The sequence below is a fragment of the Microbulbifer elongatus genome (assembly GCF_020524885.1).
Lineage (GTDB): Bacteria > Pseudomonadota > Gammaproteobacteria > Pseudomonadales > Cellvibrionaceae > Microbulbifer > Microbulbifer elongatus_A.
Genome location: NZ_JAIVKJ010000001.1, coordinates 1,325,895 through 1,441,237, shown reverse-complemented (window position 1 = coordinate 1,441,237; position 115,343 = coordinate 1,325,895). Strand labels below are relative to the sequence as shown.

Annotated in this window: 98 protein-coding genes (2 of these 98 cut by a window edge); 39 read left to right on the top strand and 59 right to left on the bottom strand. The window is 56.5% G+C overall.

Going from position 1 to position 115,343, the window contains the following annotated elements; all coding sequences use genetic code 11:
- The 3 genes in view from LC059_RS06090 to LC059_RS06080 are tightly spaced (at most 46 nt apart) and all read left to right on the top strand, a layout consistent with a single transcriptional unit that may run on beyond the window.
- Nucleotides 1-1,256, top strand: partial view of an acyl-CoA carboxylase subunit beta gene (locus LC059_RS06090; protein WP_226702919.1) — the 3' portion only. Its footprint begins 352 nt before the window's first position; 1,256 of the gene's 1,608 nt are visible here — the last part of the coding sequence; its start codon lies off the left edge, out of view; it ends in the stop codon at nucleotides 1,254-1,256.
- Nucleotides 1,257-1,274: 18 nt separating this feature from the next.
- Nucleotides 1,275-2,441 (top strand): acyl-CoA dehydrogenase family protein, encoded by a 1,167-nt coding sequence (locus LC059_RS06085; protein WP_226702918.1) that lies wholly within the window; start codon nucleotides 1,275-1,277, stop codon nucleotides 2,439-2,441.
- Nucleotides 2,442-2,487: 46 nt separating this feature from the next.
- Nucleotides 2,488-4,515: a biotin carboxylase N-terminal domain-containing protein gene (locus LC059_RS06080; RefSeq protein ID WP_226702917.1), complete on the top strand. Its 2,028-nt coding sequence runs from the start codon at nucleotides 2,488-2,490 to the stop codon at nucleotides 4,513-4,515.
- A gap of 44 nt (nucleotides 4,516-4,559) precedes the next feature.
- Here the strand turns inward: LC059_RS06080 and LC059_RS06075 are convergent, their stop codons facing one another.
- Nucleotides 4,560-6,056, bottom strand: coding sequence for an alanine/glycine:cation symporter family protein (locus LC059_RS06075; protein WP_226702916.1), 1,497 nt, complete (start codon nucleotides 6,054-6,056; stop codon nucleotides 4,560-4,562).
- A 126-nt stretch (nucleotides 6,057-6,182) separates the two neighbouring features.
- Nucleotides 6,183-7,085 carry a 3-keto-5-aminohexanoate cleavage protein gene (locus tag LC059_RS06070; RefSeq protein ID WP_226702915.1) on the bottom strand — a complete coding sequence of 301 codons (903 nt, stop codon included), beginning with the start codon at nucleotides 7,083-7,085 and terminating at the stop codon, nucleotides 6,183-6,185.
- A 257-nt stretch (nucleotides 7,086-7,342) separates the two neighbouring features.
- Between LC059_RS06070 and LC059_RS06065 the strand changes: the two genes are divergently transcribed.
- Nucleotides 7,343-9,325 (top strand): S9 family peptidase, encoded by a 1,983-nt coding sequence (locus LC059_RS06065; protein ID WP_226702914.1) that lies wholly within the window; start codon nucleotides 7,343-7,345, stop codon nucleotides 9,323-9,325.
- Complete coding sequence (gene greB, locus LC059_RS06060; RefSeq protein WP_226702913.1) at nucleotides 9,325-9,840, top strand: transcription elongation factor GreB; 516 nt, start codon at nucleotides 9,325-9,327, stop codon at nucleotides 9,838-9,840. Before LC059_RS06065 ends, greB begins: the two co-directional genes overlap by 1 nt.
- A 57-nt stretch (nucleotides 9,841-9,897) precedes the next feature.
- Here the strand turns inward: greB and LC059_RS06055 are convergent, their stop codons facing one another.
- From LC059_RS06055 to LC059_RS06025, 7 genes are all read right to left on the bottom strand, one after another.
- Complete coding sequence (locus LC059_RS06055) at nucleotides 9,898-10,455, bottom strand: hypothetical protein (protein WP_226702912.1); 558 nt, start codon at nucleotides 10,453-10,455, stop codon at nucleotides 9,898-9,900.
- A 101-nt stretch (nucleotides 10,456-10,556) separates the two neighbouring features.
- Nucleotides 10,557-11,978 carry a DcaP family trimeric outer membrane transporter gene (locus LC059_RS06050; RefSeq protein ID WP_226702911.1) on the bottom strand — a complete coding sequence of 474 codons (1,422 nt, stop codon included), beginning with the start codon at nucleotides 11,976-11,978 and terminating at the stop codon, nucleotides 10,557-10,559.
- Between the two features lie 141 nt (nucleotides 11,979-12,119).
- Entirely contained in the window at nucleotides 12,120-12,470 is a 351-nt protein-coding gene (locus LC059_RS06045; protein ID WP_226702910.1) for an AzlD domain-containing protein, read from the bottom strand.
- Nucleotides 12,460-13,209, bottom strand: a complete 750-nt coding sequence (locus LC059_RS06040) for an AzlC family ABC transporter permease (RefSeq protein WP_226702909.1) — start codon at nucleotides 13,207-13,209, stop codon at nucleotides 12,460-12,462. Before LC059_RS06040 ends, LC059_RS06045 begins: the two co-directional genes overlap by 11 nt.
- 113 nt (nucleotides 13,210-13,322) lie before the next feature.
- A complete protein-coding gene (locus tag LC059_RS06035) occupies nucleotides 13,323-14,480 on the bottom strand; it encodes an acyl-CoA dehydrogenase family protein (protein WP_226702908.1) in 1,158 nt (385 codons plus the stop codon).
- A 73-nt stretch (nucleotides 14,481-14,553) separates the two neighbouring features.
- On the bottom strand, nucleotides 14,554-15,480 hold the full coding sequence (locus tag LC059_RS06030) for a DMT family transporter (protein ID WP_226702907.1): 927 nt from the start codon (nucleotides 15,478-15,480) through the stop codon (nucleotides 14,554-14,556).
- A gap of 76 nt (nucleotides 15,481-15,556) precedes the next feature.
- Nucleotides 15,557-16,060 (bottom strand): Lrp/AsnC ligand binding domain-containing protein, encoded by a 504-nt coding sequence (locus tag LC059_RS06025; protein WP_078085813.1) that lies wholly within the window; start codon nucleotides 16,058-16,060, stop codon nucleotides 15,557-15,559.
- Between the two features lie 140 nt (nucleotides 16,061-16,200).
- On the opposite strand from LC059_RS06025, the gene putA reads away from it, so the two are divergent.
- Complete coding sequence (gene putA / locus LC059_RS06020) at nucleotides 16,201-19,359, top strand: bifunctional proline dehydrogenase/L-glutamate gamma-semialdehyde dehydrogenase PutA (protein ID WP_226702906.1); 3,159 nt, start codon at nucleotides 16,201-16,203, stop codon at nucleotides 19,357-19,359.
- A gap of 124 nt (nucleotides 19,360-19,483) precedes the next feature.
- Here the strand turns inward: putA and LC059_RS06015 are convergent, their stop codons facing one another.
- Nucleotides 19,484-20,362 (bottom strand): hypothetical protein, encoded by an 879-nt coding sequence (locus LC059_RS06015; RefSeq protein WP_226702905.1) that lies wholly within the window; start codon nucleotides 20,360-20,362, stop codon nucleotides 19,484-19,486.
- A gap of 1,185 nt (nucleotides 20,363-21,547) precedes the next feature.
- Here LC059_RS06015 and LC059_RS06010 point away from each other — a divergent pair.
- Complete coding sequence (locus LC059_RS06010; RefSeq protein ID WP_226702904.1) at nucleotides 21,548-24,301, top strand: cytochrome c peroxidase; 2,754 nt, start codon at nucleotides 21,548-21,550, stop codon at nucleotides 24,299-24,301.
- Nucleotides 24,302-24,391: 90 nt separating this feature from the next.
- Here the strand turns inward: LC059_RS06010 and LC059_RS06005 are convergent, their stop codons facing one another.
- The 9 genes from LC059_RS06005 to LC059_RS05965 form a co-directional block, all read right to left on the bottom strand.
- Complete coding sequence (locus LC059_RS06005; RefSeq protein WP_226702903.1) at nucleotides 24,392-26,254, bottom strand: purple acid phosphatase family protein; 1,863 nt, start codon at nucleotides 26,252-26,254, stop codon at nucleotides 24,392-24,394.
- Nucleotides 26,255-26,464: 210 nt separating this feature from the next.
- Nucleotides 26,465-26,860: a glycine zipper family protein gene (locus tag LC059_RS06000; protein WP_226702902.1), complete on the bottom strand. Its 396-nt coding sequence runs from the start codon at nucleotides 26,858-26,860 to the stop codon at nucleotides 26,465-26,467.
- Between the two features lie 195 nt (nucleotides 26,861-27,055).
- The gene (locus LC059_RS05995) at nucleotides 27,056-27,799 is read right to left on the bottom strand and encodes a hypothetical protein (protein ID WP_226702901.1); all 744 of its coding nucleotides are present in this window, start codon (nucleotides 27,797-27,799) and stop codon (nucleotides 27,056-27,058) included.
- Between the two features lie 71 nt (nucleotides 27,800-27,870).
- Nucleotides 27,871-28,428, bottom strand: coding sequence for a DUF2878 domain-containing protein (locus tag LC059_RS05990; RefSeq protein ID WP_226702900.1), 558 nt, complete (start codon nucleotides 28,426-28,428; stop codon nucleotides 27,871-27,873).
- 11 nt (nucleotides 28,429-28,439) lie between these two features.
- Nucleotides 28,440-29,846, bottom strand: coding sequence for an SAM-dependent methyltransferase (locus LC059_RS05985; RefSeq protein ID WP_226702899.1), 1,407 nt, complete (start codon nucleotides 29,844-29,846; stop codon nucleotides 28,440-28,442).
- 90 nt (nucleotides 29,847-29,936) lie between these two features.
- Nucleotides 29,937-30,689: a DUF1365 domain-containing protein gene (locus LC059_RS05980; RefSeq protein ID WP_226702898.1), complete on the bottom strand. Its 753-nt coding sequence runs from the start codon at nucleotides 30,687-30,689 to the stop codon at nucleotides 29,937-29,939.
- Nucleotides 30,689-31,972: an NAD(P)/FAD-dependent oxidoreductase gene (locus tag LC059_RS05975; protein WP_226702897.1), complete on the bottom strand. Its 1,284-nt coding sequence runs from the start codon at nucleotides 31,970-31,972 to the stop codon at nucleotides 30,689-30,691. The genes LC059_RS05980 and LC059_RS05975 overlap by 1 nt, the downstream gene beginning before the upstream one ends.
- A complete protein-coding gene (locus LC059_RS05970; RefSeq protein ID WP_226702896.1) occupies nucleotides 31,969-32,760 on the bottom strand; it encodes an SDR family NAD(P)-dependent oxidoreductase in 792 nt (263 codons plus the stop codon). Before LC059_RS05970 ends, LC059_RS05975 begins: the two co-directional genes overlap by 4 nt.
- Nucleotides 32,761-32,838: 78 nt before the next feature.
- Nucleotides 32,839-33,276, bottom strand: a complete 438-nt coding sequence (locus LC059_RS05965; protein WP_226702895.1) for a nuclear transport factor 2 family protein — start codon at nucleotides 33,274-33,276, stop codon at nucleotides 32,839-32,841.
- Between the two features lie 205 nt (nucleotides 33,277-33,481).
- Between LC059_RS05965 and LC059_RS05960 the strand changes: the two genes are divergently transcribed.
- The gene (locus LC059_RS05960; protein WP_226702894.1) at nucleotides 33,482-34,093 is read left to right on the top strand and encodes a sigma-70 family RNA polymerase sigma factor; all 612 of its coding nucleotides are present in this window, start codon (nucleotides 33,482-33,484) and stop codon (nucleotides 34,091-34,093) included.
- A gap of 6 nt (nucleotides 34,094-34,099) precedes the next feature.
- A complete protein-coding gene (locus tag LC059_RS05955) occupies nucleotides 34,100-34,819 on the top strand; it encodes a ChrR family anti-sigma-E factor (RefSeq protein WP_226702893.1) in 720 nt (239 codons plus the stop codon).
- Nucleotides 34,820-34,911: 92 nt separating this feature from the next.
- On the opposite strand, the gene LC059_RS05950 is transcribed toward LC059_RS05955, so the two are convergent.
- Nucleotides 34,912-38,436 (bottom strand): indolepyruvate ferredoxin oxidoreductase family protein, encoded by a 3,525-nt coding sequence (locus tag LC059_RS05950; protein WP_226702892.1) that lies wholly within the window; start codon nucleotides 38,434-38,436, stop codon nucleotides 34,912-34,914.
- A 421-nt stretch (nucleotides 38,437-38,857) separates the two neighbouring features.
- Here LC059_RS05950 and LC059_RS05945 point away from each other — a divergent pair, with 421 nt between their 5' ends.
- Nucleotides 38,858-39,340 carry an Lrp/AsnC family transcriptional regulator gene (locus LC059_RS05945; protein ID WP_066964901.1) on the top strand — a complete coding sequence of 161 codons (483 nt, stop codon included), beginning with the start codon at nucleotides 38,858-38,860 and terminating at the stop codon, nucleotides 39,338-39,340.
- 1 nt (nucleotide 39,341) lies between these two features.
- Here LC059_RS05945 and LC059_RS05940 read toward each other — a convergent pair whose 3' ends face one another.
- Complete coding sequence (locus LC059_RS05940) at nucleotides 39,342-39,548, bottom strand: DUF2905 domain-containing protein (RefSeq protein WP_226702891.1); 207 nt, start codon at nucleotides 39,546-39,548, stop codon at nucleotides 39,342-39,344.
- Nucleotides 39,549-39,762: 214 nt separating this feature from the next.
- Here LC059_RS05940 and LC059_RS05935 point away from each other — a divergent pair, with 214 nt between their 5' ends.
- Nucleotides 39,763-41,664, top strand: coding sequence for an autotransporter domain-containing protein (locus LC059_RS05935; protein WP_226702890.1), 1,902 nt, complete (start codon nucleotides 39,763-39,765; stop codon nucleotides 41,662-41,664).
- A 182-nt stretch (nucleotides 41,665-41,846) separates the two neighbouring features.
- Complete coding sequence (locus LC059_RS05930) at nucleotides 41,847-43,499, top strand: amidohydrolase (protein WP_226702889.1); 1,653 nt, start codon at nucleotides 41,847-41,849, stop codon at nucleotides 43,497-43,499.
- 101 nt (nucleotides 43,500-43,600) lie between these two features.
- Here the strand turns inward: LC059_RS05930 and LC059_RS05925 are convergent, their stop codons facing one another.
- The 5 genes from LC059_RS05925 to LC059_RS05905 all read right to left on the bottom strand — a co-directional run bounded on the left by LC059_RS05925 (nucleotide 43,601) and on the right by LC059_RS05905 (nucleotide 50,245).
- Nucleotides 43,601-45,820: a M3 family metallopeptidase gene (locus LC059_RS05925; protein ID WP_226702888.1), complete on the bottom strand. Its 2,220-nt coding sequence runs from the start codon at nucleotides 45,818-45,820 to the stop codon at nucleotides 43,601-43,603.
- A 358-nt stretch (nucleotides 45,821-46,178) separates the two neighbouring features.
- Complete coding sequence (locus LC059_RS05920) at nucleotides 46,179-46,865, bottom strand: glutathione S-transferase family protein (RefSeq protein ID WP_226702887.1); 687 nt, start codon at nucleotides 46,863-46,865, stop codon at nucleotides 46,179-46,181.
- Between the two features lie 51 nt (nucleotides 46,866-46,916).
- On the bottom strand, nucleotides 46,917-48,314 hold the full coding sequence (locus tag LC059_RS05915; RefSeq protein WP_264189215.1) for a class II 3-deoxy-7-phosphoheptulonate synthase: 1,398 nt from the start codon (nucleotides 48,312-48,314) through the stop codon (nucleotides 46,917-46,919).
- Between the two features lie 110 nt (nucleotides 48,315-48,424).
- Entirely contained in the window at nucleotides 48,425-49,621 is a 1,197-nt protein-coding gene (locus tag LC059_RS05910) for an aromatic amino acid transaminase (protein WP_226702885.1), read from the bottom strand.
- Nucleotides 49,622-49,723: 102 nt separating this feature from the next.
- On the bottom strand, nucleotides 49,724-50,245 hold the full coding sequence (locus LC059_RS05905) for a MarR family winged helix-turn-helix transcriptional regulator (RefSeq protein WP_226702884.1): 522 nt from the start codon (nucleotides 50,243-50,245) through the stop codon (nucleotides 49,724-49,726).
- Between the two features lie 302 nt (nucleotides 50,246-50,547).
- Between LC059_RS05905 and maiA the strand changes: the two genes are divergently transcribed.
- Complete coding sequence (gene maiA / locus LC059_RS05900; RefSeq protein WP_226702883.1) at nucleotides 50,548-51,183, top strand: maleylacetoacetate isomerase; 636 nt, start codon at nucleotides 50,548-50,550, stop codon at nucleotides 51,181-51,183.
- Nucleotides 51,184-51,187: 4 nt separating this feature from the next.
- On the opposite strand, the gene LC059_RS05895 is transcribed toward maiA, so the two are convergent.
- Nucleotides 51,188-52,174, bottom strand: a complete 987-nt coding sequence (locus LC059_RS05895; RefSeq protein WP_226702882.1) for a mechanosensitive ion channel family protein — start codon at nucleotides 52,172-52,174, stop codon at nucleotides 51,188-51,190.
- On the bottom strand, nucleotides 52,167-53,084 hold the full coding sequence (locus tag LC059_RS18050; protein WP_226702881.1) for a 2OG-Fe(II) oxygenase: 918 nt from the start codon (nucleotides 53,082-53,084) through the stop codon (nucleotides 52,167-52,169). Before LC059_RS18050 ends, LC059_RS05895 begins: the two co-directional genes overlap by 8 nt.
- A gap of 310 nt (nucleotides 53,085-53,394) precedes the next feature.
- Between LC059_RS18050 and LC059_RS05885 the strand changes: the two genes are divergently transcribed.
- Nucleotides 53,395-53,877, top strand: a complete 483-nt coding sequence (locus LC059_RS05885) for an LEA type 2 family protein (protein ID WP_226702880.1) — start codon at nucleotides 53,395-53,397, stop codon at nucleotides 53,875-53,877.
- 128 nt (nucleotides 53,878-54,005) lie between these two features.
- Here the strand turns inward: LC059_RS05885 and LC059_RS05880 are convergent, their stop codons facing one another.
- From LC059_RS05880 to LC059_RS05870, 3 genes are read right to left on the bottom strand one after another with little or no spacing between them, the layout of a single operon-like run.
- Nucleotides 54,006-54,371 (bottom strand): hypothetical protein, encoded by a 366-nt coding sequence (locus LC059_RS05880; RefSeq protein ID WP_226702879.1) that lies wholly within the window; start codon nucleotides 54,369-54,371, stop codon nucleotides 54,006-54,008.
- Between the two features lie 40 nt (nucleotides 54,372-54,411).
- Nucleotides 54,412-54,966 carry a sigma-70 family RNA polymerase sigma factor gene (locus LC059_RS05875; RefSeq protein WP_226702878.1) on the bottom strand — a complete coding sequence of 185 codons (555 nt, stop codon included), beginning with the start codon at nucleotides 54,964-54,966 and terminating at the stop codon, nucleotides 54,412-54,414.
- Nucleotides 54,967-54,978: 12 nt separating this feature from the next.
- On the bottom strand, nucleotides 54,979-55,836 hold the full coding sequence (locus tag LC059_RS05870) for a DUF6249 domain-containing protein (RefSeq protein ID WP_226702877.1): 858 nt from the start codon (nucleotides 55,834-55,836) through the stop codon (nucleotides 54,979-54,981).
- Nucleotides 55,837-56,170: 334 nt separating this feature from the next.
- On the opposite strand from LC059_RS05870, the gene LC059_RS05865 reads away from it, so the two are divergent.
- Both LC059_RS05865 and LC059_RS05860 read left to right on the top strand, forming a co-directional pair.
- A complete protein-coding gene (locus LC059_RS05865; protein WP_226702876.1) occupies nucleotides 56,171-56,830 on the top strand; it encodes a DUF924 family protein in 660 nt (219 codons plus the stop codon).
- Between the two features lie 155 nt (nucleotides 56,831-56,985).
- Entirely contained in the window at nucleotides 56,986-57,297 is a 312-nt protein-coding gene (locus LC059_RS05860; protein ID WP_226702875.1) for a YebG family protein, read from the top strand.
- A gap of 125 nt (nucleotides 57,298-57,422) precedes the next feature.
- Here the strand turns inward: LC059_RS05860 and LC059_RS05855 are convergent, their stop codons facing one another.
- From LC059_RS05855 to LC059_RS05845, 3 genes are read right to left on the bottom strand one after another with little or no spacing between them, the layout of a single operon-like run.
- Nucleotides 57,423-57,815 (bottom strand): MAPEG family protein, encoded by a 393-nt coding sequence (locus tag LC059_RS05855; protein WP_226702874.1) that lies wholly within the window; start codon nucleotides 57,813-57,815, stop codon nucleotides 57,423-57,425.
- 36 nt (nucleotides 57,816-57,851) lie between these two features.
- Entirely contained in the window at nucleotides 57,852-59,138 is a 1,287-nt protein-coding gene (locus tag LC059_RS05850) for an amidohydrolase family protein (RefSeq protein ID WP_226702873.1), read from the bottom strand.
- Entirely contained in the window at nucleotides 59,138-60,571 is a 1,434-nt protein-coding gene (locus LC059_RS05845) for an amidohydrolase (protein WP_226702872.1), read from the bottom strand. Before LC059_RS05845 ends, LC059_RS05850 begins: the two co-directional genes overlap by 1 nt.
- A gap of 266 nt (nucleotides 60,572-60,837) precedes the next feature.
- On the opposite strand from LC059_RS05845, the gene LC059_RS05840 reads away from it, so the two are divergent.
- On the top strand, nucleotides 60,838-62,487 hold the full coding sequence (locus tag LC059_RS05840) for a PAS domain-containing sensor histidine kinase (RefSeq protein WP_226702871.1): 1,650 nt from the start codon (nucleotides 60,838-60,840) through the stop codon (nucleotides 62,485-62,487).
- Nucleotides 62,488-62,499: 12 nt separating this feature from the next.
- Here the strand turns inward: LC059_RS05840 and LC059_RS05835 are convergent, their stop codons facing one another.
- Nucleotides 62,500-62,811, bottom strand: coding sequence for a hypothetical protein (locus LC059_RS05835; RefSeq protein ID WP_226702870.1), 312 nt, complete (start codon nucleotides 62,809-62,811; stop codon nucleotides 62,500-62,502).
- A 181-nt stretch (nucleotides 62,812-62,992) separates the two neighbouring features.
- On the opposite strand from LC059_RS05835, the gene LC059_RS05830 reads away from it, so the two are divergent.
- The gene (locus LC059_RS05830) at nucleotides 62,993-63,370 is read left to right on the top strand and encodes a YchJ family protein (RefSeq protein ID WP_226702869.1); all 378 of its coding nucleotides are present in this window, start codon (nucleotides 62,993-62,995) and stop codon (nucleotides 63,368-63,370) included.
- A gap of 34 nt (nucleotides 63,371-63,404) precedes the next feature.
- Here the strand turns inward: LC059_RS05830 and LC059_RS05825 are convergent, their stop codons facing one another.
- A complete protein-coding gene (locus tag LC059_RS05825) occupies nucleotides 63,405-64,811 on the bottom strand; it encodes a M14 metallopeptidase family protein (protein ID WP_226702868.1) in 1,407 nt (468 codons plus the stop codon).
- 50 nt (nucleotides 64,812-64,861) lie between these two features.
- Between LC059_RS05825 and LC059_RS05820 the strand changes: the two genes are divergently transcribed.
- From LC059_RS05820 to LC059_RS05810, 3 genes are all read left to right on the top strand, one after another.
- Nucleotides 64,862-65,734 (top strand): pseudouridine synthase, encoded by an 873-nt coding sequence (locus tag LC059_RS05820; protein ID WP_226702867.1) that lies wholly within the window; start codon nucleotides 64,862-64,864, stop codon nucleotides 65,732-65,734.
- A gap of 238 nt (nucleotides 65,735-65,972) precedes the next feature.
- Nucleotides 65,973-67,355 (top strand): nucleotide 5'-monophosphate nucleosidase PpnN, encoded by a 1,383-nt coding sequence (ppnN, locus tag LC059_RS05815; protein WP_264189208.1) that lies wholly within the window; start codon nucleotides 65,973-65,975, stop codon nucleotides 67,353-67,355.
- Between the two features lie 27 nt (nucleotides 67,356-67,382).
- Complete coding sequence (locus LC059_RS05810) at nucleotides 67,383-68,033, top strand: SOS response-associated peptidase family protein (RefSeq protein ID WP_226702866.1); 651 nt, start codon at nucleotides 67,383-67,385, stop codon at nucleotides 68,031-68,033.
- Between the two features lie 272 nt (nucleotides 68,034-68,305).
- Here the strand turns inward: LC059_RS05810 and LC059_RS05805 are convergent, their stop codons facing one another.
- Nucleotides 68,306-69,514: an RtcB family protein gene (locus LC059_RS05805; protein WP_226702865.1), complete on the bottom strand. Its 1,209-nt coding sequence runs from the start codon at nucleotides 69,512-69,514 to the stop codon at nucleotides 68,306-68,308.
- Between the two features lie 408 nt (nucleotides 69,515-69,922).
- Here LC059_RS05805 and LC059_RS05800 point away from each other — a divergent pair, with 408 nt between their 5' ends.
- Nucleotides 69,923-71,776, top strand: coding sequence for a M14 family metallopeptidase (locus LC059_RS05800; RefSeq protein ID WP_226702864.1), 1,854 nt, complete (start codon nucleotides 69,923-69,925; stop codon nucleotides 71,774-71,776).
- A gap of 163 nt (nucleotides 71,777-71,939) precedes the next feature.
- On the opposite strand, the gene LC059_RS05795 is transcribed toward LC059_RS05800, so the two are convergent.
- The gene (locus LC059_RS05795) at nucleotides 71,940-72,185 is read right to left on the bottom strand and encodes a DUF6482 family protein (protein WP_226702863.1); all 246 of its coding nucleotides are present in this window, start codon (nucleotides 72,183-72,185) and stop codon (nucleotides 71,940-71,942) included.
- A 419-nt stretch (nucleotides 72,186-72,604) separates the two neighbouring features.
- Between LC059_RS05795 and LC059_RS05790 the strand changes: the two genes are divergently transcribed.
- The 7 genes from LC059_RS05790 to LC059_RS05760 all read left to right on the top strand — a co-directional run bounded on the left by LC059_RS05790 (nucleotide 72,605) and on the right by LC059_RS05760 (nucleotide 79,450).
- On the top strand, nucleotides 72,605-73,405 hold the full coding sequence (locus LC059_RS05790; RefSeq protein ID WP_226702862.1) for a class I SAM-dependent methyltransferase: 801 nt from the start codon (nucleotides 72,605-72,607) through the stop codon (nucleotides 73,403-73,405).
- A gap of 78 nt (nucleotides 73,406-73,483) precedes the next feature.
- Nucleotides 73,484-74,857, top strand: a complete 1,374-nt coding sequence (locus LC059_RS05785) for a BCD family MFS transporter (protein ID WP_226702861.1) — start codon at nucleotides 73,484-73,486, stop codon at nucleotides 74,855-74,857.
- A 33-nt stretch (nucleotides 74,858-74,890) separates the two neighbouring features.
- Nucleotides 74,891-76,300: a BCD family MFS transporter gene (locus LC059_RS05780; RefSeq protein WP_226702860.1), complete on the top strand. Its 1,410-nt coding sequence runs from the start codon at nucleotides 74,891-74,893 to the stop codon at nucleotides 76,298-76,300.
- Between the two features lie 37 nt (nucleotides 76,301-76,337).
- Nucleotides 76,338-76,577, top strand: a complete 240-nt coding sequence (locus LC059_RS05775; RefSeq protein ID WP_226702859.1) for a Trm112 family protein — start codon at nucleotides 76,338-76,340, stop codon at nucleotides 76,575-76,577.
- A 135-nt stretch (nucleotides 76,578-76,712) separates the two neighbouring features.
- Entirely contained in the window at nucleotides 76,713-77,825 is a 1,113-nt protein-coding gene (locus LC059_RS05770; protein ID WP_226702858.1) for a cobalamin-independent methionine synthase II family protein, read from the top strand.
- A gap of 12 nt (nucleotides 77,826-77,837) precedes the next feature.
- Nucleotides 77,838-78,452: a hypothetical protein gene (locus tag LC059_RS05765; protein WP_226702857.1), complete on the top strand. Its 615-nt coding sequence runs from the start codon at nucleotides 77,838-77,840 to the stop codon at nucleotides 78,450-78,452.
- Nucleotides 78,449-79,450 carry an adenosine kinase gene (locus LC059_RS05760; protein ID WP_226702856.1) on the top strand — a complete coding sequence of 334 codons (1,002 nt, stop codon included), beginning with the start codon at nucleotides 78,449-78,451 and terminating at the stop codon, nucleotides 79,448-79,450. The genes LC059_RS05765 and LC059_RS05760 overlap by 4 nt, the downstream gene beginning before the upstream one ends.
- 339 nt (nucleotides 79,451-79,789) lie before the next feature.
- Here LC059_RS05760 and LC059_RS05755 read toward each other — a convergent pair whose 3' ends face one another.
- The 3 genes from LC059_RS05755 to metK all read right to left on the bottom strand — a co-directional run bounded on the left by LC059_RS05755 (nucleotide 79,790) and on the right by metK (nucleotide 85,568).
- Nucleotides 79,790-82,432, bottom strand: a complete 2,643-nt coding sequence (locus LC059_RS05755; RefSeq protein WP_226702855.1) for a TonB-dependent receptor — start codon at nucleotides 82,430-82,432, stop codon at nucleotides 79,790-79,792.
- Between the two features lie 422 nt (nucleotides 82,433-82,854).
- On the bottom strand, nucleotides 82,855-84,237 hold the full coding sequence (gene ahcY, locus LC059_RS05750; RefSeq protein WP_226702854.1) for an adenosylhomocysteinase: 1,383 nt from the start codon (nucleotides 84,235-84,237) through the stop codon (nucleotides 82,855-82,857).
- Between the two features lie 113 nt (nucleotides 84,238-84,350).
- Complete coding sequence (metK, locus tag LC059_RS05745; RefSeq protein WP_226702853.1) at nucleotides 84,351-85,568, bottom strand: methionine adenosyltransferase; 1,218 nt, start codon at nucleotides 85,566-85,568, stop codon at nucleotides 84,351-84,353.
- Nucleotides 85,569-85,797: 229 nt separating this feature from the next.
- Here metK and LC059_RS05740 point away from each other — a divergent pair, with 229 nt between their 5' ends.
- Nucleotides 85,798-87,267 (top strand): sodium/proline symporter, encoded by a 1,470-nt coding sequence (locus tag LC059_RS05740; RefSeq protein ID WP_226702852.1) that lies wholly within the window; start codon nucleotides 85,798-85,800, stop codon nucleotides 87,265-87,267.
- 143 nt (nucleotides 87,268-87,410) lie between these two features.
- Here the strand turns inward: LC059_RS05740 and LC059_RS05735 are convergent, their stop codons facing one another.
- The 11 genes from LC059_RS05735 to LC059_RS05685 all read right to left on the bottom strand — a co-directional run bounded on the left by LC059_RS05735 (nucleotide 87,411) and on the right by LC059_RS05685 (nucleotide 97,268).
- Nucleotides 87,411-88,586, bottom strand: a complete 1,176-nt coding sequence (locus LC059_RS05735) for an aromatic ring-hydroxylating oxygenase subunit alpha (RefSeq protein ID WP_226702851.1) — start codon at nucleotides 88,584-88,586, stop codon at nucleotides 87,411-87,413.
- A gap of 94 nt (nucleotides 88,587-88,680) precedes the next feature.
- On the bottom strand, nucleotides 88,681-89,796 hold the full coding sequence (locus tag LC059_RS05730; RefSeq protein WP_226702850.1) for a CaiB/BaiF CoA transferase family protein: 1,116 nt from the start codon (nucleotides 89,794-89,796) through the stop codon (nucleotides 88,681-88,683).
- A gap of 40 nt (nucleotides 89,797-89,836) precedes the next feature.
- Complete coding sequence (locus LC059_RS05725) at nucleotides 89,837-91,033, bottom strand: CaiB/BaiF CoA transferase family protein (RefSeq protein WP_226702849.1); 1,197 nt, start codon at nucleotides 91,031-91,033, stop codon at nucleotides 89,837-89,839.
- Nucleotides 91,033-92,202 (bottom strand): acyl-CoA dehydrogenase family protein, encoded by a 1,170-nt coding sequence (locus LC059_RS05720; RefSeq protein WP_226702848.1) that lies wholly within the window; start codon nucleotides 92,200-92,202, stop codon nucleotides 91,033-91,035. The genes LC059_RS05725 and LC059_RS05720 overlap by 1 nt, the downstream gene beginning before the upstream one ends.
- A gap of 25 nt (nucleotides 92,203-92,227) precedes the next feature.
- Nucleotides 92,228-92,746 (bottom strand): MaoC family dehydratase, encoded by a 519-nt coding sequence (locus LC059_RS05715; RefSeq protein ID WP_226702847.1) that lies wholly within the window; start codon nucleotides 92,744-92,746, stop codon nucleotides 92,228-92,230.
- Between the two features lie 20 nt (nucleotides 92,747-92,766).
- The gene (locus tag LC059_RS05710; protein WP_226702846.1) at nucleotides 92,767-93,600 is read right to left on the bottom strand and encodes an HpcH/HpaI aldolase/citrate lyase family protein; all 834 of its coding nucleotides are present in this window, start codon (nucleotides 93,598-93,600) and stop codon (nucleotides 92,767-92,769) included.
- Nucleotides 93,600-94,499 (bottom strand): polysaccharide deacetylase family protein, encoded by a 900-nt coding sequence (locus tag LC059_RS05705; protein ID WP_226702845.1) that lies wholly within the window; start codon nucleotides 94,497-94,499, stop codon nucleotides 93,600-93,602. The genes LC059_RS05710 and LC059_RS05705 overlap by 1 nt, the downstream gene beginning before the upstream one ends.
- Before the next feature lie 24 nt (nucleotides 94,500-94,523).
- The gene (locus LC059_RS05700; RefSeq protein ID WP_226702844.1) at nucleotides 94,524-95,375 is read right to left on the bottom strand and encodes an SDR family NAD(P)-dependent oxidoreductase; all 852 of its coding nucleotides are present in this window, start codon (nucleotides 95,373-95,375) and stop codon (nucleotides 94,524-94,526) included.
- 25 nt (nucleotides 95,376-95,400) lie between these two features.
- Nucleotides 95,401-95,712, bottom strand: a complete 312-nt coding sequence (locus tag LC059_RS05695) for an REDY-like protein HapK (protein WP_226702843.1) — start codon at nucleotides 95,710-95,712, stop codon at nucleotides 95,401-95,403.
- A 217-nt stretch (nucleotides 95,713-95,929) separates the two neighbouring features.
- Nucleotides 95,930-96,586, bottom strand: coding sequence for a glutathione S-transferase family protein (locus tag LC059_RS05690; protein WP_226702842.1), 657 nt, complete (start codon nucleotides 96,584-96,586; stop codon nucleotides 95,930-95,932).
- Nucleotides 96,587-96,602: 16 nt separating this feature from the next.
- Complete coding sequence (locus LC059_RS05685) at nucleotides 96,603-97,268, bottom strand: hypothetical protein (RefSeq protein ID WP_226702841.1); 666 nt, start codon at nucleotides 97,266-97,268, stop codon at nucleotides 96,603-96,605.
- A gap of 191 nt (nucleotides 97,269-97,459) precedes the next feature.
- Here LC059_RS05685 and LC059_RS05680 point away from each other — a divergent pair, with 191 nt between their 5' ends.
- The 4 genes from LC059_RS05680 (at nucleotide 97,460) to LC059_RS05665 (ending at nucleotide 100,916) form a co-directional block, all read left to right on the top strand.
- Complete coding sequence (locus tag LC059_RS05680; protein WP_226702840.1) at nucleotides 97,460-98,128, top strand: isochorismatase family protein; 669 nt, start codon at nucleotides 97,460-97,462, stop codon at nucleotides 98,126-98,128.
- A 30-nt stretch (nucleotides 98,129-98,158) separates the two neighbouring features.
- On the top strand, nucleotides 98,159-99,121 hold the full coding sequence (locus tag LC059_RS05675; protein WP_226702839.1) for a polysaccharide deacetylase family protein: 963 nt from the start codon (nucleotides 98,159-98,161) through the stop codon (nucleotides 99,119-99,121).
- Nucleotides 99,118-100,062 carry a polysaccharide deacetylase family protein gene (locus LC059_RS05670; RefSeq protein ID WP_226702838.1) on the top strand — a complete coding sequence of 315 codons (945 nt, stop codon included), beginning with the start codon at nucleotides 99,118-99,120 and terminating at the stop codon, nucleotides 100,060-100,062. Before LC059_RS05675 ends, LC059_RS05670 begins: the two co-directional genes overlap by 4 nt.
- A 71-nt stretch (nucleotides 100,063-100,133) precedes the next feature.
- Nucleotides 100,134-100,916 (top strand): GntR family transcriptional regulator, encoded by a 783-nt coding sequence (locus tag LC059_RS05665; RefSeq protein WP_226702837.1) that lies wholly within the window; start codon nucleotides 100,134-100,136, stop codon nucleotides 100,914-100,916.
- 6 nt (nucleotides 100,917-100,922) lie between these two features.
- On the opposite strand, the gene LC059_RS05660 is transcribed toward LC059_RS05665, so the two are convergent.
- Nucleotides 100,923-101,693, bottom strand: coding sequence for a hypothetical protein (locus tag LC059_RS05660; RefSeq protein ID WP_226702836.1), 771 nt, complete (start codon nucleotides 101,691-101,693; stop codon nucleotides 100,923-100,925).
- The gene (locus tag LC059_RS05655; protein ID WP_226702835.1) at nucleotides 101,690-103,390 is read right to left on the bottom strand and encodes a carbon-nitrogen hydrolase family protein; all 1,701 of its coding nucleotides are present in this window, start codon (nucleotides 103,388-103,390) and stop codon (nucleotides 101,690-101,692) included. Before LC059_RS05655 ends, LC059_RS05660 begins: the two co-directional genes overlap by 4 nt.
- Nucleotides 103,391-103,570: 180 nt before the next feature.
- Between LC059_RS05655 and LC059_RS05650 the strand changes: the two genes are divergently transcribed.
- From LC059_RS05650 to LC059_RS05630, 5 genes are read left to right on the top strand one after another with little or no spacing between them, the layout of a single operon-like run.
- Complete coding sequence (locus tag LC059_RS05650) at nucleotides 103,571-104,368, top strand: SDR family NAD(P)-dependent oxidoreductase (protein ID WP_226702834.1); 798 nt, start codon at nucleotides 103,571-103,573, stop codon at nucleotides 104,366-104,368.
- Nucleotides 104,369-104,421: 53 nt separating this feature from the next.
- Nucleotides 104,422-105,801, top strand: a complete 1,380-nt coding sequence (locus LC059_RS05645) for an MFS transporter (RefSeq protein ID WP_226702833.1) — start codon at nucleotides 104,422-104,424, stop codon at nucleotides 105,799-105,801.
- Nucleotides 105,802-105,813: 12 nt separating this feature from the next.
- Nucleotides 105,814-106,629 (top strand): hypothetical protein, encoded by an 816-nt coding sequence (locus tag LC059_RS05640; protein WP_226702832.1) that lies wholly within the window; start codon nucleotides 105,814-105,816, stop codon nucleotides 106,627-106,629.
- Nucleotides 106,630-106,658: 29 nt separating this feature from the next.
- The gene (locus LC059_RS05635) at nucleotides 106,659-107,525 is read left to right on the top strand and encodes an isocitrate lyase/PEP mutase family protein (protein ID WP_226702831.1); all 867 of its coding nucleotides are present in this window, start codon (nucleotides 106,659-106,661) and stop codon (nucleotides 107,523-107,525) included.
- Between the two features lie 16 nt (nucleotides 107,526-107,541).
- Nucleotides 107,542-109,014: an aldehyde dehydrogenase family protein gene (locus LC059_RS05630; RefSeq protein WP_226702830.1), complete on the top strand. Its 1,473-nt coding sequence runs from the start codon at nucleotides 107,542-107,544 to the stop codon at nucleotides 109,012-109,014.
- 44 nt (nucleotides 109,015-109,058) lie between these two features.
- Here LC059_RS05630 and LC059_RS05625 read toward each other — a convergent pair whose 3' ends face one another.
- The 5 genes from LC059_RS05625 to LC059_RS05605 form a co-directional block, all read right to left on the bottom strand.
- Entirely contained in the window at nucleotides 109,059-109,505 is a 447-nt protein-coding gene (locus LC059_RS05625) for a DUF2141 domain-containing protein (RefSeq protein WP_226702829.1), read from the bottom strand.
- Between the two features lie 81 nt (nucleotides 109,506-109,586).
- Nucleotides 109,587-110,504 (bottom strand): hydroxymethylglutaryl-CoA lyase, encoded by a 918-nt coding sequence (locus LC059_RS05620; RefSeq protein WP_226702828.1) that lies wholly within the window; start codon nucleotides 110,502-110,504, stop codon nucleotides 109,587-109,589.
- A gap of 38 nt (nucleotides 110,505-110,542) precedes the next feature.
- Nucleotides 110,543-111,742: a CaiB/BaiF CoA transferase family protein gene (locus LC059_RS05615; protein WP_226702827.1), complete on the bottom strand. Its 1,200-nt coding sequence runs from the start codon at nucleotides 111,740-111,742 to the stop codon at nucleotides 110,543-110,545.
- Nucleotides 111,743-111,877: 135 nt separating this feature from the next.
- A complete protein-coding gene (locus LC059_RS05610) occupies nucleotides 111,878-112,846 on the bottom strand; it encodes a hypothetical protein (protein ID WP_226702826.1) in 969 nt (322 codons plus the stop codon).
- A 124-nt stretch (nucleotides 112,847-112,970) separates the two neighbouring features.
- Nucleotides 112,971-115,343, bottom strand: the 3' portion of a protein-coding gene (locus LC059_RS05605) for a TonB-dependent receptor (RefSeq protein WP_226702825.1). 231 nt of this gene lie beyond the right edge of the window; only the last 2,373 of its 2,604 coding nucleotides appear in the window; its start codon lies beyond the right edge, outside the window; it ends in the stop codon at nucleotides 112,971-112,973.

Here is a 115,343-nt window from a genome sequence, read left to right as displayed (position 1 = left end):
CCATCTCACCCGCCGGCATGGAGAAAGCGCTTCGCATTCAGCAGGTTGCCCACGAAAACCACTTGCCCCTTGTTACGCTCGCCCAGAGTGGCGGCGCCAATCTGATGTATGCCAATGAGACCTTCGCTCCCGGCGGGCGCGGCTTTGCCAATCAGGCACGGCTGTCTGCGGCGGGTATTCCCCAGGTCACGGTGGTGCACGGCAACGCGACCGCCGGCGGAGCCTATCAGCCCGGGCTTTCCGACTACGTGATTCTGGTGCGCAACCAATCCGGTATGTTCCTGGCCGGGCCACCACTGCTTAAGGCCGCCACCGGGGAAATTGCCAGCGAGGAAGAGCTGGGCGGCGCCGAAATGCATAGCTCGATTGCCGGCACCGGCGACTATCTGGCAGAAGATGACCGCGATGGCATTCGTATCGCCCGCGAAGTCATCGCCGCCCTGCCCGGTCAGGCGCCGGCGCTGCCGCCGAGAAACTGGGAAGAACCCCAGCATTCACCCGAAGACTTGATAGGCGTGGTACCCGCTGACAGCCGCACCCCCTATCTGGTGGACGAAATCATCGTGCGAATTGCCGATGGATCCGCAGCGCTGCCGTTCAAGCCAGAGTACGACCAGCAGACCTACTGCGGGCACATCCGCATCCAGGGGCATGTAGTAGGCGTTATCGGTAATAACGGCCCAATTACCCCCAAAGGCGCCAACAAGGCCGCACAATTTATCCAGCTTTGCGAACAAAGCGGCACGCCGCTTCTGTTTCTCCACAACACGACGGGCTTTATGGTCGGCACAGAGGTCGAACGCGAAGGCATCATCAAGCACGGATCCAAGATGATCCAGGCGGTTGCCAATGCGCGCGTACCCAAGTTGAGTATCGTCGTTGGCGGCTCCTACGGCGCCGGCAACTACGCCATGTGCGGGCGCGGTTTCGACCCCCGCTTTATCTTTGCCTGGCCCAATGCGCGCACCGCGGTTATGGGCGCAGCACAGGCAGGAAAAGTCATGCGTATCGTGAGTGAACAGAAGATGCAGCGCAGCGGCGCGGTGGACAATGCAGCCCTGGATAAACTGGAAAGCGACACCGCAGCGTTCATGGAGGCCGGTTCAGACGCCCTATCGTGCACTGCGCGCCTGTGGGATGACGGCATAATCGATCCGCGGGATACGCGCACACTGCTCGGACTGCTTCTGGACATTTGTCGCGAAGCAGAAGTCGCGACACTGCGAGAAAACAGCTTTGGCGTTGCCAGGTTTTAAATTACAGGAAACCGCACAATGATCATCACCGACCAACACCGGGAACTACAGCGCACCGTTCAGCAGTTTGTGCAGCAGGAACTGAACCCGCATGTCGATGAATGGGAGTCGGCTGGCAGCTTCCCGATTCGCGACGTATTCAAGCGCCTCGGCACGCTCGGCCTGCTCGGCATCAGCAAGCCGGAGCACTGCGGTGGACTGGGACTGGACTTCAGTTTTGAAGCGGTCTTTCTCGAATCCCTTGGCGCTGCGCACTGTGGCGGAGTTCCGCTGTCGATCTCTGTACAGACCTCCATGGCCACGCCGGCACTGGCCAAATTTGCGCACCGGGATCTACAGGACGAATTTCTGGCCCCCGCCGTATGCGGTGAAGCAATAGCGTCAATTGCGGTTTCGGAGCCGGGCGCAGGCTCAGACGTTTCGGCAATTACTACCACAGCCACCTCGGATGGGGATGATTACCTGATCAATGGCAGCAAAATGTGGATCACCAACGCGCCACAAGCGGATTTCTTCTGCACCCTGGTCAACACTGGTGGTGACAAGACCCACAGCAACAAATCCCTTGTCATCATTCCTGCGAATCTCCCGGGTGTCACTGTCGGTGAAAAGCTGCACAAGCTCGGGATGCGCGCTTCAGAAACCGCACCGGTTTACTTTGACAATGTGCGGATCCCAAAGCGCTTTCGAATTGGCGATGAAGGCAGTGGATTCCTGTTGCAGATGCTGCAGTTTCAGGAAGAACGGCTGGCCGGCGCTGCACTGACGCTGATGGGGCTCGAAACCTGCGTCACCTCAACCATCGATTACGTTCGCGAGCGTGAGGCCTTCGGCGCGCCCCTACTGAACAACCAGACCGTGCACTTCGCGCTCGCGGAAATGCAGACCGAGGTCGAATGCCTGCGGGCGCTTACCTACCGCGCAATATCCGCCTACGTAAACGGCGAAGACGTCACCACCCTCGCCTCCATGGCAAAGCTCAAGTCCGGTCGCCTTACCCGCAGCATCCCCGATCAATGCCTGCAATTCTGGGGTGGCATGGGATATATGGAAGAGACCACTATCAACCGTGCTTTTCGCGATTTACGCCTTACCTCGATTGGGGGCGGTGCCGATGAAGTCATGCTGGGGATTATCTGCAAGTTGATGGGCATTCTGCCCTCGCGCAAGAAAAGCAATAGCTGAGCGAGCATCGACGCACAACCGCTAATCAGGCAGAGGGAACCACGCAATGCCCACACTATTAATTGCCAATCGCGGAGAAATTGCCCTGCGCATCATGCGCACCGCAAAGCAGCACGGCTATATCACGCTGGCAATTTTCAGCGATGCGGACCGAGATGCCCCCCACGTTGCCGCCGCAGACATAGCGCTTCCGATTGGCGGCTCCACTCCGCAGGAATCCTACCTCGATATCGACAAGATCATTGCCGCAGCACATCGTGGTGGCGCCGACTGCGTACACCCCGGATATGGATTCCTGTCAGAAAATGCCCGGTTCGCACGCGCTTGTGAGCAAGCCGGACTTACGTTTATCGGGCCTTCTGCAGACGTCATCGAACTGATGGGCAACAAACGCCGAGCCAAGCAGTTTGCGATGACCGCAGGTCTGCCGTGCATACCGGGATTCGCGGGCAGTGACGACGATGCCGAATTGCGCCTCCGGGCAGACGAAATCGGATACCCAGTAATGCTCAAGGCCGCTGCCGGTGGCGGTGGGCGCGGCATGCGGATCGCGGAATCTGCACAGGTATTCGACAGCCAACTCAAGTCTGCCAGAGCGGAATCCCTTGCCGCCTTTGGCAGCGACGAGATAATTCTTGAAAAAGTTCTGAATCATGCCCGCCATATTGAGATACAGGTATTTGCAGACCAATACGGTAACTGTATCCATCTGGGAGAACGTGATTGCTCGGTGCAGCGCCGACATCAGAAAGTGGTTGAAGAAGCGCCCTCCCCCGCCGTTACCCCCGCACTGCGAAAGAAAATGGGAGAGGCCGCGGTCGCTCTGGCGAAAGCCTGCCACTACACCGGTGCCGGCACCGTCGAATTCTTGCTGGATTCAGCAGAAAACTTCTACTTTCTGGAGATGAATACCCGTCTGCAGGTGGAACACGGTGTAACAGAACTGATTACCGGGACTGATCTTGTAGCGTGGCAGCTGGCTGTATCGCGGGGGGACATGCTTCCCCTCACCCAGTCAGAAGTGGCACTTCACGGTCACGCCATTGAAGTACGCCTGTATGCGGAAGATCCAGACCGCGAATTCCTGCCGCAAAGTGGAACCATCCATGCCTGGGAACCAATAGATAACACAAGCAACAAGCTGCCAAACACTACAGGCAGTATCCGGTTTGATCACGCATTGAAGACTGGACTGGAGGTCTCCCCCTATTACGATCCCATGCTGGGCAAATTAATGGCATGGGGAGAAAGCCGCGGCGAGGCGCGCAACCGCCTTGCCAGTGCGCTGGCGGAGTTGCCCCTGATAGGCCCTCGCACCAATCGATTTTTCCTGCAACATATTCTCGAGGATTCAACCTTCGCTGCGGGCGCCGCACACACGGGTTACCTCACCGACCAGTTTTCACCGCGTCCGCTACTGGCATCCATCGCTCAGACTGCTATGGCGCTCGCTGCCGCACTGCTCCACCACTTGTCACTTTCACCATACGATGTCCGTACCGGGCGCGCCAACTGGCACAGCAATGGTTTCACTGCCCCCAGGCAATACCGGATTTCGGACAGCGAGAAAATTGCATTACTTTCCATGACCGCGTCGAGCAACAGCAGCTATCAAGTTATTTTCGAGTCTGGAGAAAAAGAACAGATAGAACTCCCCTGTCACCCATTAAACCCAATAGCCGCACAACCTCACCCCGTCTGGATCAATGGGCGGCAACGGCTTGTTCAATGGTCTCTCGCGGGCAAAAAGCTCACCCTGATCTACTCTGGACAACAGTGGGAGCTCAGCGACCAGACCTATGCACCGGCCGAGGTATCGGAAGTTAGCGGAAGCGGTGACATCCGCGCACCAATGCAGGGGAACCTGACGCAAGTTTGCGTTGAAGTGGGCGCGCGGGTCAAATGCGGAGACCTGGTCGCCACCATGGAGGCGATGAAAATGGAGCACAACCTGAAAGCAGACTGCGATGGCACCGTGCGCGACATCGCAGCAAGAGCCGGCGACCAGGTAAGAAGCGGCCAAACACTGATCCGGATTGAAAGTGCCCAAGAAATGGCAACAATCAACCCGTAACTTGGCAGAACTTGGTCAGGCATCTCACTCGGAAAATCGGCGGCTCACTTGTGCTCCCCAGGTATATGTGGGCCACCGCCCCAAACATCCATTTCGACACCGGGAATATTGTGCTTGCGTGCATCGAATACCGGTTCTTTGATACCACGATCCCGCTGAGACTCGTAGTCCGCGAAGACTTTAATCGCGACGCCAGACAGCAACAGGATTGCCAGTAGGTTGGCAGTGGCCATAAAGCCCATGGACATATCGGCCATATTCCATAACAACTGGAAATTATCCGAGCTGCCGCTCCAGGCTACCCAGGCGCCGAACAGAATGAATACGATATACAGGAATCGATAACAGAAAATCGACAGGCGCGTGTGCCAAAGGTAGAAAATATTAGTTTCCGCGTAATAGTAGTTAGCGATAATCGACGTAAAGGCAAAGAAGATGAGTGCCAGCGCAATGAAACTATTGCCCCACGCACCCACTTCGCTGGCGAGGGCGGCCTGGGTCAAAGTGACACCTTCGACCATCCCCCCCAGTTCCACATTGCTCAACAGAATAATGGAGGCCGTTGCACTACAGATCATCATGGTATCCAGGAACACAGATGCCATCTGTACATAGCCCTGCACCACTGGATGCTTCACATCCGCCGCTGCGCCCACATTGGGCGACGAACCCATGCCCGCCTCATTGGAGAAGAGTCCGCGCTTGATGCCATTCGCCACTACCGCGCCGAAGGCGCCGGCGCCGGCTTCCTGCATGCCAAATGCATTACTGAAAATCAGGGAAAATATTTCAGGAACACGCGAGATATTTGACACGATCACCACAATGGCAATGCCGATATAGATCAGCGCCATGACAGGGACCACAACGCCGGCGAATTTACCGATAGATTTGATACCGCCGAAAACAATCAGCGAAGCCAGTATTGCGATCACCACACCGACTAATAAGGGGTTTATTCCCCAGGCCGCATGTATCGCCTCGGACATGGCATTCGCCTGTACCGCGTTAAAAAAGAACCCAAAGCAGATAATAAGAAAAACGGAAAATACGATCGACAACCACTTCCAGTGTCGGCCCAACCCTTTGTCGATATAGTAGGCGGGGCCACCGCGAAAGGTGCCATGGGTCTCACCCTGCTCTTTGAACAACTGCGCCAGGGTATTCTCGATAAAACTCGTCGCCATACCGAGCATGGCAACCACCCACATCCAGAATATTGCGCCTGGGCCGCCGGCTGTTATCGCCACCGCCACCCCGGCAATATTGCCCGTACCCACACGGGCCGCCGCACTGGTGGCAAATGCCTGGAAGGAGGACACAGAGTCGTCGTGCTCTTTGCGAAAACTGTGGCCCATCACACGCAACATATGGCCGAAGGCACGAAACTGTACAAAGCGTGTACGCACGGTGAAATAAAGGCCGGCAGGCAGTAGCGCGGCTATCAGGATACCTAGCCACCAGATACCGCCAAGGCCACCCCAGGTAAGGCTGTTACCCCAGCCCACCAGCGCGCCCAGACCATCCAAGAACCCCTGCATACCACTCTCCACCGCTATGACCCGGTTCCGGAGTATTCCGAAAATGTCTAAACCGGTTGGCGCCGAATAACGCAATCAGATTAAGACTAGCAGTTGCAGGGAACAGCGTTGCGTATCAATGAAGGGCTAGAGAAAAATTTGCCGGGCTCTCTCGGGAGACACCACGGTTCGACCGGCCTGTTGCGCAACCTGCACCAGCGCCTCGATCAGTTCACCGTTACCGCTGGCACGCTGCCCGCCGGGCAGATAAAAGGTATCTTCCATACCGGTGCGCAGATGCCCCCCGAGCTCCGCGGTCTTGCGGTGCACCGGCCAGATTTCCTCGCGACCGATTAAGGTGCTTTGCCACAGGGCGCCCTCTTTCATATAGCGGGGCAAAATAGACAACAGCTCGCTATCCGCCGGCATTCCGGAGGCAACCCCCATCACCAGGTTGTAATTCGGTCGCTCCACCAGCCCGACATCGGCAAACATCCCTACAGAGCGCACTATACCAACGTCAAAGCACTCAAACTCCGGGCGTACCCCCTCTTCCCGACATACATTGAGCAGTTCCTCAATCTTGTCCACGGTGTTCTCAAACAGCATGGGAGGCCAGGCCCACTGGCCGCTGGAGCGGGCCTTGAGATAGTTAAGGCTGCCTGCATTACAGGCGGCAATTTCCGGCTTACCCGCGCGCAGGCAGTCGAGCGCGCCCTGCTGATCGCGGCCAATGGTACCGGTGGTGAAATTCAGAATGACACCGGGGCAGGCATCGCGAATCGCCTCTGCAATAGCTTGCGCGACCAGCGGATCCCAGCTCGGCAAGTGCCCCTTGCCGGCGCCCTGCGCGCGAAAATGGATGTGCATAACCGAAGCACCGGCATCAAACGCCTCTCTCGCGGAAGCGGCCATTTGTTCCGGGGTCACTGGCACCGGGTGCTGCGCGGGATTGGTTAGAACACCGGTCAGGGCACAGGTAATCACGACTTCATCCGGCGACATTGGTGGTGATATGGGTGGTGATATGTCGGGCGACGACTGGGACATTGTGGTTCTCCCGGCAGCGGCAAGTGTGAACGGCTACTTTGAGTAGGCGCAGCTGTGCGTATATCCGTCGCGCACACGAAGCGCACAAACAGAACTACCGTCTCGCCACGCCACAGCCGACCAAGCACTTGCTTGGTTATTGTGGTTTTCCCGAGCGTATCACAATCGGAAATAGTGAGACAGCGCCACTTGCCGCTCCGGTATGCCGGCGTACAATGCCTCGCAATGAGTTTATTCAGCACGATAGGAGATCAAGTTTGTCCACCAGCGATCATAAAACCGGCACGACACCAGATCAGGCTCGGAAAGAGGCCCCTTATGGAAGCTGGCCGTCGGAGATCAATGCAGAACTGCTTACCGCTGGCAACGTGCGCCTGAGCGAAGCGCGCCAATTTGATGGCAAAGTTTACTGGCTGGAATCGCGCCCCGCGGAAAAAGGCCGCTCGGCATTGGTGGAATATGATGCGCAGTCCGGCCGGCGCGACCTGCTGCCGGCCCCTCTCAGTGTGCGCTCCAAAGCCCACGAATACGGTGGCGGGGTTTACACGGTTGGCAATGGGCAAGTGTTCTTTGTACTCGCGGCCGACCAGCGTATTTACCGCATGCCACTGGACGGCGAAGTGCCTGAACCCATAACCCCGGAAGGGCCCTACCACTACGCGGACTTACAGCTCGATCTCCGGCGCAACCGCCTGCTGTGCGTTCAGGAAGACAAAAGCGACGAGACCCGTGAAGCCGTAGCCCGGCTGGTTGCCATCGACCTGGCAGCGGCGGAAAGCAATGGCGAAATTACGGTACTCGCGGAAGGCGCGGATTTTTATTCCAACCCGGCGCTGAGTCCCGACGGACTCGAACTTAGCTACCTGCAGTGGAATCACCCGGACATGCCGTGGGATGCCACAGAGCTGATGCTCGCCGAGCTGGACGAGAAAGGGGCAATTGCCAAAGCGCGCCAGATTGCTGGCGGTAAAAACGAGTCGGTATTCCAGCCCCAGTGGTCGCCTTGCGGGGAATTGTTTTACGTTTCCGACCGCAGCAACTGGTGGAACATCTACCGCGCGGGCAGTGAATCACCGCTGTGGGAATGCGCCGCGGAATTTGCCACGCCCCAGTGGGTATTTGGCATGTCCACTTATGGATTCCTGAACCCGCAGACCATATTTTGTACCTATACCCAGGACGGTATCTGGAAGCTGGCACTGATCGACCTGCAAAACGGACAGGTAAAGGCCCTGCAACACCCCGGCTGTGACTTTGAGAGCATTAACTGTGCGCAAAACCGTGCGGTATTTATTGCCAGCGGCTCTACCGACTTTCCCAGCGTTTCACTCTACGATGGCGACAGCGACGCTTTCTCCGTGATTGCCAGCAGCAGCGCTGCCCCGGTTGAGCCGAGCTGGTTTTCCCGCGCCCAGCCGATTGCGTACCAAAAAGACGGGCGCGAGGTATACGGTTTCTATTACCCGCCCTGCAACCCCGAATTCACCGCGCCTGCAGAAGAAAAGCCACCGCTGATCGTATTTGGCCACGGCGGCCCCACCGGCGCCACCTCCGCCGGCCTGAACCTGAAAGTGCAGTACTGGACCAGCCGGGGCTTCGCCATCCTCGATGTAAACTATTCCGGGAGTACCGGGTATGGCCGCGAATACCGCGACCGATTAAAAGACACCTGGGGTGTTCTGGATGTAGAGGATGTTTGTGCCGGGGCCGAATACCTGGTGCAACAGGGCCTCGCGGACCCGGACCGCCTGTTGATCAAGGGTGGCAGTGCCGGTGGATACACCGTGCTTGCCGCACTCACCTTTCACAATACGTTTTCCGCGGGCGCCAGTCATTACGGCATTGGCGACCTCACCACCCTCGCCCAGGACACCCACAAATTTGAGTCGCGCTACCTCGACAAACTGGTCGGCCCCTGGCCACGCGCGGAGGCTACTTATCGCGAGCGCTCCCCGATCAATCACATTGAGCAACTCGGCTGCCCTGTGATTTTTTTCCAGGGCATGGAAGACAAGGTAGTCCCCCCCAATCAGGCGGAGACCATGGTAAACGCGCTGCGCGAGCGCGGGGTTCCGGTTTCCTACATTACCTTCGAGGAAGAAGGCCACGGCTTCCGCGCCGCCAGTAGTATCAAAATGGCCCTGGACGGTGAGCTGGAGTTTTATAGCCGCATTTTCAATTTCCCACTGCCGGTCGCCGGCCCCGGTATTCATATCGACAACCTGGATGGGAAACGCTAATGGGGCGCTGGAGACCGCCGCGGCCCAGAGGTTCGCGCTATATCACCCCCGAGGGTGCGGCGCGTATGCGCGCCGAGGTCAAGCAGCTGTGGGAGGTCGAGCGCCCGCGGGTGACTCAGGCCGTGAGTGACGCGGCCAAGCTCGGCGACCGCAGCGAGAATGCGGACTACATCTACGGCAAGAAACGACTGCGAGAGATCGACAGCCGGGTACGTTTCCTCACCAAACGGCTGGAAGAAATTACCGTAGTGGATCGCATCCCGGATGATCGGGAGAAAGTCTTTTTCGGTGCCTGGGTAACGCTGGAAGATGATGAAGGGAAGACCGTACGGTACCGCATCGTTGGACCGGACGAATTCAATGTGAAAGAGGGGTTGATCTCGATGGATTCACCGGTTGCGCGCGCCCTGCTCGGCAAGCGCCTGGACGACGAAGTGGAAGTGCAGCAGATGGAACAGTGGGTGACCTATTACATCTGCGAAATCGACTACCCGCAAGCCTCACCTGACGTGTAAGGCCCGCCAGCGGGCGATGACGGCTAGTACCTAGCAAGAACCATCGATACCCAGCGCCTACAAAATTCCGGAGCGAATAAGTTCGTCCGTTACCGCTTCGGCAAAATGCTGCACATCCTCTTCTTGCGGAATAATCAGGCTCGTGCCCGTGACACTGCGCACATAGGTATCCGCGGTCATGGTCCAGACTCGATCCCCCGTAAGGACGCTGAACAATTTGACTTCCGCCCGGGCAACCTGGGCAGCGGGATATTCCCGCTCAACCTGTTTGACCTGCAGAACGTTTACAACCAGCACCGATGTGTAACCCGCGGAGGTCACTACCGGCACAATTTGCGTCCGCCCCGGCCCGTGCACGCCCGGCACAATCAAATGCCAGGCTTCTGCCGATACGCCCTCGTCTTGCAACTGGCGCACAAGAATGCGCTCTACCATATCGCTTACAGCCGGGGTGCGGGTAAGCACAATCACCATGGTACGGCCCATTGAATAACTGCCACTGCCGGGCGCACTCCACACGTCATTCACGTGGGTGCCGGTACCGGAGCAGGCAGTCAATACCAGGATGCCGGCAAGCAGCACAGCCCGGTAACGCCCAAGATAGATTCCAATCATTCCGACCATCCCCACCGTCTCTGACACTCTCTCCATCCACCGAGGCTTATCATCGCTGGCCAGGAGCCGATTCTGCCTATGCTTCACCATAATCGGCTCCTCTAAAAGCTCAGGCGGCTGGTGAATTGAAAACGTGTGACGGATCCCCTGGCGCCATCCTTGTCTTCACGCGAGCCGTGCAGCACCTCGAAACCAAACAGCCAGTTCGGGAATGGTGTCCAGACCAGGTTGGCGCTGCTGTATTTTGCGTGCCGGTAGGCGTCAGGCGGCTGAATCTCGCGGTTATTCGCTTTCAGCTCTCCATAGCTCACCACAGAATAGAAGTCCGGGCTCCACCAGTGCTGAAAACCGAGCCAGCCGCCATTGACGGGGATGTCATACAGTCTGTCCCCGGCAAAATCGTAAATGGCATCCGTCGGCGCATCATTCAATAGCCCGCCGATCCCGTCTCCACTCACATAGGAGAATGTCAGGAAGTCCTGCCTATTCGACCAGGGCATATTTAATCTTCCCGCGATATTCCCACCCCAAGCGTCCTCGCTCACCACAAAATCATCGTTGACACTGGCCCTGAGATCGCGACGAACCACCGCGCCCTGAATACGCACCATATCGGTTTCCCAAGCAAGGGCCATGATGCCATCCGGCCATTCCGACGCCGCATCTGCATCGGTAAAGGTCCGGCTATTGGGTGCCTCGAAAGCCAACTTCAATTTGAGGCAACGCCTCAATTCTCGTGTCCAGCGAAGCATGGCGCGTCGAGTGGCGACTCCCGCCGGGGGCCCCTCAAAATCCAGGGTATTGGGAAATGACGGCAGATAGGTCATGGTCGACCAGGTTTGGCCGAGCAACAGGTCGCCACCCAGGAGAATATCGCTTACGGAACCGTAGGCCTCACGCAGTCGCGGGTCGGGACTGGTGGAAGAGAAGTCGCCGAAAAAGTCGATCGAAATGAATGTCTTCAGCTGATGGGTGCTTACCGGCGTACGTGTTTCCACTGCCAATCGCGAGACTTGCACCGAGAAATTCGTTAAGCCGTCTGATCCCTCAGGCGGTGTACCGCCGTCGGTTGCGATTGCAGCGGTAACAAAGGCACTCGGTGTGCCGATGGCGTTGTTATCGTGCGTTACATCAAGCTCGACAAAGCCACTGATTTTGAAACGTGTCTTGCTGCCGTACACATCAAATGAACCGGGCCAATCGACCTTCGCCGCCTTGGATTCCCTCTCCAGCAGTATTTTTAATTCGGTTTGTTCAGAGGGAGTCAGTTCAACGGTAGTGGCCGAGGGGGCAATGGGCGTGCGTCGCTCCTGCAGAGCTTCCACTTGCCGCCGCAGCTGCTGCTGCGCGCGTTTTTGATCGGCGATCTCGCGTTCCTGCTCATCCAGACGGCGCTGCTGCACCTCGATCACTTCGAGCAGTTCTCCCGCCTCGTCATTATCGGTTTGGGCATAGGAGGACGAGACCGCCAGCACCGCACTGGCAACGAGAGGGCCAACTAACAGAAGGGGGAGGACTCGCACTTCATTTCACCATTAGATGATACAACCCCAGGATTGACACACGGCGGGGCCGTACACCTGGGGATTTTTCTCTTAAGTGAAGTTAGTTAGTAAATTGCCACCTGCGGGTTTATAGATGTCAAAATCTGTAAATCCCTGACATCAGATGCCGGCGGCATTCGCCAGTAACAAGACGCCGCCATAGACCGCCACACCGAAAAATACCGGCCAGCCCAGCGAACGCGTGCGCCACCAAACCAGATAAGTGGCGAGGGTTCCGACGGCAGTGGAAAGGCAGGTGGCGGTATTGATCGAGGAAGGCACCAGTGACACACCAAACATTGCCGCAATCATCAGTGGCCCGAGCACGGTGAGCCAGGAGGGCATCGCATCCAGAGTATTACTGGCCTGCTTGCGGATCAGGTGGCGCCGCATCCATAACAATGGCAGAGCGCGCATCAGGAAGGTGCCGAGTGCCGTTACCAGTAGTGCAAACCACAGTTCACTGCCCATTGCGCACCTCCCCTGCCCGCTGCACTTTTTCTGTAGCCAGAGCGCTGATGCCGTAATAGACCAGAGCACCGCAGACTGCCGCTATGGGAATGGCCGCGTTCTTGAAGCCGAACACCGCCAGCAGCAAAGCAATGACAATTGTCACACCCAGAGTAACCGCCCAAAGTCGGGCTGCAAAGCGCGGCGCCAGCAACACCAGGAACAGGGCCGGCAGCGCAAACGGCATGACCTCCCCGAGCAGTGGTGAGCGCTGTGTCAATTCCTGGCCCGCAACGGCGCCAACCACCGTGCCACCAATCCAGCTAAACCACGCCACCACCGACAAACCGATAAACCAAGCCTTGCGTTGACTCTCCGCAAGCTGCGGCAACCGCACATGGGACAAGGCAAACGTCTGGTCCGTAAGCCCGTGCATCAGCCAGGGCCACCAGCGACTTGCCGTCAGCCAGGGCGCAATGTTCGGCCCGTACACCACATGGCGCGCATTGATTAGCAGGGTCATCAATACCACAAACCAGAGTGGCGCCCCAGCGGCCACCATGGCGACAAACAGGAACTGCGACGCACCTGCATAGACCAGGGTGGAAATGAGCACTGCCTCCCAGCCAGTAAAGCCGGATTGCACGGCGATAACGCCGAAGGAAATCGCCACCGGGATATATCCACCCAATAGGGGAATGGCCTCGCGCGCCCCCATCAACCATGGGCGATCAACTGTAGAGGCAATCTGTGAACTCAACTATCTGGTCCTTTTCGTCTAACTGACGAATCGAAGCGAAAACAAAAAGTACAAAGCCCCAGCAACCGCTTTTGGCTGCTGGGGCTCGTGTACGCAGAAAAATCTACAGGAAATTAACGCACACCATCCAACAGGTGGCGCGCGATGATCAGCCGCTGGATCTCACTGGTACCTTCATAAATGGTGGTAATACGCACGTCCCGCGCCATGCGCTCTAGCGGGAATTCCCGGGTATAACCCACGCCGCCGTGCATCTGCAGAGCGACATAGCAGGCTTCATTCGCTTTCTCAGAAGCGTAGAGTTTCGCCATGGACGCGGCAGGGCCAAACGGCTGCCCGGCATCTTTCTGCCATGCAGCCTGCAGCAGCAGCAGCCGTGCGGCTTCCATTTCGGTGTACTTGTCGGCGAGCTGCCACTGCAGCCCCTGGAACTGCGCCAGTGGCTTGCCAAACTGCTGGCGCTCCTGCAAATAGGTGCGCGCACAATCCAGCGCTTCCATGCCGATGCCCAGAGCGAGCGATCCGATACCAATGCGTCCACCAGCGAGCTCGCCGGCGGCAATACGGAAGCCGCGATTTTCTTCCCCCAGCATATTTGCAGCCGGAACGCGGCAGTCCTCAAAGGCCACCTCATTGGTAACCGACGCTTTCTGCCCCATTTTTTCTTCGGCTTTACCGATGACCAGCCCCGGGGTTCCGGCCTCGACCAAGAAGCAGGATATCCCCTTCCCTTTCGGCGCGGAGGAATCGGTTACCGCCCACACCACAAACACACCGGCAAACTCGGCGCTGCTAATAAACAGTTTACTGCCATTCAGCACGTAGTCGTCGCCGTCCTTGACCGCACGGGTACGCATGGCGGCCGCATCAGAGCCTGAACTGGGCTCGGTGAGACAGAAAGAGCCGGCCGGATATTCGCCGCTACAGATTTTCGGCAGGAAGTAATTTTTCTGGGCATCGGTCCCCATGGCCTGAATCACTTCGGCCACCATATTGGTGACAGAAGTGGTCGTCGCCGTGGAAGCGCAGCCGCGGGCAATCTCCGCAATCGCGAGGCTGAAGGCAATGGTGCCGGCACCGGTGCCGCCGAAGTCGGGGTCGATATTGATTCCCATAAAACCGAGCTGCGCCAGCTCCTTCAGCTTTTCCAGGAACAGCGCGCGGTTGCCGGTCTTGTCCAGTTCAGCCGCGATCGGTTTCAGCTCGCTCTCGGCGAACTGGCGCGCGGCCTCCTGGATCATCTGTTGCTCTTCAGTCAGCTCAAAATTCATAACGCTCTCACCTCGCTCACTATTTTCTCGTGGACCTTATGGGTCTCAGCTCTTTATTAGTTTTATCGGGTTTTCAGGATCTCTGAAAAAGCAGGCGCTTCAGTGCGCCCTGCTGTATCGCTACGCCGAGCAAGATCATTGCCAGCCCAGCGATGGTGGCCATCTGGATTTTTTCACCGACCAGCAGCGCAATCAGTAACAGGGACAGTGGTGGTGAAAGGTAAATGAAATTGCTGATGCGCGCGGTATTGTCGCAACTCATCATCGCCGCCTGCCACAACAGGAACGCAATACCCATTTCAAACAGCCCTACATACAGCGCTCCCACCCAGCCGGCCAACGGCGGCCACTGCCAGCTGTCGCCCTGCCCCCAGCCCTGCCAAAGCAGAGCACCAGCAAGCCATGGCAGGCCACAACAGAAGGTGAGAAACAGATTGACCGCAGCACTGCCGCCAATCCGGGTATTCAAAAGCCAGTAACAGGACCAGATCAGCGTACTCAACAGCGCGAGCACCACGCCCCAGGGCTGATCAAACTGCAACCCCAGCAGATTGCCCCCCGTGGCGATCACCAGCACGCCAGAATAACAGACGACCCCGGCTACAAGATCTTGCCGGCGCAACTTTTGCTTGAGCAAAGGCACAGACAACAGCGCCAGTAAAACGCCCCAGGTGTAATTGAGCGGCTGCGCCTGCTGCGCGGGCAGCAGCTCGTAGGCGTGAAACAACGTCAGGTAATAAAGGAAGGGATTGCAAAAGCCGAGCGCAACATACCATCGGTAATTGCGCCGCCAGCTCGCACGGATTTCAGTGCGACGCCCCTGCCAGGCGATGGCGCCGAACATAAACACCGTCGACACCAGCGAAGCGATGCTCACCAGCTGTAGCGGCGTCAGGTACTGCAGCGAAAGCTTGAACGCACTGGCCACCGTCGACCAGCACAACACCGCCGCCAGCGCCAGCATGGTGGCACGGCGGTTGAGGTTGCTGGCTGCAGTCATAGACTCCGCACGATCCACTAGACTCGATCCTGAAAAAACAACTGGGACAACATTCGGATGTGCCCTGCCCGAGCGACTATCGCTTGCCGGACTTGGGCTCTGGGTCCGGCACAGCGACGGAAGTATCGGTTTTCACTTCCTGCATGACCACATAGGTATGGGTTTCACGGACACCCGGGACAGATGCCAGCTTCTCGCCGAGGAATCGGCGGTATCCCAGCATATCCTTAATACGGATTTTCACCAGGTAATCGAAACCACCGGCAACCATATGGCATTCCTGAACCTCTTCGAGACCGGAAACATGCTTGTTAAACGCTTCCAGCGTTTCTGTGGCGGTATCCGACAGGGACACCTGGATGTACACCACAAGACCAGCATCTACCTTGAGGGGATCCAGCAGAGCTACATATTCCTGGATAAACCCCTCGCGCTCGAGGCGCTTCACCCGCTCGAGACAGGGCGTGGGGCTCAGGTTGACCCGCCGGGCCAGCTCAACGTTAGGCAGGCGACCAGCGCGCTGCAGAATGCGCAGAATCTGACGATCAATGCGGTCCAGATCTTCCAACTTCCGAGACATAGCAAAATACCCTACTGGTGATTAACCGATTAAGCGCTATATTTAACCACACTCTTTTCCAATATGGCGATTAATTCTGGGACATTTACCACATAATCCGGTTTTTTATCCTGCACCCTAATTTTAGTCTGGGAGTACACATGTCTACACGGTTCGCCGGCCAAATGACCGAAGAGTTGCAAAACGCCCGCCAGAAGGCCCGACAGTACCTGCACGCCGACGAAAACCAGTGCGTGAGCGAGTTGCTCGCTGCGCCCCGGCCCGGGGAGGCCCTGCGCGAGAGGATTCTTGCGACTGCCAGCCAGCTGGTGGTCAAATCCCGTGAGCAGCGCAGCAAACGCGGCACTTTGGATGCCTTCCTGCAGCAGTTCGGTCTTTCCAATAAAGAGGGCGTCGCGCTGATGTGCCTGGCGGAATCCCTGCTGCGCGTACCAGACGCTGATACTGCAGACAAACTGATCGCGGAAAAAGTCCACTCCGGTAACTGGAGCAGCCACCGCGGCCAGTCTGACTCCCTGTTCGTGAATGCCTCCACCTGGGGCCTGATGCTGACCGGTAACATTGTCGAGCTGGATCCGGACATCACCGAGAAGCCATCCACCCTGATGAAGCGCCTGGTGAGCCGCATGGGCGAGCCAATGGTGCGGACTTCCATGATGCAGGCAATGAAGATCATGGGCGGCCAGTACGTCCTCGGTCGCACCATCAAGGAAGCCCTGAAGCGCGGCCCCGCGGAAAACAAGCCGGGCACCCGTTTCTCCTTCGACATGCTCGGCGAAGGCGCCCGCACCATGGCAGACGCCCAGCGCTACTTCGATGCCTACATGATGGCGATTGAAGCGATCGGTGCGGACAACTCCAAACGCGACGTCGTTGAAGCCAATGGCATCTCCATCAAGCTTTCCGCCCTGCACCCTCGCTACAGTGAACTGCAGCGCGACCGCGTAATGAATGAACTGCTGCCCAAGGTTAAAGAACTGTGCCTTGCTGCAGCAAAATATGACATGGGGCTCAATATCGATGCCGAGGAAGCCGAGCGTCTGGATATCTCCCTGGATGTGTTCGAGGCCCTGGCGCGCGACCCGGAACTGAAAGACTGGCAAGGCCTCGGCTTTGTATTGCAGGCCTATCAGAAACGCTCCCCCCATGTAGCGGACTGGCTGATCGCCCTTGGCCGCGACACCGGCCGCAAGCTGATGGTTCGCCTGGTAAAAGGTGCCTACTGGGACACCGAGATCAAACACGCCCAACAGATGGGCCTGACCGACTACCCGGTGTATACCCGCAAGTGCCACACCGACCTGTCCTACCAGGTGTGCGCGAAAAAACTGCTGGATGCACGCGATGCGATCTACCCGCAGTTCGCCACGCACAACGCCTACACCGTGGGCCTGATTCTGGAACTCGCCGGCGATGCCAACGACTACGAGTTCCAGCGCCTGCACGGCATGGGCCACCTGCTCTACGACCAGATCGAAGCCGTACACGGCAAGCGCGTACCGGTGCGGGTTTACGCTCCCGTGGGCGCCCACAAGGATCTGCTCCCCTACCTGGTGCGTCGCCTGCTGGAGAACGGTGCCAACAGCTCCTTCGTCAACCGTTTTATGGACGAGAAGACGCCGGTTAATGAGCTGGTACAGGACACTTTGAAGCAGAGTGAATCCTGCAATCCCTACCGCCATCCCCAGATCCCGGTACCGGCGGATATCTATATCGGCAAGGAAGCGCTACCGCGCAAAAATTCTCACGGTATTGAACTGACCGACCCGATCGCCGTCGAGCCGATGACCAAAGCGGTAAATGCCTCGGCGAGCGCATCCTGGGCCGGCGGCCCGATTGTCGATGGTGTATCCAGCAAGGGCGACCAGACCGTAGTGAACCCGGCCACCGGCGAGCCGGTCGGCCACACCGCCGATACCGACCCCGCGCAGATTGACAAAGCATTCGCTTCTGCCGCCGAACACCAGCGCGCCTGGAACCGCCTCGGTGGCGACGCCCGCGCGAACATCCTCGACAAGGTTGCAGACCTGTACGAGGAAAACATGAACGAACTGGTGGCGATCATCTGTCGCGAAGCCGGCCGCACGCTGAACGATGGTATTTCCGAAGTGCGCGAAGCGGTGGACTTCTGCCGCTATTACGCCAACGGTGCCCGCAAGCATTTCAGCGAACCTACGGTGCTTCCAGGCCCTACCGGTGAAAGCAACGAGCTAAGCCTGTGTGGCCGCGGCGTGTTTGTGTGTATCAGCCCGTGGAACTTCCCGCTCGCCATCTTCACCGGCCAGGTGGTGGCCGCCCTCGCGGCGGGCAATGGCGTTCTCGCCAAGCCGGCAGAACAGACCCCATGCATTGCTCACCGCGCAGTACAACTGATGCACGAAGCGGGCGTACCGCAGAAAGTCCTGCACCTGATTACCGGCACCGGTGCCGCGATCGGCAAGCCGCTGCTGGACGACCCGCGTGTTGCTGGTGTGGCCTTTACCGGTTCTACCGAAACCGCCAAGCACATCAATATGCAGCTCGCTGCCAAAGATGGCCCCATCGTGCCGCTGATTGCAGAAACCGGTGGCCAGAACGTGATGATCGTGGACTCCACCGCACTGCCGGAGCAGGTAGTGGACGATGTGATCCAGTCCGCCTTCCTCAGTGCGGGCCAGCGCTGCTCCGCCCTGCGCATTCTGTGTGTACAGGACGTGATCGCAGACAACCTGCTGAATATGCTGAAAGGCGCCTGCGACGAGCTGACCCTGGGTGATCCGTCGAAGCTGGAGACCGATATTGGTCCGGTGATCGACGAGAAAGCGCTGGGCCTGCTGGAGAAGCACCGCGAGCGCATGCAGCAGGAAGCCAAACCACTGTTTGCCTTCGATGAAAGCAAGCGTCCGCAAAGCGGCACCTTCTTCGGCCCGCAGGTGGTTGAGATTGAAGACTTCAATCTGCTCAAGCGAGAGGTGTTCGGCCCCTTCCTGCATGTGGTGCGCTTCAAGGCAGACGAGCTGGAAGATGTGGTTCGCCGCATCAATGCCACCGGCTACGGTTTGACCTTCGGCCTGCATTCACGCATCGAAGGACGCGCCGGCGCTATCTTCAAGCGCGTGGACGCGGGTAACTGTTATGTAAATCGCGATATGGTCGGCGCCGTTGTGGGCGTAAACCCCTTCGGCGGCATGGGCCTGTCCGGTACCGGCCCCAAGGCCGGTGGCCCGCACTACCTGTTCCGCTTTGCCAACGAAAAAACCAAAACGGTCAATGTCGTTGCCACTGGAGGCAACACCGAACTATTTACGCTGGGCGATTAACCGTTTAAATAGTTAACGATAAAAAAACGGCCCCATGAGGGGCCGTTTTTTTCGTGTACGAACTCAGAATAGTTCTGGGGCCTCGACCGCAGATGCTGGTGCATCCGCAGGCTAAACTCGCACGTTACTGAATGATATTGCCCACGTTGTACACACCGACCTGTACCGCGATAGCAGTATCAGAAATACCCAACTGTACAGTGTTATGCAAGTTGTACTCACCAATCTGCGTGGTGAACGCTTTGTGGCCATAGATCTCCTGCAAGGTGTTGGCTTTGTTGCCCGCACCAATTTGCAGGGTGACCTGGCTCAAGTCTTCACCAAATTGCAGCACGTTTGCCTTGTTGTACTCACCGAACTGCATTACCAATGAATCATTGTCGGCAACGTACTGGTCCACATTGGCCTTGTTACCCGCACCAACCTGGAGGGTCAGTGAACTCAAACCATAGCCCCACTGATTAGTTTTGGCACGGTTTCCATAGCCGTATTGCTCGACAATACCCACGGACCAAACGCTGAAGTACTGGTTCACTTGCCCGCGGTTACCCGTACCGTGCTGATTAACCTTACCAACGTTGTATTCACCCCAGCTCTGGTAAACACTGCCTTTGTTGTATTCACCATCCTGCTTGACGATTGCATGGTTGCCAACGGTAAACATCTGCGTAGTGTCAGCTTTGTTTCCCGCACCTACCTGGTAAATATCGGCATGGTTATACAGGCCGTTTTCCTGTAATGAATTCGCCTTGTTGTAAGCACCGAACTGTGTCTGCTCAATCGTGCTGAAGGACTCGGATCCATGCTGCAGCGCATTCGCCTTGTTGAAGGAACCAAACTGGGTTTGCTCCACATAGTTGTACCAGGCATCCACACTCTGCTGGTCAGAGGTAGCCTTGTTACCTACACCAATCTGCAACTGGGTGGTCGTGTTAATTTCTGCAAACGATGCCGCGCTCACAGCGCTCAGCAGAGCTACGGCAATTGAAGAAAACTTTTTCATCTGGAACTCCTTAACTACTCACATCAGAAAACCAAAAAACCGGTCGGCATAAATACTCTGGCGTCCCCCGAGTACCAAAAACCTGACTCAGTAACTCAACGTCAGCAACCTGAAATAGCGGCGTCCCGGCGGAGGATCGCAAGGCGACTCCACGCAAAAGCGACGAGCTCAAGAAGGTGACATTTAGAGGCCTGCGGAATTCTGAATTCAGCGTGAAAGAAGCGGCTAGCTCCAGTCAGCGATCCACTCGCGAAAGCCTTACAGCGATTGGAGTTATTGCGTACAGCAAGATCGAACAACGAACAATCGAGTTCAATATTTGATCACTACACCGCGTAAAGCCATGGGAGGTAAGTTTGGGAAGCGTAGGAAATTAGTGTGTTTTTTAATCACAAAGATTAATAATCGGCCGCAATGGCGCAAAATCAATGGTCCTATATTTTTTATCTAAAACTTTCGCGCCACTAATGTGATTAAAGCCCGGAATCACGAGAGATTTAACGCCTACCGGATTTGGCGCAAATTGCCGCGGCTGAGTTGAACCGTATTACACAGCTACCAAGTCGCAAAAAAAATCTTATAGCCCCTTTTAGCTATAAGAATTTTTTGTAGCAACATTCACTCGCAAGACCCGTTTAATTTTTAACGGAAGAAAATTCGCGCCCCGCCTTTTTATTTATTTGCTTACTAAGCGCTTTTCCTCATCGACCTGACTAAGAGATATCTCTCAAATAATCAAAAAACTAAGACATAACTCTTACCGATATTGACATCAAAAAACGCACAACAAATTTTTATAACCGAGAAGGTCGATTTCCGTTTGTCATATTCATCCCTGAAATCTACCGTTTAAATATTGATCAAAAAATCAGTCACAAAACCAGAACAAGGTGGGCGCAGATTCTGTACGTCCTGGTTCTGGCTTGTGGCCGATCACGATCAATACACCCAATTTGTGCTTCTAGCGAGAGGGATCTAGCCATGCCTTGCACTAAAGGCGGACTACGACGACCACCAGGCGTCGGACAGCCCGCACCTCACCCATCACCATCCAATCGGAAACCCGGCTTTACGAAAAAGCTCTTGCGAACGTTTATGCAAAAAGGCGGAGCCTGGGGTATCTCACTGACATTGGCGACCGGGCCCGCGCTAGCTGCGGATCCCCCGCCACTGAATAAAATTAAAGTGCCCGATGTAAATATGCTCGGGCTACTAGACGGTGATGGACCAGGTTTCAACCCCGCGCAGTGGGAGCAGATCACCAAACCTGGCAAGCGCACTGCGCTACAGCAAATAGGTAAGGCCTTTTTCTTCGACATGCAGGTCGGCAGTGACGCGGTACAGTCCTGTGCCAGCTGTCACTTCAATTCCGGCGCCGACATCCGCAAAGTCAACGCTATAAGCCCCGGCCTCAATCGCGGTGACTTTACCCATCAGCTACGCGGGGTCAACCGCAAGCTGCGGCAGGCGGACTACGGTGGAGCAAATTCTATCCGCGGTATTCCGGCTAACGAAGATGCAGTAATCAGCGCAGGCGGTACACCAGATCATGAAGACGGCACGCCCGGAAACCTGGTTCCTCTGAATATGCTGAACGCGATCAAGGGCGATGACGTCAATGATATCGTGGGCTCCCAGGGGGTAAGGGGCGCAACCTTTGGTGCTCTGATTCAGTTCGATAGCCGCGAAAGCGGAACGCTCCTCGAATTCGACCCTGGTTTCGATGCCAACGATGACCTGTTCGATGGCTTTGGCAATATCTTACCGGGACTGTTCCATACCGTGCGCCGGATCGAGCCGCGCAATACGCCCACCACCTATAACGCGATCTTTAACCAGCGCAGTTTCTGGGATGGTCGTGCGGACATGTTCTTTAACGGTGTCAACACTCTCGGCTTCCGTGACCCCGATGCCAAGGTCAAGGTATACACCGGTGGTGATTATGCGACCCCTCTCTCGCTATTGATCCCATTCTCGTCACTTGCCTCCCAGGCCGTGGGGCCCATCGGCAGTGGCCTGGAAATGGAATTTGTACACCGCGGTGGTGGCGGCGGTCCATCACACTTCCTCGGACGCAAAATGCTCGGGCTGGTTCCGCTCTACGGCCAGTGGGTCCATTGCGATGACTCGCTGCTGGGTGAGCTTGCGGGCTGCGAAGCGGGTGATGAGAAGAAGCGAGGGCTCGCGGTTGAATATGCCAGCATGATCAAGGACGTTTTCCTGGAGAAATTCTGGGGCGACGGCTCGGGCAACGATGTTTGCCTGGAGGCGCCGGAGTTCAAGAAACGGCTGCCACTCAATGCCTGTACCGACGATTATGCCAACCAGAACCGCACCCTGATGGAGGTTAACTTCAACCTGTTCTGGGGACTTTCTGTCCAAGCCTACGAGGCGACGCTCACCACCGGCAATACCATCGTTGACCTGATGGCCGGCGGCCTGATCGACTCCGACCCGGATGGCAACAACGGCCCAAGCACCATTGTGGAAAATACCGATGGCCGCGTGATGACCCGCCTGGATATCGGTAAAGCACTGCCGCCCGCCGGTGCACCCAACCAGGTGTTCACCCGGGTTGACGGTCGGTTTGTGTTGCTGATGGACTGGACCGGCCTGCAGCCGGAAGGTGATTTGGCACTGGAAGACTGTGCGGCAATGTCGGCGCTCGACAAGACCGATGCCGGAGCACTGGGTGGCTACAAGGCTTGCGCCATGAAGATGGCCGAGTTTATTCACCCGGGCGCGGAAACCGGCTCTGAAGCCCCCAACGCCCCCAATCAGCCGGAAAGTGGTCCGCTGTTGGCCGGTGAGAACTTCGGTGGCTGTGCTCCGCCCTACACGTCGCGAGCCTGTGAAGTGGCCTTTGCCACTATCCAGAACATTGACGAGGGTATGGGCCGCTTCCAGGCGGGTGCCACAGACTGCGCCGCGTGCCACACGTCCGCAGAATTCACCGGTGCCACCATCAGTGCTACCGTTGGCTTCGGTGCGGAAGACCTGCCCGTAGACCCCGACGAGCCACCTCCCGCGATTCTGGAGCGCATGAACACCTTTGAAAACCAGGGTGTTTATGATTCTGGCTTCTACAATCTGGCCGTGCGCCCCACCGGTGAAGACCTAAGTGTTGGTTCCAGCATCCAGACTTCCAGTGGTGCGCTGATACCGCTGTCTATGGCAAAGCTAGCGCAGCTGATCGGCATGCTGCCCTCTGACCTGCCCGCACCTTACGACAACCCCGACAGTAAGGCGGCGATCCAGGCGATCAAGGACAAGCTGGCAGCGGGTGTGGCCAAGGGTGGTATTCAGGTACCGAAACGCCCGGACGACCTATCGCCCAAGGCCTTCGCCATGAACCTGGGCTGCGACCCCGCGGTAGATCCAGTCTGCAACCCGACCATTCCGCCTGCGGAGCTCATCCTGCGCAACGGGTTCTTCAAAACGCCGACGATTCGCATGACCAAGTTCACCGGTCCCTATATGCACAACGGCTCGAAGATGAACCTGCGTCAGGTTCTGGAGTTCTACAAGCGCGTGGTGGATTTCGACCTGCCAGCAAACCAGCGTCCGAGCTTCGGCAAGCTGAACAAGTTCAACCTGGATGCCGGGTTGCGGGTGTTTGATGTTGGCGCGGACCGTGAAGCTGCAATGATCGAGATGATGGAAACCGGCCTGACTGACTGGGGCGCAGCCTACCAGCAAGGCAAGTTCGACCATCCTCAGATCTGCGTGCCCAACGGACACGACGGTCGCGGCCGCACCAAGCTGGCCAACATTGCCGCAGTCGGTGCCGATGGCAGCGCAAATCGCATCATCACCTTCCAGGAGATGCTGCAGGATGCGACGGGTCTTGCCCACGACTTGACCGCCCCTTGCGATATGGATATTTCCAATCTCAACGGCCGATCGCTTATTGATGTGCCCTATGCCCCAGGACCTTAGTCCTCTGGCATAAACCATCAAGCCCGCCGGGAAACCGGCGGGCTTTTTTTATGTTCAGAGTCTGGCCTCTGCCCCACCACTTACCATGCGCTAACGTCCCGCCTGCGCGTTGTGCACCGGCTTGCGCAGCGAAAACGCATCAACCAGGTTGCCGCGGTCGTCAATCGCACGGTATTGCAGTAAACCCGACAACGGATCTACATCGATCACCTGATAGGTGCTGGTGTTGACCGCACCAAAGGCGGCAAATTCAGGCAGATCCTGCTCGTACATTTTGGTACCGGAAACCGCGACTAGATAGATAGTGCCCTGCTCACCTTCCACTGCCGGTTCGTGACCGCGCATAGGCACCGTGCGCATATAGGCGTGGTCGTGCCCTTGAAAAGCAATATCAACATTGTGTTTGTCAAAGACCGGGCCCCAGGCATCGCGGATGGACTTGTTATCACGGCCCTCTCGAGATGCGTAGAACGGGTGGTGGTAGATCACTACTTTCCAGCGCGCATCGCTCTCCCCGAGTACGCGGTCCAACCAGTTTATCTGTAGCTCTGGCTCCACCAGGTGGTAATTGGAATCCATCACCACCACCAGCAGATCCTGGTAGCTCACGTGGTAGGTGCGTCCCGGGTCGAGCATTTCACTGCCGTTGTCCGGCAGGGCAAACTGCTTCAGGTACAGGGTGGGATGGCCGCCGTGGCTGTCGTGATTACCCAGCGCGGGAACCACCATGGAGCGGCCGAACACCGAGCTGCCCTCGTGGAAGAACTGATCCCAGTTGTCCTGCTCCTGGCCGTGGTCAATCAGGTCCCCGGCAATCATATAGAAGCGCGCGTGGGGAAAATCGAAATCCGCCTGGCGGATCAGCTGCCCCCAACGGTCCAGGCCATTTTGCGGATCGCCCAGGTAGACGAAGGAAAAAGGCTCACTGGGTGTGGCCGCCGCCGTACGGAAGCCGCGCGGATCTGTCCAGCTTTTGCCATTGTCCGCGCTTACCGCGTAAAGGTAGTCCGTCGCCGGTCGCAGATTTTCCAGCGCCACCCGGTGCAGGTGCACCAGCGGATCATTCACCACCTGACGGCTGCGGAGCTCGGTAACCCGCGCACTCTTACGCTCAGCGCCTTTTCTCCCACCCATTTTGCCTTGTGTCAGAAACTCGGCTTTGGGCGCAACCCACAGCAGGCCCTGGTCCACACTGTTATCGGTCCGCCACTGCACGGTCGCTGAGGTCGCGGGGTCGCCCTGCCAGGTCAACTGCAGATGGTCGGGACGTGGCGATGACGGATAGCGGGTTTCACGGAAGTACCCGACAAAGCGGGACACAAGCTCCCAGCTTTCGTAACTGCGCAGCACCGGCTGACCGACCAGCGCTTTGGGCAAGGTATTGAAGTAATCGTTGTCGTCAATAAACGGGCGGTCGCCGATTTTGGCCAGCTGCACATCCACACCCGGGGTGCGGGGTGTGATCGTTACTAACTGGCGTCCCTCCACGGGACTCGCGAAAACCAGGTAGGGTTTGAGCTCCCCGGAGAGGCTTGGAACACCGAGACGCACATCACCTGCGCTCACCTGCTTTGACCAGACGTGGTAAGGGTCTTCCTCATCGACAATAAAATCGAGGTCCTTACTGCGCGTAAAGCCCTGGTCGGCGAGCCAGAACGGCGTCTCGCCATAGGATGCATCAAAGGCAACGTGGATCTCTGCCTTGCGATCCACCTCGAAATGCGAAAACGCAGTTCCGAGAAATTCACGTTCGCTTTCGGTAAAAAACCTCGCCGCAGTATCCGGAGTCAAAGCAATGCGTTCCGCCGGCGTCAGCTCTACCGACATCCTGTCAAGAATACCTGATACCCGGCTCTCGAGTGCGGCGTGGACATCTTTGTACTCATCCGCGGTCACCAAGGCCGCAGCACAGGCTAGAAAAGCCGCGAAAATCAGATTGAAAACTATACGCATGGAACCCCCGAAATTTGTGCGAAGATTCTAGCGGCAAAATCGCTCGGGTGGAGTCATCCGTATGAATTTTTGGTTACGTTTTTATTGCGCGGGAGAGGTTTTGCTTACGGTCAAGCGCTAGCCACAAAAAAGCCGGGCTAAAAGCCCGGCGCAACATCCTGTGGTTTGCCGAATAAACTTCGAGTTCAAGACTCGCTAATTCTATACTCGCTAATTTAATACTCGATAGCCGCGCCCGCGTAGGCAGTTGCGGGCAATGTAATTCTGTTCAGCGTTCGCGCTACCCACGCCGCTGACACCGCCAAGCAGAGCGCCAGCGCCCGCCCCTGCCGCCGCAGCGCTACTGGTATCGCCAATGATGGCACCCAGTGCACCACCCAGAAGAGCGCCACCGGCGGCTCTGGTGACACCTCTGCGCCCGGCATCATTGCGCGCAGCCATCGACATGGTCTTACAGTCCGCCAGGTCGAGCTGATACTGCCGCATGTTCACGCCTTGCGTATCGATCACGATATTTCCGGCGCCGTATACCTGCTCCTGCTGATAGGCACACCCAAACAGAGTCGCTGCGCTTAGGCCCACAGCGGCCAAAATATTGCATCTCATTGGCGCCCATTACCTCGTTTGTCGCCTGCATCTACTTAGGTTTAGATGAAGGTTGAGATGTGCGTCAGGAGAAATCGAAATAATCACGGGCTGGCTAACAGCGAAAAGTTAGGACCTGCGCCACTGCAAGAAGGAGGGAAAACATAGAAGCCACCGGCATAGCAGCGAAAGGTATGGAGGCTGCCGGCACAGAAGCTACCGGTAGAAATAGTCTATCTTCAATCTCTGGGGATCACCGGAATCATCCAACAAGTTGGTCACACCCACAAAACGCGAAAGACGCGGCCCCCCTCCGGATTTGTCCCTGGTCGCAATGTACTCCAGGTATATGTCACCGCCAGCAATCCAGCGTAGGAACGCCTGTGCCAGATCGACGCGAATACACAGGTCGGCCTCGGGGTTCTGGCAGGGCGTGGCCGCGGCTCTCAAGCCTATTGCCCGGCCATGCACCGGTGAGGCAAATCGGAACCGAAGCTTCTCCCCGGCCTTTAGTTCAGACCAGTGCTGACGAACCAGTGCATCGAACCCCGCGTCGATGACATCCAGCTCTGACTCGGAAAATGTGTCGTCACGGTAGCGGGAATCCTGACCTTCACGATAGCGAAGCCGCCAGCCCTCAGGAGTTCGGGTAGCCTGGCGAACCTCCCCATTGCGGAAATCCTCCTGGGAAATCTGCGGGCGCGTGTCCTGCAGCAGCCCCGCGGGGCCCTCATCGCCGGTAATCTTCTTCTCTGCTATTTTTGTCCCCTCGGGTTCCCCAGGCGCGTAATACACGACCCGTACCTGACCAGGTCCCTGAGGCAGAAAATACTCACAATACCGGACAGTCGCCCCCTCAAGCTCCACCGCACGTCCGATTACCGTCGCCTCGCTCTCAACACGATGCGGTGCATCGCACCCGGACACGGCCAATGAAGCGGCCAGCAGCAACTCGATCATCACTACCCTCTACAAACTTCCACTATTTACAGCAACCGTTAACGGTGAAGATCTATACCCAGGTTGAGACCTCACGGACGAAAGAACCGCATACGCGCGCACACCAGAAGTAGGGGCAAGAAGAGACCCCACAATCCCGCCAGCAACAAACCGGTGTGCGTTACTGGCTCCGCAAGCACCACAGAACCGTTAATTCTGGCACCAATCCAGTAACTAAATGGTCCAGCAAGCGCACCAACCGCTGCCGCCAAGATGAGATTTCGATGCAGAAACCGAAACGCGAACCGGAGCGCGAGGGCAAAATTTACCCAAAGAAACATCAGCCAGGAAGGCAAAAGGAAAACATCATGATTGGCATGAAAAACGCCAATTCGGAAGAGCGCCGCGTCCATCCAGCAACCGAACACTGTGACGAGCGCAACCCAAGACAGTGTTCGCTTCACCTTTTCAAGATCGAGAGGGTTGCCACTAAACAGCCAAAGGTGAAGGGCAAGATTTCCCAAGGTTATCCCGGCCAGCAGAGCAGGACCGGGAGCGAGGACACAGAGCAGCCAGATGACTTCAAACAGCAGCCCACTGATGAGCAACTTGCCAACACCAACCGACTGAACTTGACAGTTGCTCTCCATAACAGCTGTATTTAGTGAGGTCGCGGCAAAGTATTGCAGCGGGGCTTGGCGAAAGTAAATTGCGCGGTGCTGATCACACGCTCCAAAAACCCGCCTTCGCAATAGCAGAAATAGAAATCCCACATATTGATAAAGCGATCATCGAAACCCTGTTCACGCACCTCGTCGATACGTTCGAAAAACGCCTTTCTCCAGGACCGCAGTGTCATGGCGTAGTCAAAGGTAATATCGTCGAGCCCGACAATCTGCATATCTGTGTGCGCCGCGATATTATCCGCAACCACCTGATTAGAAGGTAAACAGCCGCCCGGGAAGATATAGCGCTGAATAAAATCAACGCTGTTTTTGTACTGCTCGAAGCGCTGGTCCTGGATGGTAATGGCCTGCATGACCATCAGGCCGTGCGGCTTCAGGAGTCCGCTACAACGGGAGAAAAACTCCCGGTAATACTTGTGGCCAACCGCTTCGATCATTTCGATGGACACGATTTTATCGTACTGCCCTTCCAGCTCCCGGTAATCCTTCAATAACAGGGTCACCCGGTCTTCCAGTCCCTCTCGGGCCACCCAGGCCTTTGCGTACTCGTATTGCTCCTTCGAAATGGTGGTGGTAGTTACCCGGCAGCCGGTTTTCTTGGCCGCGTATACGGCCATCCCACCCCAACCGGTACCGATCTCCAGTAGATGGTCCGTTTCCTTCAGCTGAAGCTTGCGGCAAATGCGCGCGAGCTTGAACTCTGATGCTTCTGCGAGGCTTGCATCCTGCTGTGGAAACACCGCGGAGGAATACAGCATGGTCGGGTCGAGAAAGAGCCCAAAAAAATCGTTACCTAGATCGTAGTGCGCGGAAATATTGCGTCGTGAACCCTTCAATGAATTTCCATTCAAGTGATGCAACCCCTTGAGCACCAGCTTGTTCAAAAAATTCCAGTTCGAATCGAGGCTGTTCAAAAGCGCCATATTGGCAACCATGATCCGGATAACCTGCACAAGGTCCGGTGAGTGCCAGGCACCATCCATATAGGCTTCTCCAGAGCCAATGGAGCCATTAGACAATACCTGCGTATACAGTGAAGGGTCCTTGACGTGGATATGTGCTTCCAACTCCGAGGTCCCGCGCGGCTCTCCGAATACAAAAACGTTGGCACCTGCGCCCTCGTTAGGCTGCGGGTTGAGGCCGGGAGCATATTGCTCATGAACAACCAGCGTACCCGCACTGAGGTGTTTCAACTTTTCGAGAACAAGTTTTCTGGCCAGTCGCTCGAACCATGTAAATTCTTTTTGCGGTTCAGTACCTACGGCAGCGGGCGCCGCACCCACCTCTGATTTTGCTTCGATATCACTTGCTATGCCCTCCCCCCCGGATGCAGTCAATAGTTCCCGCCCCGAAATTGCAGTAGAGTTGTGCGCAGACTTCATATCGTTTTTTCTCCAACCCAAAATTGCTTCTCTAGCAAGTCATATCAAGATCTAATGACAATCATGGCTCTGAGACCAATTTTTTGAGTCTCAGGTGCTGTGCTTTTTTCCCGGATGGGAATGCAGTGGTATACGTTTTACCAGTAGCTTCAGCGCCTGCCAATAGATCGCAACAATGATTTTTACGGTATGCAGAGGAAACTGGATCAGTTTCATGCGCAGGGATGCGGCGTTAATTTCTTCTCGTTTCAGGTGCATGCTGGCGTCAAATACTTTTTCACCACCCTCCACCGAGCGGATACTGACCGATAACGCCTTTCCGGGAAGCGTACTTTTCCAGAGATAGTGCTGGCCAAGGGGCATAAAAGGCGAGACATGCAGGGATTTACGGAATTCAGCACGCTGCACTGCCCCCTGCGACGCCATATTCAACACATAACCATGGCGCTCGTTCCAGGGCGTGTTGTGAACGTCCACCAGCAAATATTCGACCGTGTCACCCGTTGGATCAAAACAGTAGTAGATACTGATCGGATTCATGTTGTAGCCAAAGTAGCGCCAGTTGGCGAGCAGCGCAATCGGCCCCTGCGGGCGCACGCCGGTTTCCTCACACACCCGGTCACGCACGGCCTGCTCAAGGGGAACCGCGGGATCACCGTAGAAATCTTCCCGACAGAAACGCGCCGGCGCCCCGCGTCGATCAGACCACCAGCGCGTCAACGAAAGAATCTCCGGCAGCTCGTCGAGAAACGCATACACCATAAAGCCGCGATAGCGAAAGCTGTGCTCGCGGGGCTCAAGGCGCCTGTGCTGGATCCACCCGCTGTAGAGGCCGCTGCGCATCAGAAGTCTACACCCAAGCCTTTGGCAACCCGGATAGCACTCGCCACGCCATCCTCGTGGAAGCCGTTTGCCCAGTAGGCGCCGCAAAACCAGGTGCGGTTCACACCATTAATCTCCGACCAGCGAGACTGCGCATGGTTACCATTGACGGAAAATTGCGGGTGCGAATACTCGTAGCGGCCGATCACCTGGGAAGGATCGATGGCATCGTCCGCATTCAGCGTCACGCAATAGGTTTTTTGCGCATCCAACCGCTGAAGAATGTTCATGTTGTAGGTAAGAATCGGCAGACGATCGTGCTGCCCGTCTTGCAGTCGGTAGTTCCAGCTCGCCCAGGCGCTGCGGCGACGTGGCAACAGGCTAATATCCGTATGCAAAACCACCGAATTATTTTCATAGGGAATGTGCCCCAGAATATCCCGCTCCTCAGAACTGGCATCGGCAAGCAATGACAGCGCCTGGTCGGAATGACAGGCAAAGATCACCTGATCAAACTCGCGCTGCTGGGGGCTACCGCTCTTATCGACAAAATTTAGCGTAACGCCCTGCGTGTGTCGCACCACTTTTTGCACCGGACATGACAGGTGAATGCGATCCTCAAAGGAACGCACCAGGGGATCAATATAGCTTCGAGAGCCACCTTTGATGACTCGCCACTGGGGGCGATTGAAAATATTGAGCAGCCCGTGGTTATAGAAGAAGCGGATAAAGAAATCCACGGAAAAATCAAGCATCCTGGACATGCTCGCGGACCAGATGGCCGAGCCCATGGGAATTAAATAGCGGGATGAAAACTCCGCAGAATACCCATTGTTATCAAGGTAGGCTCCCAACGTCATCGATGGCTCCAGCTCTCCCTTGCGCCAATCATCTACCGCATTGCGATTGAAGCGCACGATATCTTTCAGCATTCGCCAGTGACCGCCATCGAGTAGGTTTCGGCGCTGCGCGAACAAGGAATTCAGGTTGTTGCCGGCGTATTCAAACTCGCCGGCACCGCCCTGCTCCAAAGCCGGCGCAGAAACACTGAACCCCATATCAGTTGTCTGCGACTCGACGCCGAGCTCTCCCATTAACTTAATGAAATTGGGGTAGGTCCAGTCATTGAACACGATAAAGCCGGTATCCACCGGCAGTATGCGCCCATCCTCATTGACGTCGATCGTGGCGGTATGCCCCCCCAACCGATCGTCCGCCTCAAACAGGGAGATTTCATGGGCTTTGTGCAACTGGTAGGCCGCGGTCAATCCCGAAATACCACTGCCGACAATGGCAATTTTCATCCGGCACTCCTTAGTTTTTTGATTCTTGTCATTCGCGGCGCGCACCAGCCAAACCACAGCGGTCGCAACAACCCAAGTAGTCGAAGTGGCCAGCTCAGCCGCCGCGGAAAATCGATCACCGCTTTGCGTCCCTCCAGGCCTGCGAGAATTCTGTCGGCGGCTTGTTCCGCCGACATCATGAAAGGCATATTAAAATCGTTCTCCGCGGTGAGCGGCGTTTCAATGAACCCGGGACGTATCAGTACCGTTCGTAACGGCAGGTGGCAAACATCAGCGCGCACCGCATCCATAAAATACTGCAAGGCTGCTTTGGATGCGCCATAGGCCTCCGCGCGGGGAAATCCCACCACCGACGAAAGGCTGCCTACTGCGGCAAAAACCGGAGCACGACTTCTCGCTAATAAGGGCAAAGCGGAGCGCAGCGTGTTCACCACACCAAAGAAGTTCGCATCAAATACCCGGCGGTAACTGTCGATATCCAGCGTCAGGTTATCATCGTACTCACAGATCCCTGCACAGGCGATTACCATATCCAGCTGATCGGTAATCTCACCCAGCTCTGCAGCGGCTCTTGACATAGATTCGTCATCACCGACATCGCAACTGAGCACCCGCACCAATTTTGGCGAGGGCTTCTGTACCTTCAACAATGTATCGCGATTGCGCCCGCTGATGATGACAAAGTGGCCATCGGCAACCAGTCTGCGCACCAGTGCCTCTCCAATCCCGGAGCCAGCACCGGTAATCCAGATAGTCTTTTTATGTGAAAGATCCGTATCGTCTGCCATAGGTCCTACTCCTGCACTGACTGGATTTTGATCACCCAAAACGGCCTTGCTGCGAATTCAGTACTACTGGGCAGCGCGCTAGCCACTCTCAGCCATCTGCCGCTTTACGTAGCGCAGCACACTACCAAGTAGCGGAACCTGCTCGTACACCATGGCGCCGAGGTCATAGATGTCCTCGTGCTCAAGCACCCTGTCCTGCTCGAGGTCCAGCTTCAGTAAGGAGGCCCCTCTCAGGCTCAACAATGCTCCTTTGCTCAGGCGAGGATGCCGGTAGTACATGGTCCACCAGAGGTTCAGTGTGTTCCCATCCACCAATGTTTGATCAAATTCGAAGCGACACTCCTGCAGGTTGCCGCCGACACCAGCAAAATAGGCCTGCATGCTTTTGAGGCCATGCACTGTGTGCACCGGGTCGCGAAATTCGACGTTCTCCGCGTAAACTTCCGCGATAGAGTCGGGATCTACGGATAAAAAGTCCGAATAAAGATGTTTTATGCGCTTTACGAGCGAAGCCATATCGCCACTCCAGGGCTGAACAGTTGGTCAAAATTGACCCTTGGATGTCAGATACTACGCCTTCCTCATCTAATCAGATTACTCCGGCGCCGCAAATCTCGCGTCTAAAAAGGTGATCCAAAGCGGCTTGAACCGCGTAACCAGCCATGTAAACGGAAAACACATGCGTGCCGACGCGCAGAATACGTACAATGGCCGAAATGGAATGAAACACGTACACAGCGAGTCAATGATCGTGCAGGCTTCTGAAAAAACTAGAGACGACGAGTGGAGCAACCTGCTTTTGAAGGTAGGTAGGCACCGGGACCGCCAGGCTTTCGAGCGGCTTTTCAGCCACTTCGCGCCCCTCATCAAGGGTTTCCAGTTCAGCCGGGGTGGCCAGAGCTCGGCGCCGGAAGCCGCCGACGAGCTGGTTCAGGAGGTCATGTTCAAAGTTTGGCGCAAGGCGCCAAGCTTTAACCCGGAAAAGGCTGCGGCGAGCACATGGATTTTCACCATCATGCGCAACTGCCGTATTGACGCTATGCGGCGAAGGGGCCGACAGCCCGAAGCCGATGACAGTCTGAATGTGGAAGATATCTGGGACGACAGCCAGGATGACCAGCCTCTGGTGTACCTGCAGCAATCGCGCAGCCAAACGGCGGTTGCAAGCGGCATCGAGTCGCTGCCACCAGAGCAGAGCCACGTTATCGAGAAAGCGTATATGGAGGGGAAATCACACAGTGAGATCTCCGAAGAACTGGGGCTACCGCTGGGAACCGTTAAATCCCGCGTAAGGCTGGCCCTGAAAAAACTTCAAAGCACAATTGTCAGGTAGGGAACCATGATTCACCACCACCCCGACAACAACATGCTGCTGGAGTATGCCAGCGGCAGTCTCAACTGGGCACACAGCCTGGTGGTTGCTGCACACGTGCAGCTGTGCCCCAAGTGTGCCTCACAGTTACAAATGCTGAACGGCATTGGCGGCAGCCTGTTGGCCGCAAGCCAGCCGGTTATGTCTGGCGGCCCTCAGCAGGCAGACGCCTTTGACAAGCTGATGCAGCGTATTGACGAGGACGAGGCAGCGCCGCTCGAGGAAGAAGCGGCTGCCGCGGAAAGCGCCAGAACACTGGCCAGGGCATCCTACAAGACACCAAAAGACCCGATGTTTTCTTCCGTACCACCGGTCGTCAAAAAGGTGCTGGAAGGCAACCCACTGCTCAAGTGGCGACGTCTTTCTAAGGGGCTGAAAGAGGCCCGCCTGAAGACGGATCAGCGCCAACACGAGGTGGCGTTCCACCGCATTTCCCCCGGGAGCAAGGTGGCGGAACACGACCACCGCGGCAAGGAAATCACCATGGTGCTGTACGGCAGTTTTTCTGATGCCGATGGTGTTTACACCCCTGGGGACTTCTTGGTGCGCGAGCCGGGCGAAGTGCACCGCCCTACCGCCACACAAGATCAGGAGTGCCTGTGCCTCTCTGTGGTCGAGGCCCCCGTTGCCCTCACCGGCTTCATGGGCAAGCTGGTCAACCCCTTCCTCTCCTTCCGTCCCCAGTAGCAGGGCCCAGTAGCAGAACAAGTTACAGGCAAAAAAATCCCGGATCACGACTTCCATCGTATCCGGGATTTTTTGTTGCCACATGCAGTGATTTATCGCATCGCAACACTGCCCTCGGCAGAGCCCTCACCCTGGTCGCCTGCCCGGAAACGGTCTCTCAAGGTATTCCAACGGGCACGCAGGCTGTCGAATTTCGCCGCGCGTACGTGCCCGTAGCCACGCACCTGCTGCGGCAGCGCCAGAATTTCCTGTGCCTGCTCCAGGTTTCCGGAACCCAGGGATTTCGCCACTTCGAGCACCGTCTGTTGCACTTCGCGCGCCCAGGCACGCTCCTGTTGGCGCTCCGCGGTATACCCAAAAATGTCCAGTGGTGTTCCACGGAGCACCTTGCCTTTCGCAAGAACAGGCAACACCTTCGCAAGCCACGGGCCGAGCGAAATCTTACGGATTTTGCCACTGGCATCCGGCCGCGCGAACAGCGGTGGCGCCATCAGGAATTTCAATTTGTAATCCCCGCTGAACGTTTCGCGGAGCTGACGCTGAAAGGCCTCGCCACTGTACAGGCGAGCAACTTCGTACTCGTCTTTGTAAGCCATAGCCTTGTACAGGCTCTTTGCCGCAGTGCGCGACAATTCGCCATTGCTGGCGGACAGGCGTTGCTCTGCAGCCATCAACTCTTCAACAGTGGCCGTAAAGCGGCGCGCATAGGCCGCATTCTGATAGGCCGTCAGTTCCCGCGCGAGGCGCGCAACCAGCTGCTCTGTCGTCTCCAGTGGCTCAACCATCTTTACCACCTGGGCAGGGCTCAGCAACTGATCGATTGCCTGGGGGTTTTCGACCAGCAGGCGGCCTGCACGGAACGCGCGCAGGTTGTTCTCCACTGCCACTCCGTTCAACTCCACAGCGCGCTCGATGGCACTTTGGGACACCGGCAGCAAACCCTGCTGACAGGCGTACCCCATCATCATCAGGTTGGCGGCAACCGTATCTCCGAACAGCGCCTCTGCATAGCGATTCGCGTCTAAGGCAAAGTATTCACCGGCCACAGACTCAATACTCTGCGCGGTTTCATCCGCGGGGAATGCCAGCTCGTTGTTGCGCACAAAAGCAGCCACCGGCACTTCTGCGGTGTTAACCAAAGCCTTCATTGCGCCCGCGGCAAACTTGGTGCGCTGCCCTGCGGCGGTCACCATATCGCAACCCAGTAGCAGATCTGCGGCGCCGTCACGAATACGCGCGGTGGTAATGTCTTCCGGCTTGTTGCCCACTTTCACGTGCGCCACTACAGCGCCGTTCTTCTGTGAAAGGCCGGTAAAATACAGGGTGGTACTGCCCTTCTCTTCTAGGTGCGCGGCCATACCCAGCAGTGCCGCTACGGTAAGCACCCCACTACCGCCTATGCCCGCCACCAGAATACTCAGGGGCTGATCCAGTTGTGGCTTAGGCGCATCGGCCAAACCGCGACTCGCCTCATCGATGGACTCAGCGAGAGACTTCAGCGCCGGCTTTTTCAGCTCACCGCCTTCCACGGCGACGAAACTTGGACAGAAGCCGTCAGCACAGCGCATGTCTTTGTTACAACTGGACTGGTTGACCTGACGCTTGCGGCCGAACTCGGTTTCCAGTGGTTCTACGGCGATACAGCTGGACTGCACGCTGCAGTCACCACAACCTTCACACACACGATGATTGATCAACAGGCGACGCGCCGGATCTTCCATCTGGCCCTTTTTACGGCGGCGACGCTTTTCTGCCGCGCACACCTGCTCGTAGATGATCGCGGTAACGCCCACCGTATCGCGCAGCTTGCGCTGCACTTGATCGAGATCATCGCGATGGAAAATCTGGATGTCCGCAGGCAAGAGCCCGCGATTTGACTGCCAGTGATCCGGGTTTTCACTTACCAGACATACCTGACCGACACCTTCCGCCAGCAGCTGGCGAGACAAGGTGGGAACGGTGACCTCTCCATCCGCAGGCTGGCCACCAGTCATGGCCACGGCATCGTTCAGCAGAATCTTGTAGGTAATATTGATCTTGCTGGCCACCGCCTGACGAATCGCCAGCAGGCCCGAGTGGTTGTAGGTGCCATCCCCCATATTCTGGAAGATATGCTTGTCACTGGAGAAGCGATGCAGGCCAACCCAGTGCGCGCCCTCCCCGCCCATATGGGAATAGGTATCGGTGCGCAGGCCTTTGCCAAGGGCCATGATATGGCAGCCGATTCCGGCGCTGCCGGTGCTGCCTTCCGGCAATTTGGTCGAACTGTTGTGTGGGCAACCGGCGCAGAAAATTGGCTCGCGGGCCAGCAGGCCCTTGGCTTTTTGCAGGGTGCCGCTGCCCAGTTTTTCGGCCAGTGGAATAAGTTTTGCCGCCAGTTCAGTATCTGCCAACCAGCGCGCAATCGCCTTGGCCACCTGATCCGGGCCAAAGCCCCAGATTGCCGGCAGCAGGTCATTACCCTCCAGATCCTTTTTACCCACCACTTTCGGGCGCTCGCTATCCGTCCAGCTGTAGAATAGGTTCTTCATCTGGTCTTCTACTAGCGGGCGCTTCTCTTCCACAACCAGCACGCGCTGCATACCGCGGGCGAATTCGGTCATGCCGCGCGGCTCCAGCGGCCAGCTCATGGCCACCTTGTGGATGGAGATTCCGGCATCGAGCAGGTCCTGCTCACTCAGGTCGAGAAGTTTCAGCGCCTCCAGCAAATCGCCATGCGCCTTACCTACCGTGACAATACCGAAGCGCTTTTGCGGCGCATCGACAATGGTCTTGTCCAGCTTATTCGCATAGGCAAAAGCCTTGGCCGCCGGCAGGCGCTCTTCCAGCATGCGGCGCTCGTATTCCATTCGCTCCGCGGGCCAGTTCAGGTGTGGGTCGTAGTTGAGGCCGTGGGCCGGAATCGGGAATGATTCGGGCAGTACAAAGTTGGGGAGCGGCGGTACCACAATGGACGCGCCGGATTCGACGGTTTCGGTGATGGTCTTGAAACCCACCCACAATCCGGAAAAGCGCGACAGCGCAATACCCGCGAGGCCAAGGGTCAGGTACTCGTCGATGGTGGCCGGAAATAGCAGCGGCATCATCACCGACTCGAAAATCTGGTCGGTGTTGTGGGAAAACATGGACGATTCGGCGGTGTGATCGTCGCCACACAGGGCCAGAACACCGCCGAGTTTGGAGGTGCCCTGGATATTCGCCTGACGAAAAACGTCCGCGCTGCGATCCACACCGTGGCCCTTGCCGTACCAGATGGAGAAGACCCCGTCACGGGTCGCCTGCTGGCGGTAGTGATCGAGCAGCTGGGTACCCCAGATATTGGTCGCACCCAGGTCTTCGTTGATCCCGGGTTCGAAGTGGATATCCCGCTCGGCCAGCAGCTTCTTGTGACGCCAGAGCGTCTGGTCATAGCCACCCAGCGGAGAGCCGCGGTAGCCAGAGATAAAGCCCGCTGTATTCAGGCCTGCATGCTCATCCAGCTGCTTCTGCATCAGAGGCAGGCGAACCAGCGCATCGATACCGGTTAGAAAAACTCGCCCAGAGTCTCGGGTGAATGCGGCCTTTAGGGAATACTCCCGGTCAAAGCCCAGTTCCTGATCAGATTCGACCATCGCCATGGTTTGGGACCTTCTCGCCTTATTTGCTGGGTACCTGTGTCCGCAGGGCACTGCCCCGCCAGTAGGTTCCACTGTTATTCTGTTGTTGTCGGTAAACTATCACCGGCGAGTCGAGCAGGTCATACCAAATTCACCACGAAAATGGTTTGAAATAGAAAGAATCCACCACTTACGCCTTGTTTTCTGCAATAATTGAGAAGTGAAACGGGACAGTTGAGAATATTTATCAAATCTCGACCAGGTGAAGAGACGGAAGACAGACAGGAAAGTCACCCGCCGAAACCTCTGTGAACCAGTGCTATAAACCGGTCACATCAGTTATTCTTCGTCAGCGCCCAGTTACTGGTTGATCGAATCCCAAATCACCAGACGTCAACATTTGCCAATCTGAACAAGAAAATCAGGAATACCGGGTAATCCTATGGCCTATCTGCTCGACGCCATCGACAAGCACATTCTGGAAATTCTTCAGGAAGACGCGACCATTCCCAACATCGAACTAGCGGAAAAGGTGCACCTCTCCCCTTCCCCCTGCTCACGCCGGGTGAAGAACCTGCATGAACAAGGCTTTATCAAGCGTGCGGTTACCCTGCTGGAACCGGACAAGGTAGGCCTTCCGGTCAGCGTGTTTATCCAGGTCACACTCAATCATCAGGTCAAAAAAGAGCTGCAGCACTTTGAGTCAACCATCGGCCAGTGGCCGGAGGTGATGGAATGCTACCTGATGACCGGGGACTTCGATTACCTGCTGCGGGTAGTGGTACCGAACCTGCACGCCTATCAGGAATTCCTCGACAAGAAACTCACCGAGCTGCCAGGTATTGATCACATCAAAAGCAGCTTTTCACTGAAGCAGGTGCGATACCGCACCGAGTTGCCGCTGGACCAGCTACTGGAAAAGTGAATTAGCGACGAAAGAAGCTCAGGATGACACTAAGCACCACGCTGACAATGATCATCGTGGTAATTGGGAAATAAAAATGACTGCGCCCGGATTCGATACGGATATCGCCGGGCAAGCGCCCAAACCAATTCAGTAGCCACGGCGCATAATGCAAGATCAGGCCGATCCCGGTCATCACAATCCCTGCGATAATTAACCACCGCGCCATTACGTCACCCTCCTCTTTTCATTACTGTATTTCACGGTACTAAATAATTGTGCCTTCAGAACATGCAGCTCCACCCTTTTTACTTCACAGGTATCCGCCGCTTCACAAGTAATACGGTGATGCCAGGCGATTTCGGCTAGGGTAAAGAATAGCTATCGAGTGCTATTTAGATCCCGCACATCAGATTCAGCCGACAGAAAGAAGTTGTACGTCAATGAGGAAAAGGATTTCCACGTCCACTTGGATTGTCGCAATTGCATTCCTGCTCTCTTCTCCAGTCACTCTGGCGCAAAAGTGCAATTCCGACGGCACCCTCACCTTTATTGGCGCCACTTTTGATCTGACACGCTCGGTATGGCTATCCACCACAACCGCTGGCAGTTTTGGCTTGCAGGTGGTCAACACGAAAGACATCGTTGATGAATGGAGTCTCTCAGCACCCGGGCAGCATATTTCGGTTTTCCCCAACCTCGTGCTGAGCAATGGTGGCACGCATGAGTTACTCGATTTAAGCGGTAATAACCCATGCTCGATTGATATCGACAACCAAAAGTCCGACCCCATCATTTTGCCGCAGTTTCCCACGATACGCCCTGTTCCGCCCATCGGCGTCATTCCGCCTGGCGAAATTATCGACATCATGCCCGAGCTCCCAGTGATTCGTCCGCCGGTGGATGTAATTACTCCAGAAGTACCGACAGTGAGACCGCCAGGTGTTGGCATCACCCCTGAAATACGGCCTCCAGGTACCGGGATCACCCCGGAGGTACGGCCACCGGGAACCGGTATCACCCCGGAAGTAAGGCCCCCAGGTACCGGTATCACCCCGGAAGTGCGGCCGCCCGGCACCGGGATCACCCCGGAGGTGCGACCACCGGGCACCGGCATCACCCCGGAGGTGCAGCCCCCGGGAACCGGCATCACCCCGGAGGCGCGGCCCCCGGGAACCGGCATCACCCCAGAAGTAAGGCCGCCCGGAACCGGCATCACACCGGAGATACCGGTGCAAAGACCACCGGAAACAATCTCCCCGGAGCGCCCCGTCACAGAAACGCAGGAAGAAAATAGAGAAATCTTTGTCGATAACGACCTGCACCAACGCGCCCAGGATGGCACCGCATTCAGGTGGGTCGTGTGCATTCACCCCGAGACCGGGCATCGCATGACGGCGGAATATTCCGGCGCCGATGTAACCTGCCCAGAAAATTACGATGGGCACTGGTATGAGACACAGGAATTCGACAAATCCGGTTTCCCGTTAAGCGCCCGCTACATGGGTGCCCTGCTGCCACGCTTCTCGCCACAGCAAGCGAAATGGCACCTGTGGAGTGAGGTGGACCAGACAGAAGTCAGGGACCGAAGAGGAAATAGGAACTTCGACTCCAGCGAATCGCGCTTGATACTAGGCGCGCACCGCCCGGTGGGTGCCCGCGGCGTAGCAGGACTATCCGTTGCGGCTTCCCGCTTCGATAGCGAGGGATTGTGGGGTTTCTTGCAAACGGACGCCGACCGGATTTCGATCGGGCCTTACATGGGATACCAATTTGGACCGGGGCTCTCTCTGACGTCGTCGATCAATTACTCCCGAACCGATACCGACATTTCCCTCGCAAACTTCCGCGGCAGCAATGAGGTGAACGAGTGGCTGTTCAACATCGGCCTGGAAGGATTCCAGCGCTGGGGGAACTGGGGATTTCTACCGCGGATGCACCTCAATTATTCGTGGTTCGAAACTACTAATTCAAAACTGAGCGGTGAACTACTGGGCAGACCTCTCGCCCTGAACTTCCGCGATACCGACGGCAACATCAGCTACCTGGAAGGCAGTGTCACGATCATGCGGGGTTTTAGGTTACACGACTACGGCATGCTCACTCCCTATCTGGAGCTCGGTATAACCATGGCGATTGACCTTCAAAATGAGGTGCAGGTTGCTCGCGGTATTACCAGTGGCGGCTATCAATCTCTAGAGAGTCTCAGCGGCCTTGCACGTGTGGGGGCACGCTGGGTTATGTCGGAGCGTAATTACCTTGACCTGGAGGTATCACAAGAAAGTATCGACGCCGGAGGCCTCGAAATATGGCAAGCCCGACTCTACTTCCTGCATGCTTATTGAACTGGACTGCGACGCGCCAGAATTCTTGAGTAAATTCACTCGGCCCAGCAAAACTAAAATAAGGCGCAGCAATACTCTGCTCTAGGTGACAGCACGGCGAGACCAGACAAATTGGCAGCCCCTTGTTGCACTGTTACCATCAATGTGACCCTCTGACAGTCGCTGCTAAAAGGCTAATAACTATGCGCTTCTCTCATACCCTCGCAGGCGTGTGCGCCATACTTGCGTCCTGGAACCTCCAGGCTACAACGATCGTACATAACTTCTCCGGTTATCAGACCACCGAACGCACCCTTGAGCAGTTCAACACACTCGTATTTGATCAGGGCAAGGTATTGGCCACCGGCGATTTCGCTGCACTCCTTCAGAAATACCCGGAGGCAACAAAAGTCGATGCCGGCGGCAAGGTGCTGTTGCCGGGATTGATCGATGCCCACGGCCATGTTCTGGGTCAGGGCAGACTGCAGCAGCAACTGGATCTGCGGGACCTGGACCTCGCGAAAACACTCAATGCGATCAAACAATTTTCACGCAACCAACAATCCGGCGATTGGTTGATCGGCCGCGGATGGAATCAGGTACTGTGGCGCGGCAAGCAATTCCCAACACGCCAGCAACTCGACGCGCTGGATATCGACCAACCGATCTGGCTACGCCGCATCGACGGGCATGCGGGGTGGGCAAACAGCGCGGCAATGGCGTGCGCGGGAATCACCCGGCAATCAAAGGCTCCCGCAGGCGGCGAGATCATTCGCGATAAAAACGGCGAACCGACTGGCGTACTCGTAGACAACGCCATGGCCCTGCTCGAAAGCGTAATCCCACAGCCAGACCTGCGGGAAGAAAAAGCTGCTCTCACTACCGCGTTTGACCTCGCGCTCTCCCTTGGGCTGACCGGTGTCCACGACGCTGGCGTTGAAAAACAAACACTGGAGGCCTACCGTCAACTGGCCGCAGAAAAAGCGATCCCGCTACGCGTATACCCGATGATCTCTGCCGATGACAAGCACCTGCCGGAACTCCTTAGTGCCGGTTATGCTGGCGCGCCTGATGAAAAGCTCTATGTGCGTAGTATCAAGGTCTATGCCGATGGTGCCCTGGGCAGTCGTGGCGCCGCCCTGCTCCAGCCCTATCATGATCGCCCCGGCGAAAAAGGCCTGCTGATCCACCAGAAGGATGAGCTGTTAAAGCAAATCAAGTTGGCCACAGACAACAAGTTCCAGGTGAATGTGCACGCCATTGGCGATCGCGCAAACCACATAGTGCTCGACATCTTCCATGAGCTGGACAAGGAAAGCGACCAGAAGCCATTCCGCCACCGTATCGAACATGCCCAGGTTCTGACGCTTGAGGATATTGAGCAATTTCCCTCTTTGAACTTGATCGCCTCGATGCAACCAGTGCATGCAACCAGCGACAAGAATATGGCTGGGGACCGCCTCGGGGAGAAGCGCCTCGAAGGCGCTTACGCATGGCGGAAATTCCTGAATCAGGGCACCAAAATTGCTTCTGGCTCGGATTTTCCGGTAGAGCCAGTGAACCCACTATTCGGGCTACACGCCGCTGTCACGCGCAGGGATCGAAAGGGGCAGCCAGAAAAAGGCTGGCACGTAGAAGAGGCAATGACGATGGAGGAAGCACTACGCTCTTTCACACTGGACGCCGCCTACGCAAGCCATCAGGAGCAGTACATCGGCAATCTGGAGCCTGGCAAGTTCGCGGATTTTGTTCTTCTTGATAGCGATATTTTCAAGATTGACCCGCAAGATATCTGGAAGGTGAAGGTACTCGAAACCTGGGTGGAAGGTGAACAGGTTTACGCGCGGCCCGAATAACATTCAACGGTCGCCTGACTCCACACTAAAGCAATAAAAAAAGCCGCACTCCCAACGGAGCGCGGCTTTTTCTTTTTAAAGCCCAACTGTAAGGCTAAGTTTTACTCACCGGTCACTGCGGCGGTACCTTCCTCACCCGGCACCGGGAAACCACGGTCGCGCATCAGCGGCTCGATGCCCGCATCACGGCCACGGAATTTGCGGTACGCTTCAGCCGGATCCATCGCGTTACGCGGTGCGAACAGGTACTTCACCAGCTTGCCGGCTACTTCCTTATCGTAGAAACCGCCTTCGGCTTCGGCGAATGCTTCAGAAGCGTCGGAAGTCAGCACGTCCGCCCACATGTAGCCGTAGTAACCCGCAGAGTAACCTTCACCGGAGAAGATGTGCCCGAAGTGCGGGGTGCGGTGGCGCATCACCAGTTCAGACGGCATACCCAGCGCATTCAGGGTCTCGCGCTCGAACTTGTCCGGGTCGATTCCTTTCGGATCGGTAGTGTGCAACTTCATGTCCACCAGAGCGGAAGCCAGGTATTCGGTGGTCGCAAAGCCCTGATTGAAGTTCGCGGCCTTCTTGATCTTGGCAACCAGCTCCGCCGGGATCGGCTCACCAGTTTTGTAGTGCACCAGATAGTTGTCGATGATCGGGTCGGTGCTCAGCCAACGCTCCAGCAACTGGGACTGGAACTCGGTGTAGTCGCGCACGCCGCCATTCAGAGTCGGGTAGCTTACGTTAGACGCAAGGAAGTGCAGCGCGTGGCCAAACTCGTGGAAGAAGGTTTCCGCATCGTCCCAGCCCACCAGTACCGGCTCGCCAGGCGCGCCCTTGATGAAGTTGGAGTTGTTGGAAGCCAGTACGGTTTCCTTGCCATCAAAAGTGGTGTGATCGCGGTACATGCTCGCCCAGGCACCGGAGCGCTTGCCGGTACGAGCGAACGGATCCAGGTACCACAGACCGATGTGCTCGCCAGTGGTTTTATCGGTAACTTCCCAGACTTTCACGTCTTCGTGGAACACCGGCACACTGCCCTCTTCTACGGGGGCAAAGTTGAAATTGAACAGCTCACCGGCGACGTAGAACATACCCTCGCGCAGCTTGTCCAGCTGCAGGTACTGCTTCACTTCGTCAGAGTTCAGGTCGTATTTGGCCGCACGCACTTTCTCCGCGTAGAAGCGGTAGTCCCACGGCTCGATCTTGATACCGGCTTTCTCTGCATCTGCAACCGCCTGCATATCCGCGACTTCTTCGTGCACACGGGCAACCGCTGCCGGCCACACCGCTTCCATCAGCTCAATGGCGTTCTGCGGGTTTTTCGCCATGCGGTTCTGCAGGCGCCACTCGGCGTAGTTGTCGAATCCAAGCAGGGCTACACGCTCATCACGCAGCTGCAGAATCTCGGCAATAATCGCATTGTTGTCGTGCTCACCACCGTTGTCGCCACGGCTGTAGTAGTTGGTCCACACCTTCTCACGCAGGGCACGATCTTCGGAATAAGTCAGGAACGGATCCATGGAAGAGCGAGTGTTCTTGATTGCGTACTTGCCCTTCTGGCCTTTCTCCTCGGCCATTGAGGCAGCCGCCTTGACGAAGGATTCCGGCAGGCCTGCCAGCTGATCTTCGGTCAGGAAAAGATCGTAACCTTCTTCATCCGCCAGCACGTTGTTGGCGAACTTGGTGTGCAGCTCCGCAAGACGGGTATTGATTTCCGCATAGCGCTTCTTGTCTTCACCCGACAGAGTTGCACCATTGGTGGCGAACTCGTCGTACACCAGCTCGACCACACGCTTCTGCTCTGCAGTAAGGTCAGAATCGTTGCGGGATTCGTACACCGCCTTTACACGCTGGAACAGCTTGTCGTTCTGGATGATTTTAGAGTTGAACGCGGACAGCTTGGGAGCCATTTCCGCTTGCACTGCGCGGAACTCCGGAGAAGACATGTTGCCACTCCAGATACCCCAGTAGGTGAACACTTTACCCAGGGACTTACCGCTGCGCTCCATCTCTTCGATGGTGTTGGCAAAGGTCGGGGCTTCCGGATTATTGGCAATCTTTTCAATCTGGGCCAGGTTTTCTGCCATGCCATACTCGAGGGCCGGCTTCAGGTCTTCGACCTTCATCTTGTCGAACGCGGGTACGCCACCGTAAGGGCCCTTCCACACCGCCAGCAACGCATTGCTCTTCGCCACATCGGCGACGACTTCTGCGGAAGCAACGGCTTGCTCAGCGGGCTTGGCCGCCTGTGCCTGTTCTGCTTCTTTGCTGCAACCGGCTGCCGTGGCCAGCGCGGCGGCGATGGATATAGCGATCAGTGTTTGACGCATCGACTCGATCCTCTCGTACTTGAATATTGTTAAATTTTTGGCTGTCCGGAGTGTACCCCAGCGCTGGCAGATATCGCTACGAGGGGCAGACCAGCCCGCAGCTTTATGCGGCGAGAGGTTCTGTACGCGAGATATTCCCCCGCATCTGTTTAACTTTTCGGAGCTCTTTGCTGGACATGCTTTAAGCGGTCATTTGATAACGGCTTATTAAGTGCATAGTTTTATTATGTGTTATACGAGGTCCTGCGATACCTTGCGCCTTTCGAGGTAGCCTGCCGCAATGGCGGCAGGAGCCCGGAGTCAGGTAAAAGAAGAGTCAGGAACTACAGGAGTTAGGGACTAGAACAGGTGGCAGAGATTAAGCGTTAGTGCGCTTGTCTTCCACGATGGTACCCACGGCGAGCAGCTCCTCGTCGTGGCCGACTTCACGCCAGGGCTCATTGATCCCGGATTCAATCCAGCTTTGCATACCGGGCAGCGCCAGAATGCGCTCGCAGTAATCCATCGATTCTGCACTGAGAGAAAGCTGATAGCCTTTCAGTCGCAGGACAACAGGTGCGAAGAAGGCATCCACGGCAGTGAAAGCCTGCCCCGCCAAAAAAGGTCCGCCAAAACGGGAGAACCCCTGCTTCCAGAGCTCGTCAATGCGATCAAGGTCTTTCTGCAACACATCGTCGATGCGGTGCAGGGAAATGGTTACGCCGCAGTTCATACTGCACTGGTTGCGCAGTGCGAAAAAGCCGGCGTGCATTTCCGAGGCGGCGCAGCGGGCCCAGGCTCTGGCCTGCTTGTCTTCTGGCCAGACGCGGGGGTGGGATTCGTACAGGTATTCGGTGATGGCGAGGGACTCCCATACCGTAGTGTCGCCATCTACCAGGCACGGCACCAGACCGGTTGGGGAAAATTTGCGAAATTTGTTCCAGCTGCCACCCTCGTCAAAAGGTATTAGCTGCTCTTCGAAAGGAATATCCAGCTCAGTGGCCAGTAACCAGGGACGCAGAGACCAGGATGAATAGTTTTTGTTGCCAATAAACAGTTGATACATCCGGTCTCCCTTTACGATGGATTTTTACAGACGTTACGTTATCCGAACCTATTAGCTGTTGCCATTGCGTCCGTCGCGCAGCATTTCAGAAATACAGAATGCGAGCTCCAGTACCTGGTCCGCATTGAGACGCGGGTCGCACTGGGTGCGATAGCAGCTGGCGAGATCCGCATCGGAAATCTTCCAGGCGCCACCGGTGCATTCGGTAACGTGCTGCCCGGTCATTTCCAGATGAATACCACCGGGGTGTGTTCCCTCTGCGCGGTGCACGGCAAAGAAGTCGCGGATCTCCCGCAGGATATTGTCGAAGTTGCGGGTCTTAAATCCGCTGGATGCCTTCTCGGTGTTGCCGTGCATCGGGTCGGTGCTCCACACAACTGAACGCCCTTCCCTTTCCACCGCGCGCACCAGTGCGGGCAACTTGTCGGCCAGGGTATCAGCGCCCATACGGGTGATCAGGGTCAACCGGCCCGGTTCGTTGTGCGGATTGAGACGATCGATCAGTCTGATCAATTCATCGGTATCCATACCCGGACCGACTTTGACACCGATAGGATTCCACACGCCCGCAAGAAATTCGATATGCGCCGCGTCCAGCTGGCGGGTGCGCTCGCCAATCCACAGCATATGTGCGGAGCAGTCGTACCATTTGCCGGTCAGGCTGTCGGTGCGGGTCAGGGCCTGCTCGTAATTCAGCAGCAATGCCTCGTGAGAGGTGTACAGAGTGGTCTCACGGATGGCCGGCGTGTTAGTAGAGTTCACACCGCACACGGCCATGAACTCCAGCGCATCCTGCAGGCGCTCCGCCAATAGCGCGTAGCGATCCCGCTGGGGATTGTTTTCTAGGAAGCTCAGGTTCCACGCGTGCACCTGATGCAGGTCCGCCAGACCGCCCTGGGCAAAAGCGCGCAACAAATTCAGCGTGGCTGCGGACTGGTTGTAGGCTGTGAGCATGCGTTTGGGATCAGGCACGCGTGCTTCGGCAGTGAAGTCGATACCGTTGATGATGTCGCCGCGATAGCTCGGCAGCTCAACGCCATCGACTGTTTCCATATCGGCCGAGCGTGGCTTCGCATATTGCCCTGCCATGCGCGCCACCTTGACCACCGGCAAATTGCCGGCAAAGGTCAGCACCACCGCCATCTGCAGAAGCACTTTAAAGGTGTCGCGGATACGGTTTGCATTGAAGTCCGCGAATGACTCGGCACAATCCCCCCCCTGCAGCAAAAATGCCTTACCCTGCGCCACGTCTGCCAGCTGGCGCCGCAGTTCACGAGCCTCTTCCGCAAACACCAGCGGCGGATAACCCGCTAGCTGCCGCTCGACAGATTCCACATCGCTTTGCGACTGGTATTTCGGCTGCTGGTGCGCAGTCAGCTTGCGCCAGCTGGTGGGATCCCAGGGTTTTACAACAGGTTCAGACACGGGGGCTTCTACCTCAACTTCCATATTCAGCTCGACATCAATTTTTAACGGCGTGTGCCGCCAGCCGGGCGACACACTATCTGGGCTGTAAATTTTAAGGCGGCCCCAGCACCGCCCTGAAAGTCAGACTCTCTTCAAGAATCCAGGACTTCCGCAACGGATTTGCAGAAGTATTCCATATTGCTCTGGCTCAGGCCGGCAATACTGATACGGCTGGAATCTACCATATAAATGGAATAATCCTGTTGCAGTTTGTGCACCTGCTCCGGGTTAATGCCCAGGAAGGAGAACATACCCTTCTGTTTCTCAATAAAGCCGAAATCGCCGGCGGCACCGGCGTCGCGCAGGCTTTCCACAACACCACTGCGCAGGCTGTTAATACGCTCGCGCATTTCGGTGAGCTCTGCTTCCCAGTTCGCACGCAGGCTGGCGTCAGTGAGGATGGATTCCACAATGGCACCGCCATGGTTCGGGGGCATGGAGTAATTGCCACGCACTACGTTCAACAGCTGGCTCTGACCGCGGTCAGCTGCTGCCGCATCACTGTAAACCACCATAGCCAGGCCGACGCGCTCGCGGTAGAGGCCGAAGTTTTTCGAGCAGGATGCGGCTACCAGCATCTCGGGAACGGATTCCGCCATCAGGCGCAGACCGTAGGCGTCTGCGTCCAGGCTGTCGCCGAAGCCCTGATAGGCCATATCGATAAACGGGGTAAAGCCCTGCTTCTGCGCCATTTCGGCCAGTACTTTCCACTGCTCGCGGCTCAGGTCCGCGCCACAGGGGTTGTGACAGCAGGCGTGGAACAGCACCAGGTCGCCCTCGCCCACCTGCTTGAGCGTTTCCACCATGGCGTCAAACTGCAGGCTGCTGGTGGCGCGGTCATAGTAGGGGTAACTTTTGATTTCCAGGCCCGCATTGCCCAGCAGAGGGACGTGGTTAGCCCAGGTGGGGTCACTTACCCAGATGGTGGCACCCGCTTTGGCGCGGTTGGCAAATTCTGCCAGGACACGCAGGGCGCCACAGCCACCAGGTGTTTGCGCGGAGCGCACACGATTACCTACCAGTGCCGGGTGATCCGCACCCAGTACCAGCTCCTGCATGGCGCTATTGAATCCGGGGGTACCTGCCGGGCCCACATAAGCCTTGGTTTCTTCGCTGTGCAAGAGGCGAGTTTCCGCTTCCTTTACCGCCTGCAGGACCGGGGTGTGTCCCGCTTCGTCTTTATACACCCCCACTCCCAAGTCGATCTTGTTGGGGTTTTCATCGGCGCGGTAAGTAGCGAGCAGCCCCAGAATGGGGTCGGCAGGCAGGCTTTTCAGGTGGTCAAACATGGTAACTCCTGGTAATTCGCGCCGGCGTACTCACAAGAATGCGCCGGCCAATGAACGGTCAATTCAGAAAGATGGAAATAAGAATGGCAGATGATTCGGAGATCAGTCGATCAGTCCGCGGTTAGCCCAATCCTGTGCGCGCGCCATCAGTTTTTCGATAATACTGTCGAGCTGACTGCGCTCGTCTGCAGACAGAGAACCCATCAGGTCGTTCTCGTATTGCTGCGCCAGTGGCACGATACGCTCGTAGACGTCGCGACCAAGATCCGACAAATTCAGCACCTGGCGACGGCGGTCAGCAAGGTCTTCGCTGCGGGTGATGTAGTCGTTCTTGATCAGGATGGACACTGCGCGGCTGATGGCCACCTTGTCCATCGCCGTCTGTTCTACAAGGTCGGCGGCAGAGAGATTGGGAAAACGCCCCAGAATCGCCATCACACGCCACGCGGGGATGGTAAGGTCAAAGCGCGCGCTGTAGGCATCCGCAATGGCGTTACTTACGCGGTTGGACAGCACGGACAGTCGATAAGGCAGAAATTTCTCCAGGCGCAGATCATCCGGGCGCACCGCATCCATCGGGTTGGAGAATTCAGTGATATCGCTATTTGTATTATCGGTTGTCATCGCGCTCTATTCACCTGCTAGGGAACGGGTTGTACCAGTTTTTAAATGTAACTAAAATTGGTTTCAAATGTAACCACTTCCACAGGAATTTTTTGCCTGCGCGATAGCTGGTTGGCTGCCGTCGATGTGACACCCACGAAGCACCCTTTAACAACCACCGGACATAGGCCTCGCCCGCGGACACAAAAGCCAATAACAGACGAAATCGGCCGGGCATTATACGGCGTTTCGCGCCATTTTTGACAGAACCCCAAGAAACAGACTACCCAGAAACAGGAACTCCAGAAAAGGAACCAACGTATATGGAACTCCACGGCTACTTTCGCTCTTCCGCCAGTTACCGCGTGCGCATAGCGCTCAACCTGAAAGGGCTCGAGTACGACTACCACCCAGTGAACCTGCTAAAGGGAGAGCAGAAGGAGTCCAGCTACCGCAGCCTGAATCCACAAGGACTTGTGCCTGCGCTCATCGAAAGCGGCCATGTATTTACCCAGTCCCTGGCCATTTTGGAGTGGCTCGACGAGCAGCACCCCCAACCTGCCCTGCTCCCCAAAGACAGCCTCGCCCGCGCAAAAGTGCGCGCCCTTGCCTACAACGTGGCCTGCGATATCCAGCCAGTGCAGAACCTGCGCGTGCTCAAGTACATTCAGTCGGAGCTGGGTGCCAGTGACGAGCAGAAGGTGGAGTGGATCCGCCACTGGATCGACGGCGGCTTCACGGCGCTCGAAACCCAGCTGGATGGTCAGGGCTCGACCTTTGCCCACGGCGATACCCCGGGCCTGTTCGAATGCTGCCTGATTCCGCAGGTTTACAATGCGGAGCGATTTGGTATGGAGATGGAGAATTACCCCCGCATTGCAAAAATTGCCGAAGCCTGCGCTGCGCTGCCGGCATTTGAAAAAGCGCGCCCGGAGAATCAGCCAGACAGTACTCTCTGACTCGCTATCCCCCCTCGGACGCCTCTCTGGTTTCGCCGGAGAGTGATAGTGGCTCCTTGAACGTGAGCGTACGGTAAGGGAAGGGAATCTCGATACCCGCCTCGTCCAATGCACGTTTCACCGCGGTTACCACTTCTCCCCTGGAGCGACGTTCTTCCAGGGGAGTAGATCCGGACCACCAGGTGACCTCGATATCGATGCTGCTGTCACCAAACCCCTGAGGGAAGATCTGCACCGGCTCATCATCGCGTACGGTTTCACACTGGGTTACCGCCGCCTCAATGACATCCACCGCAGTAGCCACATCTTCACCATAAGCCACGCCGGCGATGATCGTGATACGCCGCTTGTTGCGATCGGTGAGGATTTCACAAGGGTTCTTGAACAGGAACAGGTTGGGAACAATCACCAGTTCGCCGGTGGTGCGGCGAATGGCCGTATTGCGTACTTCTACCGCTTCCACCCTCCCCTCTACGTTTTCGCATTTGATCACGTCCCCAGCCTCGAATGGGAAGCGCCACAGGATGAGGATACCGGCGAAGAAATTCTCGAACATGTCCTTGAACGCCAGCCCCACCGCCACCGACAGCAAACCGAGACCACCGAGCGCCCTTGCCGGCGTAAGACCCGGAAATAACACCATCGCGGTAAACAACAACCCGATCACCCAGATAAAAATACGCGTTAGGCGAACCAGCAGGTCCTGGAGTGAAGGTTTGTTGGTGGTTTTTCTGGCAAACCGGCGGGTAAATTTCCCTGCAATAGTGGCTAATACCCAGGTTAGCGCCAGCATCATCACACTGGCAATAAAGAAAGGGATATGCCCGAGGAAACCCTCCCAGATCTTGCCGAAAGACGCCATAACCGCTTCCAGCATATGGGAAAAAGACAAAGGCGCCACCTTGGCGAGTTCCAGGGATTCCGCCAGCTCCTTAGCCTTGTCCGGGTCCACCGGCAGTGCCGGGTTGGACTGGACCAACCCGCTAAGCATCAGCAACCCGATACTCCCCGAGCCTCAACCACTTGGTCGCGATCCACTTTTCCCCCGCCAGTACCGGACTACCCCCGTGAAGAGTCTTGCGGTCTACCTCACCGGTAGCATTGGAATAAGAAAAAAACAGACCGCACCCTTTTTTCGGCAACACGTCCAGCGCGACCTCAGGGAAAACCGTTGAACCTCCCGCCTTAACGTTGTTGAGATACATAATCAAAGTGGCCACCCGTTGCCCCCCCTGGGCCAGAACGCGCTGACTGCCCGGCTTTCCCGTTTCGAAATAGTCAAAGTGCGGCCGGTATTGCGCCCCTTCCCGATAATGCAGAACCTGAACAGGCTCGCCGCGAGCTTCTGGCACCCCGAGCAAGCGCTCTATTCGGGTTTCTATATCAGCGATCAACGGGTTGGCGGCCCGCTCGAAGTAGGTACCCTCACTAGTGCGCGCCTCACCGAGGTCGTAGGTACCGCGCTCGGCATTGACCAGTCGCGAGCGCTTGAGTCTGGTGCGCGACATCTCGATCAGCGCGTCACATTCGTTTTCGGAGAGCAAATTGCCAAACAACACGATGTTGGGCTGCCGCATCGTGAGCAGCACCTCCACCTGCCTATCCCCAAGGTCGTACAGCGCGCTTTGTGGCTCAAACAACCGGAAACGACTGCTGTCGCCCTCCTCGCCACGCTCTTCGGCGTGGTTCGCGGTCTGGGTGCGCGCAACCGCAGCCGGAGCCATCTCTTGAGATTTGCCGCCCCCGGTGCAATCGGCAATACACTGATCCACCGCGCTTGCTATAGACGGCTGATAACCTGTCTTTAGCAGCGCATCCATCATTCCCGCTTTATCGTGGCCACGCTGGACCATATCCCGCATCCATTGCTGCAGGTCGGGCTGAAGCTCCGCAAACTCCACGAGTCACTCCTTTGCTCTCGCACTGGCACCACTGTAAACACAACCTCACTGGGCAAGAGGCCGATACGCGCACTGAGTATAGCCCCCAGGTTCGGCGCCCTACCCCGGTGAACCCCTGCGGCAGTGCAAACCTCGACCCGATGTTGAACCCGCCAAAGCCATCGCTGTCTACGCAATGGCATAGATCAGAGAAAACCGTGTTACGGGTGCGCGATAGCGCCAGCAGACCATTCCGTTAGACTTTACCCACCAAACCCAACAACACCATATAGATACCCGAGTCCGGGTGCGTTAACACAGGGGAACCCGCTTGATCCGTTCACTCCGTCATTACACTCTATTTGCCCTCCTTACCCTTCTGGCACTGTCCGGTTGCGCCACGCTATCTCCGGATTTCGAAACACCGGAAGTGCAGGTGACCTCACTGGAGCCCCTGCCCAACCATCACAGCGGCGACCTCCGCTTCCGTATTCACCTGCGAGTGTTCAATCCCAACAACACCGAACTCGCCCTTTCAGGGCTTTTCTACACACTGAAACTGGCCGGGCACAAGGTAGTGACCGGCACCACGAACACGCTACCGGTGATTCCGGCCTACGGACAGGAATCCATCGCGGTGGATGCTTCGGCAAACCTGATGGGGTCTTTTATGGCCGCGGCTGAACTGATACGACTACAAGGGAACACAGTCCCCTATGAACTCGAGGCAAAGCTGGGGCTACAGACACCGTTCCTGCCGGCGATACGGGTATCAAAACGCGGGGAAATCCAGCTGGGACAATACCAGCGCTGATATTCCAGACACTCCGGAGAAGAGAGACAGAACAGAACAGAACAGAACAGAACAGAAGAGGAACCGAGAAACAGGCGGGCCGGCAAGAAGCCGGCCCTGAAAGGATAGAAATGCGATTGCGCTAAGAGTTAACGGCGCGCCGCCAGGATTCCCCCGGTCATCGCCGCCATGGAGCTGACCACCGCCAGACCCACCAGGCTGTACAGGCTAATGCTCTGCGCCGCCATGGCCGTCAACACATCTTCCAGCGGGAACTGCCAGCAGACAATGGCAGAGGCCGCCACCACCGCCGCGTACTGATAACGCGTGGCCCGGCGCTCAGAGCGCTTGGCAGGCACTGGCGGCAGGTCCGTCATCACCCGCTCGCAGAAGCCATCGTCGTCGAGATGGGGCTCATTGAACTGCAGTTGCTGCGACAGCCAGGTGTCAAAATCCGGCTCTTCACCGCCGGCGACACCGGGTGCGGAATGCACTACACCGTCTTTGATTACCATACCTGAGATACCTGCTGTATCACTTGTGGAATTTCGAGAATCAGCCACTGGCTACCTCCTCCCGCCAGGGCTGCAGTAGCGACTGCAATTTGGCCCTTGCGCGATTAACGTGGGATTTTACCGTGCCCAGCGGCAACTTCATAATACTTGCCGCCTCTTCATGAGAAAAGCCGCGCTGCATACACAAGTGCACCGCTTGCCTCTGGGCGTCACTCAGTTCCCCCATTGCCGAATTCAGGTCCCTGGCCATACCCAGCTGCTGCGCTTCTTCGACGCTTTCCTGGGACTGCGCATTGTCCACGGCCTCCTGATCGACCACGGGCGCATTCTTGCGCTTGTGGCTCATGACCAGATTGTAGGCAATACGGTACAGCCAGGTGCTGAACTTCGCATCTCCGCGAAACGCCGGCAGCGCCTTGTAGGCCTTGATAAAGGCCTCCTGCGCCATGTCGTCGGCAAGACCTTGGTCACCATCGCACAGCTGGCGGAGCGAGAAACGCAGCTGTGACTGATAGCGACGAACCAGCTGGGCGTATGCCCGCTGGTCCCCGTCTTCAACGACGCGCCTGATCAGATCCTCATCATTGAGGTCCATGGGTGGTAATCCTTAACCGGCCTGCTGATGATCAAGTTTCCAGTTTACGTAGCGGGCGATCCCGATAAACAGAGGGATCAGGCCCAGGCTACCCACCCCAATACCGGAGGCGGCGGTCAGCCAGATAAAGAGTGCCGCACCGACCGCCATCAGCGTGAAACCGCGGTCTTTGGTGTTGGCTGCACTTTCACCTTCCAGCGCATCCAGCAGTTCCGGCGGAATATCGCGCCCTTCTGAAACCATGCGATTGATGTTTTCCATCACCAGCTGCTTCTTGCGGTAGCTGTTGCGGGTCACCAGCCACACAATCAGGATCGGGGTACCGAACACCGCCAGGATTGCGATGATACCGATCAGCCACTCCATATCCGGGCCTCGGTCACGCCCTCTAAAGTGCTCGCGACTGACTTCGCGCTCTGCATGGGCGTGGGCGCGCTCCACTTCCGCACGAATACGCTCGGCCCGCTCCATATCGGCGGTAATGCCAATATTGATATTGCGCGGCACCGACTCCAGCGCCTCTTCGACCACCAGACCCTTTTCGTCGAGGATCCCTTTCTCTTCGAGCTTCTCGTAGATGCGGCGGGTTACCGCCCCACCAAACTCTTCGCCGAGGTTGATCTCTACATTGGCGCTCTCGCCATTCTCATCCCGGGTGTGAATCCGCAGGCTGCCATCTTCCTGGCGCAGAATCCGCACCTGCTTGGTGGCTTCCTTATCTTTTGGTGCTTTCGGGGCTACCACCGGAGCCGGGGGCTCGGGGGGCTGCGGCGTCACGGCATCCTCATCCTGGGCCAGCACACTACCGGATACGCCCATTGCCAGGGTTGCCGCAACCGCGAAAACCCAGCGGGGCAGTCGGTTACGCACAGTTGAATCTTTCGCTCTCATTGGTGTTATCTCGCTCTTACTAAGTCTGACCGGCTGAAAAGGCCTGTTACCAGGCCCAGGGTCTGCATGGCAGAAAATTGTACCTTTTTTGACCACCCTGTATCGGGGGTGTCATCCGGGTTACCTTTACCGAATCCAGTACCTGAGTAGGCTTCCCTGAGGATACCTACTCGCCGCTGCCGCACGGCCGGGCTTTACCCTTCCCCTGATGGACGCGCAAGGTAGCCGACTTGGATGCACACTCGTATCAAAAATATGCAGGGCGACCAGGGAAGCGCGCCCTGACCCGATACAGCCAACCACAGGGAGACCCATGACCCCAGATCAGTTTTCCGTCACTTCGACCGCCAGCAGTAGCCTTAATCCCGCCGATGTCCTTCAGTTCTGGTTTGGCGGAGACGACCTGCGGCTCGAGCCCCCATCACACCAGCGCAAGCACTGGTTTCAACGTAATGACGAATTCGACGACGATATCCGTAAACGATTTGGATCCGCCATTGAAGCGGCACTCGCGGGCGAACTGACACACTGGCAGGAGAGCACCGAGGGCCAGCTGGCGCTGATTCTCCTGAGCGACCAGTTTAGCCGCAATGTATTTCGCGGGTCTGCAAAGGCGTTCGAGGGCGACCCCCTCGCCCTGGAGATCAGCCAATCTCTGGTGCGCAATAACCAGCAGTGCCGGCTCGGCCTGCACCAGCGCGCGTTTGCCGGAATGCCCCTTGAACACTCTGAGCTGCCCGAAGTCCAGGCCCAGTCGGTAGCCTATTTCGACCAGCTGCGGTCCGAGTTCAGCGGAGACAATCCCAATATTGGCCCTGACGCTGCGAAGGCAGCAGAGGACTACTACCGCTTTGCGCTGGCTCACCAGAAGGTGATTGAGCAGTTCGGCCGCTATCCGCACCGTAATGCGGCATTGGGGAGAAAAAATACGCCACAAGAGCAGAAATGGCTGGATAATGGTGGCGGGTTTTAGCAGATACCCTGTTTTGCATGGTTGACACTGGATACCCATACAGATACTGTACATTCATCCACTTCAAGAACAGCACACGTTGATTGCCCGCGCCACCGACAAGGACCGCCAGTAATCAACGTTCAAGACAAGTGTTATAAAGACAGGAGGCCATTATGGCAGTAGTAGCAGTTTGGAAATGCGATAGAGACGGAGCCATGTTCGACAACAAGAAAGACGCCGAAGAACACGACAAGATGCTGGAACTGGCCGCCAACATTACCGCGCTGATCGAGCGCAATGTTGAGGGCATTTCCGAAGAGGCCAGTGAAGAGATCGGCCTGATGCTCGCCAAGCGCCGTGAAGTGCTGGCCAAAGCCTGTAAGGGCAAGCCGGAAGCACTGCTGGAGGAAGAAGAATCCAGCAATCAGGCAGAGACTGAGCAGGCCGACAGCGAAAACGTCACCCCGCTGGCTGCCAACCAGTAATTCATTATTCTGGCCGCCCGTACATCCGGCCTACCCCACCCGGATGCACGGACAGTGCCCCAGTTTCCATCCCTGTACTATGCCCGGTTTGACCGGGCTTTTTTGTACCTGTTCAGAAACTGTTTTTAAAACACCGCGAGAATATCGATTACCGCGAGAATAATGATCACCAGCCAGGTCAGCGAAGTGCCGATAAATCGACCGGGATGATATCCCCCCTTACCCGCCACCAGACCAATTGCGTGCAGCAGTCGTCCAAGCAGGAGTGCCCCGCCCAGACAGTGCAGCCAAAGATGGGACAGCCCGTTGATTTCCGCAATCAGCATCAGGATCAATGCCAGCGGAATATACTCGACCGCATTGGCATGCACCCGGACAGCAATATGCCCATGCTTGTCGCCGCCAGTACCCAGACCCACCTTCTTGCCGCGGCGGAATGCCACCACCCTGAATGCCAGGGCAATCACCAGCAGTGCACACAGACCAGCGTAAAGCGCGGTTATTTCAATACTCACCATCTCTTTTAGAACTCCTGACAATCCATTTTTGCTCGGTTATTTTTCATATCCATGTCCGGTACCCGCTTTTGGATGCAGATAGCGATCGCGCAGGCGGGTCGAACGGTTTTCCAGCGACTGCGGTTTTCCATCAATAACCACCAGCTCTGCAAAGCTGGTAACTTCCAGCGGGTCTCCGCTCCACAACACCAGATCCGCCACGCCACCAGGCGCCAGCACGCCGCCCGGCAGGCCAAACACGCGGGCAGGATTCGCGGTAATCGCACGTACACCTTCCTCAAAAGGCAGGCCGTAAGCAACCGCATTGCCCGCCCCCTGGCGGGACAGATAACTATTGTGGGTACCCGCGTAACCGGGGGCACCAATGACAAGCGTGACACCGGCTTTCTGCAGCAGTGCGGCGTTCTCCAGCCTCGCACCGAGTTTTTCAAAAGCGCTCGGGGAATTGCCCATTGCGTCGATCACAACCGGCACCCGCGCCGCGGCCAACTGTTCCGCGACCATCCAGCCCTCGGCGGCCCCCTCCACAATCAGCTTCAGGTTGTACTCCTTTGCCAGCGCCAGCAGCTGCAGAATATCGCTGGCCCTGTTGGCTCGAATAAGCACCGGCTGCTCACCACTCAACAAAGGTTGCAGAGCTTCCAGGTCCTCGACGGAGAAGTCCAGCTCTCGCCACTCCCCGCGGCGAATCGCATCCCGGTTACTGGCATACTCTTGTGCCTGTGACAGTGCGCTGACAATCTGCTCGTAGGCTCGGGCGCGACTGCCACCAGCCAGCTCTGCGCCATATTCACCAAAATAGATTTTCTGCAACAGCGCATCGTGAGTCACACTGTCGTATGTACCGGCAAGGTTGATCGCAAACCCCTGCCCGGCAAAGATTTTCTCCTCGCTGCTCGGTAACACCACAGCACGGGTAACACCACCGGCGCGGTTGAACGGAATCAGGGTCGAGTGCGGGTTAAACGCCACGACCGGATTAAACCCGGCGCCGATACTCGTGTCCTGGACCGCACTGTCGTTGGTCGCTGCCGCAGCACCAATTTCAGTAAGCCCCAGTTCGCTATCGGGCGCAATGATGCCCGGGGTAACCACCTTGCCGCGGCCGTCGATTACCAGGTCCGCGGTAATGCCATCCAGCGCCTCGGCCACCTGCACAATACGCCCGTCTTTTACCAGCACATCGCCCATTTGCAGCGTGCCCTGGTCGCTCAGGGTAATGACCTTGGCGTCCTTGATCAGCAGGGACTGGGCCAGTGCCAGCGGGGTGGTAATGGCTAGCGAAGCCAGTACACCGATCTTTGCCAGTTGCTTGATCTTCATTAGCCCTCACCTCCATTCGACCCTTTCAATTCCTTCGGCAAACGTTCGCCTTCGGCATCCAGAATTCCCAGTTCAAAATCACTGTGGGGCTGTCGCTCCGGGTTATCGCGGTCGTACATCAGGTTGCCATCGATAAACACTTTCTCAGCCTTCGAATAGACACTGAATGGGTTGCCAGACCAGACGACTACATCGGCCATCTTGCCTTTTTCCAGGCTGCCTGTGACTTCGTCTACCCCGAGCGCCCTGGCCGGGTTCAAGGTCATCCAGGTAACCGCGTGGCGCGGTTCAATATGGAATCCGGCCCGTTGCCCCGCCACCATCGCCTTGGCAGTCTCCTCATTCAGGTGCTGAATACCCACCGCAGAATCCGAGTGGATCATCGCACAGGCCTTGGCCTGATCGACGATAGCAATATTGGCCTCGGTCATATCAAAGGCCTCATGCTTGAAGCCCCACCAGTCGGCCCACATGGCCGCACAGACATTGTTTTCTGCCAGTAGATCGGCCACTTTGTAAGCCTCTACCGCATGGTGGAAAGTGGAAATCTGGAAATCGAACTCCTTGGCGATATCCATCATGATCGCCATTTCCTCGCCGCGGTAGCAGTGGTTGTGCACCAGGATATCGCCGTTCAGCACACCGGCCAGGGTCTCCATCTGCAAATCCCGGTCTGGCTCCTCGCCACCATTGAGATGATATGACTCCCATTTTTCCTTGTAGGCAGAGGCATCAATCCAGGCCTGGCGGTAGCCCGCCACATTCCCCATGCGTGTAGACGGCGCAGTGCCTTTGCCACCGTAAACCCGTTTGGGGTTTTCACCGCAGGCCATCTTCAAGCCGTAGGGGGCATCCGGAAATTTCATATCCTGGACACTGCGGCCGGGTACGTTTTTCAGGGTTACCGCGCGGCCACCAAACAGGTTGGCCGAGCCGGGAAGGATCTGCAGCGTGGTGACGCCACCCGCCAATGCCAGTGCGAACTGCGGATCCTGTGTCCATACAGAGTGTTCCGCCCACACTTGTGCCGTATTGGGCGCGGTCATCTCATTGCCGTCCTGTGCGGACTCGATGGAAGGTGCGGGGTAATTACCCAGATGGGAGTGCACGTCGATAATGCCCGGGGTCACCCACTTGCCGGCGCCCTCCACCACCATGCCCTTTTTCGGCGCCTTCAGCCCCTCGCCAATGGCTGAAATTTCACCGTCTTTGAGCAACACGTCGGTGTTGTTTAATTGTTCTCCAGTGCCGGTCAACACAGTGGCGCCGCGAATCAGTACCGGCGCGGCCTCACCAGCTTTGTAGGTGGAAGGGAAAGCACCCAGGCGAGCGAAATCTGCTCCATCGGCCTTGTCCTGCTTATCTCCACCGCACGCACTGAGCGTAACGGCCGCTACCGCGCTGCAGGCTACCGCCAACAGACGCTGTCGCATACTTGTGAACCCCCGAGTTGACCGCATTGCCCCTCCTAACTGTGTCACTATTATTGGAAAACTGTGCCCATGCTATCAGTAATTGTGGAATCCGCCAGCACCGGGCTACTGCACATGACAATTGTGTATGCGCGAGCGAATACATAGGCGGTCGACTGAAAATCAAGAGCAGTCTCGATAGAGGTGCGACCTCGCTAGACAATTCACATGAGCCGTGGTGCAATCAAATCTCACCAGAAATCCAGGATGGACGGATGGAAAAACGGATGAGTGCAGACGGAACAGACCCTGCAATACTCACTGAAAAGGCCACTTCGCCGGGCTCACAGGAAGTTTACGAAGCGCTTCGTAAAAGTGAAGAGCGCTACCGGGAACTCGTAGAGCACGCCAACTCCATCATCCTTCGATGGGACAAAAGTGGACGCGTTACCTTTTTTAACGAGTATGCACAGAACTTCTTTGGCTTTTCAGAAGAAGAAATCATTGGGCGGCACGTGGTGGGCACCATCGTGCCGGAAAGCGAGAGCACCGGCCGTGACCTCCGCCCACTGATGGACCATATCTGCAATTACCCCGAAGAACACCGCTATAACATCAACGAAAACATCAAGAAAGATGGCTCCCGGGTATGGATCGCGTGGACCAACAAGATCCTCACGGATGACGACGGTGAAGCAATCGGTGTACTCAGTATCGGCAGCGATATAACCAAGCAACGCCTGCTGGAAGAAGAACTGCGCCAGGCCCAGAAAATGCAGGCCATCGGCGAACTGGCGGGTGGTATCGCGCACGATTTTAATAACATGGTGCACGGCATCGCGGGCTTTGCAGAAGTCATCCATCAGATGACCTGCGATGCAAAGATCGCTCAGTACGCGGACCAGATTCTCACCACCGCACACCATGCGGCGGAGCTCACCAAACAGCTACTCACCTTTGCCCGCAAGGGCTCCTATGAGCTACATGACTGTAATACCCACGACATAGTGCGTGACGTCTGTGCCATGCTGGAGCGCACCATCGACCGCCGCATAGTCATCCGGCAACAGCTGGACGCCGAACGCCCCCACATCAACGGTGATTCGGCACAACTGAAAAGTGCCCTGCTCAATCTTGGCATCAATGCCAAGGACGCCATGCCGGCAGGCGGCCTACTGGAGTTCACCACACGCAACGTCACAATAGAAGACTCCATCGCGATCTCGGACTTCCAGTTGGGGCCGGGGCAATACCTGCGAATTAATGTCAGCGACAACGGTATGGGAATGAGTGAGGGAGTACGCCAGCGAATTTTCGAGCCGTTTTTCACTACCAAAGACAGTGGCCGCGGGGCCGGGCTTGGACTGGCTGCGGTGTACGGCACCACTCATATGCACAAGGGCGCCATCCAGTGCCGCTCCGAACCAGGAAAAGGCAGCTGCTTTGATCTTTACCTGCCGATCATCAAAGACTGCGGTAAACACCTGCAACCCTGCAGGAAAGCGGAGATCCCAGAGCGCTCAATCCGCATGATGGTGGTGGACGATGAGGCCATCGTGCGCAGTTACTCAAAGACCCTGTTTGAAATGCACGGCCACCAGGTTGAAACCTTTGCGACTGCCGCAGAGGCCATCGACTTTTATCGGCACAACCATTCACACATTGACCTGGTATTGCTGGATATGATCATGCCCCATATGGATGGGCAGCAACTGTTCGCCGAATTAAAACTGATCAATCCCGCCATTAAGGCGATTCTGGCCTCCGGGTACAGTGTGGAAAGCAAGGTGCAGGAAATTGTGGCGGACGGAATTCTCGCCTGCCTGAAGAAGCCGTTCACCTACGACCAGTTAAAGGGAAAAATTTCCGAGATGCTGCGGGAGGGACATCTTCCGCCGGAACCAATCCAGGAATGGCAAACGGACTCGAGCGCATAAAAACGTTGGCGCTCAGTAGTGCAGAATCTTGATGATACGCTCGCCGTTGTCGCACTCCCCCACCACTTCAGGCTCGGAGAGCTTGGAGCCCAGCTGGATGATCTTGTTATTGGGGTAGGAGATAAAACAAGCAAAATTGAAATTGACGGCCCAGTTACAGCGGATCAGCCCGTCATCCTCTTCGTAAAAGCGCTCCTGGCAAAACGCCAGTGTCGGGCTCTGCCCACCGCCCAACTGGGGCTGCCCCGGATCCTCCGTCTGAGCCACGGCTACCATGGCGGCCAAACCGAACAGACTAGCCAGATACACACTACAGCGATTCATTTCTACACCTGCCTATCCGCGTACCGAGGGCTCTTTACCCAACACTCCTTTGAGCCTAGCAGCTTCGGCGCCCATTTCCTCCCCGAACGCCAGTAAAGCCTGACCTGCGAGTCCCGGCTCCCGCTGTTATCATACGCAACCCACATAGCCAGCCCATGAAGTACGGAGCCTACATACCCAGATGTCCCAAACCTGCTACTGCTGCTCCGGAAAACCCCTGCCACAGTGCTGTGAGATCTACCTCACCGGAAAGGCCTATCCCAACACCGCCGAGGCGCTGATGCGCAGCCGCTACAGTGCCTTCGTGACCGGGAACCTCCCGTACCTGCGCAAAACCTGGCACCCGGACACCTGCCCGGACCTGGGCCCAAAAGACCTGCAAACCGAGTGGAGCCGGCTCGAGGTCATCAAGAGCAAACAGGGACTCAAGAAGTCCATCGTCGAGTTCAAAGCCTGGTTCGTCGACGATGGGGAGGAGCGTGCGCTGCACGAGATCTCCCTGTTCAAGCTGCACAAAAAGCGCTGGGTGTACGTGGCACCGCTCGAGGCTTGGCCCTGACGGCCCCTTTGGTCAGGGCCGTAGTCAACAACCGTTACCGGCTACCGACCAATGCACCGGCGGCACTTGGCAGTTCCACATAGGTTCCCTGCAAAACGGCTGCAACCACCTGATCCCCCACCTTCAGAATAAACGTTGAGCCTCGCCGGCGTAGCGGTGTATCAGACTGGACATGCGCGGGATTCAATACAACTGGCAAACTGGTGGTTACCTTCAGGTTCGACTCGTCACCGGTAAAATAGCCAAATCCCTGACTGATCAACGAGCGATATAGCGCATCATCCAGCACTAGTACTTCCCCCTCAGGCAACTCATAAGCCTTTGGCTTGCTATACACCCAATCCTCCAACCCCACGTTCATTGCCCCGCTCAGGTTGGAAAGATCGCCGACATCCACCATTCCGGCCCGGTCGCCGTGCTGATTGATGGCCAAGTCCGTGAGGTACTCGCTCCCTTCTGATTGGACGCGCACACCGCTCAACTTGAGGTCGACAATCGCATCATCGCGATTAAAGGGAATGCGGTCATAATCCGTTGGATCCGCCTTCAGGTAACTTCCAGTCCCTATCGCCTCAATTGCGCTCAGCAACATGCGAAAATTGAGTTCCCGCGCGATTTGGCGATTGTCGTCCTGCGGATGCGCTCCCGACTCAATCAGTACCGTGCTGATACCCATTTCAGAAAAGGTGTCACCAAACGCTCGCACCGCATAAGTATCATCGTATTTCGCCAGATGTCCGGGAGTAAAACTCTCAACCACTGGCGCCAGCGCAGCGATCAGCTGCATCGCCCGGCGACGGCTTTCATTGACTTCCCGCGCCGTATTGTAGGGCGGAGCAAGTACTGAAATCGTCGCCATCTTGCCACTGTCACCAACCCCATAAAAGCGATTTTGGTCGTGCAGATTGAAGCCGAAGTGGGGTTTGTAGGCACGCGCCAGCGACATCAATGCACGCCCCTCAGGGGACTGGAGCGATATTGCATCTCTATTGATGTCGAATCCCTGAGCGTTACGCCGCCTGTTGCGCTCAGCGCCATCCGGATTCAGCATTGGCACCATCACAAGCTGAACACGCGATAACCACTCGTCACGCCAGTCCGCCTGCTCCGGTGCGCTGATAAAATTCAGCAGATCGAACAGGGCCGCGGTGGCAGTGGGTTCGTCACCATGCATTTGCGACCAAAGTAAAATGCGCGTTTCACCCTCCCCCAATGAGAGTTTGTAAATAGGACGTCCCTCGAAGGATTTCCCCAACTGCTGCACTTTCAGCAGTGGCGACCCATTTAGTCTCTCAATCAGCGGCAAAATATCGGCTTGCGTGATCGCCGGCTTGTCCAGCAACGGCTGACGATACTTCTCGTACTCTGCAGCGCGGCCGTGTGACGCCCAAATCACGCTTGCGAGTAACGCGGCCGTGCTAAACATTCTGGTGATATACATTTTCTCTTTCCGTGTCGTCCAGGCATCGGTAGAGAATAATAAATTCCAGATTGAGCAACAATGACGAATTTCATATTTACCCAATTCTCACTGTTCATGATTCCGTCACAGCGGACGTATACTCCCCGGCCTATTTCCGCACCTACTTCCTCACCGACCAGAGCGAAATCGAATCTCACGCCATGACCCCCGATGTAATCTTCGAAGACAGCCACCTGGTGGCGGCATTTAAACCGGAGGGCTGGCTGGTACACCGCTCTGATATCGACCGGCACGAGGACAGGATCCTGCTGCAATATCTGCGCGACCTGACCGGTACACGGTTGTACCCGGTACACCGTCTCGACAAACCTACCTCCGGTGTCATCGTTTTCGGGAAAAGCAGCGAGGCAGCGGCGGGATTGCAGGCGCAACTGGATAGCGATGCATCCATAAAGCAGTACCTCGCCATCTGCCGCGGCTACTGCCCGGAACAGGGTGTGATCGACCATCCGCTGCCGCCAGTGGCGGACTTCAAGCACCAGCGAAAGCGCCCCAAAAGTGAGCTGCCCCGCCAGGATGCAATCACCGCCTTCCGCCGTCTCGGCACCGTTGAGCTGCCCTATCAGGTTGATCGCTACCCCGCCAGCCGTTACTCCCTGGTGGAAGTGCAACTAAAAACCGGGCGCCGCCACCAGATACGGCGCCACTTCAAACACATTTCCCACCCACTGATCGGTTGTCCCAAGTACGGTAAATCCACCCACAATCGGTTTTTCGCCGAGCATTTCGGGTGTGGTCGATTGATGCTGCATGCACATCGATTGCAACTGGCACACCCGGTCAGCGGCGACTGGATGGAATTTGCAGCAGCACCCCGAGGGTGTATGGGCGACGTTATCCAACAGCTTGGGTGGTCGCTCTCATTGGAATCCGGTCATTAATTCCGCACCCTGAATCCAGTAGCGCGGATCTCGTGAATAAACTGACGCGCCCAGTAACCGTGCTAATAGCGGCAACAATCAAGCGTAGCTTTTTGCGCCAATATTCTTCCGTATCGCGTGCAAACTCCCGCCAGTGGCGTAATGTGAAAGCAAGAGCAATCAATAATCTGGATTTACCTATAACAGCTGTACGGCACAGATTGCACATTAGACGCTGGCAGCATTGCTTGAGGGTTGTATGCCTACTGATCTCATCGATGCCATTGACGCACTTGTCTCCCCAACCGGACAGTTCGATATTCTGTCCAAATACGAAATCAACAAGCTTACCCGCCACAGCCACGGCCCCCACTACCAGACCTTCCGCAACTGTGCCCTCGCGGTACTCAATTGCGGGAATTACATGGACGACGGTAAAGAGCTGCTGGAGAAGTACGCGGATTTTGACATCTCCGTCGTCCCCACCGAGCGCAGCGTAAAACTTGAAGTCAAGAATGCGCCTGCAAGCGCCTTTGTGGACGGCAAGATGATTCGCGGTATCGCCGAGCACCTGTTTGCAGTGCTGCGCGACATCATCTATGTGAATAGCGAAATCACCGGCGACCCCCGCTACAACCTGGTCTCCGCCCAGGGGGTAACCGATGCGGTATTCCATATCCTGCGCAACGCAGGCACTTTTGATGGCTCCCGTATACCGCGTCTCGTCGTATGCTGGGGCGGGCACTCGATTTCAGCGGAAGAGTACGACTACACCAAACAGGTTGGGTACGAGCTGGCCCTGCGCCACCTCGATATCTGCACCGGCTGTGGCCCCGGCGCCATGAAAGGGCCGATGAAAGGTGCCACCATCGGCCACGCCAAACAGCGCGACCGCAACGGGCAATACCTGGGAATTACCGAGCCGGGAATTATCGCCGCGGAAGCGCCCAATCCAATTGTCAACGAACTGGTAATCATGCCGGACATCGAAAAGCGCCTGGAAGCGTTTGTGCGTACCGGGCACGGTATCATCGTGTTCCCTGGCGGAGCCGGTACCGCGGAGGAGATTCTGTACCTGTTGGGCATCCTGCTGCACGAGGACAACAAGGATCAGCCATTCCCGGTGATCTTTACCGGGCCCGCCAGCGCTGCCGACTATTTTATCCGCATCGACCAATTCATTTGTTCGACACTGGGTGAAGCCGCGAGATCGCGCTACCAGATCGTCGTTGACGATCCTGCAGAAGTCGCCCGGCAAATGGCCGACGGCATTCAGAAAGTCCGCCAATACCGCAAGGAAACAGGGGATGCCTACTACTACAACTGGCAATTGAAAGTCTCTACTGAGTTCCAGCGCCCCTTTGTGCCAACCCATGAGAATATGCGCGACCTCGCCCTGCATACCAATCAGGAACCCTACCTGCTCGCCGCCAATCTGCGCCGCGCATTCTCCGGGATCGTATCCGGTAACGTGAAGGACGAGGGAATTCGCAATGTCGAGAAAAATGGCCCCTACGAACTCAAGGGGGATCCGGCGTTGATGCGCAGCATGGATACTCTGCTGGCATCCTTTGTGAAACAACAGCGGATGAAATTACCAGGAAAAGCCTACAAGCCCTGTTATCAGATCATCAGCGACTAATCTCAGGACGCCACCACCCGACACAACATGTGCAGCCTATTTGACGTAGACGACCACGCCGGCATCGAGCGGTTTATCAACGAGCACGGGATCGACCATCCGCAGCGGATGATATTCGGCCGTCGGCGCCGACCCACCACCCAGGTCAGTATTGTCACCGCCAGAACCGGCACCCCGGCTATCGAAAACGCCATCTGGCACCTCTACCTGCAGCGGGACGGTGATAACTGGAAGCCACACAAGAAATACTGGTCCATCAACAGCAACTGGAAAAAGCTGGGGCAGCGCCCCGAATACCGAAAGTCGCGCTGCCTGATCCCCGCCAGTGCCTGGGTAGAAAGTCAGCACGGCAAGCACCCGGTGGAATTTAGCTTTGGAGAGCACGCTCCCTTTTTCTTCTGCGGGCTCTACAAGACCTGGGGTGACATCCTGAGCTGCAGCATCATCACTCTCGATGCTCATCCGCACACAAAGCAATATCATGAAAAAAGCTTCCCGATGATCACACCGGACGATTCCGGGTTTATCGAGCAGTGGCTGGGCCCCAATGAGGACACCATGGCGTTTGAGCCATACTTGCATGCCAGTACAGAGGTTGGAGGGAATCAGTTGATGGTGCAGCCAGTGCAGCGTGCGACTTCCACCGAGTACACCGCACCGGCACAGGTCGTCCGTTGAACGGGCAACGCGGTAGAAGGCTCAGCCGCGGGAGCTGTCCCACTCCCGCGCTGCCTTTCTGGTTTGTTGTTTGCTGTCAAAACGATCAGCGGACTTTGCCCGGATATGGGCACCGCCTTTACGTAGCAGCGGATTTTGCGCCACCGGATTTCCCGGAGTGCGCATCTCTTTAGCGGAAATCTGAATAGATATTTTCCGCTGGGGTTTTCTCTTCAATAACGTCTCCTTATCAATAACGTCTCCTTATCAATACCGTTTCCTTTACTCACCATTTACCCCTTAACGCAGATCACCTGCTTCAGGGTATGTACGACATCCACCAGATCACGCTGGTTCTCCATCACCTGGTCAATGTCTTTATAGGCCGCCGGGATCTCATCGATCACGCCCTTGTCCTTGCGGCACTGCACCCCGCGGGTCTGGGCTTCCAGATCATCCCGGGTAAAGCGTTTGCGCGCAGCGGTCCGGCTCATGCGCCGCCCCGCCCCGTGCGCACAGGAACAGAAGGACTCCGTATTCCCGAGGCCGCGCACAATATAAGAACGCGCCCCCATGGAACCGGGAATAATACCCAGCTGGTCTTTTTGCGCACTGATTGCGCCCTTGCGGGTGACAAAGACATCGCGGCCAAAGTGTTGCTCCCGCACCACATAATTGTGGTGACAGTTGATCGCCTCACTTTCCAGCGTAAACGGTGGCAGGTGCTGTTGCAGAGCCGCCACAACCATCTTCATCATTTCCTGCCGGTTTACCCGCGCATACTCCTGCGCCCAATGTACCGCTTCGATATAGTCATCAAAGTGGGCATTACCTTCACTGAAATACGCCAGGTCGCGATCCGGAAGGTTGTGTATATGCCCTTCCATATCCCGTTTCGCCAACTGGATAAAATGCTGACCAATAGCATTGCCGATACCCCGGCTACCGGAGTGCAGCATCACCCATACCTGGTTACTTTCATCGAGACAGATCTCGATAAAGTGGTTGCCACTACCCAGCGTACCCACCTGGGTCACCCAGGTTTCCTGTGGGTTACGCAGCTTTTTCAGCAGTAGTGGATGTTTGGCAAACAGCATCTCCGCACCAGACGCCAGCTTCTGAGCCGCGGCCTCCCGCGCGCTGACTCTCTTGTGGCGACCAAACCCCACCGGCACGCGTCGTTCGATGGCATCCCGCAGCGGCTTCAGGTTATCCGGCAACTGGTTAGCGTGCAGCGAGGTCCGCACTGCATTCATTCCACAGCCAATATCCACGCCCACCGCCGCCGGAATAATTGCCCCCACGGTTGGGATCACAGAACCGACCGTTGCGCCGATACCCATGTGCACATCCGGCATCGCAGCCACATGGGAGTAAATGATCGGCAGCTGGGCAATATTTTTTAGTTGTTGCAATGCCGCGTTTTCCACGTCTTCCGTGTAAACCTTCACCGGCACGGTGCCGGGCGGTGCATTGCGATTAAGTACCATTTTTACAGGCATGACTTTTCCCTGGATTACTCCACGTAAATAGTAGTGTGCCTTTCAAAACGTCGGGGAAGCTGAAACGAAAAAACCCCGGCAAAAATAGCCAGGGCTTCAGAGAGATCTGGCTTGAAAGGCGGTAATACCTTTCAAGCGCGAGCACATGAAAGGCGGTTCATTTAGAACTCAAAAGTATTCTCCGTAATGGCATTTCATGGCTCCTGTTTTGTGTGTAAAAAGTTGTTGCAAAGAATATGGTCTGCGATTCCCATGTCAACTGTTTTTTTGAAAATTTATAGCCCTCGATCCCGCCAGGCTGATGACAGTCACCGATCACGACGAATTTTCCACGACCTTGTCGCCCCTATATACTCGGCCGTCAAAGTTCATCCCGACTCCGCTTGTCAACTACCGGAACCCACAGCCATGCTTCTGATTCAACTTCCAGCCACTTTTCACCGATCCCCGTCCTGGAAGCGCACCCTGCGAGGGCTGGGCATGACCCTGCTAGCCGCTATGGGTACCAATACCCTGGCAGCCTCCGAGCCGACCGCGCCACTGCCCGGGCTACTCCCCTGGCAAGGCGCCTCGGAGCAACTGATTCAGGAACAGGGAGACTGGGTTACCCCCGCAGAGGCCACCGGTTTCAAAACGACACCAGACTACGAGGCAACCAGAGCCTTTGCCACGCGGCTGGCGCAAGCAAGCGGAGACATTCAGGTTTCCGTTATTGGCAGTGCCAGTAGTGGCCGCCCGATTCAACTGATTACCCTCAGTAAAGACGGTAGCGACCCCCGCAGCAATGACAAACCCACTCTCCTCGCCCAGGCCGGTATCCACTCCGGCGAGATCGATGGCAAGGACGCCAGCTTCATGCTCCTGCGGGACTACATTCAGGGAGACAAGCAACTCCGGGCACTGATCGATCAGGTCAACCTTCTGGTCATCCCGATCCTCAATGTCGATGGCCACGAGCGGGCCGGCCCCTTCACGCGCATGAACCAGCGCGGCCCGGACAATGCCGGTTGGCGCACCAATGGCAACAACCTGAATCTCAACCGCGATTACACCAAACTCGATACTCCGGAGTTACGCGCGGTCGTGGAAGTAATCAACGATTACCAGCCGGCGCTTTATCTGGATATCCACGTCACCGATGGCGAGGACTACCAATACGACATCACCTACGGCTACAACGGCGCATTCGCTAGCGACTCTCCCGCCATCGCCCAGTGGCTGGAACGGCACTTCCAGCAGGACGTGGATGCTGCCCTGAGTGAAGCCGGGCATATTCCCGGGCCCCTGATTTTCGGCGTCAACAGTAGCGAATTCTCCGACGGCATCAGCCACTGGACCGCGAGCCCCCGCTTCTCCAACGGGCTCGGCGACCTGCGCCATACCCCCACGGTCCTGGTGGAAAACCATTCACTGAAGCCTTACCGCCAGCGAGTACTGGGCACCTATGTACTGATTAAGGCTGCCCTCTCAACCCTGGCTGAAAATAGTGCGGCGCTCACCAAAGCCATTGCCAGCGACCAGAAGCGGCGCCCCGGGACTCAGGTTCTGGCCTGGCGCGCCAACGAAAAGCCGGACCTCTCCGTCTACGCAGAGCAGCCTTTCAAAGGTATCGCCTATGAGAAACGGCAGAACCCCATTTCAGGTAATGAAGAGGTGGTGTGGCTCGGCACAGCCAAAGACTATGTAAAGCTGCCCGTATTCCGGGATGACGTAAAAGCGGTCGAAGTAAAAGTGCCCAAGGCGTTTTACATACCCCGTCATGAGGTACTGGTGATTTCCCGTCTGAAGGCCCACGGCATCGAAGTAAGCAACCCGGTTAAGCAATCCAGCCAGGTTACCCAGCTCACTGCCGAAACCCATGAATTCGCAAGCGTGCCCTTCGAAGGCCGCTTCCGCGTGCAGGCGGAGTTCTCCGAGAAGCAGCGAGAGACAGGGCTTGGGAACTACGTAAAAGTCAGCACCGACCAGCCTCTGGGAAGACTGGCCACTGCCCTCCTCGACCCGCGAGGCCCGGACTCATTTTTCCAGTGGGGATTTTTCAATCAGATGTTCCAGCGCACTGAATATGCGGAACCCTATGCACTCGTGCCATTAGCAGAAAAAATGCTGGCACAGGATCCGAAACTCGCGAAGGAATTTGAGCAGAAGCTGCAGGACAAGACGTTTGCAGAGAACCGTGCCGCGCGGTTGGCGTTCTTCTACGAGCGCAGCCCCTACTATGACCGGAACTACCTGAAGTACCCTGTATTGCTTGAGTATTGAATATCACCCAATTTCAGGGACAACGCATTTGGAGCGGAAATGTCCTGCAGCAGTTCCTCCCGCCATCACCAGGGCGCAAGAAACAGGGGGCAATAAAAAACAGGCGCGCCTGAACGAGCGGCTAACGAACTAAAAAAATAACCGCAGATAAAAGAACTGGGACTTACCAGTTCAGCCTGATTCGCAACGGCGCAGTATCATCGTCCAGCCCGCACATCTCCTCGTAAGGTGTCTGCTGTTCCAACCATACTTCTTCAAGTTTGTGACTGCCGAAGTGATCCCGGATTTCCTCCAGACAGTGGAACCTGTGAGGATGATTCGAGCGGTCTGTCAGGAGGTGGGAACCAGTTTCATCTATCGTTCTTACGATATAAAACTGTCCTTCTAAAGAGAGGATCTGCAGGTTCATATTACCTCCTAAGGCACCCAAACAAAGAATACGGAGCGCCATACTCCAGCTTAGGGTGCCGAGGTGGTAACCGGAAATTTACCGACGTAGCCAGTGCTTCCTGTACTACCCGCGCACTACGCCCGCACGATCAGGGTGCGAGTAAACTCTTCAAACTTATGTAACCTTCCCAGCCTAGAACTTGACCGTAAGTTCCCAACCCAAATCGCCCTTTTCCGAGTACCCGGAAGACAATGTTACACAATGTTACAGGCGCAAAAGGCGCTCCCAAAACCGCCCGAATTACTTACAAATGACGCCCTTACCATCTGCTTGATTTATGTCAAAAACACAATCTATATCAAAGAATTTTGATATTAAAAGGTGGATTTCTGGGGTAAGGTTTCTGAAGATTAAGTAACAATAAAGCGAGAGCCACCATGAGCAAAGCATATAACGAGATGTCTTATGTCGAAGTTGCTGCGATTTACAACGACATAAACAATATTCCACTAGATGCGGCAGCCGCACTTGGGAACGCGACTGCGGAGCTTGTGGGTGAAGGAGCCAAGATCATGGACTTCGGTGGAGGCGCAGGACGCATATCCGTTCCCATCGCAGCCCATACCGACATGATTGCCATGGATATTGAGCACCATATGCTCAAAGCCTCCAAGAAGCTGGCCGAAGATCGCCACATAGCCGCCCGTCAGACCGTTGGCACCGTCCTCCAGACACCTTTCGCCAGCAACACTTTTGATGCAGTAATTACAACCAACGTCCTGCATCAGGTTGAATTCTGGCGTGATGCACTGAAGGAAGCAGCCCGGGTCTTGAAGCCAGAAGGCTTGTTCATCATCGGCCGTGATGTGCTGGATGAAGAATCCAATGCGAGCGCACTGCGCAGCCAGTCCCGCATGTTCACCGTTGATATTGCCCCTGAAATGCGCCCCACGGATGCGGCCGGGCCTACCCTGTTCCAGGAAATCCAGAAACTCAATGGGCAAATGTCTCGTCCAGTCGTTGGCTGTCGCTGGATCGAAAAGGTTTCGATCGCTGAGATTATGGACCGCATGGAAAATGGTATTCACAACGAAACCTGGAGCCTGAAGAGAGAACAGATTGACGCGCTTATGGCCAAGGTACGCCCATGGGCGGAAGAGCACTTCGACGATATTCATGCCGTTGAAGACGTGAAGTGGGAGTTCCACCTTTACCCCATTTCTGGACTCGGCAAGTAGTTTGTAAAAGGGGCCAATATTGGCCCCTGTCGCGTGCGACGAAAATTCTAATAACAATAGTTTATCCAAGGGCATTCTATGGACAGGTTCCTGCTGATCTTGCGGGCCTTTCAGCTGACGTTACCTCGCGCAGCTGCTGGTTGGCTCTTTGCCATTCTGACGAGTAATTTCAACCGTATTTCCATCTACGAACTCGGCATCACCGCTGTGGTCATCACGAGTTTGCTGGGGCTTTACCACTTCCTCTCCCCCTTCGGAGTCGTGCTTGGCCGCCTGGCGGACCGTGTTCCGATTTTCGGCATGCACCGAACGCCTTATATTCTCATCGGAATGATGCTCTCCGCAGTGGCGGTCGCTGCACTGCCTTACATCGTGGTGCCCATGTCGCAAAATCCCCACGAGCTGTTTGGGCTAGCCGTTCCATACATCACTTACATTACTGCCTTCCTGGTGCTTGTTTTGTTTGGTATTGGCTTTGCCATGGCCGGTGCCAATCATCTTGCGCTGGTTGCAGAGGTCATACCCGAGCGCAGTCGCGGTCTGGTAACGGCGCTGATCTGGACCATGCTGATTATCGGCATGATCGTGTCCCTTCAATTTATTCGCGGCTATATGCCAACGTACGACGAACAGACCATGCGCTCCCTGTACCTGCTATCGGTTCCAGTCGTAGGCGTCATCACATTACTGGGCGTGATCGGGGTCGAAAAGCGTCGCAAACCCGGCGAAGTCAACGTGGGCGGGGGAAAGCTGAAAGCAGAGGAGCATTCCAGCCTAAAGGATTTCACTATCGACGTAGTGCGTAACCGTACCGTAAGAAATTTCTTCTGCTTCATCTTTCTCTTTATGTTCGGCTACAGCCTTCAGGACAACATCCTCGAGGTCTTCGGTGCAGATGTACTCGGGATGACCGTTGGTGAAACCGGTCGCTTCCAGCAAATATGGGGCAGCGGGGCCATCGTCGGCATGTTTTTGATGGGCGCACTGGTATTCCGCGGTGGTATTCGCAAGATCAGCGCGATTACGTTCGGCATTACTGGTATCGGACTATCCATGTTCGCCCTCGCCTGTGGCGCCTATCTGGCACAAGAGACCATCGTTAACTACTCACTGGTTGCGATGGGCTTCTTCAATGGCTTCGCCCTGGTCGGCACTCTGACCACCATGATGGAGTTCACCACGGACAACGAGCGCGGCGCCTATATCGGTCTCTGGGGGTTCGCAATTGCCTTTGCCAGTGGCCTCGCGTCCATGGCAGGAGGCCAAATGGTTACCTCACTGATTGAAAGTGGCCGATTCGCTGCCTCCGATGGTTTCGCCATCATCTTTACCGTCGAGGGCTTCGTCAGTCTGTACAGCCTCTACTTCCTGTGGCAGATCAATGCAGAGAACTTCCACAAGCGCATCAGTAAAGATGGTCTTAGCAACGCCATGGCCGCAGACCTCGGCTAGGCCAATGTCAATTTATTCAAAAGGTGAATTGAAATGAAAGTGAGTGAAGGTCAGGCAAAATTGCAGTTTACCCTGCAGAAAATCGCCATCGCCTGGAGCTTTTGCATGGTGGTGACGAGCTTCAACCGCATCGCCATCATTGAAATGGGTCTACCGGCGGCAATCATTTCATTACTGATCGGGGTTTACACCCTATTCGGCCCTATCCAGCCGATCATCGGGCGCATGTGTGAGCGCTGGCCGATTTTTGGCTACCGCCGCACGCCCTACATGTTGCTTGGCACACTGCTCGGCAGCTTCGCTTTCCCGTTGATGCCCGGTGTGCTGGTGGATATGCAGGCCGGCAGCAGTATCGCCTACGTGTATTGTCTGCTGCTGTTCTGCGCTTTCGGTATCTGCATTGCCATGCAAGCAAATGTCTTCCTGGACCTGCTGAACGATGTCACCACCAAAGAGAGCCGCTCCCGTGTCGTCACCCTCACCTGGACAGTGCAGGCTCTGGCCATGGCTGGCTGGGCCTGGGTATTTGGCCTTCTCATGCCGGTGTACAGCCTGGAGGCCATGCAGGATCTCTACAACCTGACGCCACTGGTGATGATAAGCATTACCGTACTTGGATTGATAAAACTGGAAACGCCTCTCACCAAGGAGCAGCTTCAGGAAATCAAAATCAATCCATCGAAGCCGGTAAAGTTGCTGGAGCCAATGAAAGAGTCAATGGCGGTACTCGCCTACAACCGCCAGGCACTGCTGTTTTTTGTATTCATCATCTTTTCGCTGCTGGCTGTATTTCTACAGGATATGCTGCAGGAACTCTGGGCAAACGACCTCTTTGGCCTGGCCGCAGGTGAATCAACGATTTACCAGCGTTTTTATAACGGCATACAGACTCTCGGTATGGCGGCCTGCGGTATCTTTGTCGGTGTCACTGCGAAAAAGCGTATCCAGGCAAAGAAAGCAGCGGGGTTTTCCGTAGAAAATGAGAAAACCCTGCCAATGGACTTTGGCAAGCGACTGCTGGCAATCGGTGCCACTCTTTCCATTGTCGGATTCGCGCTACTCGCCTGGGCTGCCTGGCTGCAAAACCTGACCCTCTTCAATGTTTTCTACTGCTTCAGCGCTTTTGCCCTGGGCCTGCTGGTATTCCCTTCTATCAGTTTTATGGCCGACATGACGGTCGAAGGCCAGGAAAGCCGCTATCTGGGCCTTTGGAGCCTGGGCCAGGTCATCGGCCTGTTCCTCTCCTTCACCGTTAGCGGCGGCCTCTATTCCCTGCTGGTAGAGAGCGAAGTATTGACAGCCAACATCGCCTTCGCACTCATATTTGTGTTGCAGGCACTGATGGTTGTTTTCAGCTTCCTGGTGGTGCGCAACGTTACCATCGAAGGTCTTCAGGCCGGTGCAGATGGCGAGCCAGATACCGGAATACCTGCACAGGCATAACCTATTTCAAGGCAATACCCATAACGGGAGAGATATCATGAATACACAAAAATACATCGAAATTCTGCGCTGCCCCCACTGCACCCGTGAGGAAAAAGGTGTGCTAACAGAAATCAAGCACGACTGGCTGGGTTGCAGTGATTGCGGACGCCAGTACCCGATCGTGGCCGGCATCCCGGTGATGCTGCCCGAGGAAGGAGATAAGTGGCATGGTATTGCCGTCGCTGATCTACCAACAATCAGTGAGCATGATCGCTTCGTTAGCGCAGCAAGCTAAACGCAATTTATTGTGGCGGCACATCGCCGCCCATATTTGCGCGCGCCCGGGAGCATATGCACCCGGAGCCCGACAATACACTCTCAAACATAAAAAGGACCGCAGGACGGGCCGCATAAACTGGGGTATTCAATCATGTGGAAGACCGATCTATTTCCAACGCAGTTGGTAGGCAGTTACGTAAAGCCACGGTGGCTGGCCGATCACGACAAGGTATATCAGAAAGAAGGAACCTGGTGGAATGTGGAGCCGGAACTGCTTCCCGCAGCCATTGACGACGCTGCGCGACTGGCAATTTATGACCAGAACCTGGCCGGGATGACATTCGCTACCGACGGTGAAGTGCGCCGACAGACCTTTAGCGGCCACTTCTATAATCTGCAGGGAATTGATCAGGAAAATCCGGCGGAGTTTACCAATTTCCACAACGACATCACCGAATACCTGAAAATGAAGCAGAAGGCCACCAATGTCGGTGCCGATCTGCAGAAAGACAGTGCCCCCAAGCAGGTGCACAAGGTGCTATTCCCCGCGGTGCGGGAGAAAATTCAGTGGCCGGGCCCGATGGTGGTCAGCGACATTCCTTTCCTGAAACGCTTCGCTGCCAAGCGCAGCAAAATCACAGTGATCGGACCGGTAACCCTGTCATACCGATTGGTGGACATGGGCGTTTACCCGGACCAGGCCTCGCTCTGCTTCGCTATTGCCGACGCCCTTAACCAGGAACTGAAAGCGCTAGCGGCGGCAGGTGTTGATCTGATCCAGATCGACGAGCCCGAAGTGCACTTCCGCTACAGTCAGTGCCAGGACTTTGCCGTAGAGGCCATTAATCGCATGGTCCGTGGCGTTGACTGTTTGACATCTGTGCACGTGTGCTACGGCTATTCCAAGAACATTGCCCTGAAAGAACCGAGCCCGATTTACCCCAAGGCAGTCTCCCTGATCGCGGAATCGGACATCGACGCCATTCATACCGAATACGCGCAGCCGGGTCATACCCCAGACTTCTTGCAGTCGGTGGGCAATAAGCTGGTAGCCATTGGTGTCCTCAACCTGGATCCTCAGGGGCAGGTAGAAGAGATCGAGGCCATTCGCAAGCTGGTGATCGATGCGATGGAAGTGATACCCAAAGAGCGCATCAGCCTGGCACCCGATTGCGGTATGTGGTTCCTGGAGCGAGATTTTGCTTTCCGTAAAATCAATTCCATGTGCTTGGCTGCACAATCCTTGAGAAACCAATTTGGCTAAGCGAGGGAATTCGTGCAACCGACCAATACACTTCAAAGCCGGGTCCGATGGTTGCAGTTGCGCCTTAACCCGGCCGCACCTCTGAGCCCGGGTCAAATCCGGGTTCATTTTTATCGCGACCGGGTAGATAACGGGATACTGGACACACTGAACACTTGTTTCCAACAGCAGTCCCCTCTGCCCGAGCACACACCGGAAAGCTACACCGCATTTATTTTGTGCAAGCCCTCCGCGACGATTGACGCACTGGAGGTACACGCACTCGAATGTCTCGACGATAACGGCGAGCCCAATGGCGAGCTGTGGCTAAAGTTAAAGTCCGGCGCGGGACTGGCAACGCTATTTGGGGTGCCTGATGGTGAATCGATACTGCCGCTCACCGCACTGCAGCAAAGCCTCCTCAAAGGCGTGGCGTTACCGCCCATGGTCGCCCTCCCCCAGCAGGATGGCCCATCCTGGCTATGTACACCTTTGCGTGCCGACGACGAAATTTGGCAGTTACCCGTTCTGGAAACGCCATTGGATGTCCCCGCACGATTTGCCGGCCACTGTTATATGAAACTTGTTACCCAAGATCACCCCGCGTGCCCCAAAAGCATCAGAATGAAAGATGAGGCAAGCCAATGAGCAAATATCATGTTTATGGACTGGGCGCGGCCCTGGTGGATACGGAGATTGAAGTGTCCGACCGGGATCTGCTGACGCTGAATGTCGAAAAGGGCCTGATGACGTTGGCTGATAGCGAACGTCAGCAACAGCTGCTCGCGCAACTTGATGGCCACCTGGTCGCCGCCAAGCGCGCCAGCGGCGGATCGGCCGCGAATACGGTGATTGCTGCCAGTTACTTCGGGGCGAATGCCTTTTACAGCTGTAAGGTGGCTGCCGATGAAAATGGCGATTTCTACCTCAACGACCTGGAGAATGCCGGCGTTGATTACCATCGTGCGCTGTTGCGGGAAGCCGGTGATACCGGTAAATGCCTGGTGATGGTGACACCGGACGCCGAACGCACCATGGTGACCTACCTCGGTATCAGTGAAACGCTTTCCACCCAGGAGCTGCACCCGGAAGCCATTGCCGCTGCCGAATACCTCTACCTTGAAGGCTACCTGGTCACCTCGGAGACCGGACGTGCCGCCGCCATTGAAGCTGCGCGCATTGCCCGGGAGGCCGGAACACGGGTGGCGATCAGCCTGTCTGACCCGGGTATGGTTCAGTTTTTCCGCGACGGGTTACTGGACATGATTGGTGAGCGAGTGGACCTGTTGTTTTGTAACCGGGATGAGGCCATCGGCTTCACCGGCGCAACAACGACCGAAGAAGCGGCCGAACGCCTCAAGCAGCATGCGGACGCCTTTGCCATTACTCTCGGCGCCGAGGGGGCACTGGTATTCGATGGTGTTAACGCACAAAGAGTGCCATCTGCACCTGTTACCGCCGTGGATAGCAATGGAGCCGGCGACATGTTTGCTGGGGCGTTCCTTTACGCCATCACCCAGGGCCATGATTTCGTATACGCCGCGCGACTTGCCAATCGCGCAGCTGGCAAAGTTGTCTCCCAGTTTGGGCCGCGCCTCCAGCCTGAGCAGCATCAGGAAGTCTTGCAGGAACCGGTTCCCGCTTGATCACTATACTGAACCCGCGGTATTGCTGAGCAGTCCAGCAATACCGCCATCAGCTCCTCCTCTCACCGCTACTCTCAATACCCCTCCCCTACCCCTCCAGGCTTCTAACCGGTTGGCAGGCTTTTGATCGCCGTCAATTTTCCACACTCCCACTTTGCCGCTTAAAGGCATTAGCTGTCTTTACCACTGCAAGCCAATTCATTTGCTATTAAATGCTTAGCCCGACTAACGGTGGCAAATGGAGGAAAAAGCTGCGGAGTTACAAGGCGAGAAAAACAGACAGGTATAAAAATGCCCGCCGAAGCGGGCAAAGTCACACACTACGTTTTGCGAGAACGCTTAGAATCGATAGCCAACACTCAGGCTGCTCATGCGGCCCATACGATTGATGATTGCTGGAGCCTGTTCCTGGGTCCAGATATACGGACGGTAGGCACTGGAGGGAGTATCGTCGTCAAGCAGGTTCTTGACACTCAACTTGCCGTACCAGTTGTCGCCGTCGATACCGGCAATCAGGTTCACATCCCAATGATCTTCGATCCACAGGGTGTTCACGGTGTTGATATAGCGCTTGTCCTTCCACACGGAACTCAGATCGGTGTAAAACTCAGCGCCATTACCCAGATCGCGCTTGTAGCGGAAACCGGCATTGAAGGTATTGCGATAGTTGTTGACCATTTCCTTACCGGAAAGGTCACCGTCAGATACCTGTGCCCCGTTACTTGGAACCAGGCAGCCTGTCTCACTGGTAAAGGGGTTCGTCAAAACATCAACGCAGTAGTCATAACTGGTCGAATTCAGTCCCATAGCCTCGTAATCCACAAAGCCATAGCTAAAGGTCTGAATGCCCTTCACCACTTCAGCGTCGTTGAAGGTATATGCGGAGTGGAAACTCCAGTTATCGCTAATCTGGAAAGCCGTCTCGACTTCCACACCGCGGATTTCTACCTCACCCAGATTGGTCACGATGGCCGCGGGAATGGTGGCGCCATTGCTGAACTGCGAGAAGGAACGGATCTGCTGATCATCCCAGTTCACCTGGTAAGCGGCGATGTTCATGTAACCGCGACCGTCCAATACTGTGCGCTTGGCACCGATCTCGTAGGTCACGTTTGTTTCCGGGTCGTAAGTAATCTCCGATTCCAGCGGTGTACCACCATTAATACCGCCAGACTTGGAACCTTCCGCAATATTCAGGTAGAAGGTCGTGTATTCATCGTAAATATAGGTCGCAATCAGACGGGGCGAGATCCAGTCCCAGCTACCTTCCTGCTGGCCTTGAGCACCGGTAAAGTGCAGTACGTTGTCTGCAACCTTTTCTTCCTTGGTATAGCGCGCCTCAACCCCAACATTCAACTTGTCGGTAAAGTCGTAAGCCAGTGCAGCAAACGCCGATTGCGTCTCAGTACTGTGGTTAGTCTGGGTGATTTTCTGCGGATCACCGTTCTCATCGACCGCTAGAATCGAATAAGCAATTGTAGTGCTGTTAATCTCATCGCCGAACGGACTGCCGCTGGCAGGCAACGCGCTGGAGCTTAGCCACTGATCCAGGTCTGTTTCCGAATATAGCAGACCCGCACTCCACTGCAGCGGACCAGAGTCATTGGACTGAATACGGAATTCCTGACTAATCGCCTCCCGGTTATCGTTAGGCTGACCACCGTAGTTATATGCGTTCACTCCAAGTAGATACGCCGAGGTACCGCCCAGGTTAAGCGTCGCAATGTAATTGGGCATCTCGTCGGTCGCAGTGACGGGAGAAAAGCCGTTCTGAATTGGAAGCACCGGCGCAAACACCATGGTTGCACCAAAATAGGCATTCTCATAACCCTGCAAAGAGCGAGTCTCTGTATCAGTTGCGGCGGTAATGGAAGTGAGGGTCACATTACCCACATCCCAGTTGACACGCATGCTGTACAGGTCAGATTTATTGGTCACACCGAAGGCATTGCCGGCAAACCCATCCGGATCAGCCGCCTTGGCCTCACCATAGTAAGCGGTAGGTTCACCGGTCAGTGCGGCGATACCAGCGGGTGTGAGTTCATTGGTAAAGGTGTTGTACTCACCGGGAGGACCAAACGGACCAAACGGACCAGACACACCATCCTGGCCAACCGGCCACAAAAATGGTGGACGGGTGGGATCGGAAATTTCGCCAAAGGGTATCTCGGCGTTTTTCTCGATCTCATAGCCCGCATTGTGATGCTCTTGCATATCCACATGCGCAGCGGTGAAGTCGAATTCGAGGTTATCGGTGGGGTTGAACAGTAGTCGCAGGCGCTGGCTTTCGTTGTCGATCGCGCCCAGGTACTCGCCCTTGTGCTTGAACGTGGAGCCGGATTCTGAATTGACGACATCCAGGCTAAAGGCCAGCTTGTCGCCCAGCGGGGAGGCAACTCGGGCATTGACGCCAGACTGCCCCTCAGCACCACCAGTAAACTCCACCCTGCCTTCAAACTCACCACCCGGCTTGGCGGTGATGTAGTTCATGGCTCCGGAGAAAGCGTTGCGGCCATAAATGGCCGATTGTGGGCCGCGTACCACCTCGATACGTTCCAGCCCCATCATGGGCAGAAAAGTGGAGGCCCGGCCGGAAACGTAAACCCCATCGACAAACATGGCCACGTTGGTATCGTCACCAATCAGACCCGGCTGGCTCATGCCGCGAATGCTGATTGCGCCGGTGGCAATGGTGCCTGAAGAGTCGTAGACCAGACCGGGGGAGCTGCGCACTACATCCCGCAAGTCCTGCATACCGGAGCGCTCAATCTCCTTTGCAGAGAACGCATTGATCGCCACCGGGATCTCCTGGAGGCTTTCGGTACGGTTACGTGCGGTAACTGTCACTTCCTCGAGAACCGGCTGTCCCCGCTGTGCCACTTCGTCCTGCTTGACCGCCTCATCCGGGGCCGCCATGGCCGTTGATGTAAGGCTTCCCGCCATAACCGCGATGTAGAGCGGCTGCCGCTTGAATTTGGACATTGGTCCTCCAAGGCTCAGTTATGATTTTTTATTAACGCCTGAGTGGTCTGCAACAACTGTAAGGGCAAATGCATGGACTGGAATGATCCAAAGTCCCTCTGCCGACGTAACCCGTATTGGCTTTTTAAACACCTTGGACACAGTAGCAAGGGGTAAATGTTCTATCAATATAACTTTTGCCGGTAAAAGGTGGGGAAATTGAGAAATATCAATTCTGCGATTTGTCGCTGAGATCTGATTTCGCGGGCAGTGATTTCACGCCCAAGAAACTGGCAATAAATGGACAAATTTTAACCTAACGGCACCAAAAACGGACACTTTGGCCCACCTGGTCACATCAAACAATTCTCCTCGCCCCCAAAAAATAAACCCCCGCTGCGACGCACGCAACGGGGGGCTTGAGCCAACAGCCTGTTATTCTGTCAATATTTGTAACTCTCGGGTTTGTAGGGGCCTTCGACAGCGACATGGATATATTCCGCCTGACGATCCGTCAGGCGAGTAACCACCCCACCGAAGCCCTCCACCATGTCTTTTGCCACCTCTTCGTCCAGCTTCTTGGGCAACACCTTGACGTACAGGGCAGAAGTTTTTTCTTCGGCGGCCAAGTCGGCAAACTTGCCCTCCCACAGGTAAATTTGGGCCAGGACTTGGTTAGCAAAGGACCCATCCATGATGCGCGAAGGGTGGCCAGTGGCATTACCGAGATTGACCAGGCGGCCTTCGGAGAGCAGGATCAGGTGGTCATTCTCGTTACGATCACGGTAGACCTTGTGCACCTGGGGTTTGACCTCCTCCCACTCGTAATGCTCACGCATAAACGCTGTGTCGATTTCATTATCGAAGTGCCCGATGTTGCACACTACCGCACCGCTTTTCAGGCTCTGCAGCATGGCCGCGTCGCAGACGTTGATGTTGCCGGTCGTGGTGACGAGCAGATCGGTCGTCCCCAGTAACAGGGTATCGATATCGGCAATCTCGCCCGTGTTTATCCCGCCCTTGTAGGCTGACACCACCTCGAATCCGTCCATGCACGCCTGCATCGCGCAAATGGGGTCGATCTCGGTCACTTTTACGATCATACCTTCCTGGCGCAGCGACGCGGCTGAGCCTTTGCCCACGTCTCCATAACCGATAACCAGGGCCTTTTTGCCGGCCAGCAGGTGGTCTGTGCCGCGCTTGATGGCATCGCTCAGGGAGTGCCGGCAACCGTACTTGTTGTCATTCTTGGACTTTGTGACCGCATCATTCACGTTGATCGCCGGAACCTTCAGCTCGCCTTTTTCCAGCATTTCCAACAGGCGGTGTACCCCTGTCGTGGTCTCCTCACTGATGCCATGGATACGATCCAGTAGCTCCGGGTATTTCTCATGGCAGAGCTGTGTCAGGTCGCCCCCGTCATCGAGAATCATGTTGGCGTCCCAGACAGTGTTGCCATCTTTTTCCGCCAGCACCGTCTGTTCAATACACCACCAGAACTCATCTTCCGTCTCGCCCTTCCAGGCAAACACGGGAATTCCCACAGCGGCAATGGCAGCCGCCGCATGGTCCTGTGTCGAAAATATATTGCAGGAGGACCAGCGCACTTCCGCACCGAGCTCCACCAGTGTTTCAATCAACACCGCGGTCTGTATCGTCATGTGGATACACCCCATGATCTTTGCACCAGCCAGCGGCTGTGACTGCTTGTACTTGCGACGCAGCGCCATCAGTGCAGGCATTTCACCTTCTGCAATAGCAATTTCCTTGCGACCCCATTCAGAAAGGGAAATGTCTGCAACTTTGTAGTCTGTAAAATTCGTCATATCAGTTTCCAGTTGGGCACGGACGAACACTGCGAAAAATCCGTTCGCCAGGCCTGTCAAAATTTATTTTTGGTGGGGAAATGCGCCGACATCGTCGGCGCCGGGGACGTCTGTCAGTCGGCAACAGCACGCTGCAGTGCATCGACCTTATCGGTTTTTTCCCAACTGAACGCGGTGAACGTCGTGGATTTCTCCTCACCGCCCTCTTTCCACTTGTAGGTGTGCTCAAACGGTTCTCGTCCAAAGTGTCCGTAGGATGCCGTTAGCTGGTACATCGGGTGTTTCAGGTCCAGTACGCGTGTAATCGCGTAGGGTCGCAGGTCAAACACCTCACGGATCGCCTGAATCAAAGACTGGTCAGAGACCTTGCCCGTACCGAAGGTATTTACCGATACCGAGGTCGGCTCGGCAACACCAATTGCGTAGGAAACCTGGACTTCACAGCGATCCGCCAGACCCGCTGCGACCACATTCTTGGCAACATAACGCCCGGCATAGGCAGCGGAACGGTCTACCTTGGAGGGGTCCTTACCAGAAAACGCACCGCCACCATGTCGGGCCATGCCACCATAGGTATCTACAATAATTTTGCGACCGGTTACGCCGGCATCACCCACCGGACCTCCGATCACAAAATTGCCGGTCGGATTGATGTGGTACTGGGTATCCTCATGCAGCAATTCGCTGGGCAGGACTTCAAGAATGATGTTTTCCATTACCGCTGCCTTGAGGTCTTCTTGAGAGATGTCCGGCGCGTGCTGTGTGGATAGCACCACTGCATCGATCGCTTCCGGCTTGCCGTCTTCACCATAGCGGAAGGTTACCTGGCTTTTCGCATCGGGACGCAGCCACGGCAGAATGTTCTTCTGTCTCAAGTAGGATTGCCGCTCAACCAGTCGGTGCGCGTAATACACAGGTGCCGGCATCAGGGTAGGTGTTTCATTGGTGGCGTATCCGAACATCAGCCCCTGGTCACCCGCACCCTGGTCTTCCGGCTTCGCACGGTCAACGCCCTGATTGATATCCACTGACTGCTTGCCGATAGCATTGATCACCGCACAGGTGGAACCGTCGTAGCCTACATCGGAACTGTCATAACCTATGCCGGTAATCACGTCCCGAACCACATCTTCAAGATCTACGTAACAACTGGTAGTAACCTCACCCACCAGCATGGCAAGCCCGGTTTTCACCACAGATTCGACCGCGACGCGGGCATCGGGATCGCGTGCAATGATTGCGTCCAGCACGGCATCAGAAATTTGGTCGGCCATTTTGTCCGGATGACCTTCGGACACGGATTCCGACGTAAAAACAGAATATTCAGACATAGGTGCTTCTACCCTTTTATTTGCTTTTGTGCGAGCGCCAAAAGTGTCTACCAGCGACGCCTTACACCCAGTCTACCCAGACAAACCTATATCAAAATATTTTGATATACAGATTTTTGATAAATCGCAATTTCATCTCACATCCCAACCATTTGTGCATGTACTCAGATGGAGAACCTGAGATATTCACTGCACCTCATGCAAAAAAAAGCAGAAACAAAGGCAAACCATGGACATTACAGTCGCGATTTACACACTGGTAATCTATAAGGTCGTCCTGCTGTTAATTGGCTTGTGGTCACAGCAACGCACGCAAACGACGAGCGATTATTTCCTCGGAGGACGCAATCTTGGCCCTGTGGTAGCAGCCATCAGCTATGGCGCCAGCAGCGCCTCCGCATGGACATTGCTGGGAATGAGCGGAGCGGCATTTGTACTGGGAATGTCTGCAATATGGATAGTGGCTGGCGCCGTTGCGGGATGTGTCTTCGCCTGGCTGTGGATCGCTCCGAGACTGATGCGCTACACACGCGCACGCGGCCAGATCACACTGACCGGTTTTCTCGCTGACGATCCGCAAGTGGACCAACCAACTTCCCACCAGGGAATCCGCCTGCTCGCCTCACTGGTTATTCTGCTGTCCTTCGTGTTTTATATCGCTGCGCAATTTCAAGGTGCTGCCACGACCTTTTCCTCTGCATTTGATACTCCACTGGCCGAGAGCCTGATTCTCGGAGCAGCCATCATCACCATCTATACCTTTATGGGTGGTTTCTGGGCAGCAAGCATCACAGACACCTTACAGGGGGGATTGATGCTCATTGCCGCATTACTCCTGCCCACCGTCGCGTTCATGAGTATCGGCAGCTGGCAAGATATCCTTGAGTCCGAGCTTTTCAGCCAGCAGGCGCTATCCCTCAGCGGACAAAACACGGGGCTGGCCGCGCTCGGGTTTGTGGTCGGTAACCTGGCTATTGGTATTGGCGCGCTTGGGCAACCGCACCTCCTCAATCGCTATATGGCACTTAGGGATGAACGCGCCCTCAAGCAGGCGCAGGTTCTGTCAATAGGATGGTTCTCCATTGTGTTTTTCAGCATGTTTACCCTTGGTCTGCTCGGTAAAATCCTGATTCCAGATCTGCAGGACCCGGAAACGCTGTTTTTTCAGCTCTCAACTCAGCTCTTCCCACCTGTGGTCGCAGCCGTGCTTCTGGCGGCAGTGTTGTCCGCCATTATGTCGACAGCCGACAGTATGCTCCTCGTGGTTGCCTCCACAATTTCACATGACCTCAGGCTGCAGCGCCTGATACCACAACGGGAACTCTTGCTGTCGCGTCTTTCGATGCTGATGGTGGCCGTGTTTGCGGTGCTCATTGCGCTCTACCTGCCGGCAACGATCTTCGAGCGAGTACTCTTTGCCTGGGTGGCAATCGGCTCCGCATTTGGACCGACGATACTGGTCCGGCTGGCAGGTGTGCAGTTATCACCTGCGGCGGTACTGCGCTCGATAGCGACCGGCTTTTTCCTGGCGGTACTCTTGTCGCTGCTGCCCAACACTGCCGGAGACTGGGCAGAGCGCCTGATCCCATTTACTGCAGCCACATTGATACTAGTGCTTCCCACCCTGTTCCCCTCCCTGTTTTCTTCCCCCGGTTTCGCCGCTGGTTCACACGCCAAGCGGAAACCGGTGCCGCGGTAACAACAGTAGGCGTCGACACCGGAAGCACGCATAAAAAGAACAGGCACCAATCAAAAAAGTACTAAACAAAAAAGCCGCGCATTAGCGCGGCTTTTTTGATTGTGAAAGGAGAGAACCAATCCTTACTGATCCCCTTTTCCTTTTCAGACGGGCTCGGTCGATGCAGGATCATCTTCCCGGGCAACCACACTGCGGCGGGTTGGCGCGATCAACGGCACCGTATCCAGGGCCCACTTAAAGTGCGGGTTCAAACGACGCGCGGGTGATGGGATGGTAAATACCTTTTCACCCTCGAACGGTTTCATGGCCTTGGTATCAATCTTCCAGCCTTTTTCCTCGATATGTTTGCGGCGAATCATCCGCCAGGCACTCATAAACTTGTCCTGTTCAACGGACACTTCATGCTCGAGGGATTCCGGCAGGTAATTGGGCGACAGTTCTGACACGATGTCACCATCTTCTCCAAACACTTTCTTGGTGCGCTTCTTCGCACCGTTATCGAAAATCGACCACTTGAAGAAGTTGCGAACCTGCACCGCAAATGAGCGCGTGGTATTTTCATCGATGGGAGTATTCGCATCGAAGATCACCATTTCCATCCAGGAGTTCACCTTGATGTGCAAGCGCACGCAATGTCCTGGCAGGTAAAACGCCGGACTCACATAGGTGGCAGCCTTGTCTTCACGGAACAGCTTCATGAGGCCGAAATTGCCTTCCAATTGTGGTGGGTAAAGCACGTTATCCGATGAACCCCAGTACTCACCTCGATCCACTTTAAGGATCTCATTCTTGTCCGCCATTTCCTGATAACCAAAACCGGGATGGACAAACGAGGTATGCGCAATATCGATTCCGTTTTCCACCACACGATCTACCGACCCGGTCCAGTTGTATTCAACTTCCACCGCTCGCCAGTTGTCCTTGTCATCGTATTCAGGAAACTCTGGAATCGGGTAGCGCTCTTCCTCTGGCAGATCCCCCAGGAACACCCAGATCATCCCGTAGCGCTCCTCGGTGGGATAAGCGTCAATACGCGCGCGTTCAGGTATCGGGGCCCCCTCACCGCGAGAGGGAATAAACTGCACCTTCCCTTCCGCATCGAATTCCCAGCCGTGATAAGGGCATGCCACACAGTCCCGCTTGGTGGTCCAACCTTTGGAGAGTGAACCGCCACGGTGTATACACACATCGCTCAGGCAATTCACTTTACCGTTCTTGTCACGAAACAGGACAAAGTTCTGCCCCAGCAGTTTCACCCGTACAGGCTTGTCTTTTACGGCTTTTGACCACTCTGCCACATACCAAAGGTTAGTCAGCATGTTTACCACCTCAGTGTGTTATTGATCTCAGCATGTTTACGCACTTGCAAAACGCGAGGATCACTTATTTTTGTATTAACTAATTCTTTTGTCGTCAGGCTTCCTGCCTGGTATCCAGCAAGCTCTGGTTGTGCTCACCCAATTCCGGCAATTGTGTATTCACCTTTGCCGGCTCGTCCAAAAACTTTATCGGCACCCCGAGATGACGGTTGCCCTGCTCATCCTCAAATACCATTTGGCGCGATTTGAGGTGCTCTTCCTCCAGCGCTTCGTGCAGCAGTCGCACCGGCGACCAGCAAACGTCGAGGTCGGTAAACCACTCTTCCCATTCGGGCAGAGAACGCCGGACAAACTCCGCCTGCAAATAGGCGATCGCTTCCTCCTGTGCACCCGGTGGGCGCTTGCAGACCTCGGCGAGGTCCGGGCGTCCCAATTTGGCAAACAGGTTTTGCGCAAACTTTACCTCGCTGCCGCCAAGTGTCAGGTAACGTCCATCACTGGTGCGATAAATGCGATACATCGCGTTGCCACCCCAGGAGCGCTCATCTTTGACACTGGGCGAGCGATTTTCCGCAAAAACCGGTCCCAGCGCGTTTGGCAACCACGCCACAAGACTGTCCTGCATGGAGATATCCAGATAATCGCCTTTACCGGTCTCGGTGCGTCGCAGCAACGCCATCAGTATGCCCGATAATGCCATCAGTGACCCAGCCATGTCCGCCACTGGCATCGCAGGAGAACACGGCTCGCCGTCACTCCCCTCATTAAGGAATACGGTTCCGGATTCTGCCTGAATACTGAGATCATGTGCTGGCTTCAGGCTTTTTTCGCCTGTCTGCCCGAATGCAGAAATGGAGCAGTAAACCAGCCGGGGGTTGAGTGCACTGAGGGAGGCGTAATCCAACCCCAGGCGCGCCATGGCACCTGGCCGGAACCCCTCCACGAAAACGTCTGCGGTTTCGATGAGAGACAACAGCTGGGCTTTCTGCGCCGGATCCTTGAGATTCAGGCAGAGGCTTTTTTTACCGCGATGGGTATTGCGGAACCAGACTGCTTCGCCGTTTTGGCGCAGTCCGATATTGCGCGTGGGCTCTCCAGATTGCGGCTCGACCTTGATCACTTCTGCACCGTGATCGGCCATCATCATGGTCAGGTGTGGCCCTGGCAGGAATAGAGACAGATCGACAACTCGGATGCCTTGTAACTTCATGGACAAATTGTCTCCACTCAGAGCCTAAAAATGCAGGCGCTCAGATGACTCGCTCGGCAGCCAACGATTCGATGTCTGCGACTGAGTACCCGAGCCCTTCCAGCAGGTCCCCGGTATCTTCGCCCAGTCTGGAGCAGCCGGAACCTGGGGGCCTGTTTCCATCAAATTTTAACGGGCTTGCCAGCACCCTGAATTGACTATTATCAACGTGAGGCATCGGCTGCAGCATGCCGGTCTGTGCCAGCCATGGGTTGTCCATCGCCTGAGCAAAGCGGTTTACGGGTGCCACTGGCAATCGCCCAGCGAAACGTTCGAGCCAATAGTTAGTGGAGTGATGCGCGAACTCGACATCGAGAATTTCAGTCAACTGCTCACGGTGCGCCCGGCGCTCCGCCACGGTTGCGAAGCGCGAATCCGCCAGCAGATCTTTTCTGCCGAGCCCTTCCACCAGTATGTGCCAGAACTTTTCCGTCATCGCCATCACGAACAACCAGCCATCCGCTGTGCGATAGGTCTGGCACGGCACCGTGGATGGATGCCCTGAACGGGATACCCGCTCGGTCTCGTGACCGCGGTTCAGGTACCAGGTAGCGGGGTAGGTCAGCTGGGTGATGGCCACGTCAAACAGGTTGACGTCGACATCCCGGCCCCGGCCTCCGCGCAGGACCCCAACAAGAGCCCCTAAAACGCCCATGGCCAGAGTGACGCCGCTCATGAAGTCCACCATCGACAGACCGAAGCGTGCGGGCGGCGCGCCCGGCTCACCGGTGAGATCCATGAAACCGGCTTCGGCCTGCATCAGGTAGTCGTAGCCCGGCCAATTGACCCGGTCATTGTCCCTGCCGTAGGCAGACAGGTGGCCGCAAATAATCTCCGGCTTGATCGCGCCCAAACTGTCGTAATCAAGGCCCAGTTTTGCTGGCTGATCACCTCTCAGGTTGTTCATTACCACATCTGCGCTCTTTACCAGGCGCTCGAAGACCTGGCGGCCCGCAGAACTTTTTAGATCCAGTGTCAGACTTTTTTTGTTGCGGTTAAACGTCTGGAAAAAATCGCTGTCGTTGTCGCCAAGGAAATATGGACCAGACTGTCGCGCGATGTCGCCACCGGTCGCCGGGTTTTCAATCTTGATGACCTCCGCGCCCATATCCGCCAACTGCATGGAGCCAAATGGCCCCGCACCGTATTGTTCAACGGCGATAACACGGATACCGGCGAGCGGTTTGGTGGTCTCCATCAAATAGCCTCGCGCGCCGCCAGTTGCTTGGCAATAATGATGCGCTGCATCTCATTGGTCCCCTCGCCCACGCACATCAGCATGGCATCGCGGTAGTAGCGCTCGATCTCGTATTCCGTCGAGAATCCATAGCCACCAAAAATCCGCATCGCCTCCTGGGAACAGAAGACTCCGGCCTCACTGGCGAAGTACTTGGCCATACCCGCCTCCAGGTCGCAGCGCTGGCCGCTGTCGTACATGCGCGCGGCCTGGTCAACCAGCAACTTGGCCGCTTCCACCTTTGCCGCCATTTCCCCCAGCTTCAGCTGGATCGCCTGGTGCTGGATGATGGGTTTGCCAAAGGTTTCCCGCTCCTGCGCATAGCGCAGTGCCAGCTTTAGCGCCCCCTGGGCGATACCCGCGCCGCGCGCTGCCACATTGATGCGGCCCAGCTCCAGGCCGCCCACCGCGATATGAAATCCGCGCCCCTCCTCGCCGCCGATCAGGTTATCGATCGGCACCCGGAAGTCCTCGAAAACGACTTCGGCCGTATCGATGGCCCGGTAACAGGTTTTCTTGATTTTGTTGATGGTGATGCCCGGCAACAGGTTGCCGTCGTCGTCCTTGGTGCGGATGGCAAACATGGACATACCGCGATGGCGCGGTTCAGCGTCGGGGTCCGTTTTCACCAGCAGTGCCAGGCAATTGCCGTTCAGCGCATTGGTGATCCACATCTTGCTGCCATTTACCACATACTCATCACCATCCCGTCGTGCCACACAGTGAATGGACTGCAGATCGGTACCGGCATTCGGCTCGGTCAGGGCAATACCACCACGGAGCTTGCCTTCGACCATCTGAGGCAAAAACTGCTGCTTCTGCTCTTCAGTACCAAAACGCTCGATTGCGGCGGCCATGATCAGGTGGGAATTGAAAATACCACCCGGTGCCATCCAAACCGCAGAAATTTTCTGCACGATGCGGGCATAGGTGGCCGCAGATAATGAAAGTCCGCCGTAAGCCTCACCGATGGTGGCGCCAAACAGGCCGAGTTCTTTCATGGTATCTACCAACTCATGGGGATACTCATCAGCGAGGTCTTTCTCCCGTGCAATCGGTGCTACGTCATTGGCCACAAACCGGTCAATGGTATCGAGGATTGCGGCCTCGTCTTCTGCGCTCCAGCTCATCACCGTCTCCTGATTATTCGACTGCTCAGTAATTCACTTTGTCTTCCATTTCGGCACCGCGCTTCCACACCAGTACTTTGCGTACAAATGAGCAGACTTCGGTGCCGTCCTGCTTGATACCGCGTGTGCGGACAGTAACGATGCCCTGGTTTGGGCGGGACTTGGATTCGCGCTTGTCCAATACTTCGGATTCCGCGTAAAGCGTGTCACCAACAAACAGTGGCGCGGTCAGGCGAATGTCATCCCAGCCAAGGTTGGCAATGGCTTTTTGACTGATATCCGTCACGCTCATGCCGACCATCAACGCCACGGTGAACGGACTGCACACCAGGGGCTTGCCGAACTCGGTACCCGCAGCATATTCCTTGTCGAAATGCGCAGGGTGCGTATTCATGGTCAACAGGGTAAACCAGGTGTTGTCGGTCTCGGTGATGGTGCGACCGGGACGATGCTCATAGGTGTCCCCCACCTTGAAGTCATCAAAGAACCGTCCAAAGGTTTCGCGATAGCGGTTTTCACCAACCTGTTTCATTTCTCCAGCCATATGCAATTTCCTACTGCGATTTACACAATTTCTTCACTGGCATGCGCCCGTGCGATCAACCGGCGCGCGCTGTCGACGATGGGCTGATCCACCATGCGCCCGTCCACCACCACGGCGCCACCGCGCGCCTGCTCAAATGCTTCAAGCGTCTTGCGCGCCCGCTCCAGCGCTTCCGGTGCCGGGGCAAACCCACGATGGATATGCTCAACCTGCACAGGATGGATCGCCGCCTTGGCGGAAAAGCCCAGCGCAGCGACGCGCCCGGTTTCCTGCTCCAGACCCGTCGCATCCTGTATATCGAGAAAAGGGACATCTATGACTGGTAACCGATGCGCGGCTGCGGTCACCACCATTTGCGAGCGCGCCCAAAGCAATGGTTCCCAGGCAAACTCGGCACCAATCTGGGCGGCGAAATCGGCACCGCCGAACATCACGGCATCCAACCCTGAACCACGACAAATGGCATCCAGCGAAAGCAGGCCGGCGGCGCTTTCGATCAACGCAATCCAGCGCGCCGAGCCATCGAGCAAGCCGACGGCTTGCGGAATATCATTTTCTGTTTCGGTCTTTGCCAGCATTAATCGTGCGGGTAACGGACTCTGTGACAGTGCCGCGAGATCCGCCCTGCCCGCCTCAGTGCCGACCGCGCTCACGCGCACACACAGGCGCGCTCGCTGGTCCGCATTACAAGCCGACAAAAATGTGCTCACCGCCTCGCGTGCTTCCGATTTCTGCGCTTGCGGCACCGCATCTTCCAGATCGATACAGATAACATCGGCGGCACTGGCAAGGGCCTTCTCAAACCGCTCCGGGCGATTCCCCGGCACAAATAACAGGCTACGCGCGTCAAACATCAAAAGTGCTCCCATCCACGCAGCGGCTCACGCACCTGATTTGCCGGAACCTGTGCGGTGAATGCATCGGCAATTTGCGCCCGGGTGGCAAACCAAACACCCGGTTGTGACTTGGCATAGCGCAGGAATTCATCGAGCGCACCGATTCGGCCGGGACGGCCGATGATACGCAGGTGCAACCCCAGGGACATCATGCGTGCCTGCCCGGCACCTTCTTGCAACAGGGTATCCAGTGTCCGGCAGGCATAATCCAGCCAGGCTTGCGGCGTCAGTGACGGCGCTGTCCAGAATTTCATATCATTGGAGTCGATTGCATAGGGCAGGACCAACATGGGTTTGTCGGAACCCTGTACCGGCGCCCAGAAAGGGGCGTCAGCACTGTAATCGTCCATGTGGTAATCAAAGCCCTCTTCCTGCAACAGCCTGCGGGTGTTATCGGTGTGCAGATAGCGACTCAGCCAGCCTCTCGGGCGCTGCCCGGTGGTCTTGGTAATGGAGGTAATCGCCGCGCGAATAAATTCCCGCTCGTCGTCCTCACTCATTCCAAACTGATGCTGCCAGCGGTAGCCGTGACTGCACGCCTCGTGCGCGCCGTCCGCAATGAAACGTGCGATTTGCGGCGCGCGCTCGAGCGCAACGGCAGCCGCGCAGAAAGTGGCCGGGATCCGGTAGCGCTCAAGCAGCGCCTGAATGCGTGGCCAGCCTTCGCGAATGCCGTACTCATAGTTACTTTCATTGGCATGTGCGCGGATGGGTTTGCGCGGCGCTACACCCAGCTCATCAACTGGCTCTGGACCGCGGTCGCCATCGAGCAAGGTGCTCTCGGAACCTTCCTCAACATTGACCACAATCGACAACGCCAGCCGCGCATCGCCGGGCCAGGTAACTTGCTTACTCATACCGGATAACCCCTCGCAGGCAACTCAGTGATATTCCTCACCACCCGAGACATTCATCGCCTCGCCGGTGATATAGGAAGCCTCATCAGAGCAGAGAAAGGCACAGGCCTTGGCCACGTCTTCCTGCAACCCGGGGCGCCCCAGTGGAATGCGCGCGCGCATATCTTCCATGTAGCGGTCATGGCCTTTGCCGGTAACCTCAGAAAAATGGGCGTTTTGCCAGGCTCCCAGGCCGGTAGTCACATGATTCGGGCAGATGGTATTGACGGTAATTCCGGCAGGCCCAAGCTCCTGCGCCGCCGAGCGGGTGAGCCCCACCAGCCCGTGCTTGGATGCGGTGTAGGCGGAAGCGTGGGCAAAGCCTGACTTGGACGCCTGGCTGCCGATATTGATGATTCGCCCACCCTGCCTCTGGCGCAACATGATCTCGGCGGCATATTTGATACCGAGAAAGGCACCGCGCAGGTTTACCCCCAGTACTGCGTCCCACTTATCAACGCCCATCTCCACCACCGGCTCCATCAGGTAACCGATACCGGCGTTATTGACCCAGATATCCAGGCCACCAAAATGACCCAGCGCAAACTCCGCCGCCGCCTGCACTTCCTGGGGCTCTAGAACATTGCAGTTGAATGTCGCAACATCACCTCCTGCGTCGCGCAACTCACAGGCAATTTCTTCCATCTCTGCGCTGGTGCCAACCGCGTCCTCGGGCAGGTGTTCCCCCTGACCGTGACCGATGTCAGTCAGCACCACTTTGACGCCCTCCGCGGCCAGGCGACGGGCCATTGCCTCACCCAATCCATCGCGGCGGCCAGCGCCGGTAATGACGGCGACCTTATCTTTCAGTTCCGGATACTTGCCAATTGTGCCCATCTGTTGCGCTCCCGGCTTCAGGTGATCAAATAACGTCGGTCAACATGAACTGCGGATTGTCCGCAAACTGCTGGAATTCAGCCGCCACTCGCTGCATGGTCTCACTGGAAACATCTGCACCCAGCGTCTCCATATCGTTTACTTCGAGTAGTTCGACGTACTGGTAAGGGGCCGGCGCCTCAGAACCGAGCAGGCCCGATGTGCGCAGCACAGAAAATTGATTGACCGAGCCCAACTTGCGCACGGTGGGCAGATCCGTGGTCTTTGCCCACTGCTCATAATCCGATGGACTAACGCCCGGTTTCAGGTTGAACAGCACAATGATCGTGGTAGACATGGCAAGCCCTCCGCCTGTTAAGCCAATATGAAAACATCCTATTCTTGAGATATTGTTATGTCAATATAACATTTGATTGAAGGGCGACGCCGTGACACCCGATCGATCGCATACAAATACCGCAGAATTCAGGGAAGAAAAGAGCGCCGCGCGCGCCGGGAAATGCGCACGCCAGAGAAAAAACGGATATAAAAACCGGCAAAAGCTGAGAAAGGAGTCAGGCCTTTGCCGCCAAGCTTTCCACGAAAGCCTGATAAGCAACACGCACTTCCTGCAAGGTGTCGCTGATAGCACGGACACCATTCACCCTTTCCCACCAAGCCTCCAGCTGCGCAAATCCTTGCAGTGGCTGCGGCACCCCCACCACGGGTGACAACTCCTGCAGATAAAGGATTGTCGGCGCAAGTGCCACATCGCCAAGATTGAGCGCGCGGTCGCGGTCAATGCTGGAGAACAGACGCTCGCCTTTCGCCAACTCCGCGCGCAGGGCATCCGCTATGCCAGCAGCATCAATTTCGCTGCCACCCATGGTCGCGCGAAACAGCGGAAACAGCGCATTGGCCGCAAGGTGCAAGTCGGCGTAGCGACCGACCATACGCATTTGCGCCCGTGCGAGCGCATCTTCCGGCAGCAGTGTGCTGCCACCACCCGCCTTAGTCTCCGCGAGATACTCCATGATCGCCCAGCTCTCGGCGATGGTTTCACCGCTCTCCAGTTCCAGCACCGGCACCTTGCCGAGAGGGAATCGTTCGAGGAATGCCTCGGTACGCAGCGGCACCGGCGGCGGCAGGATTTCCAGAGCCAGGTTATCCAGACGAGCCTGCATTCGGACGCGCGCGGCGTAAGGCGAATGCGGAAGACTGTAGAGTTTCATAAGCGGAGTCCTGCAATCAGTAAATCAGGTGCAGCCCGTAAGCCGCATTAACCAACAAGCCCACCCAGATTAGATAGACAAACGGCCGGCAGGAGGCGATGGAACTGCGAATGACCTGATTGACGGAGTCACTTTCATCTCCAGACATCAACTTGCCCCAGGCCGCCCCGAACACTTTGAGACGCATGCGAATGAACAGACCACACATAACCAGCAGCGCGAAGATCCCCAGCTTGATCGCCAGCCAGTCCGCGCTGAGGATGAAGTTGGTTGCCAGCGCATATCCCGCGAGCGTCAACAGTCCGACAATGAGCACTACCCGCAGGTAGAAATCCAGCTTAGTCAGCTTAGGGATGAAGGCCTTACCGTGAGCAAAATGCAGTGTCGCCACCAGTGCCAGCCAACCGAGGCATAGCCCCCAGGCCAACCACAGCCAAATTGGTGCCACCGACCATTGCCCGGACATATACGCAAGCTGCAATCCCAGTGGCAGGATCAGGGGCATGCAGAAGCGCGGCCCCTGGTCACAGCCCATCATGATCGTCAGCGCGGTGCTGCGGGCCTGCGGCGAAAGATCTGGCCGGGCCACGTAGCGACTGGCATAAAAGGTCCCCAAGTCCCCGCCCAGCCAGTAAACAAAGCACAGGTTGTGCAACAACTTCACAAAGAGGTAAGCGCTCATACGGGTACTTCTCGTCCAGATACTTTCTTATTGGTTGGCGCAACAATAGCCGGAGAAATCGGTGCACGCATTGCTATAAGTCAAAAGGCGATATTCAGAGAGCTGTTAGCATCTATTGAAACGGGCTCTTGCAATACCAGACATCGCCTAGAGCAACTATTACCCTACAGCCAAATTTCCGGGGGCAGACCATGGAAACCACAACAAAGACAGCCAAAGAGCTTTATCTGGAAGTGAAAGCGAACCCCGCGCGCAAACGCTTCGGGTTTGGGCGCAAAGCAGCCCTGGTCAATGTAGATCCGCAGAAAGCCTACACCCGCACCGACCTGTTCAAGACAGCCTATGAGACCGACCCCAACCAGATGCACTACGTCAACGAGCTGGCAAAGAGCTTCCGCGCCAAGGGCTGGCCGGTAGTCTGGACCCACGTGGCCTATATGGACTCGGGAGAGGATGCCGGCATCTGGGGCACCCGCACCGACACACCGGACTCACTGCAAAACATCAAGTTCGATTCCACCAGAAGCGAGTTCGATGACCGCGTGGAAATTGACCGCCAGCGCGACGTGATTTACTGCAAGAAAATGCCCAGCGCCTTCTTTGAAACCCAGCTGCAATCCCTGCTGGTATGGCACCAGGTGGACACCGTGATCATCACCGGCGGTTCTACCTCCGGCTGCATCCGCGCCACCGCAGTGGACAGCCTGTCCCGCGGCTACCGCACTATTGTTCCCGAGGAGTGCGTGGCGGATAAACACGAAAGCTACCACTTCGCCAACCTGACCGATCTGTCACTAAAGTATGCGGATGTGGTGGATGTGGCGGAAGTGTTCCAATGGCTGGAAAACAACAATAACTGAACCGCAACCTGCAGCTTGACGAGGCCATCCATGCGCTCCGATCCCGGCTTTTACGATTACTGGCCCTACCATGAGAGACCGCGCCTGACCTGGCCCAATGGGGCCCGGGTAGCCTTCTGGGTCGCGCCGAATATCGAATTTTACGAGCTGAACCCGCCAGCCAACCCTCACCGCAAGGCATGGCCGCAGCCCAGCCCGGCAGTTCCCGGTTACAGTATCCGCGATTACGGTAACCGCGTTGGTCACATGCGCCAGATGGCGCTACTGGATAAATACGGCATCCGCGGATCTATCTCTCTCTCCACCGCGCTGTGCGATCACCACCCGGAAATCATCGAGCTTTGCCGCGAGCGCAACTGGGAGTTCTTCAGTCACGGAATTTACAACACGCGCTACACCTACGGCATGTCAGCCGAACAGGAGCGTGAAATGATTCGCGACTCGATGGAAACCATCTATCGCCATACCGAACAGAAGTGCGCGGGCTATCTGGCACCGGCCCTGTCCCACTCGGAAGAGACGCTGGACCTGTTTGCCGAAGTCGGCACAGAGCTGTTCGGCGACGAGGGGGGATTCTATACCTGTGATCTGTTCCATGATGATCAACCCACACCGATCAACCTGCGCAGCGGAAAACGGTTTGTGTCAATCCCCTACTCTCTGGAGATGAACGACACCATCGCCTATGTGGTCAACAAGGTGGAACCGCGCCGATACGGGCAGATGCTGCGGGAAAACTTCGACCGGCTTTATCAGGAGGGTGCGGAGAACGGCACTGTTATGTGCATCCCTACGCACAATTACCAGGTGAGCTGCCCACACCGGCTGCGCGCCTTCGAAGAAGCGCTGGAATACATTACCGGCCACTCCGATGTGTGGGTAACCACCGGTCGGGAAATCGCCGAGTTTTATCTGGAAAACCATTACGACGATGCGCGCGCCGATATCGCCGTGAAAAATGGCTCGGCGCAGCAGGAGGCAGCCCAATCATGAGCGATCTGGAACCCCTGGGGCCGGAGCACCTCCAGTACCCCGAGCGCCATTACGGCATGGATCACAGCCACTACTCCTGGCAGATGTTGACTGAGCGCGAGCCCGTGCACTGGCAACAGGGAAAACTTGCCCTCTGGGTTAATGTGAGCCTGCAGTATTTTCCGCTCAATCAGCGCGGCTTACCTTTCCCACCAGCGGGCGGAATGACCATGCCCTACCCCGACCTGCGCCACTATTCCCTCAGGGATTACGGCAACCGGGTCGGCATCTACCGAATTTTGCGCGCACTCGACAAATACGGCGTAAAACCGACCTTTGCCATCAATGGGGACCTGGTTCAGCGCACCCCCTACCTGATGGACATGTTGCGTGAGCGCGGTGACGAAGTGATTGCCCATGGCTGGAATATGGACACCCCGCACTATGGCGGCCAGTCGAAGGGCCTGGAAAAAGAATGGATATCCCGCACTCTGGGCAGCCTGCGCAAAGCCAGCGGCCAAGCGATTACCGGGTGGCTCAGCCCGGGCAAGACGCACAGTGAAAATACCCCCGCCCTACTAGCGGAGCAGGGCGTTGAGTATTTCTGTGACTGGGTAAACGATGACATGCCCTACCGCTTTCATACCGACAGCGGCGCATTGTGGGCAATGCCGCTATCCACCGAACTGGAAGACCAGTTCATTTTGCGTAACAACCTGCACTCGGAAACGTCCTACGCGGAACAGATCGAGGATGCGTGCCGCTTCCTGCTCGCAGAAGCACAGGACCAGGGCGGTCGGATTCTCGCGCTGAACATCCACCCCTGGATGCTGGGGCAACCCCATAGAATCGCTTACCTGGAGCGCGTACTCGAGTTTATTACCGCCCAGCAAGGCGTTTTTTCCGCACCTGCGAACGCCTTGCTAAAGGAATGTGCGCAGCCCGTCGCAGAGCCGGCCTGAGGCCGGCTGGCATTTGACATAGAATGTTATATCATTATGCGCTTTCCCGACGGGCTGAAGGACGCGACGCTATGGACGCAGTAAATACACTATTCAGTAAACAGCAATTGGAATCGCTGTCTGAAGAGTCCCATGCACCTCTGTATTACCAGCTTTATACGCTGCTGAAAAATGCCATCCTGAACGGAACACTGGAGCATGGCGACCAGATGCCTACAGAATTGCAGCTGGCGGAATCGTTCAGCGTTTCCCGCATTACCGCCAAGCGGGCAATGGATGAGCTGGCCGCTGAGAGCCTGGTCGAACGTCGCCGCGGCAAAGGCACGCACGTGATTTACGAGTACCAGCAGCAGCCGGTAAAGGCGCCACTGGTCGGCATGCTGCAGGAAATCGAAAGCATGGCACGGCATTCCGAGGTGGAAGTCCGCACTTGTGAAATGCTGCAACCCCCGGCGGAAATTCGCGAGGAACTGGATCTGGAAGCCGGCGAAACCGCATTGCGACTGGAGCGTACGCGCTCCCGTGACGGCGCACCGTTCGGCTATTACGTAAGCTGGACCGCAGGCCTGAAGCGGAAGGTATCCGCCAAGCAATTCGAGAAAACACCCAGACTGGAAGTTTTCCGCAAACAGGGACTGGAAATCACCCACGTCACCCAGACCCTGAGTGCCGAAGCCGCCACCCGTGAAAGCGCACGAGAACTGGCCACCACGGCAGGCGCTCCCTTACTTAGCCTGACCCGCCGCTCTTACACGAAGGTGAACGGCAAGGAACAGCTCGTGGACTTTATGCACGTGCTTTACCACCCCGACCGCTTCCAGTACCAGATGGACCTGAAAGCGGACGAAATCTAACGGGTGTTACCGCACCACCTCTTCTCCGACTCCCTCATGCACCGCGCTTGTCAGTGCGGGCTTCGGGCGGGCATGAGGCCAGAGTTTTTCTCCAGGCCATTGCCCGCAAACGTTTTTCAGCAGCACGTGCCAGATTTTTTCACCCTGTTGCCAGCGATAGTCCAACAACAAACCATCGCGTAGCCGGTACTCTGCGCTGTTTTCATACTGACCACCTCCATAGCGGTAGCAGTCTACTCGCCCACCGCCATCACCTCCCCGCTCCACCCCGAGATGCTCCAGGGTGCGCAACGAAAAGTCCGGGGTAAACAGCCTGTCGGACCGGGCTGGATCCTGAATCCATGGCACCAGCACTTCACCACGGCCACCCTCTGCGGCAAGCGCCCCAAGAAGCTGGCCGGAAAACACACGCAATAATGGAAAATAGTGCTGCTCTTTGACCGGGACACTTCTGACCGGAAAACCCGCACGGCGGAAGCGATACAGCCCCCCTGCTTTCCGCTTTCGATCACCACGGTAAGTTGCCGTCGCCAGGCACTCTTCGCCACCCTGCACACACCACCTGAGCCAGCAGCGAGCGATGGAACCACTGACGACCTGTGCGCGGGCCCTGATCACCAGGGACTGTGAGGGCACCGTGCGCGTACTCGAGATCTCGTATCCATTTGACATCTGCGCTACCTGCCAGATCTCGCTCAGTGGGGCAACGTCGTCATTGCAGCGGTATTCATACTCTCCTCGCGCCAGCACAGCACCACCGGCCCTGTCCGGAATCATGCCGTTGCTCCGGTTTGCACTGGCAGCAGATAGTCGGTGGACTGGTGCGCGCGATCACGCAAAAGGTGCGTATTGGCGGAGAGCATTTTGTTTGCCGCGGCCGCCGGGTGCAATGTCGCTATGGTTACCTCCCCCTGCTGGGAAGTGATCAGGGGGTGATTGATATATCCGTCAAAGCGGCGTTGATGCCAGGGTTCCATCAGGGTGAATTCCTGCTCCAGGCTCGCGAGCAAGCCGCCCTTGCCTGCCCGGGTAGCGGCAACCAGACACACCCGGTTTTCCGCCGCCCGCGCCGCCAACAGCAGGGGTAAGTTATGCCCCCTGCCGCTTTTGCAGCGCATTCCCGCTGACGGTATAGCCAGCAGGCAATGCACCCCTTGCAGTGCCGCGATGCGGGCCAGCTCCGGGTACAGGCAATCGTCTCCCACAAGCAGCGCAACGCGCCCCCATGGCAGGTCGCATACCTGCAACTCGGTGCCGCCCGGCGCGAGTCCCAGGGGGCAGCGGTGCAATTGTGGCTGCGCCATTGCACGTCCATTTTCATTCAGCAATAAACCAACGTGATGGGAGCTGTACTGCCCCTCTTCAATCACGCTCATACAAACTTTTATCCCCTTGCGGCGGCACACCTCGGACAGCCGCGCTTCCGCAATTCGGCATAGTCCCAGTGTGCGCTCCCAGTCTTCTGCGGCATCGCGGACCGGGAAACATGCGGGCAATATCGCGAGGGCAACATTGTCGGGCAAGTCCATAATCAGGGCTTCGGCGCGGTCGATCGCGGCCTCCCCTTCCCCGCAGGGATCCAACAACGCGACATCAACAACCGCCGCAGCATCCTCTTGGGGCGCTATAGCATTCTGCTTGAGCCCCTCATAGAGCGCAGACTTACGGCGGGCCAGCACTCCCATGCTTAGCTGGAGGCGCGCGTCGCGATCCGGGATGTCGGCGATCACGACCTGCTCAACCCCTCGCTTCCCCTCCACCAGTGGACGACCATCGACGCCAACCACCTGACTTTCACCGGCGCCATAAAGTAACGCCTGGGGAATCTCGGTCATTGTGCTGACCTGGGCCAATTCCGCCTCTGGTACCAGCGGTCCGACCTTGTTTGCGGCAATCATGATCAGACGATTTTCCGCCGCACGGGCCCGCACATGCAGGCTGGCCTCATCAAACGCAAATGAATTCAGGGAATTGCACAACAGGTCGGCCCCTGCCAGCGCCAGGCGCCGCGAGGGTTCAAAACTGATTCCATCGCGACAGGCCACAAAGCCTATCCGGCCGAACTCGGTGTCTACCAGCCCGGCAGCTCTCCTAGCGGGGGTGAAGAAGTCATTCTCGTGCCCCATCAGGCTCTGCTTGTCGGCCTCACCCAGCAGATCCCCCTTGGGGCCGTACATGAGTGAAGTCACCGTGATATCCGGTTTCTCACGTCGCAGGGACACATTGATCAAAACGTAACAGCCGTGGAAGCGCGCTCGCTCAGCAATTGCGTCAAGAAATGGCCCATGAAGATCCAGTGCGCAGTCCCACGCCTGATCCTGATCTTTATACCAGGAGATGCGATTGCAGAATTCCGGCAACACCATCAGCCGCGCGCCAGCGGCCGCCGCCGTATCAATCATTCGGATACAGGTGGCGAGGTTTTCGTCGATCTCTGTTCCAGTGGCAAACTGCAGCGCGGCGACTTTTGGCATTGTCATTTCCTTCCAATCGTTCCAGGCAAGCATTCGAGCCCGGTGATTGGGCCCAGTCATTGCATAAAATCCTAACGGGACCAATTGTACTATTGATATATCTTTATTACACTAATTCCCACGAAGACTTCCACGACTGACTCCCGGAAACTCAAACGGACTCTCACACGGACTTGCAGCATGGCCAATATCGTCATTACCGGCAGTACCAAAGGCATCGGCTTCGGCCTTGCCAAAGCCTTCCTGGACAATGGTCACAAAGTGGTCATCAGTGGACGCAGTGAAGAATCCGTGTGGACCGCACTCAACCGGTTACAGATTCCCGCGCGCAAGTGCCGGGGCTTTGCCTGCGACACCAGTGACCCGGCGCAAGTGCAAGCGCTGTGGGAATTCGCTGAGGAGGCGTTTACCCGGGTCGATATCTGGATCAATAACGCTGGGCTCGCGCGCACCAGCTGGCAAATTTTAGAAACTCCGCAGTCAGAAATTGATGCGATGGTGCAGACCAATCTATTCGGTACTATCAATGGGTGCCGGGTCGCAGCAGCGGGTATGAAAAAGCAGCGCAGCGGCAAGATTTTCAATATGCTGGGAGGCGGCAGTGACGGTGAATACTTCCCGGGCATGGGTATATACGGCAGCACCAAGCGTGCCCTGGACTATTTTACCGACGCCCTCTCCAGTGAACTGAAAGACACAGGTATTCTGGTGGGCAAAATTCGCCCGGGCATGGTTATTACCGAAGCGGTCATTCGCGAAGCTGCCCAGGACCCGGAAAAGTTCGCCCGCTCACGCAAGTTCATGAATAACCTGGTGGACCAGGTGGATACGGTTTCCGCTTACCTGGCCGAAGAAATTCTGGCTTGTAACAGAAGTGGAAAGAAAATTCGCTGGCTGACCAGCGGCAAAATCGCTGCCCGGCTGGTAAAGGGGCTGGTAAGAAAGCGCGAAGACCAGTTCGCGCAGCACGGACTTTGAAGATTTTAAATAAGAACGTATAAGAATATAAAACTGCTGGGAACAGCCCGGCAATGGCGAGGCCCTGCACCATGGATGCAAATAACCAGACCACCAACCATCCGCCCACAAAAACCTGGCTCGGCGTCCCACTGGCACCCGGCATCTCCCGCAATAACTTCGCAACCTACCTGTTTGCGGTGTTTATCTCTTCTGGCTATGCAGGTGCCCTGTCGGTCCTGCAACCGGGCCTGCTGCACGTAATGGGCATCGCCCAGGAAACACAGGCCATGGTGACCGGTTACCTGGGGGCAATGCAGGAACTGGTATTCATCCTGTTGCTTGGCACCGCGGGCGCCCTCTCCGATCGCATTGGCCGCCGGCCGGTCTATGTTTTCGGTCTGGCGCTGACCGGTATCGGATTTGCTCTCTACCCCCATGCCGGCTCGATTGCCCAGCTGGTTGCGTTCCGCCTTCTGGTCGCCGTGGGCAGCGCCGCCATGATCGGAATGATGGTGACCGTAGTCGCCGATTACGCCTCGGAATCATCCCGCGGTCGCGCCAATGGCATGCAGGCAATGGCTGCCACCCTGGGTGCTTTTATTCCTCCCATACTCGCCAGCCTGCCCCGCGTATTCAGCGGACAAGGTATGGATGAACTGACCGCGCAGCAAAGCACCTTCGCCGTGGCGGGCGCCCTGGGCCTGGTCGCAGCATTGGTCGCACTGGCGGGACTGGCACCGAGAGTCGCGCAAACCGCCACCAAGGCCCGGGAGTCCCTGGCACGTACATTGATCGGCGGGCTCAAAGCCGCAAGGGATCCCCAGACCGCGCTGTCCTACGGTGCCGCGTTTATTTCCCGTGGCGACCTCGCCGTGACGGGCGCATTTATTTCACTGTGGCTGGTCCAGTACGGAACCCGTGAACTGGGCCTGACCGCCAGCGAAGCCATGTTCCAGCTGGCGGTCCCGCGAGTACTGGCGACGGTTGCCGGTGCCCTGCTCGGTTCCGTGATGATGGGCCTGATCGCAGACCGCACCACGCGGGTAACCGCCGTCGCCATGGCATCGGGGCTGGCAGCCATTGTTTACGGTGCGGTGTTCCTGATCCACGACCCCACTGCCGACTGGGTAATTGCCCTGTTGTTTGTCATGGGTATTGCCGAAATCAGTGCGTTTGTCAGCAGCCAGGCCCTTGTTGGCCAGCAAGCGCCAGAAGCCTATCGCGGTGCAACCATCGGCTTCTTCGGTGTTGCCGGCGCGTTTGGAATTTTACTCGGCACCTCTGGCGGCGGCGTCCTGTTCGCCAAGGTATCGCCCAGCGCCCCCTTCGTGCTGTTCGGCGTACTGAACTTTGCTGTCTGCGTCTGGAGCCTTTGGCTGCGCAAACACCTTTCAATTCAAAGCGCGGCCGACAAGCCGTCTTCCATCTCTGCAATTGCAACCAGCCAATAGAGAACTATTGATATGGAAAACACCAAAAATCTGACAAAAGAATTCGCCGCGCACCTCGCCGGTAATGAACATATCGATACGAGTGAAATCTTCGATGCGGTGATGACCACCCGCGACCGCGTGTGGGAACTGATTCAGAACCGCCTGTCGCTGAAAGAGGACATGCGCTGTGCCGATCTGCACACCTTCGATGATCTCAAGGGCGAGCATGTGGGCAGGATGCGCACCTTCACCGGCGATGCATCGCCGGTGGACTGGGTCATCCATTCGAATATCGGTGTTCCGCAGAACACCTTCACCAACATTCACCTGACCATCTACCTGAACGACAGCGTGGATGTTCCGCACCTGGGTATGGCATTCGGCACCTTGCCTGATGCCTTTTTCTACGTGGACCCGATGCCGCGCTACGAGCCGCTGTCCTACCCGGAGCATGTCGAAAAATACCTGGCACCCCTGAACGACATTTACATGAGCCTGCAGGCGGAGTTGTTCGAGGCAGGTGTGAAGCCTTTCAATGCGGCCATGCCGTTTATTCGCGGTTCGCTCTCGCCTGTAGCGTTGGCTGGCGTGGTGCCGTTGGACTTCTACCGCGAAAAGGTCGAGCCGAAAATCTTTGCCTATGTGGAGCACTGGCTGAAGCTGGTCGAAGCGGCCAAACCTGTCGAAGATCCTCAGGCGCGCGCGCAACTCAAGCAGCGCGACACCCTGATCCGCCGCAATATCGTGCACCTGGACCCGGCAAACCCCATCGCCGAGCGCCTTGTGGGCAAGCCCCTGGCGGATCGCCTGGTGCGGATTCTGTGCGCGGAAGAGCGCAGCGAGTAACAAGACATTTATGCACGCGAGACCCGAGCATGCCTGAATCCCTGAAACAGTTGCTGGCCTCCAACCGGGTACTTTCAGTACCCGGTATTTACGACGGCCTGAGCGCGCGGCTGGTGGAACAGGCCGGGTTCGAGGCCGCCTTCCTTTCCGGGGCCTGCCTGTCTTTTGCCCGCTTCGGACGCCCGGATATGGGCCTGGTAAGTGCCGCCGAAGTGGCGGAGACCGTGGCGGTCATTCGCGAACGCACCCCGTTGCCACTGATCGTGGATATGGATACCGGTTTTGGCAATGCGCTCAACGTCCGCCGCACCGTCACCACATTTGAGCGTGCGGGTGCCTCCGCGCTACAGATGGAAGATCAGCTAATGCCGAAACGCTGCGGCCATATGCGCGGCAAGCAGGTCATCAGCTGTCAGGAAATGGTGGGCAAAATACATGCGGCGCTGGATGCCCGGCAGAGCGAGGAAACCCTCATTTTTGCTCGCACCGATGCGCTCGGGGTCAATGGTTTTGACGATGCCCTGGAACGGGCAGAACGCTACCTGGAAGCGGGCGCCGATGCCATTTTCGTGGAGGCACCGGCAAACCTGACGCAGATGCAGATTGTCGGCGAGCGTCTCGGTCAGCGCACGCCGCTCATTCACAACTTGGTTGAGGGTGGCCACTCCCCCGTTCAATCTGTGGCGGAACTAGAAGCCCTGAATTACCGCATAGCGCTCTTCCCCGCCTCCCTGTTGCACCTGTTTATTCCCGCCGCGCAGAAGATGCTGGCCCAATTGCAGCGCGCTGGCCACGTAAATGACATGCGCAGTCAGATGATCGACCTGGCCGCAGTGAACGAGCTGCTCGGTGCCGATGAGTTACTCGCGGCAAGCAAGCAATATCAATACGAATAAAAAACGGTAAGCCTTTATGAGCCGTGAACATCCGTTACCGGAGCTGACAAATTACATCGATGGCGAGTTCTCGACACCCGCCATGGACCGCGGATACAGCCTGCACGACGCCAACACCGGCGCGGCACTGCAAACACGTCGTGGTTGCGACCGGGAGCAGGTACAGGCTGCGCTGGCGTCTACGGACCGCACATACCAGACCGGCGCCTGGGAAGACACTCCCGCACAGGAGCGCGCCGAGCTGCTGGAGCGCATGGCCGAGGAATTGAGCGGGGCTGAGTATGCAGAAACTATCAGTATCGCCGACAGCCTAACCTCGGGGGCCATCATTCGCACGACGCGCAAAATGGCCAAGATGCTGCCGTTCGTATTTCGCGGCGCGGCAGCCTATCTGCGCGAGGGGCATCTGGACAAGTTAGTACCAGGCCCCTGCGGAGACGTGGAATACCTGCGCCGACCCTGGGGCCCGGCACTGCTCATTGCCCCCTGGAATGGCCCTACCGCAATCGGCTCCCACAAGGTAGCCAGCGCGCTCGCCGCCGGTGCGCCGTGCATCCTGAAACCTTCGGAATTTACCCCCCACTCCGCGATCATGATGGCCCGTGCCGCCGATCGCGCCGGACTGCCGAAAGGCGTCTTCCAGCTCACTTTGGGTGATCGCACAGTGGGCGCACAATTGGTGGAAGACCCGCGTATCAAAGCGGTTTCCTTCACTGGCGGTCTTGCCGGTGGCCGCGCCATCGCCCGCGCCTGCGCGGAAGACTTCATCCCCACACAGCTGGAACTGGGCGGCAACAACCAGCTGGTTGTATTTGCCGATGCCGACCTGGATCTCGCCGCAACCGGCATTGTCTATGGGCTTACCAATCTCAATGGGCAGTGGTGTCGCGCCCTGGGCCGCCTGCTCGTCCATGAATCGGTAAAAGATCGCCTGCTGGATAAGGTGCTGAGTCAACTGGCCAGTATCCGCCTTGGCCACTCCCTCGATGAAGACAGCGATATGGGCCCCCTGGTACACCGCGGCCACTTTGAGCAGGTGCAAGCGGATATCGAGCGCTTGTGCAGCAAGGGTGGCCAGGTGTTAACCGCGACGACATTGCCGCAACTGGAAGGAAATTTTATCGCGCCGACACTGGTGGACGGCTGTCGCCCGGAAGACACGCGCGAGGAAATTTTTGGTCCGGTCGCGGCGCTACACACGTTCCGAGATGATAGTGAAGCCCTCGCGCTGGCCAACGGCACCGACCTGGGACTCGCAGGTTACGTGTACAGTGGGGATGAAGAAAAGGCCTTTGCTTTCGCCCGCAAGATGCGTACCGGTGGCGTCAAGATAAATGGCTACAGCCTGTTGAGTATCGGCGAAGGCACGCCGCGGGGCGCCTGGGGGCTGTCCGGGCTCGGCGAAGAAGGACACGAGCAGTCTATTGAGTTCTTTACGGGTGCGCGGGTGATCGGGCGATCCCCGCAGGATCCACTGGGCGGGCGCTGATGCGCCCTGCCCTCACTACCATCCTCGATATAAATTAATGCAGCTCAATCCATGAGCGCAATCAACTCCTGCTGTTCTGGCTGTGAAATTTCGATCACGGCCTTGGAAAACTTGGGCGGGCCAAATCTCGGAACGTGGCCGTTGGACAAGCCCACGGGTTCTTTCGGGATGCCGATAAAATTACTGTCCATCTTCCCGTTGGCATTATTATCATGATGCACGCTGATCGCCAGCGCGCCGTAGGGCAATGTCAAACTGATTTCAATCTGACCATCTTTGATATTTTCGAGCCCAACCACCTTTTCATACACCTTGGTGTCGCCAAGGAAGGTATCTTTGGAGTCGTATACCGAGATATACAGCTTACCCACCTGTGACTGAATATTGGCAACGGTAAGTTTGACGTTCGCGGTGTCTTCTCCAGCATTCACCCCAGTACCACAGACAACAAACGCGGCCGCTACACAGCCACGCAGGAATCGATCGATCATCGGTCAGCTCTCCTCTTGTCACTTCTTGTTGGGCACCGGTGGAATACCGGTATAGAAATTAGGTACGACACAACAGCTGGTTCAGATGAGCGGCGCCCCCTTCTCAAGCTGTAACCGGCGCCAGGTATCAGCCCGGCCACCGGTCGCAACACCCAGCATCGATCCAACCAACTTGCCGACGTCCATCAGTGCGGCCAGGTCGATCCCGGTATCGAGCCCCATCTGCTCCAGTAGCATGACCACATCTTCACTGGCGGCGTTACCGGTAGCCCCCGGCGCAAAGGGACATCCGCCAATACCACCTACGGCACTGTCAAACTTGCGTATGCCCGCTTCCAGCGCGGCATAGATGTTCCCAAGCGCCAAGGCTCGTGTGTCGTGAAAGTGGCACGCTAAGCGGCTGGCACCATATTCGCGAGCCAGCGCACCCATCAGGTCATTGACCACTTTCGGGTTGGCTGCGCCAATGGTATCGGCCACATTGACATCATCCACACCCAGCGCAAACAGCTGCCCGGCGAGATCCATCACCCTGCCGGGATCGGTGGCCCCCTCAAAAGGGCATTGCCAGGCCACGGCGATACAACCCACCACGCGAATACCATCGGTGCGCGCCGCACGGCAGATCTCCCGCGCCTGCGCCATGGAGTCCTCAACCGACATCCGTACATTGCGCTGGTTCATGGTTTCGCTGGCACAAATCACCAGCACCACCGTATCCGCGCCAGCCCTGCGCGCCAGTTCATACCCTTTAGCGTTAGGCACCAGCACCTGTCGATCGATACCGGACTCTGATGTAAGCCCAGCGAGAACCTGATCGGTATTCGCCATTGCCGGCACTGCCTTGGGTGACACAAATGCCCCCACCTCTACCGAACGCACCCCGGCATTCAGCAGACCGCGAATCACCTGTATACGCTGCTCGACACTCAGAATACTGGACTGGTTTTGCAGCCCATCCCGCGGACCAACATCGTTGATCAGTACCTTGTCACGCATGTTTGATCTCCATCAACCTCCATCAGAGCCCGACAGTCTCAGGCTGCATCGCCGTCACTTTTCAGTGCATCGATATCTGCCTGGGTATAGCCACACAGCTCACTCAGGATCTGATCCGTATGCTCACCAATATGCGGCGCAGGCGAAAAGCTGTCTTCGTGGGTACGGGAAAGCTTGATCGGGTTACCCGGAGCCTTTGTCTTCTTGCCATTGGGGTGCGCAATGTCCACCACCATGTTGCGATGAAGTACCTGCGGGTCGTTTAGTGCCTGCTCCAGATTATTGATCGGGGCACAGGGTATGCGTTGCGCCTCCAGCTGGTGCAACCAGGCTTCGGTGGTATCGGTGGCAAAAATCTCTGCCAGCCTCCCGTCAATGAACGCCTTGTCGGCAAACCGGCCCGGCTGACCATCGTATTTCGGGTCGTCGAATTCCGGAACCTGCACTACCGGTTTGAGGTTTTGCCAGAAATTATCGGTAATTACCGCGATGATGATGAACCCGTCCGCGGTGGCGTAGCTGTTATAGGGGACATGCACGAAATGCGCATTGCCGATTGGGTAAGGATTCTTGCCACTGAGAAAATGCATGGTGGCCATATAGTTCAGCATGGATATCTGGCAGTCCACCATGGAAATATCCACGTGCTGACCGTGGCCGCTACTGGCGCGCTCCGCGATCGCAGCGAGAATACCCATCACCGCAAACATACCGCCACCCAGGTCCCCGATAGGAATACCGGCCCGCACCGGGTTCGCGGGGTCTTCGCCAGTGATCGACATACCGCCGCCGTAAGCCTGTGCCACCTGATCAAACGCCGGGCGCTTTGCGCCGGGGCCATCCGAGCCGAAACCGGATACACAGCAGGTAATGATGCGCGAATTGATGGCGCTGAGCGTGCCGTAATCGATACCCAGTCGCTCCGGCACACCGGGGCCGAAATTACTGATCACCACGTCCGCCTTTTTGACCAGATCATAAAAGACCTGGCGGCCGCGCTCACTCTTCAGATTGAGTGCAACACTGCGCTTGTTGCGATTCAACGTCAGGTAGTAGGCACCAAAGCCATCGATGGAATTTTCCGGGTCATTGGCAAGGAGTTTGCGCGTGCCCTCCCCGGCCAGGGGTTCCACCTTGATCATGTCTGCACCCATATCGGCGAGCAGCATCGCACCGTAGGGTCCGGAAAGCATATGGGTCAAATCCAGTATGCGAATACCATTCAGTGCCTTGCTCATAGGACAACTCCCAAAACAATTCCAATGAGTAAAAATTAGCGTGCCAAAATAACAGCCTGCCCCGGATTACCGTCGCTGCTGCTCACATCAGCAAGACGCGACTTTGTCAATTAACCCAGGGGCACGGAACTACGCCTAAACGGACTTCCCCGTTTCCGGGTTCACCGGCGTCTTCCAGAAGAAGACCATCAGTCCAACATAAGCAAGAAGAATGGCGGAGGCCGTTACCGGGAACTCGTTATAGTAAACCCAGGGTTCACGGAACATCTCCCACAGCACCATCTGCTCAGGCAGGTACCAGAAGACACCGCCCACCGCGATGGCGTAACGAATCGCAAGCCCCGCCTCTTTCTGTTTGAATTGCTTGGCAATAATGATGGCGGACCAAAGCGCCACCAATGCGAAAGCCACATAATTGGCCAGATGGTGCAGGCCAAAGATTCGCTCATCGTTTACCGCAAGCATTAACGTATACATAAACCAGTTAACGAAAAGTAACTCGGTCGCAGCAACACGAGCATATTGCGGCTTGTAGCCTTTGGTAGGCTTACCCGGGCGCAATCCGAAAATTTTGCGCACCCAGAGAATCAGGCGACAGCGAATATCCTTGTTAAGCCCCATATAGATCATGAGCATGAAACAGAACAATGTGCTGCTCTGCAGAAACACATGCTCGCCCATAAAATAGGGACGGGGTATGGATGTATCGCCAGCAAACAAGGCGGCGAGATCGGTCTTGGACAGGTATGCGGGTCCAGATTCCGTCATCGCCAGGGCAAAGTTATTTTCCCCACCGATAAAGTGCAGGTACATTTCAAACCAGAAGACCCAAATGAGGGAGCCGCCAACAAAGCCCATCCAGGTGCCGCGCACCTCATTCTGCTGAAGGCCCTTCCAGACCAAAACCAACCCGAGCAGGCCAACCACAAAGGCCACAGCATAGGCAATCGCCGAAGGAATACCGACGTAAATCAGGGTAACGAGGAAAATATGGGCGACCATCTTTTCCAGAATGATCCAACCCAGGGCGAGTGCTCCAAGGAAAGGCGCAGTGTACAGTCGCGACTTGGCGAGCTGGGGCGATTCGATAGCGGTGACGGTCATTGCAGTTACCTCTTATTATTACTGCCTTTTGATTTTCATAGGTTATAGAGTCTGTGCTCAGCTACGGAATTCTCGAGAGACACACCCGTGACACTCCTCAATGTCACGGGTGCGCTCATCAGGTTCAGAAGGTGTAACTAAGCCGCAGGCCCGTGGTACGCGGCGCCGGCAACAGTAACTCTACACCCTGGGGCGTAAATGCGGCCCCTGGAAGATGTCCGTAATCCACATTGTTGAGTCCGGTTTTTACCTTGCCATCATCAAGCAGATTATTGACGTAGAACACCAGGTCGAGACTGTCGAAACTCAGGCCTCCCTGGAAGTCCACCAGCCAGTATTCCGGCAGCCAGGCATTGTTACCGCGGTCGAGATAGCGCTTCGACTCATAGTTACCCAGCAATTCAGTGAAATACCCGGTACCGTTGGCAAATTCGCCATCAAAGCGCGCGGACAACATGGATACGTGCTTGGCGGAATTCACAAACTGTAAACCCGAGTAGTCGCCTTCGGCGGTGCCGGTCCACAGTTTGTCCAGCGTACCCGGTCTTCCCACGTCGGCAATGGTGTAATCCACCACCTCCGTGTCGCTCAATACGTAACTGGCGAGGAAGGTCCAGTTAACCGTCGGGCGATAAATGGCACTCAGCTCGAGACCCTGCAATTCACTCTTACCCGCATTGGTCACTACCGCATTCTGGGTGCCGGTATTTGGGTCGAACACAAAATGGGAAATCTGCTGGTTGGTATAGTCATACAGATAAATCGCACCATTCACCTGCAGTCGGTTGTCCAGCACATTACTCTTGAAGCCCGCCTCATAGACCGACAGCTCTTCCGGCTTGTACTCCCCGGTGGTGATAATGCCATCACCATCGGCCGTGGACATTCCGCCAGGCTTGAATCCTTCCGAGAAGGACGCGTAAACCATCAGGTTATCCAGTGCCTGCCAGTCCACACTTACGCGCGGTACAAATGCACTATCGGTGCGGGAGTAGCTCTGCGTTCCGGGGTCGGTCGGCATAAAGGTCACCGGATCGAGTACCGGGATCCCCATCAGACCATTGAATTGCGTGCTCAACGGCACACTGCGGTAGTCGATATCTTCTTCGAGATAGCGGCCTTCCGCGGTCACACGCCAATCATCGGAGATGTTGTAGTTCAGGGAGAAAGCCAGTGACACGTGATCGGTATTGCGGCTCATGGGAATCGGCAGCGGAACCGGGGACGTGCTGTGATTAACCAGCCCAAAACCACCCATCCATTGATCCAGGTAAGCATCCCAGAAGGTTTTGTCTACGCCTTCGCGCAGCCACCACTGCTGGTTCATCACCGTATCCATTGATTCGGACCAGTAAAGAGCGCTCGTCAGCCAGTCGAGATTACCCGCGCTACCCGACAATCGGAATTCCTGACTGAACTGTGCGGTTTCGAAAGTGGTATCGCTATTCGCGTTCACCCCATACTGGGTGTACTCACCGGGAAAGCCCGGCGGAATAAACATGCCGGATCCAGGGCCCAAAGACTGGAGCGTAAAATTCGTGCGGTCAAAGTCGGACTGGGTGCGAGAATCGTTATAGTTGATACCGGTAAGGGACAGGAACTCGAAATTGTCTGTCTCGAATTTCAGCTCCAGCGAAGAGTGCGCCCCGCGCACCGAGGTACCGGCAAAGTCACTACCGGTAAGCGGGTTGGGAGACAGGTCAATTTCACTTTCTGAGGCACTACTGAGCTCACCCACAATGACCGTACCACAGGCAGCTGAGCCCCCAACGAGATGGGCATAGGGGGAAGACATAGCACAGTCGGCATCTGTCGTACCGGTACCGGCAATGGGACGAATTTCTGCATAAGGGCCTACAGAGCCGAGCAGCGCAAAGTCAAAGGGTGAAGAACCCGTATGCACCACCGACTGACGTTGCACGATCGGCCGCTGTGAATACCTGGCCTCACTGTACTCAGCGCGCCAGTATGTTGAAAAGCTCTCATTAGGTGTCCAGTTCACCGCTGCGGCAATACCGTCAGAATCCACGGTGCCGAGATTGCCCCCCGTATTGGGGTTATCGTAGTAACCGTCGAATTCCGTTTTTGCCACATTTAACGACGCTGCCAAAACACCCGGCACGATGGGCATATTGCCACTAGCCTGCACCTTGCCATAGCCGTGCTCGGTGGCATCCGCCGAGAAACGGACTTCGGGGGTATCGCCCGGTCGTTTGGTGATGTAGTTGACTGCACCGGAGAATGCGGAGCGACCGTAAACCGCGCTTTGCGGACCCTTCACCACTTCCACACGTTCAAGGTCAAACAGGTCCAGGTTGGGCCCATTGCCACTGCCGCCAGTGGTCATGGATTCAGAAGACACATCGATCCCATCAACCAACAGCGCCACATTAGATCGACCACGGGAATTGGACAGCCCTCGCAGAGAGATTCGCGTATCGTTGGGCAAAAGTCCGGTTTCAAAATCAAGTCCCGCGGTATACCGCGCTACCCCTTC

Excerpts from the sequence above, each read along its gene's own strand:
- LC059_RS05720 (WP_226702848.1), bottom strand. The coding sequence starts at position 92,202 with ATGAGCTGGAGCGCAGAAGACGAGGCCGCAATCCTCGATACCATTGAC.
- LC059_RS05780 (WP_226702860.1), top strand. The coding sequence starts at position 74,891 with ATGAAAGTGAGTGAAGGTCAGGCAAAATTGCAGTTTACCCTGCAGAAA.
- LC059_RS05930 (WP_226702889.1), top strand. The coding sequence starts at position 41,847 with ATGCGCTTCTCTCATACCCTCGCAGGCGTGTGCGCCATACTTGCGTCC.
- LC059_RS05925 (WP_226702888.1), bottom strand. The coding sequence starts at position 45,820 with ATGCGTCAAACACTGATCGCTATATCCATCGCCGCCGCGCTGGCCACG.
- LC059_RS06080 (WP_226702917.1), top strand. The coding sequence starts at position 2,488 with ATGCCCACACTATTAATTGCCAATCGCGGAGAAATTGCCCTGCGCATC.
- LC059_RS05905 (WP_226702884.1), bottom strand. The coding sequence starts at position 50,245 with ATGACAACCGATAATACAAATAGCGATATCACTGAATTCTCCAACCCG.
- LC059_RS05640 (WP_226702832.1), top strand. The coding sequence starts at position 105,814 with ATGGAAAACACCAAAAATCTGACAAAAGAATTCGCCGCGCACCTCGCC.
- LC059_RS05945 (WP_066964901.1), top strand. The coding sequence starts at position 38,858 with ATGGCCTATCTGCTCGACGCCATCGACAAGCACATTCTGGAAATTCTT.
- greB (WP_226702913.1), top strand. The coding sequence starts at position 9,325 with ATGGGGCGCTGGAGACCGCCGCGGCCCAGAGGTTCGCGCTATATCACC.
- LC059_RS05835 (WP_226702870.1), bottom strand. The coding sequence starts at position 62,811 with ATGAATCGCTGTAGTGTGTATCTGGCTAGTCTGTTCGGTTTGGCCGCC.
- LC059_RS05635 (WP_226702831.1), top strand. The coding sequence starts at position 106,659 with ATGCCTGAATCCCTGAAACAGTTGCTGGCCTCCAACCGGGTACTTTCA.
- LC059_RS06085 (WP_226702918.1), top strand. The coding sequence starts at position 1,275 with ATGATCATCACCGACCAACACCGGGAACTACAGCGCACCGTTCAGCAG.
- LC059_RS05625 (WP_226702829.1), bottom strand. The coding sequence starts at position 109,505 with ATGATCGATCGATTCCTGCGTGGCTGTGTAGCGGCCGCGTTTGTTGTC.
- LC059_RS05985 (WP_226702899.1), bottom strand. The coding sequence starts at position 29,846 with ATGAAGTCTGCGCACAACTCTACTGCAATTTCGGGGCGGGAACTATTG.
- LC059_RS05690 (WP_226702842.1), bottom strand. The coding sequence starts at position 96,586 with ATGAAACTCTACAGTCTTCCGCATTCGCCTTACGCCGCGCGCGTCCGA.
- metK (WP_226702853.1), bottom strand. The coding sequence starts at position 85,568 with ATGTCTGAATATTCTGTTTTTACGTCGGAATCCGTGTCCGAAGGTCAT.
- LC059_RS05685 (WP_226702841.1), bottom strand. The coding sequence starts at position 97,268 with ATGAGCGCTTACCTCTTTGTGAAGTTGTTGCACAACCTGTGCTTTGTT.
- LC059_RS06045 (WP_226702910.1), bottom strand. The coding sequence starts at position 12,470 with ATGGGCAGTGAACTGTGGTTTGCACTACTGGTAACGGCACTCGGCACC.
- LC059_RS05800 (WP_226702864.1), top strand. The coding sequence starts at position 69,923 with ATGCTTCTGATTCAACTTCCAGCCACTTTTCACCGATCCCCGTCCTGG.
- LC059_RS05830 (WP_226702869.1), top strand. The coding sequence starts at position 62,993 with ATGTCCCAAACCTGCTACTGCTGCTCCGGAAAACCCCTGCCACAGTGC.
- ppnN (WP_264189208.1), top strand. The coding sequence starts at position 65,973 with ATGCCTACTGATCTCATCGATGCCATTGACGCACTTGTCTCCCCAACC.
- LC059_RS05860 (WP_226702875.1), top strand. The coding sequence starts at position 56,986 with ATGGCAGTAGTAGCAGTTTGGAAATGCGATAGAGACGGAGCCATGTTC.
- LC059_RS05840 (WP_226702871.1), top strand. The coding sequence starts at position 60,838 with ATGAGTGCAGACGGAACAGACCCTGCAATACTCACTGAAAAGGCCACT.
- LC059_RS05730 (WP_226702850.1), bottom strand. The coding sequence starts at position 89,796 with ATGAAGTTACAAGGCATCCGAGTTGTCGATCTGTCTCTATTCCTGCCA.
- LC059_RS06025 (WP_078085813.1), bottom strand. The coding sequence starts at position 16,060 with ATGTCTCGGAAGTTGGAAGATCTGGACCGCATTGATCGTCAGATTCTG.
- LC059_RS05825 (WP_226702868.1), bottom strand. The coding sequence starts at position 64,811 with ATGTATATCACCAGAATGTTTAGCACGGCCGCGTTACTCGCAAGCGTG.
- LC059_RS05655 (WP_226702835.1), bottom strand. The coding sequence starts at position 103,390 with ATGCCAAAAGTCGCCGCGCTGCAGTTTGCCACTGGAACAGAGATCGAC.
- LC059_RS05980 (WP_226702898.1), bottom strand. The coding sequence starts at position 30,689 with ATGCGCAGCGGCCTCTACAGCGGGTGGATCCAGCACAGGCGCCTTGAG.
- LC059_RS05810 (WP_226702866.1), top strand. The coding sequence starts at position 67,383 with ATGTGCAGCCTATTTGACGTAGACGACCACGCCGGCATCGAGCGGTTT.
- LC059_RS05695 (WP_226702843.1), bottom strand. The coding sequence starts at position 95,712 with ATGTCTACCACGATCATTGTGCTGTTCAACCTGAAACCGGGCGTTAGT.
- LC059_RS06035 (WP_226702908.1), bottom strand. The coding sequence starts at position 14,480 with ATGAATTTTGAGCTGACTGAAGAGCAACAGATGATCCAGGAGGCCGCG.
- LC059_RS05915 (WP_264189215.1), bottom strand. The coding sequence starts at position 48,314 with ATGGAAGTTGAGGTAGAAGCCCCCGTGTCTGAACCTGTTGTAAAACCC.
- LC059_RS06005 (WP_226702903.1), bottom strand. The coding sequence starts at position 26,254 with ATGCGTATAGTTTTCAATCTGATTTTCGCGGCTTTTCTAGCCTGTGCT.
- LC059_RS05795 (WP_226702863.1), bottom strand. The coding sequence starts at position 72,185 with ATGAACCTGCAGATCCTCTCTTTAGAAGGACAGTTTTATATCGTAAGA.
- LC059_RS05850 (WP_226702873.1), bottom strand. The coding sequence starts at position 59,138 with ATGAAGATCAAGCAACTGGCAAAGATCGGTGTACTGGCTTCGCTAGCC.
- LC059_RS06075 (WP_226702916.1), bottom strand. The coding sequence starts at position 6,056 with ATGCAGGGGTTCTTGGATGGTCTGGGCGCGCTGGTGGGCTGGGGTAAC.
- ahcY (WP_226702854.1), bottom strand. The coding sequence starts at position 84,237 with ATGACGAATTTTACAGACTACAAAGTTGCAGACATTTCCCTTTCTGAA.
- LC059_RS05670 (WP_226702838.1), top strand. The coding sequence starts at position 99,118 with ATGAGCGATCTGGAACCCCTGGGGCCGGAGCACCTCCAGTACCCCGAG.
- LC059_RS05880 (WP_226702879.1), bottom strand. The coding sequence starts at position 54,371 with ATGGTAATCAAAGACGGTGTAGTGCATTCCGCACCCGGTGTCGCCGGC.
- LC059_RS05775 (WP_226702859.1), top strand. The coding sequence starts at position 76,338 with ATGAATACACAAAAATACATCGAAATTCTGCGCTGCCCCCACTGCACC.
- LC059_RS05675 (WP_226702839.1), top strand. The coding sequence starts at position 98,159 with ATGCGCTCCGATCCCGGCTTTTACGATTACTGGCCCTACCATGAGAGA.
- LC059_RS05955 (WP_226702893.1), top strand. The coding sequence starts at position 34,100 with ATGATTCACCACCACCCCGACAACAACATGCTGCTGGAGTATGCCAGC.
- LC059_RS05970 (WP_226702896.1), bottom strand. The coding sequence starts at position 32,760 with ATGGCAGACGATACGGATCTTTCACATAAAAAGACTATCTGGATTACC.
- LC059_RS06030 (WP_226702907.1), bottom strand. The coding sequence starts at position 15,480 with ATGACTGCAGCCAGCAACCTCAACCGCCGTGCCACCATGCTGGCGCTG.
- LC059_RS05725 (WP_226702849.1), bottom strand. The coding sequence starts at position 91,033 with ATGGAGACCACCAAACCGCTCGCCGGTATCCGTGTTATCGCCGTTGAA.
- LC059_RS05735 (WP_226702851.1), bottom strand. The coding sequence starts at position 88,586 with ATGCTGACTAACCTTTGGTATGTGGCAGAGTGGTCAAAAGCCGTAAAA.
- LC059_RS06000 (WP_226702902.1), bottom strand. The coding sequence starts at position 26,860 with ATGAGATGCAATATTTTGGCCGCTGTGGGCCTAAGCGCAGCGACTCTG.
- LC059_RS05620 (WP_226702828.1), bottom strand. The coding sequence starts at position 110,504 with ATGCGTGACAAGGTACTGATCAACGATGTTGGTCCGCGGGATGGGCTG.
- LC059_RS05710 (WP_226702846.1), bottom strand. The coding sequence starts at position 93,600 with ATGTTTGACGCGCGTAGCCTGTTATTTGTGCCGGGGAATCGCCCGGAG.
- LC059_RS05610 (WP_226702826.1), bottom strand. The coding sequence starts at position 112,846 with ATGACCGTCACCGCTATCGAATCGCCCCAGCTCGCCAAGTCGCGACTG.
- LC059_RS05935 (WP_226702890.1), top strand. The coding sequence starts at position 39,763 with ATGAGGAAAAGGATTTCCACGTCCACTTGGATTGTCGCAATTGCATTC.
- LC059_RS05950 (WP_226702892.1), bottom strand. The coding sequence starts at position 38,436 with ATGGCGATGGTCGAATCTGATCAGGAACTGGGCTTTGACCGGGAGTAT.
- LC059_RS05740 (WP_226702852.1), top strand. The coding sequence starts at position 85,798 with ATGGACATTACAGTCGCGATTTACACACTGGTAATCTATAAGGTCGTC.
- LC059_RS05855 (WP_226702874.1), bottom strand. The coding sequence starts at position 57,815 with ATGGTGAGTATTGAAATAACCGCGCTTTACGCTGGTCTGTGTGCACTG.
- LC059_RS05895 (WP_226702882.1), bottom strand. The coding sequence starts at position 52,174 with ATGCTTAGCGGGTTGGTCCAGTCCAACCCGGCACTGCCGGTGGACCCG.
- LC059_RS05790 (WP_226702862.1), top strand. The coding sequence starts at position 72,605 with ATGAGCAAAGCATATAACGAGATGTCTTATGTCGAAGTTGCTGCGATT.
- LC059_RS06070 (WP_226702915.1), bottom strand. The coding sequence starts at position 7,085 with ATGTCCCAGTCGTCGCCCGACATATCACCACCCATATCACCACCAATG.
- LC059_RS05785 (WP_226702861.1), top strand. The coding sequence starts at position 73,484 with ATGGACAGGTTCCTGCTGATCTTGCGGGCCTTTCAGCTGACGTTACCT.
- LC059_RS05920 (WP_226702887.1), bottom strand. The coding sequence starts at position 46,865 with ATGTATCAACTGTTTATTGGCAACAAAAACTATTCATCCTGGTCTCTG.
- LC059_RS05715 (WP_226702847.1), bottom strand. The coding sequence starts at position 92,746 with ATGGCTGGAGAAATGAAACAGGTTGGTGAAAACCGCTATCGCGAAACC.
- LC059_RS05910 (WP_226702885.1), bottom strand. The coding sequence starts at position 49,621 with ATGTTTGACCACCTGAAAAGCCTGCCTGCCGACCCCATTCTGGGGCTG.
- LC059_RS05960 (WP_226702894.1), top strand. The coding sequence starts at position 33,482 with ATGAAACACGTACACAGCGAGTCAATGATCGTGCAGGCTTCTGAAAAA.
- LC059_RS05875 (WP_226702878.1), bottom strand. The coding sequence starts at position 54,966 with ATGGACCTCAATGATGAGGATCTGATCAGGCGCGTCGTTGAAGACGGG.
- LC059_RS05940 (WP_226702891.1), bottom strand. The coding sequence starts at position 39,548 with ATGGCGCGGTGGTTAATTATCGCAGGGATTGTGATGACCGGGATCGGC.
- LC059_RS05990 (WP_226702900.1), bottom strand. The coding sequence starts at position 28,428 with ATGGAGAGCAACTGTCAAGTTCAGTCGGTTGGTGTTGGCAAGTTGCTC.
- LC059_RS05760 (WP_226702856.1), top strand. The coding sequence starts at position 78,449 with ATGAGCAAATATCATGTTTATGGACTGGGCGCGGCCCTGGTGGATACG.
- LC059_RS05805 (WP_226702865.1), bottom strand. The coding sequence starts at position 69,514 with ATGCCTGTAAAAATGGTACTTAATCGCAATGCACCGCCCGGCACCGTG.
- LC059_RS05975 (WP_226702897.1), bottom strand. The coding sequence starts at position 31,972 with ATGAAAATTGCCATTGTCGGCAGTGGTATTTCGGGATTGACCGCGGCC.
- LC059_RS05645 (WP_226702833.1), top strand. The coding sequence starts at position 104,422 with ATGGCGAGGCCCTGCACCATGGATGCAAATAACCAGACCACCAACCAT.
- LC059_RS05865 (WP_226702876.1), top strand. The coding sequence starts at position 56,171 with ATGACCCCAGATCAGTTTTCCGTCACTTCGACCGCCAGCAGTAGCCTT.
- LC059_RS05845 (WP_226702872.1), bottom strand. The coding sequence starts at position 60,571 with ATGCGACAGCGTCTGTTGGCGGTAGCCTGCAGCGCGGTAGCGGCCGTT.
- LC059_RS05700 (WP_226702844.1), bottom strand. The coding sequence starts at position 95,375 with ATGGGCACAATTGGCAAGTATCCGGAACTGAAAGATAAGGTCGCCGTC.
- LC059_RS05995 (WP_226702901.1), bottom strand. The coding sequence starts at position 27,799 with ATGATCGAGTTGCTGCTGGCCGCTTCATTGGCCGTGTCCGGGTGCGAT.
- LC059_RS06055 (WP_226702912.1), bottom strand. The coding sequence starts at position 10,455 with ATGATTGGAATCTATCTTGGGCGTTACCGGGCTGTGCTGCTTGCCGGC.
- LC059_RS05665 (WP_226702837.1), top strand. The coding sequence starts at position 100,134 with ATGGACGCAGTAAATACACTATTCAGTAAACAGCAATTGGAATCGCTG.
- putA (WP_226702906.1), top strand. The coding sequence starts at position 16,201 with ATGTCTACACGGTTCGCCGGCCAAATGACCGAAGAGTTGCAAAACGCC.
- LC059_RS05705 (WP_226702845.1), bottom strand. The coding sequence starts at position 94,499 with ATGAGTAAGCAAGTTACCTGGCCCGGCGATGCGCGGCTGGCGTTGTCG.
- LC059_RS05680 (WP_226702840.1), top strand. The coding sequence starts at position 97,460 with ATGGAAACCACAACAAAGACAGCCAAAGAGCTTTATCTGGAAGTGAAA.
- LC059_RS05630 (WP_226702830.1), top strand. The coding sequence starts at position 107,542 with ATGAGCCGTGAACATCCGTTACCGGAGCTGACAAATTACATCGATGGC.
- LC059_RS05770 (WP_226702858.1), top strand. The coding sequence starts at position 76,713 with ATGTGGAAGACCGATCTATTTCCAACGCAGTTGGTAGGCAGTTACGTA.
- LC059_RS05660 (WP_226702836.1), bottom strand. The coding sequence starts at position 101,693 with ATGATTCCGGACAGGGCCGGTGGTGCTGTGCTGGCGCGAGGAGAGTAT.
- LC059_RS05755 (WP_226702855.1), bottom strand. The coding sequence starts at position 82,432 with ATGTCCAAATTCAAGCGGCAGCCGCTCTACATCGCGGTTATGGCGGGA.
- LC059_RS05615 (WP_226702827.1), bottom strand. The coding sequence starts at position 111,742 with ATGAGCAAGGCACTGAATGGTATTCGCATACTGGATTTGACCCATATG.
- LC059_RS06015 (WP_226702905.1), bottom strand. The coding sequence starts at position 20,362 with ATGAAAAAGTTTTCTTCAATTGCCGTAGCTCTGCTGAGCGCTGTGAGC.
- LC059_RS05965 (WP_226702895.1), bottom strand. The coding sequence starts at position 33,276 with ATGGCTTCGCTCGTAAAGCGCATAAAACATCTTTATTCGGACTTTTTA.
- LC059_RS05650 (WP_226702834.1), top strand. The coding sequence starts at position 103,571 with ATGGCCAATATCGTCATTACCGGCAGTACCAAAGGCATCGGCTTCGGC.
- maiA (WP_226702883.1), top strand. The coding sequence starts at position 50,548 with ATGGAACTCCACGGCTACTTTCGCTCTTCCGCCAGTTACCGCGTGCGC.